102 protein-coding genes, 4 tRNA genes and 1 pseudogene (1 of these 107 running past the window's edge) are annotated in these 113846 nt (G+C 66.4%); 52 read left to right on the forward strand and 55 right to left on the reverse strand.

Going from position 1 to position 113846, the window contains the following annotated elements:
- Positions 1–102: 102 nt before the first annotated feature.
- Together ACWW1C_RS27235 and ACWW1C_RS27240 are read left to right on the forward strand one after the other, a co-directional pair.
- Positions 103–1125 carry a helix-turn-helix transcriptional regulator gene (locus ACWW1C_RS27235; protein ID WP_455981155.1) on the forward strand — a complete coding sequence of 341 codons (1023 nt, stop codon included), beginning with the start codon at positions 103–105 and terminating at the stop codon, positions 1123–1125.
- A gap of 113 nt (positions 1126–1238) precedes the next feature.
- Positions 1239–2747 (forward strand): FAD-dependent oxidoreductase, encoded by a 1509-nt coding sequence (locus tag ACWW1C_RS27240; protein ID WP_455981156.1) that lies wholly within the window; start codon positions 1239–1241, stop codon positions 2745–2747.
- Here the strand turns inward: ACWW1C_RS27240 and ACWW1C_RS27245 are convergent.
- The 3 genes from ACWW1C_RS27245 to ACWW1C_RS27255 all read right to left on the reverse strand — a co-directional run bounded on the left by ACWW1C_RS27245 (position 2698) and on the right by ACWW1C_RS27255 (position 5986).
- The gene (locus ACWW1C_RS27245) at positions 2698–4044 is read right to left on the reverse strand and encodes an APC family permease (protein WP_455981157.1); all 1347 of its coding nucleotides are present in this window, start codon (positions 4042–4044) and stop codon (positions 2698–2700) included. The two genes, ACWW1C_RS27240 and ACWW1C_RS27245, sit on opposite strands and share 50 nt — an antisense overlap.
- Complete coding sequence (locus ACWW1C_RS27250; protein WP_455981158.1) at positions 4041–4931, reverse strand: carbon-nitrogen hydrolase family protein; 891 nt, start codon at positions 4929–4931, stop codon at positions 4041–4043. The genes ACWW1C_RS27245 and ACWW1C_RS27250 overlap by 4 nt, the downstream gene beginning before the upstream one ends.
- A 116-nt stretch (positions 4932–5047) precedes the next feature.
- Entirely contained in the window at positions 5048–5986 is a 939-nt protein-coding gene (locus ACWW1C_RS27255) for an alpha/beta hydrolase family esterase (RefSeq protein WP_455981159.1), read from the reverse strand.
- A gap of 42 nt (positions 5987–6028) precedes the next feature.
- Between ACWW1C_RS27255 and ACWW1C_RS27260 the strand changes: the two genes are divergently transcribed.
- Positions 6029–6787 carry a pirin family protein gene (locus ACWW1C_RS27260; RefSeq protein ID WP_455981160.1) on the forward strand — a complete coding sequence of 253 codons (759 nt, stop codon included), beginning with the start codon at positions 6029–6031 and terminating at the stop codon, positions 6785–6787.
- On the opposite strand, the gene ACWW1C_RS27265 is transcribed toward ACWW1C_RS27260, so the two are convergent.
- The 3 genes from ACWW1C_RS27265 to ACWW1C_RS27275 are packed head-to-tail and all read right to left on the reverse strand — an operon-like array spanning position 6788 to position 11454.
- Positions 6788–8203 (reverse strand): phytoene desaturase family protein, encoded by a 1416-nt coding sequence (locus ACWW1C_RS27265; protein WP_455981161.1) that lies wholly within the window; start codon positions 8201–8203, stop codon positions 6788–6790.
- Positions 8200–9966 carry a DUF3556 domain-containing protein gene (locus ACWW1C_RS27270; protein ID WP_455981162.1) on the reverse strand — a complete coding sequence of 589 codons (1767 nt, stop codon included), beginning with the start codon at positions 9964–9966 and terminating at the stop codon, positions 8200–8202. The genes ACWW1C_RS27265 and ACWW1C_RS27270 overlap by 4 nt, the downstream gene beginning before the upstream one ends.
- A 27-nt stretch (positions 9967–9993) precedes the next feature.
- Complete coding sequence (locus tag ACWW1C_RS27275; RefSeq protein WP_455981163.1) at positions 9994–11454, reverse strand: class I adenylate-forming enzyme family protein; 1461 nt, start codon at positions 11452–11454, stop codon at positions 9994–9996.
- A 105-nt stretch (positions 11455–11559) separates the two neighbouring features.
- Between ACWW1C_RS27275 and ACWW1C_RS27280 the strand changes: the two genes are divergently transcribed.
- Together ACWW1C_RS27280 and ACWW1C_RS27285 are read left to right on the forward strand one after the other, a co-directional pair.
- Positions 11560–12837: a PucR family transcriptional regulator gene (locus ACWW1C_RS27280; protein WP_455981164.1), complete on the forward strand. Its 1278-nt coding sequence runs from the start codon at positions 11560–11562 to the stop codon at positions 12835–12837.
- A 226-nt stretch (positions 12838–13063) separates the two neighbouring features.
- Positions 13064–13789: a hypothetical protein gene (locus ACWW1C_RS27285; RefSeq protein ID WP_455981165.1), complete on the forward strand. Its 726-nt coding sequence runs from the start codon at positions 13064–13066 to the stop codon at positions 13787–13789.
- Positions 13790–13838: 49 nt separating this feature from the next.
- Here the strand turns inward: ACWW1C_RS27285 and ACWW1C_RS27290 are convergent, their stop codons facing one another.
- From ACWW1C_RS27290 to ACWW1C_RS27305, 4 genes are all read right to left on the reverse strand, one after another.
- Positions 13839–14957, reverse strand: coding sequence for an agmatine deiminase family protein (locus ACWW1C_RS27290; RefSeq protein WP_455981166.1), 1119 nt, complete (start codon positions 14955–14957; stop codon positions 13839–13841).
- 65 nt (positions 14958–15022) lie between these two features.
- Positions 15023–15113, reverse strand: a tRNA-Ser gene (locus tag ACWW1C_RS27295).
- A gap of 254 nt (positions 15114–15367) precedes the next feature.
- The gene (locus tag ACWW1C_RS27300; RefSeq protein ID WP_455984457.1) at positions 15368–15826 is read right to left on the reverse strand and encodes a nucleoside deaminase; all 459 of its coding nucleotides are present in this window, start codon (positions 15824–15826) and stop codon (positions 15368–15370) included.
- A 20-nt stretch (positions 15827–15846) separates the two neighbouring features.
- Positions 15847–16365, reverse strand: coding sequence for a tRNA adenosine deaminase-associated protein (locus ACWW1C_RS27305; RefSeq protein WP_455981168.1), 519 nt, complete (start codon positions 16363–16365; stop codon positions 15847–15849).
- A 94-nt stretch (positions 16366–16459) separates the two neighbouring features.
- Here ACWW1C_RS27305 and ACWW1C_RS27310 point away from each other — a divergent pair, with 94 nt between their 5' ends.
- The gene (locus tag ACWW1C_RS27310; RefSeq protein ID WP_455984458.1) at positions 16460–17404 is read left to right on the forward strand and encodes a prephenate dehydrogenase; all 945 of its coding nucleotides are present in this window, start codon (positions 16460–16462) and stop codon (positions 17402–17404) included.
- On the opposite strand, the gene ACWW1C_RS27315 is transcribed toward ACWW1C_RS27310, so the two are convergent.
- The 5 genes and pseudogenes from ACWW1C_RS27315 to ACWW1C_RS27335 all read right to left on the reverse strand — a co-directional run bounded on the left by ACWW1C_RS27315 (position 17367) and on the right by ACWW1C_RS27335 (position 21384).
- Positions 17367–17981 (reverse strand): putative glycolipid-binding domain-containing protein, encoded by a 615-nt coding sequence (locus tag ACWW1C_RS27315; protein ID WP_455981169.1) that lies wholly within the window; start codon positions 17979–17981, stop codon positions 17367–17369. The genes ACWW1C_RS27310 and ACWW1C_RS27315 overlap by 38 nt on opposite strands.
- Before the next feature lie 58 nt (positions 17982–18039).
- Positions 18040–18687: pseudogene (locus tag ACWW1C_RS27320) on the reverse strand (ABC transporter permease); the annotation flags it as partial.
- Positions 18684–19328: an ABC transporter permease gene (locus tag ACWW1C_RS27325; RefSeq protein WP_455981170.1), complete on the reverse strand. Its 645-nt coding sequence runs from the start codon at positions 19326–19328 to the stop codon at positions 18684–18686. The gene ACWW1C_RS27325 and the pseudogene ACWW1C_RS27320, both read right to left, overlap by 4 nt.
- Positions 19313–20422, reverse strand: coding sequence for an ABC transporter ATP-binding protein (locus tag ACWW1C_RS27330; protein WP_455981171.1), 1110 nt, complete (start codon positions 20420–20422; stop codon positions 19313–19315). Before ACWW1C_RS27330 ends, ACWW1C_RS27325 begins: the two co-directional genes overlap by 16 nt.
- Positions 20419–21384, reverse strand: a complete 966-nt coding sequence (locus ACWW1C_RS27335; RefSeq protein WP_455981172.1) for an ABC transporter substrate-binding protein — start codon at positions 21382–21384, stop codon at positions 20419–20421. The genes ACWW1C_RS27330 and ACWW1C_RS27335 overlap by 4 nt, the downstream gene beginning before the upstream one ends.
- A gap of 106 nt (positions 21385–21490) precedes the next feature.
- On the opposite strand from ACWW1C_RS27335, the gene ACWW1C_RS27340 reads away from it, so the two are divergent.
- Complete coding sequence (locus ACWW1C_RS27340) at positions 21491–21901, forward strand: lipopolysaccharide assembly protein LapA domain-containing protein (RefSeq protein WP_455981173.1); 411 nt, start codon at positions 21491–21493, stop codon at positions 21899–21901.
- 232 nt (positions 21902–22133) lie between these two features.
- Here ACWW1C_RS27340 and ACWW1C_RS27345 read toward each other — a convergent pair whose 3' ends face one another.
- Together ACWW1C_RS27345 and ACWW1C_RS27350 are read right to left on the reverse strand one after the other, a co-directional pair.
- Positions 22134–23165 carry a phosphotransferase family protein gene (locus ACWW1C_RS27345; RefSeq protein ID WP_455981174.1) on the reverse strand — a complete coding sequence of 344 codons (1032 nt, stop codon included), beginning with the start codon at positions 23163–23165 and terminating at the stop codon, positions 22134–22136.
- A 9-nt stretch (positions 23166–23174) separates the two neighbouring features.
- Complete coding sequence (locus ACWW1C_RS27350; protein WP_455981175.1) at positions 23175–23783, reverse strand: histidine phosphatase family protein; 609 nt, start codon at positions 23781–23783, stop codon at positions 23175–23177.
- 87 nt (positions 23784–23870) lie between these two features.
- On the opposite strand from ACWW1C_RS27350, the gene ACWW1C_RS27355 reads away from it, so the two are divergent.
- Positions 23871–24602: a GntR family transcriptional regulator gene (locus ACWW1C_RS27355; protein WP_455981176.1), complete on the forward strand. Its 732-nt coding sequence runs from the start codon at positions 23871–23873 to the stop codon at positions 24600–24602.
- Between the two features lie 46 nt (positions 24603–24648).
- Here ACWW1C_RS27355 and ACWW1C_RS27360 read toward each other — a convergent pair whose 3' ends face one another.
- From ACWW1C_RS27360 to ACWW1C_RS27370, 3 genes are all read right to left on the reverse strand, one after another.
- On the reverse strand, positions 24649–25974 hold the full coding sequence (locus ACWW1C_RS27360; RefSeq protein WP_455981177.1) for an MFS transporter: 1326 nt from the start codon (positions 25972–25974) through the stop codon (positions 24649–24651).
- Between the two features lie 184 nt (positions 25975–26158).
- Complete coding sequence (locus ACWW1C_RS27365; RefSeq protein ID WP_455984459.1) at positions 26159–26812, reverse strand: phosphonatase-like hydrolase; 654 nt, start codon at positions 26810–26812, stop codon at positions 26159–26161.
- Positions 26813–26899: 87 nt separating this feature from the next.
- The gene (locus ACWW1C_RS27370; protein WP_455981178.1) at positions 26900–28045 is read right to left on the reverse strand and encodes a TIGR03364 family FAD-dependent oxidoreductase; all 1146 of its coding nucleotides are present in this window, start codon (positions 28043–28045) and stop codon (positions 26900–26902) included.
- A gap of 157 nt (positions 28046–28202) precedes the next feature.
- Between ACWW1C_RS27370 and ACWW1C_RS27375 the strand changes: the two genes are divergently transcribed.
- Positions 28203–28961 (forward strand): SDR family NAD(P)-dependent oxidoreductase, encoded by a 759-nt coding sequence (locus ACWW1C_RS27375; protein WP_455981179.1) that lies wholly within the window; start codon positions 28203–28205, stop codon positions 28959–28961.
- Here ACWW1C_RS27375 and ACWW1C_RS27380 read toward each other — a convergent pair.
- Positions 28958–29623 carry a TetR/AcrR family transcriptional regulator gene (locus tag ACWW1C_RS27380; protein WP_455981180.1) on the reverse strand — a complete coding sequence of 222 codons (666 nt, stop codon included), beginning with the start codon at positions 29621–29623 and terminating at the stop codon, positions 28958–28960. The genes ACWW1C_RS27375 and ACWW1C_RS27380 overlap by 4 nt on opposite strands.
- A 70-nt stretch (positions 29624–29693) precedes the next feature.
- On the opposite strand from ACWW1C_RS27380, the gene ACWW1C_RS27385 reads away from it, so the two are divergent.
- Positions 29694–31139, forward strand: a complete 1446-nt coding sequence (locus tag ACWW1C_RS27385; RefSeq protein ID WP_455981181.1) for a carotenoid oxygenase family protein — start codon at positions 29694–29696, stop codon at positions 31137–31139.
- Positions 31140–31159: 20 nt separating this feature from the next.
- Here ACWW1C_RS27385 and ACWW1C_RS27390 read toward each other — a convergent pair whose 3' ends face one another.
- From ACWW1C_RS27390 to ACWW1C_RS27400, 3 genes are read right to left on the reverse strand one after another with little or no spacing between them, the layout of a single operon-like run.
- Positions 31160–33043, reverse strand: a complete 1884-nt coding sequence (locus ACWW1C_RS27390; protein WP_455984460.1) for an alkyl/aryl-sulfatase — start codon at positions 33041–33043, stop codon at positions 31160–31162.
- 12 nt (positions 33044–33055) lie between these two features.
- Positions 33056–33547: a metallophosphoesterase family protein gene (locus ACWW1C_RS27395; protein WP_455981182.1), complete on the reverse strand. Its 492-nt coding sequence runs from the start codon at positions 33545–33547 to the stop codon at positions 33056–33058.
- On the reverse strand, positions 33547–34515 hold the full coding sequence (locus tag ACWW1C_RS27400) for a phosphotriesterase family protein (RefSeq protein WP_455981183.1): 969 nt from the start codon (positions 34513–34515) through the stop codon (positions 33547–33549). The genes ACWW1C_RS27395 and ACWW1C_RS27400 overlap by 1 nt, the downstream gene beginning before the upstream one ends.
- A 127-nt stretch (positions 34516–34642) precedes the next feature.
- Between ACWW1C_RS27400 and ACWW1C_RS27405 the strand changes: the two genes are divergently transcribed.
- The 3 genes from ACWW1C_RS27405 (at position 34643) to ACWW1C_RS27415 (ending at position 38542) form a co-directional block, all read left to right on the forward strand.
- Complete coding sequence (locus ACWW1C_RS27405; RefSeq protein ID WP_455981184.1) at positions 34643–35107, forward strand: hypothetical protein; 465 nt, start codon at positions 34643–34645, stop codon at positions 35105–35107.
- 175 nt (positions 35108–35282) lie between these two features.
- Positions 35283–35681 carry an MmpS family transport accessory protein gene (locus tag ACWW1C_RS27410; RefSeq protein WP_455984461.1) on the forward strand — a complete coding sequence of 133 codons (399 nt, stop codon included), beginning with the start codon at positions 35283–35285 and terminating at the stop codon, positions 35679–35681.
- Positions 35682–35701: 20 nt separating this feature from the next.
- Positions 35702–38542, forward strand: coding sequence for an MMPL/RND family transporter (locus tag ACWW1C_RS27415; protein ID WP_455984462.1), 2841 nt, complete (start codon positions 35702–35704; stop codon positions 38540–38542).
- Here ACWW1C_RS27415 and ACWW1C_RS27420 read toward each other — a convergent pair.
- Together ACWW1C_RS27420 and ACWW1C_RS27425 are read right to left on the reverse strand one after the other, a co-directional pair.
- Positions 38539–39330, reverse strand: a complete 792-nt coding sequence (locus tag ACWW1C_RS27420; RefSeq protein WP_455981185.1) for an MBL fold metallo-hydrolase — start codon at positions 39328–39330, stop codon at positions 38539–38541. The two genes, ACWW1C_RS27415 and ACWW1C_RS27420, sit on opposite strands and share 4 nt — an antisense overlap.
- The gene (locus ACWW1C_RS27425; RefSeq protein WP_455981186.1) at positions 39327–39884 is read right to left on the reverse strand and encodes an ester cyclase; all 558 of its coding nucleotides are present in this window, start codon (positions 39882–39884) and stop codon (positions 39327–39329) included. The genes ACWW1C_RS27420 and ACWW1C_RS27425 overlap by 4 nt, the downstream gene beginning before the upstream one ends.
- 97 nt (positions 39885–39981) lie before the next feature.
- On the opposite strand from ACWW1C_RS27425, the gene ACWW1C_RS27430 reads away from it, so the two are divergent.
- Together ACWW1C_RS27430 and ACWW1C_RS27435 are read left to right on the forward strand one after the other, a co-directional pair.
- Positions 39982–40671, forward strand: coding sequence for a TetR/AcrR family transcriptional regulator (locus tag ACWW1C_RS27430; protein WP_455981187.1), 690 nt, complete (start codon positions 39982–39984; stop codon positions 40669–40671).
- Positions 40672–40678: 7 nt separating this feature from the next.
- Positions 40679–42016 (forward strand): WS/DGAT/MGAT family O-acyltransferase, encoded by a 1338-nt coding sequence (locus ACWW1C_RS27435; protein ID WP_455981188.1) that lies wholly within the window; start codon positions 40679–40681, stop codon positions 42014–42016.
- On the opposite strand, the gene ACWW1C_RS27440 is transcribed toward ACWW1C_RS27435, so the two are convergent.
- Positions 42013–42582 (reverse strand): DUF308 domain-containing protein, encoded by a 570-nt coding sequence (locus ACWW1C_RS27440; RefSeq protein WP_455981189.1) that lies wholly within the window; start codon positions 42580–42582, stop codon positions 42013–42015. The genes ACWW1C_RS27435 and ACWW1C_RS27440 overlap by 4 nt on opposite strands.
- Positions 42583–42633: 51 nt before the next feature.
- Here ACWW1C_RS27440 and ACWW1C_RS27445 point away from each other — a divergent pair, with 51 nt between their 5' ends.
- From ACWW1C_RS27445 to ACWW1C_RS27455, 3 genes are all read left to right on the forward strand, one after another.
- Positions 42634–43200 carry a TetR/AcrR family transcriptional regulator gene (locus tag ACWW1C_RS27445; protein ID WP_455981190.1) on the forward strand — a complete coding sequence of 189 codons (567 nt, stop codon included), beginning with the start codon at positions 42634–42636 and terminating at the stop codon, positions 43198–43200.
- A 60-nt stretch (positions 43201–43260) separates the two neighbouring features.
- The gene (locus tag ACWW1C_RS27450) at positions 43261–43917 is read left to right on the forward strand and encodes a TetR/AcrR family transcriptional regulator (protein ID WP_455981191.1); all 657 of its coding nucleotides are present in this window, start codon (positions 43261–43263) and stop codon (positions 43915–43917) included.
- A gap of 69 nt (positions 43918–43986) precedes the next feature.
- Positions 43987–44745, forward strand: coding sequence for a nuclear transport factor 2 family protein (locus tag ACWW1C_RS27455; protein ID WP_455981192.1), 759 nt, complete (start codon positions 43987–43989; stop codon positions 44743–44745).
- Here the strand turns inward: ACWW1C_RS27455 and ACWW1C_RS27460 are convergent.
- From ACWW1C_RS27460 to ACWW1C_RS27475, 4 genes are all read right to left on the reverse strand, one after another.
- Entirely contained in the window at positions 44742–45689 is a 948-nt protein-coding gene (locus ACWW1C_RS27460; protein ID WP_455981193.1) for an oxygenase MpaB family protein, read from the reverse strand. The two genes, ACWW1C_RS27455 and ACWW1C_RS27460, sit on opposite strands and share 4 nt — an antisense overlap.
- A 60-nt stretch (positions 45690–45749) precedes the next feature.
- On the reverse strand, positions 45750–46955 hold the full coding sequence (locus ACWW1C_RS27465; RefSeq protein WP_455981194.1) for an adenylate/guanylate cyclase domain-containing protein: 1206 nt from the start codon (positions 46953–46955) through the stop codon (positions 45750–45752).
- 101 nt (positions 46956–47056) lie between these two features.
- Positions 47057–47129, reverse strand: a tRNA-Arg gene (locus tag ACWW1C_RS27470).
- 23 nt (positions 47130–47152) lie between these two features.
- Positions 47153–47244 (reverse strand) — tRNA-Ser (locus ACWW1C_RS27475).
- Positions 47245–47371: 127 nt separating this feature from the next.
- Between ACWW1C_RS27475 and ACWW1C_RS27480 the strand changes: the two genes are divergently transcribed.
- Positions 47372–48430 carry a histidinol-phosphate transaminase gene (locus ACWW1C_RS27480; protein ID WP_455981195.1) on the forward strand — a complete coding sequence of 353 codons (1059 nt, stop codon included), beginning with the start codon at positions 47372–47374 and terminating at the stop codon, positions 48428–48430.
- Here the strand turns inward: ACWW1C_RS27480 and ACWW1C_RS27485 are convergent.
- Positions 48408–48962 (reverse strand): TIGR03086 family metal-binding protein, encoded by a 555-nt coding sequence (locus ACWW1C_RS27485; RefSeq protein ID WP_455981196.1) that lies wholly within the window; start codon positions 48960–48962, stop codon positions 48408–48410. The genes ACWW1C_RS27480 and ACWW1C_RS27485 overlap by 23 nt on opposite strands.
- 43 nt (positions 48963–49005) lie before the next feature.
- Here ACWW1C_RS27485 and ACWW1C_RS27490 point away from each other — a divergent pair, with 43 nt between their 5' ends.
- The 4 genes from ACWW1C_RS27490 (at position 49006) to ACWW1C_RS27505 (ending at position 51823) form a co-directional block, all read left to right on the forward strand.
- Complete coding sequence (locus ACWW1C_RS27490) at positions 49006–49827, forward strand: crotonase/enoyl-CoA hydratase family protein (protein WP_455981197.1); 822 nt, start codon at positions 49006–49008, stop codon at positions 49825–49827.
- Between the two features lie 6 nt (positions 49828–49833).
- Positions 49834–50736 carry an undecaprenyl-diphosphate phosphatase gene (locus tag ACWW1C_RS27495; RefSeq protein ID WP_455984463.1) on the forward strand — a complete coding sequence of 301 codons (903 nt, stop codon included), beginning with the start codon at positions 49834–49836 and terminating at the stop codon, positions 50734–50736.
- A gap of 115 nt (positions 50737–50851) precedes the next feature.
- A complete protein-coding gene (locus tag ACWW1C_RS27500; protein WP_455981198.1) occupies positions 50852–51481 on the forward strand; it encodes a hypothetical protein in 630 nt (209 codons plus the stop codon).
- 30 nt (positions 51482–51511) lie between these two features.
- Positions 51512–51823, forward strand: coding sequence for a hypothetical protein (locus ACWW1C_RS27505; protein ID WP_455981199.1), 312 nt, complete (start codon positions 51512–51514; stop codon positions 51821–51823).
- Here ACWW1C_RS27505 and ACWW1C_RS27510 read toward each other — a convergent pair.
- From ACWW1C_RS27510 to ACWW1C_RS27535, 6 genes are all read right to left on the reverse strand, one after another.
- The gene (locus ACWW1C_RS27510; protein ID WP_455981200.1) at positions 51820–52503 is read right to left on the reverse strand and encodes a sterol desaturase family protein; all 684 of its coding nucleotides are present in this window, start codon (positions 52501–52503) and stop codon (positions 51820–51822) included. The genes ACWW1C_RS27505 and ACWW1C_RS27510 overlap by 4 nt on opposite strands.
- Positions 52500–53225, reverse strand: coding sequence for a FadR/GntR family transcriptional regulator (locus tag ACWW1C_RS27515; protein ID WP_455981201.1), 726 nt, complete (start codon positions 53223–53225; stop codon positions 52500–52502). The genes ACWW1C_RS27510 and ACWW1C_RS27515 overlap by 4 nt, the downstream gene beginning before the upstream one ends.
- A gap of 60 nt (positions 53226–53285) precedes the next feature.
- Positions 53286–54170, reverse strand: coding sequence for a cyclopropane mycolic acid synthase family methyltransferase (locus ACWW1C_RS27520; protein WP_455981202.1), 885 nt, complete (start codon positions 54168–54170; stop codon positions 53286–53288).
- 79 nt (positions 54171–54249) lie between these two features.
- Entirely contained in the window at positions 54250–55113 is an 864-nt protein-coding gene (locus ACWW1C_RS27525) for a cyclopropane mycolic acid synthase family methyltransferase (protein ID WP_455981203.1), read from the reverse strand.
- A gap of 197 nt (positions 55114–55310) precedes the next feature.
- On the reverse strand, positions 55311–56972 hold the full coding sequence (locus ACWW1C_RS27530; protein ID WP_455981204.1) for a cytochrome c biogenesis protein DipZ: 1662 nt from the start codon (positions 56970–56972) through the stop codon (positions 55311–55313).
- Between the two features lie 167 nt (positions 56973–57139).
- On the reverse strand, positions 57140–57373 hold the full coding sequence (locus ACWW1C_RS27535; protein WP_455984508.1) for a hypothetical protein: 234 nt from the start codon (positions 57371–57373) through the stop codon (positions 57140–57142).
- On the opposite strand from ACWW1C_RS27535, the gene ACWW1C_RS27540 reads away from it, so the two are divergent.
- On the forward strand, positions 57270–57794 hold the full coding sequence (locus ACWW1C_RS27540) for a fasciclin domain-containing protein (RefSeq protein WP_455984464.1): 525 nt from the start codon (positions 57270–57272) through the stop codon (positions 57792–57794). The two genes, ACWW1C_RS27535 and ACWW1C_RS27540, sit on opposite strands and share 104 nt — an antisense overlap.
- Positions 57795–58078: 284 nt before the next feature.
- On the opposite strand, the gene ACWW1C_RS27545 is transcribed toward ACWW1C_RS27540, so the two are convergent.
- Entirely contained in the window at positions 58079–58567 is a 489-nt protein-coding gene (locus ACWW1C_RS27545; RefSeq protein WP_455981205.1) for a PPOX class F420-dependent oxidoreductase, read from the reverse strand.
- 80 nt (positions 58568–58647) lie between these two features.
- Here ACWW1C_RS27545 and ACWW1C_RS27550 point away from each other — a divergent pair, with 80 nt between their 5' ends.
- The 3 genes from ACWW1C_RS27550 to ACWW1C_RS27560 all read left to right on the forward strand — a co-directional run bounded on the left by ACWW1C_RS27550 (position 58648) and on the right by ACWW1C_RS27560 (position 60658).
- A complete protein-coding gene (locus ACWW1C_RS27550) occupies positions 58648–59160 on the forward strand; it encodes an OsmC family protein (protein WP_455981206.1) in 513 nt (170 codons plus the stop codon).
- A 15-nt stretch (positions 59161–59175) separates the two neighbouring features.
- Positions 59176–59949, forward strand: a complete 774-nt coding sequence (locus ACWW1C_RS27555; protein ID WP_455981207.1) for a hypothetical protein — start codon at positions 59176–59178, stop codon at positions 59947–59949.
- Between the two features lie 88 nt (positions 59950–60037).
- The gene (locus ACWW1C_RS27560; protein ID WP_455981208.1) at positions 60038–60658 is read left to right on the forward strand and encodes a hypothetical protein; all 621 of its coding nucleotides are present in this window, start codon (positions 60038–60040) and stop codon (positions 60656–60658) included.
- Between the two features lie 4 nt (positions 60659–60662).
- Here the strand turns inward: ACWW1C_RS27560 and ACWW1C_RS27565 are convergent.
- Positions 60663–60749, reverse strand: a tRNA-Ser gene (locus tag ACWW1C_RS27565).
- A gap of 64 nt (positions 60750–60813) precedes the next feature.
- On the opposite strand from ACWW1C_RS27565, the gene ACWW1C_RS27570 reads away from it, so the two are divergent.
- Together ACWW1C_RS27570 and ACWW1C_RS27575 are read left to right on the forward strand one after the other, a co-directional pair.
- The gene (locus ACWW1C_RS27570; protein ID WP_455981209.1) at positions 60814–61785 is read left to right on the forward strand and encodes an NAD(P)H-quinone oxidoreductase; all 972 of its coding nucleotides are present in this window, start codon (positions 60814–60816) and stop codon (positions 61783–61785) included.
- Positions 61786–61940: 155 nt separating this feature from the next.
- Positions 61941–62339 (forward strand): acyl-CoA thioesterase, encoded by a 399-nt coding sequence (locus ACWW1C_RS27575; protein ID WP_455981210.1) that lies wholly within the window; start codon positions 61941–61943, stop codon positions 62337–62339.
- On the opposite strand, the gene ACWW1C_RS27580 is transcribed toward ACWW1C_RS27575, so the two are convergent.
- A complete protein-coding gene (locus tag ACWW1C_RS27580) occupies positions 62340–63536 on the reverse strand; it encodes a cysteine desulfurase-like protein (RefSeq protein ID WP_455981211.1) in 1197 nt (398 codons plus the stop codon).
- Between the two features lie 149 nt (positions 63537–63685).
- On the opposite strand from ACWW1C_RS27580, the gene ACWW1C_RS27585 reads away from it, so the two are divergent.
- From ACWW1C_RS27585 to ACWW1C_RS27610, 6 genes are all read left to right on the forward strand, one after another.
- Complete coding sequence (locus tag ACWW1C_RS27585) at positions 63686–65605, forward strand: DUF6541 family protein (protein ID WP_455984465.1); 1920 nt, start codon at positions 63686–63688, stop codon at positions 65603–65605.
- A gap of 13 nt (positions 65606–65618) precedes the next feature.
- Complete coding sequence (locus ACWW1C_RS27590) at positions 65619–66140, forward strand: bacterial proteasome activator family protein (RefSeq protein WP_455981212.1); 522 nt, start codon at positions 65619–65621, stop codon at positions 66138–66140.
- Positions 66141–66143: 3 nt separating this feature from the next.
- On the forward strand, positions 66144–66947 hold the full coding sequence (wzt, locus tag ACWW1C_RS27595) for a galactan export ABC transporter ATP-binding subunit Wzt/RfbE (RefSeq protein WP_455981213.1): 804 nt from the start codon (positions 66144–66146) through the stop codon (positions 66945–66947).
- Between the two features lie 5 nt (positions 66948–66952).
- Entirely contained in the window at positions 66953–67891 is a 939-nt protein-coding gene (gene glfT1, locus ACWW1C_RS27600) for a galactofuranosyltransferase GlfT1 (protein ID WP_455984466.1), read from the forward strand.
- Complete coding sequence (gene wzm / locus ACWW1C_RS27605) at positions 67888–68718, forward strand: galactan export ABC transporter permease subunit Wzm/RfbD (RefSeq protein ID WP_455981214.1); 831 nt, start codon at positions 67888–67890, stop codon at positions 68716–68718. The genes glfT1 and wzm overlap by 4 nt, the downstream gene beginning before the upstream one ends.
- A 174-nt stretch (positions 68719–68892) precedes the next feature.
- Positions 68893–69525, forward strand: a complete 633-nt coding sequence (locus ACWW1C_RS27610; protein ID WP_455981215.1) for a hypothetical protein — start codon at positions 68893–68895, stop codon at positions 69523–69525.
- A gap of 100 nt (positions 69526–69625) precedes the next feature.
- Here the strand turns inward: ACWW1C_RS27610 and ACWW1C_RS27615 are convergent, their stop codons facing one another.
- Both ACWW1C_RS27615 and ACWW1C_RS27620 read right to left on the reverse strand, forming a co-directional pair.
- On the reverse strand, positions 69626–71053 hold the full coding sequence (locus tag ACWW1C_RS27615; RefSeq protein WP_455981216.1) for a hypothetical protein: 1428 nt from the start codon (positions 71051–71053) through the stop codon (positions 69626–69628).
- Between the two features lie 433 nt (positions 71054–71486).
- Positions 71487–72116, reverse strand: coding sequence for a winged helix-turn-helix transcriptional regulator (locus tag ACWW1C_RS27620; RefSeq protein WP_455981217.1), 630 nt, complete (start codon positions 72114–72116; stop codon positions 71487–71489).
- A gap of 79 nt (positions 72117–72195) precedes the next feature.
- Here ACWW1C_RS27620 and ACWW1C_RS27625 point away from each other — a divergent pair, with 79 nt between their 5' ends.
- Positions 72196–73095 (forward strand): alpha/beta fold hydrolase, encoded by a 900-nt coding sequence (locus tag ACWW1C_RS27625; RefSeq protein ID WP_455981218.1) that lies wholly within the window; start codon positions 72196–72198, stop codon positions 73093–73095.
- Here ACWW1C_RS27625 and ACWW1C_RS27630 read toward each other — a convergent pair.
- Positions 73064–73546, reverse strand: coding sequence for a carboxymuconolactone decarboxylase family protein (locus ACWW1C_RS27630; RefSeq protein WP_455981219.1), 483 nt, complete (start codon positions 73544–73546; stop codon positions 73064–73066). The two genes, ACWW1C_RS27625 and ACWW1C_RS27630, sit on opposite strands and share 32 nt — an antisense overlap.
- A gap of 49 nt (positions 73547–73595) precedes the next feature.
- On the opposite strand from ACWW1C_RS27630, the gene pdxR reads away from it, so the two are divergent.
- Complete coding sequence (gene pdxR / locus ACWW1C_RS27635) at positions 73596–75017, forward strand: MocR-like pyridoxine biosynthesis transcription factor PdxR (protein WP_455981220.1); 1422 nt, start codon at positions 73596–73598, stop codon at positions 75015–75017.
- Here the strand turns inward: pdxR and ACWW1C_RS27640 are convergent.
- Positions 75007–75630 (reverse strand): HD domain-containing protein, encoded by a 624-nt coding sequence (locus tag ACWW1C_RS27640; protein ID WP_455981221.1) that lies wholly within the window; start codon positions 75628–75630, stop codon positions 75007–75009. The genes pdxR and ACWW1C_RS27640 overlap by 11 nt on opposite strands.
- A 28-nt stretch (positions 75631–75658) precedes the next feature.
- Here ACWW1C_RS27640 and ACWW1C_RS27645 point away from each other — a divergent pair, with 28 nt between their 5' ends.
- The 9 genes from ACWW1C_RS27645 (at position 75659) to ACWW1C_RS27685 (ending at position 91370) form a co-directional block, all read left to right on the forward strand.
- Positions 75659–76126 (forward strand): GtrA family protein, encoded by a 468-nt coding sequence (locus ACWW1C_RS27645; protein ID WP_455981222.1) that lies wholly within the window; start codon positions 75659–75661, stop codon positions 76124–76126.
- A gap of 25 nt (positions 76127–76151) precedes the next feature.
- On the forward strand, positions 76152–77564 hold the full coding sequence (locus ACWW1C_RS27650; protein WP_455981223.1) for an FAD-binding protein: 1413 nt from the start codon (positions 76152–76154) through the stop codon (positions 77562–77564).
- 18 nt (positions 77565–77582) lie between these two features.
- Positions 77583–78362, forward strand: a complete 780-nt coding sequence (locus ACWW1C_RS27655; RefSeq protein WP_455981224.1) for a decaprenylphospho-beta-D-erythro-pentofuranosid-2-ulose 2-reductase — start codon at positions 77583–77585, stop codon at positions 78360–78362.
- Positions 78362–80248 carry a galactan 5-O-arabinofuranosyltransferase gene (locus ACWW1C_RS27660; protein WP_455981225.1) on the forward strand — a complete coding sequence of 629 codons (1887 nt, stop codon included), beginning with the start codon at positions 78362–78364 and terminating at the stop codon, positions 80246–80248. The genes ACWW1C_RS27655 and ACWW1C_RS27660 overlap by 1 nt, the downstream gene beginning before the upstream one ends.
- Before the next feature lie 11 nt (positions 80249–80259).
- Entirely contained in the window at positions 80260–83457 is a 3198-nt protein-coding gene (locus ACWW1C_RS27665; protein WP_455981226.1) for an arabinosyltransferase domain-containing protein, read from the forward strand.
- A 191-nt stretch (positions 83458–83648) separates the two neighbouring features.
- Positions 83649–84311 (forward strand): DUF4185 domain-containing protein, encoded by a 663-nt coding sequence (locus ACWW1C_RS27670; RefSeq protein WP_455981227.1) that lies wholly within the window; start codon positions 83649–83651, stop codon positions 84309–84311.
- A 123-nt stretch (positions 84312–84434) separates the two neighbouring features.
- Positions 84435–84830, forward strand: a complete 396-nt coding sequence (locus ACWW1C_RS27675; protein WP_455981228.1) for a hypothetical protein — start codon at positions 84435–84437, stop codon at positions 84828–84830.
- 94 nt (positions 84831–84924) lie between these two features.
- The gene (locus ACWW1C_RS27680; protein ID WP_455981229.1) at positions 84925–88179 is read left to right on the forward strand and encodes an arabinosyltransferase domain-containing protein; all 3255 of its coding nucleotides are present in this window, start codon (positions 84925–84927) and stop codon (positions 88177–88179) included.
- Between the two features lie 11 nt (positions 88180–88190).
- Entirely contained in the window at positions 88191–91370 is a 3180-nt protein-coding gene (locus tag ACWW1C_RS27685) for an arabinosyltransferase domain-containing protein (protein ID WP_455981230.1), read from the forward strand.
- Positions 91371–91423: 53 nt separating this feature from the next.
- Here the strand turns inward: ACWW1C_RS27685 and ACWW1C_RS27690 are convergent, their stop codons facing one another.
- The gene (locus tag ACWW1C_RS27690) at positions 91424–91900 is read right to left on the reverse strand and encodes a hypothetical protein (RefSeq protein ID WP_455981231.1); all 477 of its coding nucleotides are present in this window, start codon (positions 91898–91900) and stop codon (positions 91424–91426) included.
- A 126-nt stretch (positions 91901–92026) separates the two neighbouring features.
- Here ACWW1C_RS27690 and ACWW1C_RS27695 point away from each other — a divergent pair, with 126 nt between their 5' ends.
- The 4 genes from ACWW1C_RS27695 (at position 92027) to ACWW1C_RS27710 (ending at position 94885) form a co-directional block, all read left to right on the forward strand.
- The gene (locus ACWW1C_RS27695) at positions 92027–92827 is read left to right on the forward strand and encodes a DeoR/GlpR family DNA-binding transcription regulator (protein ID WP_455981232.1); all 801 of its coding nucleotides are present in this window, start codon (positions 92027–92029) and stop codon (positions 92825–92827) included.
- A 132-nt stretch (positions 92828–92959) separates the two neighbouring features.
- Positions 92960–94198, forward strand: a complete 1239-nt coding sequence (glgC, locus tag ACWW1C_RS27700) for a glucose-1-phosphate adenylyltransferase (RefSeq protein WP_455981233.1) — start codon at positions 92960–92962, stop codon at positions 94196–94198.
- 53 nt (positions 94199–94251) lie between these two features.
- Positions 94252–94608, forward strand: a complete 357-nt coding sequence (locus ACWW1C_RS27705) for a WhiB family transcriptional regulator (protein ID WP_455984467.1) — start codon at positions 94252–94254, stop codon at positions 94606–94608.
- A 43-nt stretch (positions 94609–94651) separates the two neighbouring features.
- The gene (locus tag ACWW1C_RS27710; protein ID WP_455981234.1) at positions 94652–94885 is read left to right on the forward strand and encodes a hypothetical protein; all 234 of its coding nucleotides are present in this window, start codon (positions 94652–94654) and stop codon (positions 94883–94885) included.
- Positions 94886–94887: 2 nt separating this feature from the next.
- On the opposite strand, the gene ACWW1C_RS27715 is transcribed toward ACWW1C_RS27710, so the two are convergent.
- Positions 94888–95802: a LysR substrate-binding domain-containing protein gene (locus ACWW1C_RS27715; RefSeq protein WP_455981235.1), complete on the reverse strand. Its 915-nt coding sequence runs from the start codon at positions 95800–95802 to the stop codon at positions 94888–94890.
- A gap of 57 nt (positions 95803–95859) precedes the next feature.
- Here ACWW1C_RS27715 and ACWW1C_RS27720 point away from each other — a divergent pair, with 57 nt between their 5' ends.
- Positions 95860–96624 carry an SDR family oxidoreductase gene (locus ACWW1C_RS27720; RefSeq protein WP_455981236.1) on the forward strand — a complete coding sequence of 255 codons (765 nt, stop codon included), beginning with the start codon at positions 95860–95862 and terminating at the stop codon, positions 96622–96624.
- Positions 96625–96639: 15 nt separating this feature from the next.
- On the opposite strand, the gene ACWW1C_RS27725 is transcribed toward ACWW1C_RS27720, so the two are convergent.
- From ACWW1C_RS27725 to ACWW1C_RS27745, 5 genes are all read right to left on the reverse strand, one after another.
- Positions 96640–98037 (reverse strand): nitrate/nitrite transporter, encoded by a 1398-nt coding sequence (locus ACWW1C_RS27725; RefSeq protein ID WP_455981237.1) that lies wholly within the window; start codon positions 98035–98037, stop codon positions 96640–96642.
- A 103-nt stretch (positions 98038–98140) separates the two neighbouring features.
- Complete coding sequence (gene narI / locus ACWW1C_RS27730; RefSeq protein WP_455981238.1) at positions 98141–98884, reverse strand: respiratory nitrate reductase subunit gamma; 744 nt, start codon at positions 98882–98884, stop codon at positions 98141–98143.
- Between the two features lie 28 nt (positions 98885–98912).
- Positions 98913–99599 (reverse strand): nitrate reductase molybdenum cofactor assembly chaperone, encoded by a 687-nt coding sequence (gene narJ / locus ACWW1C_RS27735; protein ID WP_455981239.1) that lies wholly within the window; start codon positions 99597–99599, stop codon positions 98913–98915.
- The gene (narH, locus tag ACWW1C_RS27740; RefSeq protein ID WP_455981240.1) at positions 99596–101191 is read right to left on the reverse strand and encodes a nitrate reductase subunit beta; all 1596 of its coding nucleotides are present in this window, start codon (positions 101189–101191) and stop codon (positions 99596–99598) included. Before narH ends, narJ begins: the two co-directional genes overlap by 4 nt.
- Positions 101192–101233: 42 nt before the next feature.
- Positions 101234–104938 (reverse strand): nitrate reductase subunit alpha, encoded by a 3705-nt coding sequence (locus ACWW1C_RS27745; protein WP_455984468.1) that lies wholly within the window; start codon positions 104936–104938, stop codon positions 101234–101236.
- Between the two features lie 398 nt (positions 104939–105336).
- On the opposite strand from ACWW1C_RS27745, the gene ACWW1C_RS27750 reads away from it, so the two are divergent.
- Positions 105337–106575 (forward strand): DUF222 domain-containing protein, encoded by a 1239-nt coding sequence (locus ACWW1C_RS27750; protein WP_455981241.1) that lies wholly within the window; start codon positions 105337–105339, stop codon positions 106573–106575.
- A 132-nt stretch (positions 106576–106707) separates the two neighbouring features.
- Here ACWW1C_RS27750 and ACWW1C_RS27755 read toward each other — a convergent pair whose 3' ends face one another.
- The 3 genes from ACWW1C_RS27755 to pks13 form a co-directional block, all read right to left on the reverse strand.
- A complete protein-coding gene (locus ACWW1C_RS27755; protein WP_455981242.1) occupies positions 106708–107634 on the reverse strand; it encodes an alpha/beta fold hydrolase in 927 nt (308 codons plus the stop codon).
- Between the two features lie 157 nt (positions 107635–107791).
- Complete coding sequence (locus tag ACWW1C_RS27760) at positions 107792–109366, reverse strand: acyl-CoA carboxylase subunit beta (RefSeq protein WP_455981243.1); 1575 nt, start codon at positions 109364–109366, stop codon at positions 107792–107794.
- A gap of 10 nt (positions 109367–109376) precedes the next feature.
- On the reverse strand, positions 109377–113846 hold the 3' portion of the coding sequence (gene pks13, locus ACWW1C_RS27765) for a polyketide synthase Pks13 (RefSeq protein WP_455981244.1). 1011 nt of this gene lie beyond the right edge of the window; 4470 of the gene's 5481 nt are visible here — the last part of the coding sequence; its start codon lies off the right edge, out of view; the stop codon is at positions 109377–109379.

Genomic DNA, 113846 nt, shown 5'->3' on the forward strand with positions numbered 1-113846 from the left:
GCATTTCTGGGAGCGCCGGCCGTGGTTACGGTCGAAGACTTTTCACGCGTAGTTTCTTCGATCTACGATTCCGCGGTCCAGCCAGAGCATTGGACCGCGACGATGGCCGAACTCCACACGATGTTCGAGGCGACCGGCGGCGCTGCCCTGGTGCTGGCCGATGGCGTGAGCCGGGCACCCCAGAGCGTCACCATCCCGGCCGATGCCCTGGCCGAGTACGCGGAGTACTACCGCCACATCGATTACCTCCTCGAAGCGGTCGAGAACGGGCCCGTCGGGCAGGTGCGCGGCAGCCAGGAACTCATCGCATTGCAACCGAACGCCGAGTTCCATATGGACTGGATGCGGCCGCACCGACTCGACGACGGCCTGTTCGTCCGGCTGACCGACGGGCCCGAGCCGGCCACCTGGCTGGTGGCCACCGAAAAGCGGTCCGAACCGTACGACACCGTCGAACGCGTCCGGCTGGCCGAGGCGCTCGTCCCGCACTTCCAGCGCGCACTACGCATCCAGCACGACCTCAGCGCGGCCACCCACCAGATCCGCAACATCTCGTCGGCGATGGACAACGTGACCCGCATCGGGATGGCCGTCGTGGACTGCGCGTTGTCGGTGCGATACCTGAACACCGCGGCGGAGAACATCGTCCGGCGCCACGACGGCTTGACCATCCGCGACGGCTCCTTCGAGTTCGCGCACCCGCCCGCCGACGCGGCGCTGCGCCACGGCATCAACGCCGCACTCGGACAGACCGGGTCGGTCGTTCGGGGTGGCACCTCCCTGTTGTGCCCGCGCCCATCGGGGCTGCGCCAGTACGTCATTCATGTGCTGCCGTTCCAGCACGTGACGGCTCCCCTCGCCGAGTCACGAGCTCTGGTGCTCATCCTCGATCCCGAGCAGCACCCGCAACCGGACACCGAGATGCTGCGCCGCCTGTATGGGCTGACGACGGCCGAAGCTGCGGTGGCCATCAGGCTGATACAAGGCGACGGCATCAAGCCCATCGCCGAGAGCATGTGTCTGTCCGCCGGCACCGTCAGAACCCACGTCCAACACATCTTCGACAAGACGGGCACCCACCGCCAGGCCGAACTCGTGCGCACCCTGCTCGCCATATCCCTGTAGTGCGCCAGCCAAATACGCCAATCGGCTGATGCACCGTCGGGGCCGATACCGGATCCTGTCCCCAAGGACAAGGAGGGCGCCATGTTCACCACCACCACCACCAGGCTGAACCCGTGAGCGCCGTGGTCGAACGCTGCGACGTCTGCATCGTCGGGGCCGGGATCGCCGGCCTGAATGCCCTCTTCACGACCGCCCAGTACCTCTCGCCGGGCCAACGGGTCATCCTGCTGGACCGGCGGCAACGAGTGGGCGGCATGTGGGTCGACACCTACGACTACGTGCGCCTGCATCAGCCGCACGGGTTCTTCACCGTCGGGAACATCGGTTGGACGCTGGGCGCCAAGCCGTCGCACCTGGCCACCAAACCCGAAGTGCTGGCACACTTCGACCACTGCCTCGACGTGTTGCGGCGCCGCCTCACCGTGGACGAATACTACGGCTGGACAATGCAATCCGACGTCGAAGCCGACGGCGTGGTCCGCATCCAGTGCGTGTCGGACGACGGGCGCAGCATGGTCGTCGAGGCCGGGCGGCTGATCAAGGCCAGCGCTTCCGATGTGGAACCCAACGACCCGCTACCCGTCTCCAGCACCAGCGTCCGTTCGGTATCGCCGAACTACTGCGACATGCGGGCCGGTGACATCGACGCGAGCGACGCTCCGGTGTGGGTGATCGGCAGCGGCAAGACCGCGATGGACACCGCGCTGGCCCTCATCACCCGCCATCCCGGGCGCGAAGTGAATCTGCTGGCGGGTTCGGGCACCTACTTCGCGCACCGCGACCGCCTGTTCCCCACCGGCGGCAAGCGGTGGTGGGGTGGGGTGACCTTCAACGCCTTTGTCGACGAAGTGACCCAACTGTTCGACGGCACCAACGAAGACGAGGTCGCACGCCGCTGGCGTGAACGGTGCGGAGTCTGGGTGACACCGCGTACCGGCAACTTCCTGCTCGGACTGCTGTCGACGACGGAGCGGGACGCCATCGCCGACGGCCTGCACGACATCGTGATGGACCATTTCGTCGATGCCGTCGACCGCGACGGGAAGACCGAGCTGCAGTTGCGCAGCGGCGCCGTCCGGGAGATCGAGCCGGACAGTTGGATCGTCAACTGCACCGGCTACTTGCTGAAGCGCTCACGGCCGTACGAGCCCTACACGTCGCCCAGCGGCCGGGTGCTGTCGTTGAATGCCCGCGCGGCAACCCTGCATCTGACGACGTACATGGGCTACTTCCTGCCGCACCTGATGTTCACCGACCAACTCACCGAGGTGCCGCTCTACGAGCTGGACATGATCGAATTGCGCCGCAAGTGCAACGCGGCGTTCCCTCACACGATCATGACGCTGGCCCTGCACAACCTCAGCCTCATGACAGATGTCCTGCCCACCAAGGTATTTCGTGACTGCGGCCTCGATATCGCGCGGTGGTACCCGGCGCCGCGCCAACTCATCGGAACGGCCCAGTTCCTGGCCACCCATCACCGTCGGCGTCCGCACTTGCAACGCACGCTGGACACTGTTGCGGAGCGCTTCGATGTCCACTGCGCTCCCCTGGGTCGACAGCAGCGCACGCCTACTCAGCCAGTGACAACTCCGGCGGCGGGACGCGCAGACCACGGGTGAGAACCAGGAGGTACACCACGCCGATCGACATCCAGATCACCCCGAGAGTCAGTGCGGCACTGCCGAGTTGGGTGAGCAGGTAGACGTCCACGAGGGCTCCGATCAACGGAATCGCCACGTACGTCAGCGGATTCAGCCGTTGTTCGTGGCGATGCCGGACGAAGTAGCCGATCACCGACACATTCACCAGAGTGAAGGCCGTGAAGGCGCCGAAGTTGATGAACGACGTCGACGTGGCGACGTTGAGGAACACCGCGCCGAGCCCGATCAGCCCGCACAGCACGATGTTGAAGACCGGCGTGAAGAACCGGGGTGACAGCTTGCCGAAGAATTGCTTGGGCAACACCGAGTCTCGGCCCATCGCGTACAGCAACCGGGACACGCTGGCCTGCGCCGCGAGGCCCGAGGTGAACTGACCGATGATCAGCCCGGTCACGAAGAACGCGGCGAACAGCGCCCCGCCGATGGTCCGGGCGGTGTCTGCGGCCAGCGAATCGGCGTTCGAGAAGGTGCTGCCGGGCTGCACCAGCGTCAGGATGTACGCGACCGCCACGAAGACCACCCCGCCGATGAGAGCGACGAGCATGATCGCGCGCGGGATGTTGCGCTGCGGATTCTTGGTGTCCTCCGTGAGTGTGCTGACGGCATCGAACCCGAGAAAGGAGTACGCCGCGATGGCCGCGCCGGCGGCGATCGCCGGGAAACCACCGGCACCGGTGAACGGGGTGCCGGACAGCAGCGCGCCACCGCCATGGTGGGACACCATGTGTGCCACGGCGAAACCGACGAACAGCGCGATGACGAGGAACTGCAAGGCCATCAGGACCAGGTTGGCCTTGTCCGCCACCTTGAGTCCGATGATGTTCAGCGCCGTCGTCACGACGATGAACGCCACGATCCACACCCACGCCGGCACCGACGGAAATTCACCGGTCAGGTACGCGGCGCCGATCAACCAGATGACCAGCGGCAGGAACAGGTAGTCGAGCAGGATCGTCCAGCCGACCAGGAACCCGAGCCTCGAATCCAGCGCCTTGCGGACGTAGGTGTACGACGAGCCAGCGACCGGATAGTGCACCGACATCTTCGCGTAGCTCGCGGCCGTGAACAGCATGGCCACGGTGGCCAGTAGATAGGAACCGGCGCTGGCTCCCGCCGACGCCTCGGCGATCACACCGAAGATGCCCAGGACGATGATCGGCGCCATGTATGCCAGGCCGAACAGCGTCACGCCACCCAAGCCGAGTGTGGCGTTGAGGTGGCCGGCCTCGCTGGGCTGCTGGGCGGTCTCGGTCATGAGTGTCCTTCGTGGTTGACGGTCTGCGGCTGCCACCGCTGGTGGACCAGCTGACCGCCGTAGGCGGGCAGATCGATCGGGTCGTCGTCGGCGTGCAACTGCTCCCACACCCGATTGACCCCGGCGGTGCCGTGGGTCCGCACCGCGGTCACCCGGTCGAGGTCGATCGCCAGGTGCGTGGTCTCCGGCTCGGCGTGGGCCACCTGAGCGAGCACCTCACCCTCCGGTCCGACGTAGATGCTCTGCCCTCGCCCGAGCGGTCCGGCGGCGTTGACGCTGAGGTAGTAGATCTGGTTCGTGATCGCATTGGCGCGGGCCAGGACGAGCTCCTGCTCGCGATCGTCGGACGTCGTCTTGACGATGTTGAACACAACCTCCGCACCCAGCCACGCGATCTGCCGGGTCGCCTCGGGGAACCAGCTGTCGTAGCAGATGTTGACGCCCATCCGGCCGACACCGGGCACGTCGAAGGCCGTGAAACCAGCTCCCGACGCCCACGGCTCGTGTGGGCGCCAGGGGAACACCTTGCGGTATGACGAGACCAAACGGCCGCCGGGATCGAAGACGACAGCGGTGTTGTACACGCGGCCATCCGCGCCGCGCTCGGCGAGAGAGCCGGGCACCAGCCAGATGCCGGCGTCCGCCGCCACGGCGCCGAGCGCCTGCGTGAGCGGTCCGGTGAGTGGCTCGGCGACAGCGTCGAAATAGGACCGGGGATCGTCAGCGCCGTCACTCGCCCCCAGCAGGTGAATCTCGGGGAACACCACCATCTGGGTGTCCGGGCGCTCGGCGAGGATTGCGGCGAGGTCAGCAGCCAGCTCGGCCACCGGATCGCCGCCCTGTAACGGACTGGCCTGGGCGAGGGCGACCCGCCATTGTCGACTCATCTCACCTCACTGCCGGCGGTCACGGCCTCAGTGTGCGCCAGGACACATCCGTGGCGCTCGGACAATCCGGGGATTTTCTGCGGGCCGTTTCGACATTCTGTACATACGTACGTCACTCAGTGCTGGTGCGCAGCGAAGAACCGCCAGATGGTGTCGGTGGCATTCAGCGCGGCCGACGGCGGCGGCAGGTCACCGAGTCGTTGCGCCAGCGGACTCGGAACACCGCCGGGCCACTGATGGCCGGCGCCGGCCACGCTGATCAGTTCGACAGTGCGACCGCCGGGGCAGTCGGCGGTCTGGGTCGTCACGGTTCCTGCGGTTGACGTCATCGGAGTCCCGCAGGCGTCGATGCTTCGCCACGTCGTGTTCACGGCGGGCACCGACGGTCCGTCGACATTGGGTGCACCAGTGAGCGTCTTGGCTTTTCCCGGCCCGCCGTCGAAGGGCACACGATCGTCGGCGGTGCCGTGGATCTGCAGCACTGATGTCGGCGCGGCGCGCGAACAGTCGGTGAGCAGCGTGCCTGCGACCGGAGCGATGGCGGCGAACAGGTCCGTCTGGCACCCGAGACGCAGCGCCATCATGGCGCCGTTGGACATGCCGGTGACGTAGATTCGGGCCGGGTCGATCTGAATCTGAGCTTCGATCGCCCCGACCATCGCGGTGACGAATCCGACGTCGTCGATATCGCGGTTCTTCGGTATCCCGCAACAGGTTCCGGCGTTCCAGGCGCGATCCAGGCCGTCGGGATAGGCGACCAGGAAGCGCCCGGCGTCAGCCTGGGCATCCCAGTTGTAGGCACGCTCAGCCTGCGCCCCGTCACCGTAGCCGCCGTGCAGCATGACGACCAACGGCGCCGGACCACCGAGCCCGTCGGGCCGGTACAGATGGAAGGTGCGCGCCATCCCGCCGGACTGCACCGACTGACTCGATTGGCCGACGGGGATGCCGTCCGCCGGCGCGCCCGCCGCCCGGTGCCCGCCGCAACCGGCGATCGCAGGCAGCGCGACGACGAACAGCGCGGCACACAGTGCCCGCAGCAGCGGACGGCTCATGCCTCCATAGTGCACGCCCTCACCGGCTGTCAGAATTGAGCGGTGAACCCATCGCCGGTCGAGCCCATCCGAGTCATCAAGGCGAAGGATCGCTGGCACTGGCGCAACGAATGGCTGGAATCGTGGCAGTCGTTTCCGGCGACCGGCAACTTCGACCTGGCGGCCAACGCCCACGGCCTGCTGATGATCAACAACGAGGACACCGTCACCCCCGGTGAAGGCTTCGACGCGCACGACCACCGCGACATGGAGATCATCACCTGGGTCCTGGAAGGTTCACTGGTGCACAAGGATTCGCTCGGCAACGAAAGCGTCATCTACCCGGGGCTGGCCCAGCGGATGAGTGCCGGCACGGGCCTGCGGCACTCGGAGCGCAACGGCGCCGGACGCCAGGATCGCCAGCCTTTGCGTGTCGTCCAGATGTGGATTCCGCCCGAAGAACTCGGCGGCGCGCCCAGCTACCAAGAAGCCGACATCTCCACCGAACTCGCCGGAAATACGTTGATTCCCATGGCATCCGGCATGCGCAAATACCGCGACACCGCCGCCATCACCTTCGGCAACAGTTATGCCACCCTGCACGTCGCGCGGTTGGACGCCGGTCGCGCGGTGCAGGTGCCGGACGCGCCGTACGGCCACGTGTTCGTCACTCGTGGTGCGGCCGACTTCGAAGGGTCCGGACCGCTGCGTACCGGTGATGCGGTGCGGCTCACCGCGAGTGGCGGACAACGGATCGCCGCGGCCGACGACGGCGCAGAATTGCTCATCTGGGAGATGCACACCATCGCCGTGAACGTGTAGCTAGCGCTCCACCCTGGCCAGCGCGACGGCGGCGGCGTTGGCCCCGCACATGCCGTGCCCGCCCGGGCCCGGCGGCGTGGCCGCCGAGCAGATGTACATGCCGGGTACCCCGATGGTGTACGGCGACAACGTGGTTCGCGGCCCGAAGGCCAGCTGCCGGAGGTCCTTGGCACCGGTGTTGATGTCGCCGCCGACGTAATTGGGGTTGTAGACCGACATCTCGGTGGTGGACCGCACGGCCTGCCCGACGATGCGGTCGCGAAAGCCGGGGGCGAAGCGCTCGATCTGCGTGATGATGGCCTCGGTGGCGTCACCGCTGTAGCCATTGGGCACGTGGGCATATGCGGACACGGGATTGACGGTGCCGACCGAACGACCTGGATCGGCCAGGTACTGCTGAAAAGCCAGCACGAAGGGGCGCTGCGGCATCCGGCCCGCGTGGATGTCCCGTTCGGTCGTGGCGATCTCGGCGAGGTCACCGCCCAGGTGGACGGTGCCGGCCTGGCGGGCCGCCTCGTTGATCCAGGGTACATTGCCCTCAACCGCGAAGTCCACTTTGAAAGCGCCTGGGCCGTAACGGAACCGGTCGAAGGCGCGACGGACCCGCGTGGGCAATCGGTCCCCGAGGATCTCGGCGATGGCGGACGGCGACAGGTCGAAGACGGTGATGTCGGCGGGCGGCAACTGGGCCGCAGCGGTGATCCGCACACCGGTCTCGATCTTGCCGCCCAGTTCGGTCAGCACCGCCTCGAGCGCGTTGGTGATCGCCTGCGATCCCCCGGCGGCCACCGGCCAGCCGTTGGCGTGTCCGGCGGTGATGATCCCCAGCCCGATCGCGGAGGTGAGCGGGTGGTGCAGCGGCTGAAAGGTATGTGCGGCAACGCCGCCGAAGAGCGCGCGGGCCTGCGGCGTCCGGAAGACCCGGGCCAGCACCGTCGCGGGCAGCACTGTCGGCGCTCCGAACCTGGCCAGCCCCAACGGATGCCGCGGCACCCGGAGCAGCGGTCCCATGATGTCCTCGGACAGGGTGTCGAACCGGCGCGACGGCCCGCCGAACAACAGCCGCCATCGTGATCCGTCGACCCCGAGGCCGGCGGCTGTCGTCTCGACCGAGCGGTACAGCGAACCGGCGGTGCCGTCGTCGAGCGGGTGGACGCAGTCGATCTCGGTCCACTTCCACTGCAGGCCATAGCGATCCAGGCCGAGGTCCTTGATGAACTTGGAACCGGCGGGCATCACGTGGATGGCGGCACAGTCGTCGAAGACCAGACCCGGCAGGACGTACTCGCTGGAGCGGATGCCGCCGCCGATCCGGTCGGTGGCCTCCAGAACGGTGACGTCGATTCCCTTGGCGGCCAAGGTGATGGCGGCGGCGAGCCCGTTGGGCCCGGCGCCGACCACAACCGCATCACTCACTGCAGGACTCCGGCCCGCTGCCAGGTGACGTTGAGCGGGATCGGCCCGTTGGGCAGCCACGGCTGCTCGTCGACCAGGTCTTTCACGTTCCAGGTGCCACGCTCGATGACGCCGAGGGCCGCATCGATCACTTTGTACTCCTGCGTCGTCTTGTGGATGGGCTGCGATTCGACCCAGGCGATGACGAATTCACCCGGCTCGAACTGTGCCTCGGACTGGATGGCCCGGATCAGGTCTTCATTGTGCAGGTGCCCGTCGCCGAAGTTGAAGCCGATGATGGTGTTGCAGGACATCTCACCTTCCCGGACGACGCGCGTGTCGATGTCGGGCAGGCACTTCAGCAGCACCGAGTACAAGCCACGACCCTGGCTGTGCATGGCCCGCCACGCCGTCACCTGCTGCGTGAACACCTCGGCGGTGAGGGGGTCCCACCCGAAGGCGACGTACTGGTCGGCCGAGTTGGGCGACGACCGGGTGACGCGGTTCAGCTTCTGCTCGGCACCGGGCGTGAAGGTCCACACCGCCGAGGCCCAGTTGCCGGCGTACTGGCGCATGGCCGGCAGGAACGACACCAGGTCGGGGCGCAGGTTGCCGAGGATCGGGAAGAACGACAGCGCCGCGGCCAGCACGAGGGCCAGCCAGCCCGGGTTCATGTCCCACACCGCGTAGCCGTCCCCGTTCGGGAAGCCCAGGAACAGGAAGATGGTGGCGTAGGCGAACAGCACGTTCCATTCCACCGGCACCGCCAGCGGGAACGTCGAGATGATGAACAGGTGGAAGCTGACCATGATGGCAGCCGCGGCGATCGACAGCCAGGGCCACGGCGAGAACAGAAGTGCCAGCGGCGCAGCGATTTCGACGATGCTGCCCGGGCCGTGCGCCATGAAGGTCGCCAGGTGCGACGGCCGCAGGTCCTCCGGGAAGTTGCGGTAATGGGCCCGCTTGAGCCACTTGAACGGAATCGCGGGGCTGTTGCTCACCATCGGCGGGATGACATTGGTGAAGTGCAGACCGAACTTCGAGACGCCGGCCCAGAACCACACCGTGCCGATCAGCAGCTTGCCGGCGATGATCATGTTGACGAACGGCAAGGTCGCGAAAAAGATCAGTGCGGGCAGGTACTGCTCACCGCGGCCGGCCAGGAAGATGGTCTTGTCCCGCAGGCCGATCAGCACGAACAGGATGATCGGCGCGACGAACAGCGCCGGGTTGACCAGGCCGGAGGTGTTGTCCGGCAATGCTTTCGACAGCGATTCGCTGGGCACGCCGGGCAGCACCATGGCGACGACCACGGTGGCCATCAACGCCAGGTACACGATGATGTCGAACCAGGTGCGCCGGTCGCCGTTCGTGAACGGCACCGCCTTCCACGGCCGCAGCCGAATGGTGTTGAGCTTGGCCCAGAATCGGAATCCACCTGTCATCGGCTTCGTCTTGCCGGCCAGCGGCCCCCAGGAGCCCGCGAATCCGATGAGCTCCAAAAGGACGGTCCACAGGATCACCTTCTGGTACACGATCGGCTGGTTCCACCATTCCGAGACGTGCCAGAACGGCGGCAGGTGCGACGTCCAGGTCGCAATCGCGACGCCACCCAGGGCGTAGAAGAACGTGAGTTTGAGGATGTACAGCACGTGGATCATGCGTGGTGCGCCGTATCCGTCGTCCACCCATTTCAGGCACATGATCCGGAGCCGCTCCTGCAGTGGCATGCGGAGAAACTCTTCCAGGTCGACCTTCGGCAGGGTCGGTTTGATGAATCCCATGATGTGAGCTCCTTTGCTGGTATCAGGCTAGATTCGGGGTTCGGTGGTGGTGAGGGTTTTGCGCAGGGACGGCTTGTCGATCTTTCCGACGGGGTTCTTGGGCAGCGTCTCGAGCACGGTGATATCTACGGGCAGTTTGTATTTGGAGAGCGACGCCTGCAGGTGCGCGGCGATGTTCTCGACGTCGAGTTCGGCGCCAGGGTGCGCCGAGACGAACAGGACCGGCTCTTCGCCGTAGAGTCCGCTGACCCGTCCGACCACGGCGGCTTCGGCGACCCCGGCCACCTGGTGCACGACGGTCTCGATCTCCTTGGGGTAGATGTTCTCGCCACCGCGGATGATCATGTCCTTGGCACGGTCGACCAGAACCAGGTAGCCGTCCTCGTCGAACCGGCCGACGTCGCCGGTGTGCAGCCAGCCGTCCCTCAAGGTCTTCTCGGTCTCCTCGGGGCGGTTCAGGTAGCCGCGCATCACGTTGGGCCCCTTGATCACCACCTCGCCGAGCTCGCCCCGCGGCACTTCGGCGCCGGCGAGGTCGACGATGCGAATCTCCTGACCCGGCAACGGGATTCCGACGGTGCCGACCTTGCGCGGCCCGTTCAGCGGGTTGCCGGTGCTGGCACACGATCCCTCGGACAGTCCGTAACCCTCGACCAGGCCGATGCCGTAACGCTTCTCGAATCCCTCCAGCAGTTCGATGCTGGCCGGCGCGGCGCCGCAGACGGCGAACCGCACCGCGGAGGTGTCGGGCCGCACCTCCGGCGGCAGGCCCAGCAGCATGGTGTAAATGGTTGGCACCGCGGAGAAATAGGTGGCGCGACTGGATTCCAGGCGGGCGAAGAAGGTCGCCGGGTTGAACCGGCCGGCAATGGTGGTCCGGCCGCCGGCGAGCAGCGGCGACAGCACACTGACCACGATGCCGTTCACGTGGAACAGCGGCAGGATCAGCAGGCTGTGGTCGGTCTCGGTCAACTCGAAGCCTTCGATCACCATGGCGCACATGGCGTTCAGGTTCGCGTTGTCGAGCATGACGCCCTTGGGCCGGCCGGTCGTGCCGCTGGTGTAGATCAGCAGGGCCAGGTCGTCGTCGTTGCCGACCACGGGGTCTGCCGTGCGCGGCTCGCCCGCCATGTCGTCGACGTGCAGAACGGAGACGGCGGTTTCTACGTCCCGGTCGACGACGAGGACGACGGCGCCGGCATCAGCTACCTGGTAGGCGACTTCCGCGGCGACGAGAGTCGGGCTGATGGGCGTCGCCACCGCGCCGAGCCGCCAGGTGGCGAACAGCGCGGTGACGAATGCCGCGCGGTTCGGGAGCATGATGCCGACGACGTCGCCGGCGCGGACACCGCGCTCGTGCAGCGCTCCGGCGGCGCGCTGGACGGCGTCGAGGAATGCGGCGTTGTCGAGGTCGGTGTGGTCGTCGGCGACGGCCGGCGCGTGAGGCGCCGCGGCAGCGCGGCGGTCGGGCAGTGCGGCGAGGTTCATGTCATAAAGCTAGAAGTTTGTGGCCTGCACCACTCCGTCGTCCGCCGATCAACTTTGTCGGTCGACTTGTACGCTCAGCACAAAGCCGGGCTCTACAGTCGGCACATGGATCCGGCGATCAGCGAGGCCAACACCACGATCATGACGCGCCTCATCGCGCGTCAAGCGGAGGTGGCCCGCTCCGTCGGACACCGTCTGGCCAGCGATATCACGGAGCTCCGCGGTGATCCCGAGATCATCGAGCTGCTCCGGGCGAGTGTCGGCGGGAACGTCGACACCATCTTCCATGCCCTGCGCTACGACATATCTCTGGACAACATCGAAGCGCCGACCGCCGCCCTCGAGTACGCCCGCCGGCTCGCGCAGCGCGGAGTGCCGATGAACGCCCTCACACGCGCTTACCGCATCGGCCACGCGCTGGTGCTCGACGTCGCGAGCGAAGAGATCAACCGCGCCGGCTTCCCGGCGGCGACCAACCTGGCGCTCTTCGAACGGCTGACGTCGGTGACGTTCCGCTATATCGACTGGATCTCGCAGCAGGTCGTGACGGTCTACGAGGACGAACGCGATCGCTGGCTGACCAACCGCAACAGCACACAGGCCCTCCGAGTGCGAGAAGTGCTGTCGGGCAACGACTCCGACCCCGAGGCCGTGACAGCCGCCATCCGGTACCCGATGCGCCGTCAGCATCTGGCCGTAGTCCTGTGGTGGCCCAGCGAAGACCGGCAGTCGGTGGGACGTGCCATCCCACAGGACGATGCGCTGGCCAAGCTCGAGCAGTTCCTGCGCGCAGTCGCCGATCATGTTGGCACACAAGGCAGTCCACTGTTCCTCGCCGCCGACCAGCGGACCGGCTGGGGCTGGCTGCCCTTGTCCGGTGCCGCCGCACCCGGTGCGTCCGAACAGCTGCGGTTGTTCGCGGACTCTCATCCCGGCGCCCCCGCCGTCGCTGTGGGGACACCGCTACCGAGCGTCGACGGCTTCCGTCAGTCACACCGGCAGGCGCTTCGCGCACACAGCGTCGCCGTGACCGCCAACCTGAACGGCGTCACCGCGGCCGACGCCCCCGGCTTCGCCGCTGCCGCGCTGATGGGCGAGAACCAGGACAACGCCCGGGAGTTCGTCCACACGGTTCTCGGGCCACTGGCCGGGGCCGGCGCCAGTGACGCCCGCCTGCGGGAGACCTTGCGGGTCTTCCTGCGACACGGTGGTAGCTACACCGCCGCCGCCGACGAGTTGGTGGTGCATTTCAACACCGTCAAGTACCGCGTCGGGCGGGCGCTGGAGCGCCGCGGCCGGCCCCTAGGCGACGACCGCATGGACGTCGAGATGGCCCTGCTGCTGTGCCATTGGTACGAAGCCGCGGTCCTGATCGACGAATAGCGGGACGGTTGACAGCGAATGCCGAATCCGCGATATGTCCAGCATATTCACAGCTGACGTGGCCGAATCGAGACGGTTAGCAAATGCTGACGTGTTAACCAGCTGGTTCACTGCTGTAACGGATGCGCCGCGGCCGGCGATATCAGGCTAGTTGGTCGGTTGAACCGAATGCGACCTAGTAGCGTCCACCGGCCACACGCAAGAGAACACGATTGGAGTTTCACTAATGCGCAACTCAGGACGTTTCGTCGGATACGTAGCGGCTTCGGCCTTCGCACTCATGCCGCTCGCCGTCGCCGCCCCGGCGTGGGCCGACGACGAGGTTTCCGGTGAGACCGGCGCCGCAGTCGCTACCCCGGTCGGCAATGGCAACGCCGCTGGCGGCGCCGACTTCGGCGTGGAGAACCCTTTCTGGCACCCCTTCGACGCTTCCAGTAACGCAGGCGGCGGCGCGGGCGTGAACACCCCGGTCGGCGGCGGCGAGTTCAACACCGCCACTGGCACCGACGCCGGCTTCGGTGGCGCGGGCTTCGACACCAACACCGGCGCGGCGATCAACACCCCGATCGGCGGCAGCAGCTTCAACACCGGCGCGGCCACCGACTTCAACGTGCCCAACCCCGCTGATTTCATGCCGAACTTCGGCGGCGGCGCCAACGTCGGCGGCGGCGCGGACGTGAACACCCCGTTCGGTGGCAGCGGCTTCAACGCCGGCGCCGCCAACGAATTCGCGATGCCCACCCCGGCCGACTTCATCCCCACCGTCGGCGGCGGCGCGAGCGGCGGCGCGGCCGTCAACACCCCGGTCGGCGGCAGCGGCTTCAACACCGGTGGCTCGAGCGAGATCGGCCCCGACGGCGCCAGCACCAGCACCAACTCCGGTGCCGGCGTTGCGACCCCGGTCGGCGGCTCCAACTTCAACAGCGGAACGGCCTTCAACTTCGGCCGCTAGTCCGTGATCACCAAGGCCAGGCACCCGATGGGTGCCTGGCCTTTGTGTATCAGCGGGCGGGCTCCTGCTGGGTGGTGCAGTGGATGCCGCCCCCGCCGGCGGCGATGGCGTCGATGTTGATCTGCACAACCTTGCGGCCGGCGAAGATCCGCTCGAGGGTGGCCTTGGCCGCGGAGTCGGCGCCGGGATCTCCGAATTCTGGTCCGATCACCGCTCCGTTGCACACGTAGAAGTTGATGTAGCCCGCCGCGAAGTCGTCGTTCTCGAACTTCTCTCGCAGCGTCGACGGCCCCTCGATCACCTCGACTTGTAGCGGTCGATCGTGGGCGTCGGTCGAGGCATGCAGGACGTCCAGGTGACGCCGGGTGACGTCGTAATCGAACGACTTCGGGTCGGTGTCGAGGCCGGCGACGACGACGCCGGGGCCGGCGAAACGGGCATAGAAATCGGTGTGTCCGTCAGTGATGTCATGACCCGCGATGCCGGGCAGCCAGAGCACCTTCCGCACCCCGAGCAGGCGGCCCAATTCGGTTTCGACATCCGCCTTGCTCTTACCGCGGTTGCGGTTGTCGTTGAGCACGCAGCTTTCGGTGATGATGGCCGTGCCCTGGCCGTCGACCTCGATTCCACCGCCCTCGAGAACCAGCTCGGTGTGTACGACGTCCACTCCGGCGCGGGCGGCCACGAACTCCGCGACCTTGCCGTCACGACGGTGTTCCTGTTTGCTACCCCAGCCGTTGAAGTTGAAGTCCACCCCGCCCCAGCCACCGGCATTCTTGACGAACACCGGCCCGGTGTCGCGGATCCACAGATCGTCGATCGGCGCTTCGACCAGTTCGACGTTTGCCGTCCCGATGAGACCGCGCGCCTGGTCCATCTCTTCTGCGCGCACCAACATCGACACCGGCTCGTACTGCGCGATCGTCGTGGCGATGGTCGCCAGATCGCGGCGTACCTGCGGCAACAGCCGTCGCCCCCAGATCCGTTCGCTGGCACCGAACGCCATCCACGTCCGCTTGTGCGGGTCGCCTTCGTCGGGCATGACCCATGGGCCTGTCGCGTCTTTGGTCCGCGAGGAATCCGACGCCGGCTCGCCCTCCTCGCAGCCCGCGAGCACCGCAGCGCCCACCATCGCCATCCCCGCCTGCAGAAGTCGCCGCCGCATCATGGGCTCAACGCTATCGCGAAAATCGAAAAAAGCCCCTCACCTGCGATGACAGGTGAGGGGCTCCATGGCGGTGGCGGAGGGATTTGAACCCTCGGTGGGGGGTTACCCCACACACGCTTTCGAGGCGTGCTCCTTAGGCCGCTCGGACACGCCACCGTGTGGCAGCTTACCGAACCCAGGCCCTAGTCCCTAATCGCTGGTCGCGCGACGCCGAAACCACGACGGGCCCAACCCAGGAAGTCCACAGCTTCACGCAATGGACGCTCGAAGCCGCTTTGCCTGAAGCCAGGTACCTTCTCCTGCCGCCACGCGTCCCTCGGCTCAGTCACAACAGGTTGACGCCACTTTGACTGAGCTCACGTACTTTTCGGCCGCAGCTCTGCCGGTGCGACAGCGAGGAGTCCTGGAAATCAGCGCTGGCGGGCGAAGAACTCCTCCATCAACGCCGCACACTCGGCTTCGAGCACCCCGCCGCGGACCTCGGGCCGGTGGGTCAGACGCCGGTCCCGGACGACGTCCCACAGCGAGCCCACGGCACCCGTCTTGGGTTCCCAGGCCCCGAACACCACGCGCGCCACCCGGGACATCACGAGCGCGCCGGCGCACATGGTGCACGGCTCGACCGTCACGGCCAGCGTCGCGCCTTCCAGCCGCCAGCCGTCGCCATGCACGGCCGCGGCGGCGCGCAGCGCCAGGATTTCCGCGTGTGCGGTCGGATCACCCATGGATTCGCGGGCGTTGGCGGCCCGGGCCAGTTCGACCCCGTCAGCCGAGAAGACGACCGCGCCGATCGGCACGTCGTCGGCCCCTGCGAGTTCAGCGGCCTCCAGCGCCAGCCGGATCAGCCGTTCGTCGGCGGAGCCGACAATCGGGCCATCGTCGGCTGCGCTCACCGCCCCAGCTTGTCCAATACCGCCACGAGTTCGTCGTTGAAGCCCATCTCCTGGGCGATGCGGCTGAGTTGTTCGTCGGCGTACTCGTCGTCGGCGAGGATCACGCCGAGCACCGCCTCGGGCAGCCCCAGGTCGGCCAGCAGTCCGAGGTCGCCCTCCTCGAATGGGTCGTCCTCTTCGAGCTCTTCCAGGCTCAGGTCGGCGTCGAGCTTCTCCAGCACGTCGGCCGCGATGTCATAGTCCAGCGCCGCGGTCGCGTCCGACAGCAGCAGCCGGGCGCCCGACGGGGCCGGGCGCACAATCACGAAGAACTCGTCGTCGACATTCAGGAGTCCGAAAACCGCGCCGGCAGAACGGAGTTCACGAAGTTCGGTCTCGGCAGCGGTCAGGTCCACCAGCGCCGCCCGCTTCAGCGGGACGAGGCGCCATGCGCCGTCCTCCCGGACGACCGCGACCCCGAAACCGTCGGGGAGATCGGCAACCTGCTGTTGTGCCTGTGCGCGCTGTACTCCCATGCGGACAACGCTAGTCCGCACTCTGCCACTTGACCAGCGGTCCCATATGTACCCGGCCCCGGCTGTATGCAAACCTTGGAGCGTGACAACTCCGGTGTGTGTGCTCGGTATGGGACTCATCGGCGGTTCGGTGATGCGGGCCGGGCAGGCCGCGGGCCGGGAGGTCTTCGGCTACAACCGCTCGATCGAGGCGGTCCGGTCTGCGACGGCCGACGGCTTCGACGTGGCCGAAGACATCAACGCCACGCTGAAGCGCGCCGCGTCGAGTGAGGCGCTCATCGTCCTGGCCGTGCCGGTTCCCGCACTGCCGATCATGCTCGAGCACATCCGCGACACCGCCCCGGATTGCCCATTGACCGATGTGGTGAGCGTCAAAGGCAATGTGCTGCAACAAGTTCAGGAGTACGGGCTGCTCGACCGATTTGTCGGCGGACATCCCATGGCCGGCACCGCGCATTCCGGCTGGGCGGCCGGCACTCCCGATCTGTTCGTCGGTGCTCCGTGGGTGGTGAGCGTGGATGACCACGTCGACCCGCAGGTGTGGGCCCAGGTGATGCACCTGGCGCTGGACTGCCGCGCGGTGATCGTGCCGGCCCGCTCCGATGAACACGACGCGGCGGCTGCCGCGATCTCGCATCTGCCGCATCTGCTGGCCGAGGCGCTGGCCGCGACGGCAGGCGAGGTTCCGCTGGCATTCGCCCTGGCCGCAGGCTCGTTCCGGGATGGCACGCGGGTGGCTGCGACCGCGCCCGACCTCGTCCGGGCCATGTGTGAGGCCAACGCCGCCGAGCTGACGGTCATGCTGGACCGGGCCATGGAGCTGCTGAGCCAGGCTCGTTCGTCGCTGGTCGAGGCGCAATCGGTGGCCGAGCTGGTGGAAACCGGCCATGCCGCCCGGGTCCGCTACGCCAACTTCCGCAGGCCGCAGATCATCACGACGACCATCGGGGCCGAGGGCTGGCGCGCGGAACTGGCCGCGCAGGGCCGGGCCGGTGGCGTGATCAGATCCGCTCTGCCAGTCCGGGGTAGTCGAGGATGAAGCCGTCGTCGTCGACGGTGATCGACGTGTCGGCCACCGGCGATTCCAGCTTGATCGGCTGGCCCGGTCCGGCGCTCGCGTAGCTGATCGTCACCGGCTCGACCGTCAGGTCCGGAACCCGGACGTAGACGACGGGCAGCGACACCGACGCCGCGCGGTTGTGTAGCCCGGTACGCCGGATGGGCAGCGCGTTGAAGAACGGGCTGAAGACGACGTCGACGTCCAGGGCACCGTTGTAGGCGGCCCGGCGGGCCTGGTTCTGGTGGTCCTGCACCAGCCACATGTTCTCTTCGTCGCGGGCGATGGACAGCTGCCGCTCGCGCTGCGCCAGGGTGACGGTCAGCGACAGTCGTTTGGTCGCGCCGCTTTCGTCGGTGACCAGGTCGTAGGACGCGCTGAACGCCGGATGGATGTCGGTGGCCGCGGCCACGATCCGGCCGTAGGCCTTGATTCGGTTGCCGGACAACTGGACCCGAACCGACTCCATGCGCGACACGTCCTGCGCGCGCCAGGTCAGAATCGCCGGCCAGGTGGGTTCGGCAGCGTTGGGGCTGGCATCGGACTGGGCTGCGCTCACCCGTCTACCGTAGGCGACGGAGGCCCGCCTTCGCAGTCACGACGGCAACTCCGGACGGACCGGGCCGCGATGCCCGCACCGCCAGCGCGAGGGCAGCGTCCAGAGCCAGCGCAAGGACGGCAACCAACAAGGCGCCGACCAGCGCCAGGTAGAACTGGCGCACCTTGATGCCGTCGATCAGGAACCGGCCCAGCCCGCCCAGGCTGGCGTACGCGGCGACGGTCGCGGTGGCCACCACCTGAAGCGTCGCGGTCCGCAGCCCGCCGATGATCAGGGGCATGGCGTTGGGCACCTCGGTGCGCAGCAGCACCTGGCGCTCGGTCATGCCCATGGCGCGCGCGGCGTCGACCACCACCGGATCGACGTTGGCGATCCCGGCGTACGTCCCGGCCAGGAGCGGCGGAATGCCCAACAGCATCAGGGCGACGGTCGGTGGCAGCAGGCCGAGGCCCCACAGCAGCACGCCGAGTAGCAGGACACCGAGGGTGGGCAGTGCGCGCAGGGCGTTGACGCCGCCGACCACCAGGGCCGTGCCCCGACCGGTGTGGCCGACGTACATGCCCACGGGAATGGCGACGAGCGCACTGCACAACACCGCGATGCCGGTGTACTCCAGGTGTTCCAGCATCCGTATGCCGAGGCCGGCCGGGCCGGTCCAGTGGGCCGCGGTGAAGATGTAGGCGAGAGCCTGATGCAGGAAGTTCATGCCGGCGCCTTTGCCCGGGTCCACGGGGTGGCCAGGCGGCCGGCGGTGAGGATGACCAGGTCGACGACCACCGCCAGCACGAAGATGGCGATGATGCCGGCGATGATCTGGTCGCTCTTGTCGGACTGATAGCCCTCGGTGAACCAGGTGCCCAGCCCGCCGATGCCGATCACCGAGCCCACCGACACCATCGAGATGTTGGTGACGGCGACCACGCGCATCCCGGCCGTGAGGACCGGAATCGACAGTGGTAGTTCGACTTTCAGAAAGCGTGTGCGTGGCCGATAACCCATGGCGGTTGCCGCCTCGCGGGTGTCCGCAGGGACGGCGTCCAGCGCCTCCGGCACCGTTCGCATCAGCAGTGCCACGGTGTACATCGTCAGGGCGACCAGGACGTTGGCCTCATCGAGGATTCGCGTCGGGATGATCAGGGGCAGCACCACGAACAGTGCCAGGGACGGGATCGTGAAGATGATGCTGGCGGTGATGGTGCTGACCCGGCGCAGCCGCGGCCGCTGCCGGACGTAGGCCCCCAGTGGCACGGCGATCAGCACCCCGATCAGCAACGGCAGCAGGGCCAGCCGCAGGTGAATCTGCGTGAGCACCCAGGCGGTCTCGAGGTGGGTCAGTAGGTATCGCATTGGTTGCCCTTGCGGCTCTTGATGATCGCCAGCACATCGTCGAGACCCACACCACCGATGACACGCCCCTGCTCGTCGACCGCCACGCCAAGACCAGACGGGGATGACAGCGCCGAATCCAGCGCCAGCCGCAGGGTCCCGTCCGGCCGGAACAGCGACCCGCCCGCGATAGTGCTGTCGTACAAAGACTTTCCGGCGCGGTGCAGGCCCACCCCGTGGGCGTTGATCCAGGCGTAGGGCGTGCCGTTGGCGTTGACCACCAGCGCCCATTGGCCGTCGCCGAGGTCGAGTGCGTCGACCGCCGGTTCTGCGACGGTGCGGATGTCGCGGAGTTGAAGTCCGCTGGCGTCACGGAATTGCAGGCCGCGGTAGCCGCGGTCGGCACCGACGAAGCCCGCGACGAATTCGTTGGCCGGGTTGGACAGCAGGCGCTGCGGCGGGTCGTACTGCTGCAGGGTGCCGCCGCGTCCGAACACCGCAACCCGGTCCCCCAGTTTGACGGCCTCATCGATGTCGTGTGTGACGAACACGATGGTCTTGCGTAGATCGCTTTGCAGCCGCAGGATTTCGGCCTGCAGGTCTTCGCGGACGACCGGATCCACCGCGCTGAACGGTTCGTCCATCAGCAGGATGGGTGGATCGGCGGCCAGCGCCCGGGCCACGCCGACCCGCTGCTGCTGTCCGCCCGACAGCTGGGCCGGATAGCGGTCGGCAAGCTTGACGTCGAGCCCGACGCGCTCCAACACACCCAGCGCCTTTTTCCTGGCGCTGCGGCGTGATTCGCCTTTCAGCACCGGCACGGTGGCGACGTTGTCCACCACTTTCAGGTGTGGCATGAGCCCGGCGCTCTGCAGGACGTACCCGATACCGAGGCGCAGCCGCACTGGGTCGACGGTGGCGACGTTGGCACCGTCGACGGTCAATGTGCCCGAGGTCGGGTCGATCATCCGGTTGATCATCCGCATGGAGGTGGTCTTGCCGCACCCGGACGGTCCAACGAACACCGACAGTGTCCCCTCGGCGATCTCGAGGCTCAGTTCATCGACAGCGACCGTGCTGCCGTAGCTCTTGGTGACCTTGTCGAACTTGATCATCGGCTCACCGGCTTGTCGAATCCGTTGTCCTGCACCCATTTTTTCGCGGCCTGGTCGGCGTCGATGCCACCGTTGCCGGACACCGCCGTGTTCATGTCGATCAGCGCCTTCGTGGTGAGTTTCGCGCTGACGGAGTCGAGCACCGTCTTGAGCAGATCGGACTTCTTCTGCGATGCGACGAGCGGCACCACGTTGGCGGCCAGGAAGTTGTGTTTCGGGTCGTCGAGCACCACCAGGTTGTTCTGGACGATGGCCGGTGAAGTGCTGAAAATATCTGCCGCGGTGACGGTTCCGTCGACGAGAGCCCGGACGGTGGCCGGTCCCCCGCCGTCGCTGATGGCGATGAAGTTGGCCGGCGCGATGTCGAGGCCGTACTTGGCTTTCAGCCCCGGCAGCCCCTCGGTCCGCTGCAGAAACTCCGACGGCGCACCGAATTTCACCTGGGCCGAATGCTGGGCCAGATCACCGATGGTCTTCAGATTCCACTTCTTGGCGGTCTCCGCCGAGACCGCCACGGTGTCGGTGTCGGCGGCCGGTGAGGGGGTCAGGATCGACAGATCGCCGGGAAGCACTCGAGCGAGTGCCAATTCGACGTCGTCGGCGGCCGCGGCGGTGGTCTTCGGGTCGAAGTACTGCAGCAGATTGCCGGTGTATTCCGGGATCAGGTCGATCGAATGATCCTTCACGGCAGGGACGTAGGTCTCGCGACTACCGATGCCGAACTGCTTGGCCACGGTAAAGCCGTTGGCCGACAACGCCTGCGCATAGATCTCGGCGATGATCTTCGACTCGGGGAAATCGGCGGATCCCACCACGATCGACTTGAGATCACCCGAGATGCCGCCCCCGCCGAGGGGATTGGCGCTGCCGCAGCCGGTCAGCAGGGCAGCGAGCAGCAGGGCCAGAGCGGTGAGAATTCGGCGGGGTGCGGCAGCGCGCCCCCCGGCTCCCCGAAAGTCCATCCGAACGTCCTTTCGGCGTCGTGCACTCAGCCCGACCCTAGCGTCATTCGAAAATTGGTGTCGTAGTTCCCGGCATCCGGCGCCCAGAACCGTCAAGATGGTGCGTATGAGTAGCGATCACGCGACTTCCCCAGACCCGTCGGGGTCAGCGCCCAAGCCGGCAGCTGTGCCCGCCGAACCTCCGGCGCCCAAGTCGCCGAAGCCGACGTCCAAGAAGCCCGAAACAGAGGCGCCCCCAGCCGGAACGCCAAAGTCTGCGGTGAAGTTCACACGTACCGCAGCGCTGTGGTCGGCGCTGATCCTCGGCTTCCTCATCCTCATCCTGCTGCTGGTGTTCATCCTGCAGAACGGCGACGACGTCACGCTGCGGCTGTTCAGCTGGCAGCTGACCATCCAGAAGGGTGTGGCGATCCTGCTCTCGGCTGTCGCAGGCGGTCTGCTGACTTTCGCGGTGGCAAGCATCCGGATTCTGCAGCTCCGCCTCGCCGCGCGAAAGAACCTCAAAGCCGGCCTCTAGTCTTCAACCTCCCGCGAGCCGGCCTGGGGGTACCTCCCGCGAGCGGCCGTGTTTGTACGCCGACACGCCGTGGCAGTCGTGCATTTCGCGCACGCTCGTCGCTGCCGAGCGGCCGTGTTTGTACGCCAACACGCCGGTTCAGCCGTGCAATCAGCGCACACTCGTCGCTGCCGAGCGGCCCCAAACTGCACGCGAATTGCCGTGTGTCGCCGTACAAACACGGCCGCTCGCGCTAATTGAGGGCGGCGAGGCCGGCGGCGATGAGCGGCGCGACGGCTTCACCGACGGGGTCGTCGTGGCCGGCTTGGCCGGCTTGGCCGGCGGCCATGCGGGCGCGGAAGTCGATGCCGGCCGCGATGATGGCCAGCTTGAAGTACGCCAGCGCCAGGTAAAACTCCCAATGATCCAAAGGTTGTCCCGCGGCCACGGCGTACTTCTGGGCCAGGGCATCCATCGAGGGAATCTTGTCGGACGACCAGGCCGCGTCGGAATGCACCATGGAGAACATCGGGTGCCGGTAGACGCACATCAGCGCGGCGTCGGACAGCGGGTCACCGAGGGTCGACATCTCCCAGTCCAGCACCGCGCGAACCTTGGTGGCGTCGACGGCGTCGAGCATCGTGTTGTCGATGCGGTAGTCGCCGTGCACGATGGCGCTGCGGCTCTGCGGCGGGAGCTTTTCCGACAGCAGGCCGTGCAGCCGGCGCACGTCGGTGTCGCGCGGATCGTCGTTCAGCCGCACCAGATCCCACTGCGAACCCCAGCGCCGCACCTGCCGTTCGAGGTACCCGTTGGCTTTGCCGAAATCGCCGAGGCCGACGGCTTCCGGGTCCAGGGCATGCAGGTCGGCCAGCACCTTGATGAGCGAGTCGACACAGGCGTCGATGGTCTGCTGGTCTCCCAACGCATCGAGTTCTGCCGAATACCGCACCACGCGGCCGGGTACGAAATCGACCATCTGGAACGGCGCGCCCAGCACTGAATCATCGTTGCTCATCGTCACCGCGTGAGCGACCGGCACCGACGTACCTTCAAGCGCCGCAACAACTTTGTACTCGCGAGCCATGTCGTGCGCCGACGGCGTCAGGCCGTGCAGCGGTGGCCGGCGCAGCACCCACTTGGCGACGTCGTCGAATACCAAGAACGTCAGATTCGACCGGCCACCGGCGATCAGTTCGGCGCGCAGCTCACCGGTGCGGGCCACCCCGATCCCACGGAGGTGGGCGTCAAGGGCGGTGAGGTCAAGGCCTTCGAGACTGGTCACCCAGACTGTCTACCACCGCTGGTTTCGCGGCAGCAGATCCCATACGTGTTCGATGCTGTTGACGCCGGCGACCGCCAGTCGACCGCTGCGTGAGGCCAGCAGGCGGGTGATGCCGGTGTAGTCGACCTGGAAGGACAGGATGCGCTCGGTCGGCACGATGTCGTGCAACAGGCCGTTGATGACGCCGCCGTGGCTGAAGATCACGACGGTGTCGTCGGCTTCGGCTTCGCTCGCGATGTCCATGGCGGCCTCGGTGATGCGGGCCAGGAACGCCTCTTCGTCGACGCTGCTCGGCAGGTGGCCGGTCATGAGCCGGGCCATCTCCTCGGGATGCTCGGCCGCGATCTGCTCGATCGGGATGTACTGCTCCATGTCACGGTCGTACTCGGCGAGCCGGTCGTCGATCTCGATCGGCAGCCCGAGCGCGTCCGCCACCGGCTGGCCGGTCTGGATGGCGCGCTTCTGCGGGCTGCTGAGCAGCCGGGTGATCGGGAACCGCTTGAGCGCGTCCGGCAGGCGCATGGCCTGCGCGATGCCTTCCTCGGACAGGTCGGGGTCGGCGCCCTCGCCGGGCTCGTTGCGCAGCGGCAGGGCATGACGGATCAGAAGCAGTTGCATGTGCGGTTCCTCCACAGCGGTTGTGCGCTGACGGGCCATACTATGCAGCTAAGTTGTCAAGACAAGACACCGAGAGGCGGTAGCGGAATGCCCAGCGCCCGATCGCGCCACGAGCACGTCGCCGCGGTTCTCCGCCAACGGATCACCCGGCAGGAGTATCAGATCGGTGATTCGCTGCCCGCGGAGAGCGTGCTGTGCGCAGAGTTCGACGTATCCCGGGGCCCGGTCCGCCAGGCCCTGGCGACGCTGAAGAACGAAGGGCTGATCCGGGTTTCGCGGGGCAAGCCCGCCACCGTCCGCAGCCATGACGTCCGCCAGACACTCGATACGTTCACCCCGTTCACCCAATGGGCCCAACGCAACGGCCGTACCGCCGGCAGTCGCACGCTGGAGGTTTCTCGACGTCGGGCCAGTGAGACCGCAGCCGGCGCACTGAGCCTGACCCCCGACGATTTCGTGGTGGAGGTGCTGCGTGTGCGCCTGCTCGACGGCGAGCCGGCGATGATCGAGCGCAGCACCTTCATCGACGCGGTGGGCTCGTTGTTGTTCGAGTTCGACACCGATTCCGGCTCCATCACGGATTATCTGACCGAACGCGGGGTCCGTTTCGAGGCCATGGAACACGTGCTCGACGCCGTGGCCGCGGTGGACGTCGACGCCGAAAACCTCCACATCGATGCGGGCAGCCCGCTGTTGCGCGAACGCCGTACCTCGCGCGACCAGCACGGCGTCGCATTCGAGTACGCCGACGATCGCTACCGGCCGGACGTCGTGGCCTTCAGCATCGTCAACGCCCGCACCATCGACGCCCGCGCCTGACGAGTGGTGCCCCGCAGGCGCGCTGCGGGGCACCACTCGTCGGTGATCAGTCAGCCGCCGGCATCCGGTTCCAGTGCGGGATGAGCAGGAGCATCGCGATGAACGCGGCTCCGGCGAAGCCGTAGAACAACGCCGAGGTGCCCAGGTAGCCCGGCAGCAGGCCGCCGAGGATCGCACCCACCGAGCCGCAACAGTTGATGATGCCCGTGGCCGTACCCGCGTGCTTGGAGGTCCCGAAGTCGACGGCCGCGATGCACGAGATCATGGCGTCGGCGCCGTAGATGGTCAGCCCGATCATGCCGAGGACGGTGACCATGACCCAGACGTTGCCGGTCGCGGTCAGCGGTGCGAACAGCGCGAGCACAGCGACCAGCAGGGCCAGGCTGATCACACAGGCCGGCACCCGTCGAGCCTTGAACACCCGGTCGGAAACCCGGCCCAGCAGAATCGGGGCCGCGACACCGGCGATACCGAACGCCACGGGAACCGTTACGGCGGTGAACTTGTCGCTGTTGCGCAGCTGCTCGGCGACGATCACCGGGCCCCAGAGCAGGATCGCGTAGCGGGCCGGCTTGAGCAGGAAGTACGCTGCGCCAAGGGTTCTCACCATGCGGTCGCCGAGCACCACGGCCAGCGACTCGCGCCATGACGGGGTGGGTTCGGCAACAGCCTCGGCGTCGTCGGAGTGGTCGAGTTCAGCGATCTCCTCGACGGAGTGGTACTCCTCGATGGGCGGCAGGCCGACGTCCTCGGGCCGGTTGCGCTGGAGGACGAAGAACAGCGCGAACACGACGGCGACGATGCCCGCGCCGCTGAAAAACGCTGCGCGCCAACTACCGAACACGTCGTAGGCGAACCAGCCGACCACCGGTGCGGCCACCAGGCCACCGAACGCGTAGCTGGTGCTCCAGAGGCCCAGGATGCGGCCGCGCTCTCCGATGGAGAAGAACTGGGCCATGTTGTTCAACGTGCCGGACCAGCCCGTCGACTGGGCCAGGCCCTGCACGATCATCAACGGCAACAGGAACACCACGGCGGGCAACAGGCCCATGAACATGGTGGCGACGGCCGAGATGGCCAGGCCGCCGAGGACCACCACGCGAGGACCGAACCGGTCCGAGACCTGACCCCAGACGAACTGGCCGACGGCATACGCGGTGAGGTACGCGGCGTCGAGATTAGCCATGACGCTCTTGGTCAGCTGGGTGTGCAGGATGGGGTCTTCGAGGATGCCGAGTTTGGCGACCGAGAACGCCTGGCGGGTGAAATAGAAACCCGCATAGGCGATCCAGGTGATGGCGAAGATTCGGATCCGCCACCGTTCATAGGTCGGGTTGGTGGTACGGGACTTGGCAAGCATGGTCTGCGACATGGCTGTTCACTTCCACGGGGTGCAAGGGTGGGGGCGCGAGAAAGATGAGGGGCCGACGCGAGGCGCGGATCGCGGCAGTGAGATCGTCGGCGCGGCAAGGGTTTTGAGGCGGAGCGAAATGCGGGAACAGTGGGCGGTCGGGTCCGAGGGTGCGGTACCCGACCGCCGGGGAACGTCGTCGGGGTCAGCCCAGGTTCGCCACCAAACCGGGCAGGTCGGCGACGCTGTCCAGGATGTGGGTGGCACCGGCCTCGGAGAACTGGGCGGCGTTGTGCGCACCGGTGAGCACGCCGACGGACGCGCGCGCTCCGGCTCGCAGTCCGGTGATGACGTCCGACGAGGTGTCACCGACGACGAGCATCGACCGCACCGAATCGGTCTCGGTCTGCATGAGCGCCGCGAGCGCCATGTCGGGGTAGGGCCGTCCACGCACACCGGGCCCGGGGCACAGCACCACGTCGGCGATGTCGTGCCAGCCCAGTGCATCGATGATGGCGTTCTGGGTTTCCCGGGCGAAGCCCGTGGTCAGCGCCACCTTGATGCCGCGGGACCGGAAAGATGTAATGATATCTTCCGCGTGTGGGATGGGGCTGCACTGACCGTCGGCGACCAGCTGGGCGTAGCAGCGCTCGAACTCTTTGTTCGCCGCCTGAGCTTGTTCTTCATTGCCGCCACTGAGGTGACGGAACACGACGATCTTCGACTGCCCCATGGTGTCGGAGACGTAGCGGAGCATCACCTCGCGGTCGGCGTCGGTTTTCGACAGTCCCGCATGACTGTCGGCGGCCAGGAAGGACTGCTGCACCAGCCCGCTGTCCTCGACCGTCGTACCGGCCATGTCGAATACCACCAGGCTGATTCCCGATGCTGTTTGGTTGCCCACTTTGGGGTCCTTTCCTATTGGGGTGGTTGGGTTTTGGTTGTTCTAGACGGTGGCAGGGACACTCGCCGTCGACAGCGCTCGCTCGACGCTGTTTGCCGCGAGGCCCATGCCGGTGGTCATGCCGATGCCGGTGGTGACGGTGACGACGTGGGTACGTTCCACCGGCTCCTCGATCAGGAACTCCTGGTCCGGCGCCGAGCAGTAGACGCCCTGCCACCGTTCGCTGATCTCGATATCGTTGACGCCGAACAACTTTCGGGTGTGGTCGAGCAGGATGTCGAAGCCCTGCTCGGACTGGAACGGCGCCGCGGAGACCTCGCGGACGTGCGTGTCACCGATCAGCACCGAGCCGTCGGGCTGCGGCGTGAACATCAGGTGCAGATCGATATCGATCTCGTCAGGGTGCGCGGACTGCAGCCGCTGGGCGACGGCGCCGACGCTGGGCAGGTCTTCGAAGCCGGAGTAGCGCAGCAGCGACCAGCCGGTGAACAGCGGTGCGGGCAGAGTGAAGGCCAGTGGCAGCCGGGCCCGGATCATGTGTAGCCGGCACCGCAACAGACCGTCGCGCTCGGCGAGCGCCGGGAAGAGCCGGTCGATGTCGTAGTTCACGGTGACGAACGTGGTCTCGGCGTGCAGCGGTCCCCGCGAGGTGTGCACGACACCCGGTTCGAAACCTGATGCCGCTGTGCGCCAATGGAAGTCGACGCCCTGAGATTCCAGCCAGCGGGCGATGGCAGGCACGGCCGTGCGCGGGTCCACCTGCAGGTCGGCCGGCAGGTACATGCCGCCGACGACCCGGGAATCGCGTGCCGGGATACGGTCGAGCAACTGGCCGCGGTCGAGCAACTGCACGTCACCGACGGGGCGGACGTTGGCGAACTCGTGCATGACGGCGAGTTCGTCGTCATGCCGGGCGACGCAGTAGGTACCGGACTCCCGCGACCAGAAGCCCGCGAGGCGGGACAGGTCCAGCCAGTGTTCGCGACCAGCGCGGGCATAGTCGAGGGCCACACCGGACTGCGCGGTGATGCAGGCATGACCAAAGTTCTGCACGGAAGCACCGACGACTCCGGCGGCGTGGTCGATCACGGCAACCGAGAGACCCCGCCGGTGTGCGTGATAGGCGTGCGCGAGGCCGACGACTCCAGCTCCTACGACCACGACGTCGTAGCTTCGTTGATTTTGCATGTCGACAACTGTGGCGGACGTCACCCTAGTTGTCAATACATGTTTTGGCATTGCCGCAACCTATATAGACATCTTGAACATCGGGTTAATTCACTGCCAACGGCAGGGCACGTGAAACGATTGGCCCCGACAGCCGCCCCATGCCGAAGGAGCCGCGATGGGATACGCCGACGAACTGTTCGACCTCACCGATCGGGTGGTCCTGATCACCGGCGGCAGTCGCGGACTCGGGCGGGAGATGGCTTTCGCTGCCGCGCACTGCGGCGCCGATGTCATCATCGCCAGCCGCAACCTGGGGTCATGCCGGACCACTGCCGCCGAGATCGTCGCCGAGACCGGGCGGGCGGCGCTGGCCCACCAGGTGCACGTCGGCCGCTGGGACGAACTCGACGGCCTCGTGGACGCCGCCTACGAGGAGTTCGGCAAGGTCGACGTGCTCGTGAACAACGCCGGCATGTCCCCGCTGTACGAGTCGCTGGGCTCGGTGCCGGAGAAGCTGTTCGACGCGGTGGTGAACCTGAATTTCAAGGGGCCATTCCGCTTGTCGGCCCTCGTCGGTGAGCGCATGGTCGCTGACGGCGGCGGATCGATCATCAACATCAGCTCGTCGGGCTCACTGCGTCCGGACGCGTACATGCTCCCCTACGCCGCCGCCAAGGCCGGATTGAACACGCTCACAGAAGGTTTCGCGAAGGCCTTCGGCCCGACGGTGCGGGTCAACACCTTGATGGCGGGTCCGTTCCTCACCGATATCAGCAAGGCCTGGGGTGCGGATACGGCGAACGCCTTCCGCTCGCTGCCGTTGCAGCGCGCCGGCGCACCTCGCGAAATCGTCGGCGCCGCACTCTTTTTGATGTCTGACGCATCCAGCTTCACCACCGGCTCGATCCTGCGCGCCGACGGCGGGTTCGCCTAGTTCAGGTGGCCGGCCGCCAGCAGCACCGCGGCCGCGGCAGCCAGTGAGGCGTCGACGCGCTCGCGGTCGTCACCCATTCCGACGAGAAAATCGACGGTCAGCGGGCTGAGAATATCCCGCAGTCCATGGCCTTCGGCACCGAAGAAACCCGCCATCTCGAGCATCACCGCCCCGTGGCACATGCTCCAAATGCGGCCTGCGACAGCGGCTTCGCCGTCGTTGCGGATGCGGCCGGCCTCGGTCATCCGACGCACCGACGCGCAGAGCGTCTGGAACGACGCGTCGCGCGACGTGGCATGTCCGGTCACCGTCAAATCTCTACGGACGCTGGACAACGATGCCGGGACGGACGTCCCGAACATCAATTGGTAGTGCTGCGGATTCTTCAACGCGAACCGGCGGTAAGCGGCGCCCATCGAGAAGAAGTCCGCCACTGGATCATCGGTGTGGGGTACGGCCGCGAGAGCGTCGCCGAAACGGGCGAAGATCTCATCCGAAAGTGCCTCGACAACACCCGTCATCGACCCGAAGTGGGTGTACACCACCATCGTCGACGTGCCGACCTCAGCGGCGAGCTTGCGCACACTCAGCGCCTGGAGGCCGTCGCGCTCCAGGATCACAATGCCGGCTTCGACCAACTGCCGGCGAATTTCTTCGCTCACCCTTGCACACCATCCATAACAGTGTTATACCAGTAACCGCAGCCAATAACACTGTTATGGAGGTCCCACGATGACCAACCGCTACCTGGAAGGCGCCTTCGCGCCACTGCACGACGAATTCACCCTCACCGACCTGACCGTCACCGGCACGATCCCGGACTATCTCGACGGTCGCTATCTACGCAACGGCCCCAACCCGATCGGCGAGGTCGACCCCGAGCTCTACCACTGGTTCCTGGGCGACGGCATGGTCCACGGCATCCGCATCCGCGACGGCAAAGCCGAGTGGTACCGCAATCGCTGGGTGCGTGGGCCGTACACCGCGGCCGCTCTCGGCGAGGATGCACCGGCGGGGCGCGGCAGCCCATTCGCCATCGGCGCCAACACCAACGTGCTCGGCCACGCCGGCAAGACCCTGGCGCTGGTCGAGGGCGGTGGCGCGAACTTTGAGCTCACCGACGAATTGGACACCGTCGGCGTGTGCGATTTCGACGGCACCCTCTCGGGCGGCTACACCGCACACCCGAAGCGTGATCCGGAAACCGGTGAACTGCACGCGGTTTCGTACAGCTTCACCCGCGGCAACACCGTGCAGTACTCGGTGATCGGGACCGACGGTCGGGCCAAACGCACCGTCGACATCGAAGTACACGGCAGCCCGATGATGCATGACTTCTCGCTGACCGAACGGCACGTCATCTTCTACGACCTGCCCGTGAGCTTCGATGCGGGGATCATCACCGAGATGGCCGTGCCGAAGGCACTGCGACTGCCGGCGCGATTGCTGCTGTCCTCGTTGATCGGCCGGGTAAAGATTCCCGATCCGATCACGGCGCGACAGTCGAGCTTCAAATCGAAAGACCGGCGCTTTCCGTATTCGTGGAACCCCAAGTACCCCGCCAGGATCGGCGTCATGCCCCGCGACGGCGGCAACGCCGACGTGCGGTGGTTCGACGTCGAACCGTGCTACGTCTTCCACCCGATGAACGCCTACGACTCCCCCGACGACAACACCATCGTCCTGGACGTCGTGCGGCATCCCAAAATGTTCGACACGGACCACCTCGGCCCGAACGAGGGGCCGCCCACTCTCGATCGCTGGACCATCGATCTCGCCGCAGGCAAGGTGCTCGAAGACCGCTTCGACGACCGCGACCAGGAATTCCCCCGCATCGATGACCGTCTGACCGGCAAGCGGCACCGCTACGGCTACGCGCCCACCGTCGGAGAAGGTGCCGGGGGCAGCGACACCCTGCTCAAACACGACCTGATCGCCGGCAGCACCGCGACCAGGTACTTCGGCGCCGGGAAGGTGTTGGGCGAGTTCGTCTTCCAGCCATCATCGCCGACGGCAGCCGAAGATGAGGGCGTCGTGATGGGCTACGTCTACGACGAGGCGACCGATCGTAGCGAGTTGGCGATCCTCGACGCCCAGACCCTCGAGGACGTCGCGAGCGTCAAGATTCCACACCGGGTGCCGGCGGGCTTCCACGGCAACTGGGTACCGACCGCGTAGGCCTCAGGCGGCCGGCCCGGCTACGGCGTGATGATGTTGAACGCCGGGTCGGGCCGGTCGACCACGCTCAGCAGCGTCGGCAGTGCAGTCGCGTCACCGGCCACCTCGACACCCGGTGAGCTGGTGTCACCGGCGGCAAAAGCCAAGAGCCGCAGCTTGTTCGCGAGGGTGACGGTGGCGTGCGCGGTCTGCGGGTCGGCGACCACCTTGCGGTGCACCAGCACACCGTTACGCAGCGCCAACCGGTAGTTGGTCGCGACGTCCTGGAACGTCACGTCGATGGCGAGGTTCAGGTCCCAGGCCCGCGGGCCGTTGATGTTGATCGCGAAGGTGTCGAACATCTGCTCGGGGCTGAGCTGGCCGAGGATCGACGGCGACGCCGTCTGGGTCGGGGTGCCGAAGTTGCCCTCGCGCAGCTCAGTGGCGCCAGAGAGGAAGAAGTTGCGCCACACGGCGTTCTCGGCACCGTACGCCAGCTGCTCGAGGGTGTCCGCGTACAGAGCGCGGGCTGCGGCATGGTTCTCGTCGGTGAAGATGGCATGGTCCAACAGGGTTACCGCCCAACGGTAGTCGCCCTCGTCGAACGCCTTCTGTGCCAACTCCACCACCCGGTCGATGCCGCCCATCGCCTCGACGTATCGAGGGGCGGCAGCGGCCGGCGGGTGCTGCCAGAGCCGGCCCGGATTGCCGTCGAACCAACCCATGTAGCGCTGGTAGACGGCCTTGACGTTGTGGCTGACCGAACCGTAGTAGCCGTGGGTGTGCCAGGCCTTTTCCAAAGCCGGTGGCATCTGGAAGGTTTCGGCGATCTCGATGCCGGTGTAGCCCTGGTTGAGCTGGCGCAGCGTCTGGTCATGCAGGTAGGCGTAGAGATCCCGTTGCACCGAAAGGTATTCGACGATGTTGTCCTGACCCCAGGTCGGCCAGTGGTGCGAGGCGAAGACGACGTCCGCGCGGTCGGAGAAGGTGTCGATGGCCTCGGTCAGGTAACCCGCCCAGCCATGTGGGTCGCGAACCAGCGCGCCGCGCAGCGTCAGCAGGTTGTGCAAATTGTGGGTGGCGTTCTCGGCCATGCACAGTGCGCGGAATTTCGGGAAATAGAAGTGCATTTCGGCCGGCGCCTCGGTGCCGGGGGCCATCTGGAACTCGATCTCGACGCCATCGACGGTGTGTGTCTCACCCGTGATGCGCACGTCCAAGGTCGGCACGATCAGCGCAACCTCACCCGTCGACCCGACCTGCCCCAGCCCGCACCCCACCTGTCCCTGCGGCCCGCGATCGAGCACCGCTCCGTACATGTACGCCGCCCGGCGGGCCATCGCCGTTCCGGCATAGACGTTTTCCTGCACGGCGTGCTCGGTGAAGCCCTCAGGCGCGATGATCGCGACCTTGCCGGCGTCGACGTCGGCCTGGGACGTCACCCCGAGTACGCCGCCGAAGTGGTCGACGTGGCTGTGGGTATAGATGACGGCCCGGACCTCGCGGTCACCGCGGTGCGCGCGGTAGAGCGCGAGCGCCGCGGCTGCCGTCTCGGTGGAAATCAGCGGGTCGATGACGATGATGCCGGTGTCGCCCTCGATGAAGCTGATGTTCGACAGGTCCAGGCCGCGGACCTGGTAAATGCCCGGCACCACTTCGTAGAGGCCTTGCTTGGCGCACAGCTGGGACTGGCGCCAGAGGCTCGGGTGCACGGTATCCGGCGCGTCGCCGTTCAAAAAGCTGTAGGAATCGTTGTCCCACACCACTCTTCCATCCGCAGCGGTGACGACGCACGGCTCCAGCGCGGCGATGAAGCCACGGTCGGCGTCGTCGAAATCCCGGGTGTCCGCGAACGGCAGTGAGTCGATGTGTGTGCGGTTGGCAGCGGCGATGGCATCTGTGGGCGGCTTCTGCTCCATACCGATCACCTTTCCACCTCACAGCTCGTGCAGCACAACTTCCGCGAGAACACCGTCGCCAATCGTCGCGGTCATGTACGTGCAGTGCGGCTGACGGCGCCGATCGGTCGGCGAGCCCGGATTCAGCAGCCTCAGACCCGTACTCGCCGTGCTGTCCCACGGAATGTGGCTGTGCCCGAACACCAGAACGTCGGTGTCGGGGTACAGCCGCGCCATGCGGGCATCGCGGCCCGCGGATGCACCGGTCTCATGCGTAATCGTGAACCGGACACCACCGAGGGTGACATCGGCCCGCTCGGGCAGCCGGGCCCGCAGGTCTGCGCCGTCGTTGTTGCCCCAACAGCCGACCACTCGCTTGGCCCGCTGCTCCAGTTCGTCGAGCACAGCGACGTCGACCCAGTCGCCGGCATGCAGCACCACGTCGGCGCGGCCGACCTCGTCCCAGACCTGGGCGGGCAAATCGCGCGCCCGCTTGGGCAGATGGGTGTCAGAGATCAGGAGTAGGCGCATCAGCTGAAGTAGCGCCGAGGGTTGTCGACCAGCATGGTGGTGAGCTGGTCTTCGGTGACGCCGCGTTCACGCAGCGCGGGCAGCACGTCGTCGCTGATGTGGGTCAACTTCCAGTTCGGTTGCGCGGCAAGCTTGCCCTCGTGGGAGAACCAGTCGATGAAACACGAGGTGTCGTGCGCCAGCACCATTTTCTCGGCATAGCCGCGTTTGGCCAGCGCGGCCACCGTGTCGACCCGCTGCTCGAAGGGCAACAGCATGTCGAGTCCGAATCGGTCCATGCCGAGGTACGACCCGGCGTCGGCGAGCGCACACAGGTAGTCGAGGTCGGTGCTGTCGCCGGAGTGGCCGATGACGACTTTCGACAGATCCACCCCCTCCTCCGCGAATACCTGCTGCGCGACCAGACCGGATTGGCTGTGCGCGTGGGTGTGCACCGTGATCGGGGCACCGGTCCGCACGTGCGCCTGTCCCACAGCGCGCATCACGCGCTCCACCCCGGGCGTCAGCCCCTGGTGTTCGATGGCGCATTTCAGGAACGCCGCCCTGACCCCGGTGTCGGCGATACCGTCGCGGATATCCCTGACGAACAGCTCGACCATCGGTTCCGGTGCGTCGAACAGCAGGCCCGGGCCGGTATGCAGGAATTGGAACGGCACGTCGTTGTACGTGTAGATGCCTGTCGCCACGATGATGTTGATGTCGACCTGTTCGTTGACGCGCTGAATACGCGGCAGGTAGCGGCCCAGGCCGATCACCGTCGGATCGACGATCGTGTCGATGCCGCGTGATTTGCCTTGGCGCAGTTGAGCTATCGCGTCGGCAACCCGGGTCTCCTCATCCCACGGTGACGGATAGTCCGGAAAATTCTGTCGAATCTCGTCGCCCAGGATGAACACGTGCTCGTGCATGAGCGTCGCCCCGAGTTGATCGACGGGCACCGGGCCCCTGACGGTCTGCACGTGCGTCATCTTCGCCAGTCTGTGCCATGAGTGGCCGAGCATCAAGACCCCATGTCAACCGAATTGACACAGGCTGCATGTGCCAGTTAGCTGAGGTAACGTCCCGCTCATCCCGAACCGCGAAGGAGTTGCCCGCATGAATTGGAACTTCCTCGGCACCGACTGGCACCTGTTCGGCAAGTTGGCCGACGCTGCGCTGCTGTCACTGTTGTTCGGCGCCACCGTGATGTTCTTCTACGTCCAGCGCTTGCGGAAACAACCGCAACTGCCGATGGCCGAGGACGTCCGGGCCAAGCAGACGGTGCTCACAAAGGTCCGCAAGCGCCAACCGATGACGCCCGAGGAGCTGGAGTACGCCACGCAGGTGGTCGACAACCAGCGGACCTTGATGACGTTCGCCATTCCCCTCACGATCTTCTCGCTGGGCTGCTTCTACGTGCTCGGCAGCCTGGAACAGCTGCACGGCGCCACCCCGTCCGAGCGCACCTTCCTCGGGGTCATCGCGATGATCTCGTCCATCAATGTCACCGCCCAAATCTTCCGCGTGATCAAGCTCAAGAAGAGGCTGTCCACGGTCACTTTGGTGAATTCTGCGAATTAGCTGAACGCTCTCACCTCGCCGTTTGCCTCGGCGGAATATGCACGACTCCGGCAGCGTCAAATGGCTGATAAGGTTTACGCCGACTCATATCAATCTAATTGATATACCCGAGCCATCGAAAGGTGACCGAGTGAGCCAGCGCTCTACCGCCAGACGGGCCCTCGCCCGAGCCTGGATGCCGTTGGTCGCCCTGATCGCGATCGGCGTCGGGGTGCTCTGCATGGTCAAAGTCCACGAGTTCTCCGAACCGGGACCGGTCCTGGCCGTCAATCCGCCGCAAGCGCCGCCCGAGTTCACACCAAAGACCCTCACCTACGAAGTGTTCGGCAGCCTCGGCTCCGGCGGCCTGTTGTCGTACGTCGACATCAGCGGCCACCCACACAAGGTCGATCTGACCGAACTGCCGTGGTCACATACCGAGACCACCACACTCACCGTGGTCTCCGGCAGCATCTCGGTTCAGGTGCACGGTGGGAGCGTCGGCTGCCGGATGAAAGTGAACGACGTTGTCCGCGACGAACAATCCGACGACCACGGCAACGCCGACGTCGCCTGCCGGGTGAAGTCCGCGTGAGCGAAACCGACACCGCCCCGATCGTTCGTCCCGCGCACAGCGCGGCCGAGCGCCCCTTCGTCGCGAGAACCGTTCGCTTCCTGGCCATCCCGATCATCGTCTTCTGGGCCCTGCTCGCCGTCATCACCAACACCTTTGTGCCGCAGATCGAACGCGTCGCCGAGGAACTCGCCGGTCCGATGGTCCCGACGTACGCGCCCTCCCAGGTCGCGATGCTGACCATCGGCAAGGAGTTCCACGAGTCCACTTCCACCAGCCTCACCATGCTGGTCCTGGAGGCCGATCGCGGGCTGACCGAACAGGATCGCGACTACTACGCCGGCCTGGTCCGCACACTCAACGCCGATCGCACGCATGTGCAGTACGTGATGGACACGTGGGGCAAGCCCATCACGGCCGCCGGCGCGCAGAGCCTCGACGGAAAGTCGGCCTACGTGCTGCTACGACTGGCCGGCGATATCGGGCAGATGGAGGCCAACAACTCGGTCGACGCCGTCAGGAAGATCGTCAACACCTCCAATCCGCCTGCTGGACTGAAGGTTTACGTCAGCGGCGCGGCGCCGCTGGCCGCCGACACCGTCGAAATCGCCAACTCCAGCCTGAACAACATCACCATCGCGACGATGTTCCTGATCATCTTCATGTTGCTGTTGGTGTACCGCTCCGTCGTCACGATGCTGGTGCCGTTCTTCGGCGTCATCCTGCTGATGCTCTCGGTCAAGGGCGTCATCTCCGCATTCGGGCACTACGGATTCATCCCGCTGTCGTCCTTCGCCACCAACATGGTCATCTCCCTCACCCTCGGCGCGGGCACCGACTACGGCATCTTTCTCATCGGCCGATATCACGAAGCCCGGCTCAATGGCGAGAGTCGTGAGGACGCGTATTACACCGCGTACAAGGGTGTTTCACACGTCATCGTCGGTTCCGGCCTGACCATCGCCGGCGCCTGCGCCTGCCTGACCTTCGCCCGGCTCAACTACTTCCACACCATGGGCCCCGCCGTGGCCGTCAGCATGCTGATCACCATCGCCGGTGCGCTGACCATCGGCCCCGCGCTGCTCAGCGTCGGCAGCCTGTTCGGCCTGTTCGATCCGAAGCAGGCGGTCAGGGCGAAGGTGTACCGGCGCATCGGAACCGCCGTGGTGCGCTGGCCCAAGCCGATCCTGGTGGCCAGTGTCGCGCTCGTCTCGGTCGGTGCGGTGTTCGTCCCGACCTACCGGGTCAGCTATGACGACCGCACCTACCAGCCGTCAGATGCCCCGGCCAATCAGGGTTTTCAGGCCGCCGACCGGCACTTCCCGAAGAGCAAGTTGTTCAGCGAGATGCTGATGGTCCAGGCCGATCACGACATGCGCAACTCGGCCGACTTCATCTCGCTGGACCGCGTCGCCAAGGCACTGATCCGGCTGCCCGGCGTGGCCATGGTGCAGAGCATCACCCGGCCGATGGGCCGGGCTCTCGAACACGCCTCCATCCCTTACCTTTTCACCACGCAGGGCAGCGGCAACGGCCTGCAACTGCCGTTCACTCAGCACAACAACGAGAACACCCAGAAGCAGGCCCAGATCACCGCGCACAGCATCGAGGTGCTGAAGAAGACCGCGGACCTGACCCAGAAGCTCGCCGACGAGCTGCACTCCACGGTGCTGACCATGGCGGATATGGAGCAGGTCACCAACGACATGCGTGACGCCGTCGCCAATCTCGACGATTTCATGCGTCCCATCCGCGCGTATTTCTATTGGGAGCCACACTGTTTCGACATCCCGGTGTGCTGGTCGTTCCGATCGCTGTTCGACGTGATCGACAAGGTCGACAACCTCGCCGCCGATATCGGGAATGCCGTCGGCTCGCTGGAGGTGGTCGACAGCCTGATGCCGCAGATGGTGTCACTGCTGCGGCAGACGGTGGCCGACAACCAGCAACTGCTCGCGCTGATCGTCAACAACTACGGCCCTACGGACATCCAGAACAAGAACACCGACCAGACGTTCGACGACATGATCAATGTCGGCAACGACTTCGACGCTTCACGCAGTGACGACTTCTTCTACATTCCGCACGAGGCATTCGACAACGACGACATCAAAACCGGTATGGCCCTGATGATGTCGCCCGATGGCCATGCGGCGCGGTTCATCGTCACCCACGAGGGCAACGCGATGGGACCGGAGGGCATCGAGCACGTCGAGCAGTTCCCCGATGCCATCAAGATCGCGCTGAAAGAGACGTCCCTGGCCGGGTCGAAGATCTACATCGGCGGGTCCGGCTCCAACAACCTGGACATCCAGACCTACGCCACGAATGACCTGTTGATCGCGGCCATCGCGGCGTTCGTGCTGATCTTCCTGATCATGATGATCATCACGCGATCTCTGGTGGCCGCCTTGGTCATTCCCGGCACCGTGGCCTTCTCCTACGCCGGAGCATTCGGGTTGTCAGTACTCATCTGGCAGCACCTGATCGGACTGCACCTGCACTGGCTGATCCTGCCGCTGACGTTCATCGTGCTGGTGGCCGTCGGCTCGGACTACAACCTGCTGCTGGTGGCCCGGCTCAAAGAAGAAGTCGGCGCGGGCTTGAACACCGGCCTGATCCGCGCACTGGGCAGCACCGGCGGCGTGGTGACCTCGGCGGGTCTGGTGTTCGCGTTCACGATGCTGGCCATGCTGTCCAGCGACCTGCGCACCATCGGTCAGATGGGGTCGACGGTCTGCATCGGCCTGCTGCTGGACACCCTCGTGGTGCGGTCGTTCATCGTGCCGTGCCTGGTGCGCCTGTTGGGCCCCTGGTTCTGGTGGCCGACGTTCGTCCGGCAGCGGCCGCTGCAGCCATACAAACCGGGTGTGATGGTCTAGCCCTCGGCCACCCGGCGGTACAGCTGCGGATCGTGCGCGTTGACAAGGACCAGGTCCGGTTGACCTGCGGCCCAAAGCTCGCTCAGGCGTTGATGATTGGCCTGCACGCGCTTCCAGTCGAAGGCGACGGAGCGTTCCATCATGGTCAGCGCCCGGGGCGCGGTGTTGCTGCCGTCGAGTTGGCCGCGGTGGTAGAAGCTGTCACCGGCATGCAGAATCCAGCAGTCTCCGGCGTCGACGGCAACCGCGGCATGCCCGCGCGTGTGGCCGGGCAGGTTGATCAGGACGATGCCGTCGGCGATCTCGGTGAGTTCCTTTGCGCCGGGGAATCCGCGCCACGACTCGGTCTCCGCGGGGGCATGCTCGACCAACATCGGGCCGTGCGCGTGCCCGGCCGGTAGGTACCGCTGCCTCTCCACGAGGGTCGTCGGATGCAGCGCGGCGAACGCCTCGGCGTCGGTGAGATGCACCTGCGCCCAGGGAAAGTCGGCCAGCCCACCGATATGGTCCGCGTCGAAGTGCGTCACGACGATGTGCCGGACATCGCGGGGCTCGAACCCGAGCGTCCGAATCTGGTTGACGGCAGCTTCGTTCGGGTCGAACACCGGGCGGACGTAGAACCTCGCCGGGCCGAAACGGGATGCCGGCGATTCCGCGTCCCGCAGACCCAGCCCTGAGTCGACGAGCACCAGACTCGACGCGGTTTCGAGCAACAGCACGTGACACACGAGTCCGTCGGGGACGAACCGCGGATGCATGGTGCCGCAGTTGAGGTGGTGGACTTTCATGCCAGGTCTGCGGGCAGGGTCTCGATGAGCCGGGCATCGGGCTGACTGGACATGGCCAACAATCCCCGCAGCCCACGGATGACGGTGGGCCAGTTGCGGGGATCACGCAGATTCAACCCTCCCACAAGCTGTTTGAGCATCGTCAGGGTGTCGAAGTAGATGCGTTCGGCGACCAGGTTCTCGTTCTCGTCGAACACGAAGTACGCCGTCATGCGGGTGCGGTGCCGCGACCCGGTGGCCGGGATGCTGCCGAGCGGGCCCAAATGTGTTCCCAACAACCAGAATTCGACGATGACGGCGTCGGCACTGTGCCGCAGCGCGATGATCTCGTGGTCCTGATCGGGAAACGCCACCCGGGTGTCGTGGTAGTAGCCGCGGACGTCGGCGTCGCCGTCGTGGACGGTCAGCGTCGGAATGATCTCGTAGTGCGGGTGCGGGAAGGTCGCGAGCACGTCGTCCCAGTCCTGACGGACCTCGTCATGGAAGTGGTCGAGGACGAGCTTCTCGCGGGCCTGCAGCACGTCGGCGGGCGGAATGGCGAAGCGATGCGTCATGAGAGCTCCTGTCGGAATTATTTCCACACCGTGGGATTAACCTCAGATTAATCCCACGGTGTGGAAATTTGCAAGAGTCTGGGCCACAATGGGCGTCATGAACGCCGCCCAAGCGCCTCGCCGCGGGAGACCGCCGAAGGCGGAGGCGCAGTTGACCCGGTCGGCGATCCGCGAGGCAGCGCTGACGGTGATCGACCGGGACGGCATCGCCGGGGTGAGCATGCGGTCGGTCAGCCGGCTGCTCGGTGTCGACGCGAAGAGCCTGTACCACCATGTCGCCGACAAGGACGACCTGCTCGACTCGGTCGCCGAGTACCTCCTCGGACAACTGGGCGCGCCCGAGCCGACAGGCGACCTGCGGACCGACCTGACGGCCCTGGCCCACGAGTTCCGGCGAGTGACACTGACGCATCCCGAGGCGGCGCCTCTGGTGCTCACCCGCCAGCAATCGACACTGGCCGGACTCACGCCTGTCGAAGCGGTGTTGGCGGTACTGCGTCAGGCCGGCGCCGGACCCGAGCACGCCGTGCGACTCACCCGCGTACTGGTCGCCGCAGTTGTCGGGATGCTGCTGCGCGAGGTGTCCGCTAGCCCCACGTTCGGCAGCAGCGATCCTGACGACATCGCCCGCCGGCAAGGAGAACTCGAGGCCTCCGGGTTATCCGCGGTGGCGGCGTCGGCCGCTCATCTCGCCCACTTCGACCGGGACGAGGAGTTCGAGTCGGGCGTGGATCTACTGGTGGATTTCGTCGCGTTCCAGCTCGCGGACACCGACGCCTTGACATAGTCATGCCATGCGGTTGCTGAGTGCTGTCGACACGATGTTCTACCGGATGGAGGCCGACCGGACGCCGATGCACATCGGCGCGCTGCTTACGTTCCGGTTGCCCGACGATGCCGGCCCTGATTACGTCCGCGGCCTCTACGAGGCGTTCTCCGGCCTCTCGTTTCTGCCGTTCCCGTTCGACAGTCAGGTCGTCGACGGCATCTTCCCCGAATGGCACTCCGTGCAGCCCGATTCGGATTATCACGTCCGACTGTCGGCACTGCCATACCCGGGGAGCGAGGCCGATCTGGGCAAGCTGGTCGCGCGCTTGCATGCGCACCCGCTCGACATGCGGCGGCCGCTGTGGGAGGCGCACTTCATCGAGGGCCTCTCCGGCGGCCGCTTCGCCATGTACTTCAAGGCTCACCACTGCGCGGTCGACGGCATGGGCGCCATCAACACCATCAAGAAATGGCTGAGCACCGAGCCGGATCGGTATGTGCCACTATCCGAGGTCGGGCCGAAGGCCGAGGTGCCCGACCGCAACCGCATCGCGTCGGTTGCTTACGAGCTGTGGAACCGGACGGCCGACGGCGTCACCGGCTCGGCCGAGTTGGTGAAGAGTCTGGTCGGGATGATCGGAGGCGCCAACAGCCACGTCGGGGCGACGCTCGGCACACCACGGGCGCCCTTCAACGCGACGCTCACCCCGCAGCGTCGGTTGGCGGTCGAGGTCCTCGAACTGGGACGCCTGAAGGCCGTCGCCAAGGCCACCGAGACAACAGTCAACGACGTCACGCTCGCCGTCTGCGGGGCAGCGCTGCGTCGCTATCTGGACGAACTCGGCGAGCTGCCCGACCAGACGCTGACTGCCTCGGTGCCGGTCGGCTGGGAGCGGGACGAGGACACCCTGAACGCGGCCGCGGGATTCGTCTGCCCCTTGGCGACAACGGAATCCGATCCACTGCAGCGGCTCGCGGTGATCAACGCCTCGACGGCGCGCGGCAAGAAGGAACTGCTCGCGATGTCACCGAACGCGTTGAACCACTACACGTTGATGGGCCTGCTGCCGCTGACCATCGGTCAGAAAACCGGTGCGCTGACCAAGATTCCGCCCCTCTTCAACCTGACGGTGTCCAACGTCGTCCTCACCAGGGAGCCGCTGTACCTCGGCGGCGCCCAGCTGGAGTTGATCGCTCCCGTCTCATTCCTGTGCGACGGCTACGGGCTGAACATCACCCTGGTCGGTTACACCGACAAGGTCATCCTCGGGTTCGTCGGCTGCCGCGACACCATGCCGCATCTGCAGCGTCTGGCGGTGTACGCCCGTGGGGCCCTCGACGAACTCGAACAGGCCGCCGCCTAGCGGCGCGCATCGCGCACGGCCAGCCATATCGCCGCGATCAGGAAGTAGAACGCGCCGAAGGCCGCGTAGGGAACGAAGACGGTCATGCGCGGAACCTCGGGCGCATTCGCCAGGACGAGAAACATCCCACCCGCCAATGCCGACTGGACGCCGCTGAAACCCATGGGCCACTGTGCCCCATGGGTTTTCCAGCGGCGCACCGCGGTCGCGAGTTGAAGAAGGCCCGCCAGAGCTGCCCACACGCCGAACACGCCGAGCACCGCATTCATGCTCGCGGCCAGCGCGACGGCGACGGCGCAGGTCGTGACGACGCTGACCGCGGCGTTCAGGGCCTGGGTGGGATTGCGCCTGACTCCCCCATTGCGCTGTGCGTCAACGAGATTGGCGACCGCGTCCCACGCTGGATAGATCAGAAGGAGCGCTCCGATCACGGCACCCATGCTGTTGGCCGCGCCAGTGGCGGCAGCAACCCAGGCAAGGGAGAACGCCGCTCGGGTCAGGTAATAGCGTTTGAGCCACGCGTTGCCTTCGCTCGTACGCGGCGCCTCGCGAGTCGTCTCCGTCATTCAAGCTCCCGCCAGCTCCGTAGTCGATCGACTAAACGGTAGATTAGTCGAATGACTAAGGCAAGCGCGAAGGACGACCCCGGCGCGCGCATCCGCCCGGTCGTGCTGTCCCACGCAGCCGACTTGTTCGCCGACCGGGGCCCGGCGGCGACGTCCCTTCGCGATATCGCCAACAGTTCGGGGATCAACGCCGGCTTGATCTTTCGCTACATCGGCAACAAGGAAGCCATTGTGGCGTCCGTCCTCGCCTACCTCGCCGACGACCTGGTGGCCGCACGCGACGCGGACGGGCCACGCGAGATGATCGAAGCCCGCGCCGAACGCAACTGGAAGGTGATCGCCCGTACGCTGCTGGACGGCTTCGACATCGGCCAGCTGCAACACCACTTCCCGAACGTCGAGCAGCTTGTCGCGGCCGCCCGCGAACACCACGGCGACGAGCACACCGCACGCGTCGCCACCGCGGACGCGCTGGCGCTACAGCTGGGTTGGCGACTGTTCGGGCCATTTCTCAGGGCCGCGACAGGGCTCACCGACCGAGAAGCCGGCCCCGCCGACGACATCAATGATTCAATCACCGCTCGACTGGGCAACCCCCGACGACTCGGACACGATTGACCTTCCGCCGCGGTATATCGCTCCAGGAAACGATTGTGTGCCCGAAAGGAACTGTTCGCGATGTCACCAAACGATGATGAGAACCGCTGGCGCGGAACCTCATCCGACGAGCGCATCGACGAACGTCGGGACCGCATGCTGGTCGCCTGCCGTGACATCGTCGGCAAGCAGGGCGGCTCGGCGCTCGCCGTCCGAGCAGTGTGCCGAGCGGCGGGCGTCAGCCCACGCCATTTTTACGAGTGCTTTCCGGATACCGACTCGCTACTGCTCGCCACGTACGAACAGTCGGTGCAGCAGTTGCTGATCGCGGTAACCAGCGCTGCGCCGGCAGACTTCGCCGCCGGCGCACCGGATCCGGCCGCGGCACGTCGGGTGTTGCGCTCCGTGTTCGACACCGCGATCTCACATCTGGAGAAGCATCCCGAAGACGGTCGCATCATCTTCGGCGAAGCGTTGACCAACAACTTCCTGCGCACCCACGCGGTCATGACGCTGCCGAAGTTCATGCGCGCGGTGAAGGAGCTGACTCTTCCGGCACCAGCCAAACAGCGCAAGGCGCGCTACGGCAGCCTGGAGTCCACGCTGCTGGCAGGCGGGCTCGCCGCCGTATTCATCGAATGGCTGTCCGGTACATCGGATTTCAGTAGGGACGACTTGATCACCTACTGCACGGACATCACCTGGGCGGTGCTGTCCACCCAACCTGACGGGAAGTGATTGACACGCGTCAAGTTATGAGAAACACTCGTTTCCGATAGCTTGGCGAGCCGCCGACAGGAGAACCCGATGTTCGACGAAGAACAGTTCCAGCTAGCCCTCAAACAACCGCGGTTGAAGGGACACGTCCCCACCTACCTCAACTCGAATCGTGCTGTGCCGATTCGGGTTCACCAAGAGCACGAACTGCAGCAGATGACGGCGCAGTGGTTCGTCGACTTCGATCGCAAGCTCGAGCACTACAGCGCGGCATTCGACACCGACTTGTCCTGGGTGATGACCTGGGCCAAGAAGTACTGGTGGAGCTTCCTGGTCCGCGACATGGACCTCAACCACGAGCTCTACGCCCCTGACATCAAATACACCGACGTCAGCACGTTCGGTCACACCATCGAAGGCATCGACGAATTCGTCACCTACAACTTCGCATTCTTCGAAGCCATCCCCGACTGGCGCTACGATCCGCTGCCGGACCAGGTCTACCTCGACGTTCAGCCCGACGGCACCGTCCGGACGGTGATCCGCTACATCGGCAGCGGACATTGGACCGGCCCCCTCAGATTGCACCCGTTCGATGATTCCGCGCCAAGGGTTTACGGCAACGGCCAGTTCCTTCAGGCACCCGCCGTCGACCGCTATCACTTCAATTCAGACGGGCTGATGCAGGAGGGTGAAACCCTTTACGACATGCTCGACGGCCTGCAGCGCGTCGGCATCATGCCGAGCGGAAACAGCCGGCTGACCCACGCATTGTTCGCGGCAAGCCGGGTACCGGCGCTGTTCGGGCAGGCGCGCAAGCAGCTCACCGCACTCACCGGCTTCCGTTAGATCAGGGCCCGCACAGCGTCGACCGCAGCGAGGTTGTCGGCGCCGATGAGCGCCCGGCGGATCGGCCGGCCTGCCGAGGTCTGCAGCACCGCGAACACCGGCAGGCTGGCGAGGCGACAAGCGTCCAAGAGCGGATCGGCCACGCGGGGAATCTGGTTGAGTCGACGCGACGGTCTCGGCAGTGCGGCCACCGCCAACAACGATGAATTCATCAGTGCCACATCGGCAATCACCCTGGGCAGGTCGGCCACGCCGGAAGGCCTGAGTAAGCCGAGGGCGGTACGCAATTGTGCACGGTTCCAACCGTCCCGGTACCTGAACTTGTCCGACAGCGATGCGTAGTAGAGCGCCAAATCCGCTGTACTCGCGGGAACTCGGTCACGCGGCACCCCCATCAGGACGGCCAACTCCACCATTTCGGCGAAGTACTGGTCACGTTCGTCGGCCTCCAGCGGACGCGCGCCACCGATCCCTGACACCGCGAAGTTCTCGTACGCAAGCAATCCGCCGTGCGTGATGGTCGTCGCCGCGAACAGCATGGTCTCCGGGTCGGTTGCCGAATAGCTGGTGCCATTGTCGCGGTCGACGCCGCGCATCGGTCGGTGATAGTTGAAAAGTTTTCTGGCGCAATGCTGTGCGGTCTTGCGATCACCAAACAGGATGGGAAAGGGCACCGCCACCGTGCGGCCGATGCGGTCATGAAAGCGGCCACCACCTGACCCCTGCCAATTTCGCTGACGCTTGGCGTTGGTGGGATAGAGCGGGTCGTGGTCGAGCAACACCGATTGAAACTCCACATGCGGCACTTCGAGCAGATTGGTGATCTGCGCGATCATCAAGGCGACCGCCGGCGTCGTCAGCACTCGCCACGCGACCGACGTCGGCCCGAAGAATCCATGATCCTCAGCATCCGGATCGCTGGCCCACACCACTCCAACCGTCATGAGAAACGAGTGTTTCCGATGATTTGACGGCTGTCAACAGCATCCACGGACCAATGCGAGTCAGCGCGTCGAACGGGCTTGGCGGCCGACCAGATACCAGGTGTGCATCACGCCCTTGCCCTTGACCTCGACCGCGCCACGCTCCTCGAGCACGAAGATGTCCTTGAGACGCTCGTAGACGTTCTGCGGCACCTGGATTCGGCCGACGACGTCGGTGGTCTCCATCCGTGCCGCGACATTGACCGCGTCACCCCACACGTCGTAGAAGAACTCTCGCGCGCCGACCACACCGGCGACCACCGGACCGGTGGCCAAGCCGATCCGCAGCGGCACCGCCCGTCCCTTCGGGTCCGTCAGCGCGGCAACCGCTTCGACCATCTCCAGAGCCAACGAGGCGAGCGCTTCGAGATGGTCGGGCCGCGGCTCGGGCACCCCGCTGACGACCATGTACGAATCACCGCTGGTCTTGATCTTCTCCAGGCCATGGTGGTCGACCAGTGTGTCCAGTCGGGTATAGAGGCCGTCCAGAAACCTGACCAACTCGGTGGGCGTGGAATCGCTTGCACGCTGGGTGAATCCGGCGATATCAGCGAACAGCACCGAGGCCTCATCGTACCGGTCGGCAATGATGTCGCGGTGCGGATCCTTCAACCGTTGCGCGATCTTCGCCGGCAGGATGTTGGCCAGCAGCGACTCGGAGCGGTCGTACTCGACCGCCAAAGCCGCTTCCGCACGGTCGATTTCGCGCATCGCGTACCAGATGGTCGCGACCACGAGCACCCACGACGAAAACACCGAGGTGACGAACCCGACATCCGTGGCCCACTGGGGCTGAACCCCGGTGTCCGCCGGCACCAGGAACTGCAGCGCGATGATGATGCCTGCCCCCACTGCGGCGATCGCTGACGCCAGCACAATGTGCTCGATCCCGAGTATCACCACCACCAGGGATGCGACGACGAGGAAGTACAGCTGCTGGCCGGATCCTCGCCCCACGTAAGAAGTCACCAGGGTGGTCACGAAGTACGCGATGCCGATGAAAGTCACCGGTGCGTGGAGTTCACCGAAGCGGTACAGCCTGGGGACCACCACCAGATAGACAGGGGCGGTCAGGATCGCCAGAGCCCCGATCCAGACCCCGGTGCCGCCGGCGAGCACCGACAAGGCACCCAGGAACGCGGCAACCACCGCACCGATCCGGGCCGCCACGATCAGCACGCGCCGGCGGCGCGCCAGGCTCTCCGTGGACGAGGCCCCTGGCGACATGACCCGGAGCCTATCGCCGGAGGTGCACGTGGCCGGGCAGATCGCGACGCCCAGAAATGACAACAGGCCAGAAGTATCAGCTTCTGGCCTGTTATCCGTTGTGCGCCCGAAGGGACTCGAACCCCTAACCTCCTGATCCGTAGTCAGGTGCTCTATCCATTGAGCTACGGGCGCATGGTTACAACTATTCAGTTATGTGGCGGAGGCGAGAGGATTTGAACCTCCGGTCCCCTGTAAGGGGGACAACTCATTAGCAGTGAGTCCCATTCGGCCGCTCTGGCACGCCTCCTGAACGCTCCGAGGTTACCGGACTCTCGCACCCCGGAACCGCCGAGGGCATACGGTACACAGTGAACACCAGGAAAGGCAAAGCGCGACGCCAGGGCCACATTCGAGAGACACCTAGACTGTCCCGGGTGACCGCCCGCCTGCGCCCCGAGATGGACGCCCTGCCTGCCTACACCCCCGGTCGTACGGTGCCCGGCGCCATCAAGATCGCCAGCAACGAGACCGTCGACGGACCGCTGCCGAGTGTCCGCGAAGCGATCGTCGCGGCCATGGACAACATCAACCGCTACCCCGACAACGGCTACGCGGCATTACGTGAGCGGCTGGCCGCCTACGTGGGGTTCGCGCCCAACCAGATTTCGGTGGGCTGCGGGTCGGTGAGCCTGTGCCAGCAGCTCGTCCAGATCACGTCCTCGGTCGGCGATGAGGTGCTGTTCGCGTGGCGCAGCTTCGAGATCTATCCGCTGCAGGTCCGCACCGCCGGGGCGACACCCGTGCCCGTCCCGCTGGCCGATCACACGCACGACCTGGACGCCATGCTCGCCGCGATCACCGACCGCACCCGGCTGATCTTTGTCTGCAACCCGAACAACCCCACCTCGACGGTCGTCGAACCGGCCAAGCTGGCCGAGTTCGTCGCCAAGGTCCCGCCGCACATCCTGGTCGTCCTGGACGAGGCCTACGTCGAGTACATCCGCGATGGCCTGCTGCCGGACAGCCTGGCGCTGGTGCGCAAGCACCCGAACGTCGTCGTCCTGCGCACCTTCTCGAAGGCCTACGGGCTGGCCGGACTGCGGATCGGCTACGCCGTCGCACACGAGGACATCGTCACGGCGCTGGGCAAGGTGTACGTGCCGTTCACCGCGACCAGCGTCAGCCAGGCCGCCGCCATTGCCTGTCTGGACGCCGCCGACGAACTGTTGGCCCGCACCGACGCCGTGGTCGCCGAACGGGCCCGGGTCAGCGCCGCACTGCGCGACGCGGGGTTCGAGCTGCCCGATTCGCAGGCAAACTTCGTCTGGCTGCCGTTGAGCCCCGAAGACACCGTCGACTTCGTCGACAAGGCGGCCGACAACAAGCTGCTGGTGCGGCCCTACGGCCAGGAGGGGGTGCGCGTCACCGTCACGGTGCCGCGCGAGAACAACCTGTTCCTGGACTTCGCCGTCAGCTGGCGCGGCGGCCGGTGAAGCCGATCAGCTGATCCAGCGGGCTCGCGTCGGCCGGCACCTCGACGGGATCGTCGAACCCGACGGCAGCCCGCGCGGCGGGGCTGACAGCGGCCTTCGTCAGCCCCAGGACGTACTCGGCGAGGTCATCGGGGGCATCCACCGTGCGGCCGACGGCGGTGGCGTAGTCCCACGCGTGAACGAGGAATTCGAGCGACAGGATGCCGGCGACTCGCGCGGCCGGCATCTCGCCGGGCCCCGCCGCGACGGTGCCCTCCAACCCCCGCGTGCGCCACGCCGCCAGGGCGGGCCGCGCAGCCGCGGTCACCTGGTCGACGATCGGCGCACTGGCGTCGCGTTCCGGCAGTTGCGCGCCCGCGATCCCGCCGATCACGGTGATGGAATTCATGAGGTGATCGGTGAGGGCTGCCACATCGAACTTGGCGCACGGTGTCTGCCGCGCCGCATCGTCAGGCGCGAGACCGCTCAACACCTGCTCGAGAACGTCCAGACTGGCCTCGCCGGCCTCGATCACATCCGACGGAATCGTCATGGGCGAGACGCTACGCCCAGGTTCACCGGCTAGCCTGCGGATCATGGCTGAAAGCTTTGAATCGCTCTCCATTGAGACCAAGGACCACGTCGCACAGGTCACGCTGCTCGGCCCCGGCAAGGGCAACGCCATGGGCCCGGCCTTCTGGGCCGAGCTGCCGGTGGCCTTTGCCGCCCTGGACGCCGACCCCGACGTGCGGGCCATCGTGCTCACCGGATCGGGCCGCAACTTCAGCTACGGGCTGGACCTGCCCGCCATGGGCGGCATGCTGGCGCCGATGCTGGGCGGTGGGCTGGCCAAGGAGCGAGCTGAGTTCCACACCATGGTGCGCGGCATGCAGGGCGCGATCACCGCCGTCGCCGACTGCCGCACGCCGACCATCGCCTCGATCCAGGGCTGGTGCATTGGTGGTGGCGTCGACCTGATCTCCGCGGTCGACATCCGGTACGCCAGCGCCGACGCCAAGTTCTCGGTCCGCGAGGTCAAGCTGGCCATCGTCGCCGACGTGGGTTCGCTCGCCCGGCTGCCGCTGATCCTGAACGACGGCCATCTGCGTGAACTTGCGTTGACGGGCAAGGACATCGACGCCGCGCGCGCCGAGAAGATCGGCCTGGTGAACGACGTCTTCGCCGACGCCGACGCCTCGCTGGCCGCCGCACACGAGACCGCCCGCGAGATCGCCGCCAACCCGCCACTGACGGTGCATGGCGTCAAGGACGTGCTGGACGAGCAACGCACGGAACGGGTTTCGGCCAGCCTGCGGTACGTGGCGGCCTGGAACTCGGCGTTCATCGCGTCGAAGGATCTGACCGAGGGCATCACCGCGATGTTCGAGAAGCGCGCGCCGGAGTTCAAGGGCGAGTAAGGACCAATCACCTTGAGCCTCAACTACATCGAAGCGATTGTGGTCGGCGCGTTCCAGGGTGTCACCGAGCTGTTCCCGGTGTCCAGCCTGGGCCACTCGATCCTGGTGCCGGCCCTGGTCGGCGGCCAGTGGGCCAAAGACCTCGACATGACGGCTGACAAGTCGCCGTACCTCGCGTTCCTGGTGGCCGTGCACGTCGCGACGGCCTTGGCACTGCTGGTGTTCTTCCGCAAGGACTGGGTCGCCGTCATCGGCGGACTGTTCACGTCCATCAAGAACCGGAAGATCACCACCTCGGCCGAGCGGCTGGCGTGGCTGCTGATCCTGTCGACGATCCCGGTCGGCATCGCCGGGCTGGCACTCGATCATGCCCTCCGCACTTCGCTGGGCAAGCCCGTGCCGGCGGCGGCGTTCCTGGCCATCAACGGCGTCGTTCTCTTTGTCGGCGAACGCCTTCGGCATCGAACCGCTTCGGCCGTGCCAGCTGCCGTTCACTCGGAAGCGCTCAACGAATCCGATGAACGCCTCGCCCGCCTCCCTATCCCGGAGGCGATGGGTATCGGCGCAGCCCAGATTCTGGCGCTGCTGCCCGGCATCAGCCGCTCCGGCGCAACCATGGTCGCCGGCGTGCTGCGTGGGTTGTCCCATGAGGACGCCGCGCGGTTCTCGTTCCTGCTGGCAACCCCGGTGATCCTGGCCGCCGGCGCGCTCAAGATTCCGGAACTGTTCGGCCCGGCCGGCGACGGGATCGGGGGCCAGGTGCTGGCCGGCAGTGCGGCGGCGTTCGTCGCGGCGTACCTGTCGGTGCGGTTCCTGGTGAAGTACTTCGAGACCCGCACGCTGACGCCGTTCGCGATCTACTGCGCGGTCGCCGGCCTCGGCAGTCTGGCGTGGCTGACGCTGCGCTGAGCGAGGGCGTTCTCCGCACCTGAAGAGGACGAATTGCCCTGGGCTGTAACCCCGCTACCTATCTGTTAGTGGCAGCCAGCCCATGGCAATTCGTCCCAGGTGAAAGAAATCCGAAGTGCCCCAACTCAATCGCGCCCACATCGCCACCCTCGTGGTTGCGGGAACCGCCCTCGCGTTTCTCGTCGCCTGTTCCAATAGTGACGCCGCGAAACCAGCACCCACACTCGACCCCATCACCTCACCCGCGCCCGCGACGCTGACGAGCGCGGACTTCATGCCCGTCTGCCAGGGCGCAACACAATCACGTGCGGCCGGCTACAGTCCGAACTCGAAGTCCCACAAGACGATTCTGTTCACTCCGCTGAACCACGGACTCGTCGAGGACACCAGCACCCTGCCGTTGGACTGGACAGTGCAGTTCGACGCCAATCGCGACACCTATGCCGCCATCGACACCGTGGTGTGCGTCGAGACCAAAGATGAACAGTCCGTCAAGGAGTGCACCGGCTATCAGGACAACGGGCACTCGACGGCCAACAAGGTCGACCTGCGGGCCACCGCTTACACCGTCACCGTCCGGGTGGCTGCGACCGGGAAAGAGCTCGGCAGCACCGAGTTGTCCGGTACGGACACCACCTGTCCGATGTTCATGTCATTCGACGACGACACGCAGACCAAGCCGTACAACGTGCCGCCGCCCAAAGACGACCTGATCGCCTTCGTAAAGCAGTTCGTCCAGCCCTGAAACCTTCAGCAGCACAATCGGAGTACTCGCATGCCCAAAATCAGCCGGGCGGCCGCCGCCGCTGCCGTGGGTGCCCTCATCGCTTCGGCAACAGCCTTAGCAGGGCCGGCGGATGCCGTAGGTGGTCCCGGCGGCTTCGGCAACGCACAGGACACCATCAATGCGCTTCAGGCGCAAGGGTTCAACGTTCTCATCAACGGCGCCGTCGTCTATCCGTTGTCGGGGTGCAAAGTCCTCGGCATCGAAGGCCTGCGCAATGACAACGTCGATGGCTCGGGCGCCATCATCGACCGCACGAAGTTCACCACGGTGTGGGTCGACATCTCGTGTAAGGGAGGCTAATTCAGCGACCCGTGCAGGTTCTTCGCCGTCGGGCTGGTCTCGACGGTCGCGGGGTCCGGGTAAGTGCGGAGCACCCGGTCGGAGATACCCGATGTGGTGACGGAGAACCAGTAGTGCTCGTTCTTGAAATGGTGCTGCCGGTGATTGCGCCAGACAGCCTTGTACAACCGCGTCCGCGGCTTGTAATCGGTATGCACCAGATAGTGCACCCACTCGTAGCCCAGCAGCGTCAGCGCCCCGACCACCATGAACGACAGCGTGCCGGTCAGCGGGGTGCCGATGAGCGCGCCGATACCAAGTGGCGCAGCAACGCCGAGGATCGCCAGCGCCCAGGGCAGGCTCCGGGTGGGGATGAACACCAGATCGACATCGCGCGGGTCTGCGTGGTGCCGGCGGTGATCTCGCGCCAACCGCGTGTCCAGCCGGACCGGCCCGAGATCCCTCGGCTTCCAATGCAATACGAAAACATGGATCAGCCACTCGATGAACGGGAGCAACACCACTACCACCACGGGTATCCACAGTTCACGAACAGCAAAGTCAGCCAAGACGATTCGCCCGGTCAGCGCGCCGACCAGGTAGGCAACGATCATCCACGGCGTGGGGTGACGCCAGAACTCGCGGGCCGCCCGGCGCAGCGTCACACCCCGAGCGCGGGTGGTGGTGCGAACCGTCGTCATGCCTTCTCCATCTCGTCGAGGAACCCGCCGAGGACGACGCTCGCGCCGCTGAGCACTGTCACCGCTGCGCTGCGGGCGGCGGCCCCGTCACCTGAAGTCACTGCTGCCGCGAGGTCTCGGTACAGATCCGCGGGTTCCGCGGCAGCAACAGCGTCGGCCACCACCGACAACATCGGCTCGTACACCCGTCGCATGCCGTTGTAGATCAGCGTCATCGCAATCGAATCCGCCCCGCGCACAAGACATCCCCAGAAGGCCAGCGCCGCCTGCTGCTGCTCGGCCCCGGTTTGCGCGCTGTCGAGGTCGGCGAGCACCTCGGTCAGCGCCTGGGTGAGCGCCGCCCCCGAACGCGTCGCCGCCTTCTCCGCGATCCACGGCCCGAGGTAGCCACGCACCTCGAGCACGCTGCGCACCACCGCCGGGTTCACCACTGCGCCGTCGGGCACGTCGACCAGCAGATGCGGCAGCAGGTCCAGCCCACCGGTGAGCATGATGTCGTTGACGACGGCACCGTCGCCCTGTCGCACGTCGAGATGACCGGATGCGACGAGACGCTGGATCGCCTCGCGCACCACGGGGCGCGAAACGCCCAGCACTTCGGCCAGTTTGCGTTCGCTCGGCAGCCGTGAGCCCGGCGGCGGCGCACCCGCGACGAGCTGCTTGAGCAGCTGGTCGTGCACCTCGTCGGCAGCCGAGCGTCGCTTGATCGCGATCAACTCCATGCGACGACCTTAACCCGCTAGAGGTAAGAGGTCTAGTGGTATTACCAATTACTACCGCTGCTAGGCCGCGGGTTTGCGGTATGTGGCGAGGGTGACGTCGAGGATGCCTTCGGTGAAGTAGCGTTCGCAGCCGCGCAGGTATCTCATGAACCGCTGGTATACCTCTTCTGATTGGACCTCAACAGCTTTCGCGTGGTTGGCCTGCAGTGCGTTGCCCCACATGTTGAGCGTCCGGATGTAGTGCGGGCGCAGTGAGATCGCTTCGGGAACCTCGAATCCGGCTTGTTCACCGTGCTCGATCATCATGTCCGTGGTCGGAATCCGGCCGCCGGGGAAGATTTCGGTGACCATGAATTTGATGAATCGCGCGGTTTCGAAGGTGACTTTCTTTCCGTCCGCGTTCAGTTGGTACGGGTGGTAGCCGACACTGCTCTGAATCGTCATCCGGCCGTCGGCGGGCAGAATTTCGAAGCAGTTCTTGAAGAAATCCGGATACCGGTCGAAACCGAAATGTTCGAAGGCCTCGATGGACACGATCCGGTCGACGGGTTCGTCGAACTCTTCCCAGCCGTGCAGCAGCACCCGTCGGGTCCGGTCGGTGTCGATGTCGTCCAGGAGTTGCTGGGTGAAGGCCTGTTGATTCTTCGACAGGGTGAGTCCGATGATGTTGACGTCGTATTTCTCGACGGCGCGCTTGGCGGTGGCGCCCCAGCCGCAGCCGATGTCCAACAGCGTCATCCCGGGCGTGAGTCCGAGTTTGTCGAGGTTGAGGTCGATCTTCGCGATCTGCGCCTCTTCCAGGGTCAAGGTCTCAGGTTCGAAATACGCGCAGCTGTAGGTGCGCGACGGATCCTGAAACAGGCCGAAGAATTCGTCGGACAGGTCGTAGTGGGCTTGTACTTCCTCGAAATGCGGGCGCATATCGTCGTGGGAATGTGTGGACATATCTGGGTTTACCTTCCAGCCCGACACACCCGTGTCGAGCGTATGTGTGGCGGAGTGGTGACAGGGCGGAGTGATCCCGCTACTTCTTGAGGGTGAATTGGTTGACGTCGACCTGGCCCAGGCGGAACATATCGGCGCAGCCGGTCAGGTATTTCATGTAGCGGTCGTAAACTTCGGCCGATTGGATGGCGATGGCATCGTCGCGGTGGGCTTCGAGTGCCTGGGCCCAGCAGTCCAAGGTCGTCGCGTAGTGGGGCTGTAGTGACTGGACCCGGGTCACCGTGAATCCGGCCGCCGCAGCGTGATCGTGGACCATCGGGGCCGAGGGCAGCCGGCCCCCCGGGAAAATCTCGGTCAAGATGAACTTCACGAACCGGGCCAACTCGAAGGTCAGCGGGATGCCGAGTTCGGCGGCATGGCGCGGTTCCAGGCCGCAGATGGTGTGCAGCAGCATCACTCCATCGGCCGGCAGCGCGTCATAGGCCATCTGGAAGAACGCCGGATAACGGTCGTGACCGAAATGCTCGAACGCTCCGATCGACACGATCCGGTCCACCGGCTCGTCGAACTGCTCCCAGCCTTCCAGCAGGACTCGTCGTGAGCGGGTGGTGGGCATCCCGTCGAGCAGGTGCTCGACATGACCGGCCTGATTCTTCGACAGGGTCAGACCGACAACGTTGACGTCGTATTTCTGCACGGCGCGCCGCATCGTGGCGCCCCAGCCGCAGCCGATATCGAGCAGCGTCATGCCGGGCTCGAGGCCCAGCTTGCCCAGCGCGAGGTCGATCTTCGCCAACTGAGCCTGCTCCAGCGTCATGCCCTCGCGCTCGAAGAACGCGCAGCTGTAGGTCTGGCTCGGATCAAGAAACAGCCGGAAGAAATCGTCCGACAGGTCGTAGTGCGCCTGCACATCCGCGAAATGCGGCTTGAGCTTCTCTGCCATGGCAATTGCATCCTTTCCCACCAAAACGTGGGGTAGCACTGATCGTGCACCCAGGCACGACCGCCTTCGGGCGGCCATGCACGGGCGCGATGTTCCGAACACGTGTATCGGGGCGGTGCGGGTTGACCGCCCTGATGACCTGTATTCGTGGCGGCACCCCACAGCGGATGGGTGCAATGCGGGATATCGCCCGGGGGTCAGCCGTAGGCGAACGAGTACACCTGTACGCCCTGGGTTGCGCGCACCAGCAACTCCCCGGGCTGTACGCGGTCGGCGGCAGCAAGCCGATAGGTATTGGGTGCTCCGTTGACCGGCACCGTGGTTGCGGTCCCGTCGTGATCGACCGTCAGTCTGCCCGTGCCGCCCGCAACGATGTATACGGTTTTGGCGTGATAGCGCAGCCGGATCGCCGACGTCGCGCTGCGTGCGGTGCCGCCCTGATAGTCCAGGAGCCACCGGCCGCTGAGCGCGAAAGTGTCATCCGCCTGAGTTGGTGGAAAGCTGAACGTGGTTTCGCCCTGGTCATAACGTCCGGGCCCGCCATAGTTGACAACTTTGCCGACCGACAGGAACGTCTCTGGTGTCTGGCCGGACGCCGGGGCGGTGTCGCCCATACCGGTGGGCGGCGGTAGGTTCACCTCGCTGTTGACGTCGGTGAGCAGTTGGCGGATCAGCTTTTCGGTGACGTCGTAGCCGCCTTCGCCGAACTGGATCTGCCGGACCTCACCATGGCGGTCGATCAGGTACCGGGCGGGCCAGTACCGGTTCCGGTAGGCGGTCCATGTGGCAAATGCGTTGTCCAGCGCGATCGGATAAGAGATGCTGAGTTTCCTGGCGCCGGCGGCGACGTTGGCCGGCACTTTTTCGAAGGCGTATTCCGGGGTGTGCATCCCGATCACCACCAAACCGTCATTGCGGTAGGTGTCGTACCAGGCCGTGACGTGGGGAATCGACCGTTGGCAGTTGATGCACGAGTACGCCCAGAAATCCACGAGCACGACCTTGCCGCGCAACGCCTTCAGATCCAGTGGCGGGCCGTTCAGCCACTGGTCGATGCCCCGGATCGCTGGGGCCGGCCCGCAATCTTCCAGCGCGTGGCTGCCGTCATGGCAATTGGACAGTTGGCGGTTCTCATCGGTGACGATGCCACCCAGATTCAGTTTCTGCTCCAGCCGGTCGGCGCCGGCGGCGTGCTCCAGTCCGGCGGTGTAGTCCGGGATCACGCGCTGCAGCGCCGCGGGCAGATCGAACGCCAACGCCACCGCGAGCGCCACCATCACCACCCCACCCACGCGGCGGATCGCGCGCTGCCGGTGCCGAAAAGCGCTGACCCGCCGGGTGATCCGCTGCCCAGCCATTGCGAACACCAGCAAGGGCACGGCGACACCGACCGCGAAGGCCAGGATCAGCGCGATCGTCTGCGACCCGAAGGACCCGGTGGCACCGGCAACGACGATCGCGGCCAGCACCGGCCCCGCGCACGGCACGAACACCAGGCCGAGCACCAAGCCCAGTCCGAACCCGCCGCGCGTCGCATCGACCGGACGTTGCGGGATGCGCGCGAACGGACGCTCCAGCACCGACTCGATCGCGGGGACGATCAGGCCCAGCCCGAGCAATGCCAGCAAGACCAGGCCGGTCCACCGAATCACGTTGGCGGGCAGATGAAGTAGCGCCAGTAGGGTCGAGCCGGCCAGCGTGCTCGCACTGAAGCTGACCACCAACCCGGCGACCACCCACACCGGCCGTCGAGGGTCCCCGGTGCCGGACAGGAAAATCACCGGAAGCACCGGCACGATGCACGGCGAAATGCCCGTGAGGAGCCCGCCCAGCAGGCCGATCAATATCAGAGCAAGCACACCGGTAATTCGGAACCACGTGGGGCCCGGATGGCCGCGAACACTCCTTCGGTATGCGACGCGGTCATCGGCCTATCCGAAAGCGCTTCGGCTGCGAACCATCAGTGCAGGCCCCCAACGGCGACCCTGGTCGTCGCGACAAAGGAGAAACGGATGCAGCACACTCATCACCCACGGTTGGCCGCCGCCGGCGTCACGGTGTTAGCCGCGATCGCCTTGACTGCGTGCTCCAACGACAGCACATCTTCGTCGACCCCACCACCGGCAACCAGCAGCATGAGTTCAGCATCAAGTGCGATGCCGGCGATGGGATCGGCTTCCGCCGGAAGCGAACTCGTCGGCCCCGGGTGTTCGTCGTACGCCCAGCAGGTGCCGACCGGGCCCGGTTCGGTCGCCGGCATGGCCGCCGACCCGGTCGCGGTTGCGGCATCGAACAACCCGATGCTGACCACGCTGACGGCGGCACTGTCGGGCAAACTGAATCCGAACGTCGACCTGGTAGCCACCCTCAACAGCGGCCAATACACGGTGTTCGCGCCCACCGACGACGCGTTCAAGAAACTGCCCGCATCAACCCTGGATTCGCTGAAGACGGACTCGGCCACGCTGACAAGAATCCTCACCTATCACGTTGTGGACGGCCAACTCTCACCCACTGCGGTTGCCGGCTCACACAACACCCTGCAGGGTGCGCCGGTCACGGTGACCGGCAGCGGTGCGGACCTGAAAGTCAACGGTGCCGCACTGGTCTGCGGCGGCGTGAAAACCGCAAACGCCACCGTCTACATGATCGACACGGTCCTTATGCCACCCACGCCGTGACCTACCGCTACTGATACCACGAACGGCCCGCGGACCTCACCCAACAACCGCGGGCCGTTCGATCAGCCAAACCTGCTGGCTAATAACGATTTAGGGACTGCAGATGAATAAGCTGCGCTGCACCGTCCGGATCGTCGTACGCACGGCCGTGCTCAGCGCACGCCTCACCTGTTGTATCGCGATCCAGCTGATCCGCCCCGCCACACAGACTGTGCCCGACTATCGGCTCCCACTGAGCGCCACGTCAGACGGGTCGAACGCCGGTACCCCGCTCCAGATGAATCTCAGGACCCGCACGGGCTGATCTCGATGTAAGCCATCGGAATGTCGAACGCGGAGCTGCTCTTCTCGAGGGTCTTCTCGAACATCTTCATGGCCGGCGACCAGTTCGCCGCGATCGCGGCGTCGGCACGGGCATGCTCCGCCTCGGGCAGGATCCGCGCGATACCCGCGACCGGCCGCCCCTTCGGCCGGCCCCGGAGGTTGCACGGCACCACAACCACCCGTGAGTTGTTGCGCACCCGTTTGACTTTCCCTGTCGATGCGTCGGTGCGGACGTACAACTTCCCGTCGGCGACACCATGATTGATCGGGCTGGGCATCGCCTCACCCGAACGCTTGAACGTCACCATGACGATCTGCCGCGCTCGCTCGAAGCCCGTGAAATCCGAGCCCGTCGGCTCCCCGATGTCGAAGGCCTCTCGGTGGCGCAACTTGTCCATGCCTCGAAACATCAACCGCCCCATGGCCGCAGCAAGGCTGTTCGCAGTCATGGCCGAAGTAAACCCGAAAATTGAAATCATCATGGGCACAACGGTCGAACCCCGACGCGGACGCAAATAAGGTCGCCGACGTGACTGCTTCCGTGACTTCTCTCAACGCGATCACCGATGCCACCCGGGCGGCGGTCGCCGAGAATCCCGCCGCGGCCGCCGTGGTGTTCAAGGCCTCCGCTGAACCGGAGGGCAGCGTCGGCAGTGAAATCACGCTCGGCAAGTACCGGGTGCACGTCGACGAGCCACCCGCGCTCGGCGGGCAGCACACCGCACCCAACCCGGTGGAGTACTACCTGGCGTCACTGCTGTCGTGCCAGGTGGTGACCTACCGCTTCTGGGCCGAGCGCCTCGGCATCCAGATCGACTCCCTCAGCGCCTCCGCCGAAGGCGATCTGGACGTACGCGGCTTCTTCGGCCTCGACGACAACGTCCGCCCCGGCTTCCAGGAGATCCGGGTGACCGTCAACGTCTCCGGCCCGGACACCGATGAGCGGTACCGAGAACTGCAAGCAGCGGTTGATGTGCACTGCCCGGTGCTGGATCTGACGACCGGGACGACGCCAGTAAGTACCCAGCTGATCACTGATTGACCCTAGATTTGCGTCATGCCGTCGATGACGCCCGCGCCGAGCCTGATCGCGGCAGCGGCCCTGACCGTTGCCACCCTCGCTGGTTGCACGCCGGCCCCTCCAAAGCCGACCACGACGACCGCAAGCATCACAACGACGACAAGCACCACAACGACCACGAGTGCCGCCAAGGGCGCGCCCCCAGCCGCCGAGACCCACGGCTACACGATCACGTCGATAACCCTTCCCGGCTCACCGCCAGGGACGTCGGTGACGGTTCCCCAGTTGGCGGGTGGCGACCCGGCCGTCACCGCGCGATTCAACGCTGCCATGCAGGCATCCCGGGCCGGCATGCCTCAACCATCCGACGACACGAGCGTGAGCGACGGCGAGCTTCCGGGCGGATTCCGCAGCGGCGTAACCAGAATCGGCTCCGGAGTCGTGGCCGGACGCATTGTGCTGCTCTGGTACGGCAAGGGCGCCGCGCACCCCAATCAAAGCCTGGGCACGGTGGTGATCGCGACCCGCACCGCAACGCCGGTTACCGTCAACGACCTCTACCAGGCTCCTGCCGCCGCGTTGGCCCGGTTGCGAATGCTGCTGCCGCAACTGGATACCAGCGGCCGCCTGAATGAGCAGTGGCTGTCGGGGGACGATATCGATGTCAACTGGCTGCCGACGCCCAGCGGGTTGCAGGTGTACGTCCCTGTGGCCCACGCCCTGGGTGACTATGTGCCGGTAACGGTGCCTTGGGACCGAATCGCCGATCTGCTGCGGCCGGGGATGCTCGAGGTACTGCGGGCGGATTAGGTATCCGAACATTGTTGTCGGTCAACATGTTCCGCGAAACAAGCCGAACGACTGGAAACGGCTCACGGCGCTGTGGAAACATCGGACCATGGGCACCCCCGATGCACCACGAACGAACCACCGGGCGAAGTACGTCGCCGTCATCGTCGTCTCGATCGTCGTGGCGGTCACCGCGGTGGTAGGGGTCGTGGGCGACATTCCGGGCCGCATCATGCGCGCGTTCGGCGGCGTCGGGCACGAGGACCTGTTCTCCGCGCAGCGGCTGGACTCGGAATTGGACGTGGTGCGCGCGCAGCTCGGCCACCTGCTGATGCGGCGAGTGGACGTGACCGCCAACCTGATCTCGGTCGAGGCCGTCGCCGCTGACGGCCAGCTCCACCTGTACTGGATCCGCGACGGCAAGGTCGACGACATGGACTCGATCTCCGACCTGCACGCGGGCGAGACCGCGTTCACCGCGGAGGATCTGTCGGGACCGCGGATACGCGCGGCGGTGTCCGACGTCCACGGCCTCGGGAAGCCCGGCGACATCCAGCTGGCCTCCTACCTGATCGGCCAGGGGCATCCGCTGTCGGTGGCCGTGTGGATCCGGCACGACCCGGTGAGTTCGGTGCTGCACTTCGATCCGCGCGGCGGCAGCGCCGTGGTGCGTGAGGATTCGATCGAGACCGACGAGCACACCTCGTCCTTCGGCGGCTGCTGGTGCTGAACTGCGGTGGCGGAGGGATTTGAACCCCCGGTTGGGTTTAACCAACTCTCGCTTTCAAGGCGAGTGCATTAGGCCGCTCTGCCACGCCACCGCCGACCAGCCTAAGGGGTCCAGCCCCGCGCGAGGGTGCCGGGTCCGTGTGTAGCGTTGCGGCTATGCGCGCCATCGTCGTCGAATCCCCAGGTCAACTAGCATGGTCCGAGGTACCGGACGTGACGGCCGGGGAGGGTGAGGTCATCATCGACGTCACCGCGGCCGGAGTGAATCGGGCCGACCTGCTGCAAGCCGCCGGTCTTTATCCCCCGCCGCCGGGCGCGAGCGACATCCTGGGACTGGAGGTTTCGGGCATCATCGCCGAGGTCGGCGCGGGCGTCGAGAACTGGGCTGTCGGTGACCAGGTGTGCGCGCTGCTGGCAGGTGGTGGTTACGCCGAGAAGGTGGCCGTGCCCGCTGCCCAGGTCATGCCGATCCCCTCGAGTGTCGGCCTGCACCATGCGGCCGGTCTGCCGGAGGTCGCGGCCACCGTGTGGTCCAACCTGGTGATGACCGCCGGCCTGCGGTCCGGCCAGCTGGTGCTGCTGCACGGTGGAGCGAGCGGCATCGGCACGCACGCGATCCAGGTCGCCCACGCGATGGGCGCCCGCGTCGCGGTCACGGCGTCACTGGAAAAGCTGGAGCTCTGCCGCGAGTTGGGCGCCGACATCCTGGTCAACTACCGCGACGAGGACTTCGTCGAGCGGATGACGGAGGTGGGCGGCGCGGACGTCATCTTCGACATCATGGGCGCCTCATACCTGGACCGGAACATCGATGCGCTCGCGTCCGACGGCCGCGTGGTGATCATCGGGATGCAGGGCGGAGTCAAGGGCGAACTGAACATCGCCAAGCTCCTGGGCAAGCGGGCCGGCGTCATCGGCACGGCGCTGCGCTCGCGCCCCGTTGACGGGCCGTCGGGCAAAGCGGCGATCATTGCCGAACTGGCGCAGCATGTTTGGCCGATGATCGCCGACGGCCGGGTGCGCCCCATCATCGGTGCCGAGCTGCCCGTCGAGCAGGCGGCGGCGGCCCATCAACTTCTGCAGGCGGGCGCCGTTTCCGGCAAAGTGCTTCTGCGAGTACAGGATTAGTCTCCGCCAGCCTGACCACAGGGCGGTTTCGAGGCTGATTTTTCGCCACCAGGTTAGGCTCGCGTGACGCTTGCATCGACTCCACGAGTACGGCGCAGAACCCGCAAAGCGCAACGCCGTGAACGCAGAATCATCCAGGCAGATAGTTTGACCCGGTGACGTTCACCTACACCGCGCCCGTCCGCTATCTCGAGGTCGACCAACAGGGCGTGGTCTTCAACATGTGGTATCTGGCCTACATGGACGAGGCTTTCGGCGCGTTCATCGCCCAAACCGCGTCGTGGCACGACATCGTCGACGCGGGAGTGGACACCCAGGTGGTCCACACCGAACTCGACTGGTCGGGTTCCCTGAAGTGGGGCAACCAGATTCACGTCGACGTCACCGTTCCCGCCCGGGGCCGAACCTCGTTCACGGTCGAATTCCTCATCCACGCAGGCGATTCCACCCAGCCCATCGTCACCGCGCGGACGGTGTACGTCTGCATCGCGACAGACGGCTCCGGCAAGGTCGAGCCGCCGCAGTTGCTGCTCGACGCGCTCGACTACAGGTAACTAACCGAGCGAGGCCAGAGCCCGGACTAGCTGATCGACTTCGGCCGTCGTCGTGTAGTGCCCGAGGCCGACCGTCACGGCGCCGCCGATGTCGTTGACGCCGATGGCCTCCAGCACCCGGGAGTTGCCGTCCGACACGGCCAGTACACCGTTGTCGGCGAGCCGGCTGATCACGCGGTCGGCGGGCACGCCCTGGACCGCGAAGCTCAGCACCGGGATGGCAGCCTCGGGTGCGCCGAGCACCATGACCAACGGCAGCGACCGCAGCGAGTTACGCAGATACCCGAACACCCGGCCGAGGTAAGCCTCGGCCGACTGCATGGAGCGCGCGAGCCGTTCGCGGCGGGAGCCGGTGGCCGCGTCGTCGAGGTTGGCCAGGTATTCGATGCTGGCGACGACGCCACCGAGCAATCCGAACTGGTGCGCACCCACTTCCAGACGCGCGGCGCCCGTGGCGTTCGGATCGAGCGAAACCGTCGTCAAGGCGTCGATCATCGCCGGGTCGCGGAACACCAGCGCACCGATCGGCGGGCCACCCCACGCGATCGCGTTCAGCGCCACCACGTCGGCGTCGACGTCATTGATGTCCAGCAGGCGGTAAGGCGCGGCCACCGAGTGGTCGACCACGACCATGCCACCGTTCTCCCGGGCCATCTTGGTCACCGGCCGCAGATCGGTGACGGTGCCGAGCTTCGACGACGCCGACGTGATCGCGATCAACCGGGTCGGCCGGGTGATGAGCGTCTCCCACTGCCAGCTGGGCAGTTCGCCGGTCTCGATGTCGACCTCGGCCCACTTCACCTTGGCGCCATAGCGATTGGCGGCCCGCAGCCATGGGGCGATGTTGGCCTCGTCGTCCAGGCGGGTGACGACCACTTCGTAGCCCAGTCCTGACCGCGACGCCGACGCCTCGGCCAGCGAGTTCAGCAGGACGGCACGGTCGGCGCCGAACACCACGCCGCGCGGGTCGCCACCGACGAGATCGGCGACCGCCTGCCGCGCGGCCGTCAGGACCGCGGCGCTGCGCTGGGCCGCCGGGTGCGGGCCGGCTGCCGACGACATGGAGCCGCGGAACGCGGTCGAAACGGTGGTCGCTACCGAGTCCGGCAGCAACATGCCGGTCGGCGCATCGAAGTGCACCCAGCCGCCGCCCAGTGACGGATGCAAACCGCGCACCCGGGCGACGTCATATGCCATGCCATGCCAACCTTCGAGCAATTTGGGCTTACCAGCCAAAATTTATCCGGGGGCGCGCCCGCTGCACACACCGGCGAAAGTCGGGCGACCCGAACAGCCATACTAGTGCAGTGAGCTTGGCCTCCGGCGTCCTTGTCGCCCTGTTGACCATGGTGATCCCTGGAGCAATCACCGCCCGCGTAGCACAGCTAACCTGGCCCGTTGCCGTGGCAGTCGGCCCCGCAGTGACCTACGGCATCGTAGCTCTGGCCGTCGTTCCACTCGGCGCCGTCGGCGTGCCATGGAACGGCTGGACGGCGTTGCTGTCGTTCGTCATCGTGGTTGCAGTGGTGGCCGCGCTTCGTCGTGCCTTGCGGCGCTACCGGGACACCGCCGCGGAAGGACTCGCGATCACCCGCGGGCCCGCCCTGTTCGTGGCCGGCGGCATCGTCGTCGGCGCGACGGCTATTGCAATTTCAGCAATCCTCGGCATGCCGCATTGGCAATCCATTCCGAGCACCTGGGACTCCGTCTGGCACGCCAACACCATCCGCTGGATTCTCGACGTCGGTCAGGCCTCGCCGATGCACATGGGCGAGCTTCGCAATGTCGAGACGCACGCCCTGCTGTACTACCCATCGACGTTCCATGCCCTTGCCGCCGTCTTCTGCCAACTGACCGGCGCCGCCCCGACGACGGCGTACACCCTGCACTCGCTGGCAGCGTCGACCTGGCTGTTCCCCGTCAGCGCGGCAACCCTGACCTGGGCCATGGTTCGGCCGCACAAGTGCCAACGGTGGAGCGCCGGGGCGGCTGCCGCGGCGGCCGCACTGGCGGCGTCGTTCACCGCCCTGCCCTATGTCGAGTTCGACGTCGCCGCCGTCCCCAACCTGGTGGCCTACGGCCTCGCCGGACCGACGACGGTGCTGATCATGTCGTGCCTGCGGCACCGCGACCGGATCCCGCTCGCCGTCATCGCGCTGATCGGCGTGTTCTCCACCCACATCACGGGCGGCGTCGTCGTCGTCACTTTCGTCGGCGCCTGGTGGCTGTGCGACACCCTCTGGCATCCCGTACGCGGCCGGCTCGCCGACTTCGTGAGCCTGGTCGCCGTCGCGGTGCCGTCACTGGTCCTGCTGCTGCCGCAGTTCATCGGCGTGCTGGCGCAGGCGGACATCATCGTCGGGCACGCCTTCGTCACCCATCAAAGCCGACTTCGGGTGCTGTTCAACGCGATCGTCCAGCACACGCGCCACCTCAACGACTACCCGATCCAGAACATCCTGATCGCACTCGGCGGCATCGGCGGCGTGCTCCTGCTGATCAAGCGGGTCTGGTGGCCGGCCGCGGTCTGGGCACTGATGATGGTCGCGATCGTGCATTCGGGCGCGCCGTTCGGCGGCCCGCTCGGCGCGCTCATCGGACCGTACGCCGACCTCTACTACAGCGACCCGCGGCGGCTGTCCGCCGTGGTGACCCTGCTGATCACCCCGTTCGCCGGGGTCGGGTTGTTCGCCATCATCACGTTCGCCGTCGACTGGCTGCGGAAGCGGGCGCCCCGGACCGAGCGGTTCTGGGCAATAACCACCACAGCGGCGTTGCTGCTCTCGACAGTGGGTCTGGCCTGGCACTACTTCCCCCGGCACCGCTACCTGATCGGCCAGAAGTACGACCAGATCATGGTCAACGACAAGAATCTCGAGGCCCTCGCCTACCTCGCGACGCTGCCCGGCGCCAAGGACACCTTGGTCGGCAACGCGAACACCGACGGCACGTCATGGATGTACGCGGTCGCCGGGCTGCACCCACTGTGGACCCACTACGACTATCCGCAGCAGCAGGGACCGGGCTACCACCGTTTCATCTTCTGGGCCTACGCCGACGACGCCGACACCGACCGGCGGGTCGCGGAGGCGGTCCGTGCACTGAACATTCGGTACGTGATCACCAGCTCGACCATCGTCAAAGGGTTCGTCATGCCCGACGGACTAGTGTCGCTGGATAAGTCGAAGTCGTGGGCGAAGATCTACGACAACGGGCGGTCCCGCATCTACGAGTGGCGCGGCGACGCCGCACCGGCGAACAGATAGGAACACTGCAGCCATGACGCTGAAACCAGAAGACGACGACGACAACATCGAGGTCATCGGCGGGGACCTGGCATTGGGCGGGGACGACCCCGAACAGGGCGACGAAGGCAAATCGCTGACCGACCTGGTCGAGCAGCCGGCCAAGGTCATGCGGATCGGCACGATGATCAAGCAGCTGCTGGAAGAGGTGCGCTCCGCGCCGCTGGACGAAGCCAGCCGGAACCGCCTGCGCGACATCCACCGGTCGAGCATCCAGGAACTCGAAGACGGCCTGGCCCCGGAGCTCACCGAGGAGCTGGAGCGACTGTCGCTGCCGTTCTCCGAGGACAAGGTGCCGTCGGCCGCCGAGCTGCGCATCGCGCAGGCGCAGCTGGTCGGCTGGCTCGAAGGCCTGTTCCACGGCATTCAGACGGCCTTGTTCGCCCAGCAGATGGCAGCCCGCGCACAGCTCGAGCAGATGCGCCAGGGCGCCCTCCCACCCGGCGTCGACGGCGGTCGCGGCCCCTTCCAGTCCGGCACCGGCCAGTACCTGTAGACCGTGACGGAACCGCACATCTCCACGCAGAACGCGTGGGTCGAATTCCCGATCTTCGACGCGAAGTCCCGCTCGCTGAAGAAGGCCTTCCTCGGCAAGGCCGGCGGCGGGATCAACCGCAATGAGTCGAATGTCGTTGTGATCGAAGCACTTCGGGACATCACCATGTCGCTGAACATGGGAGACCGGGTGGGACTGGTCGGCCACAACGGCGCCGGCAAGTCGACGCTCCTGCGTCTGCTGTCGGGCATCTACGAACCGACGCGCGGCTCGGCGACCGTCCGCGGCCGGGTGGCGCCGGTCTTCGACCTGGGTGTCGGCATGGACCCCGAGATCTCCGGCTTCGAGAACATCATCATCCGCGGCCTGTTCCTCGGGCAGACCCGCAAACAGATGCTGGCCAAGGTCGACGAGATCGCCGACTTCACCGAGCTCGGCGAGTACTTGTCGATGCCGCTGCGCACCTATTCCACGGGTATGCGCGTCCGGCTCGCGATGGGCGTGGTCACCAGCATCGACCCCGAAATCCTGCTGCTCGACGAGGGCATCGGCGCGGTGGACGCGGAGTTCCTGAAGAAGGCCCGCACCCGGTTGCAAGCCCTGGTGGAACGCTCCGGAATCCTGGTGTTCGCAAGCCATTCCAACGAATTCCTGGCCCGGCTGTGCCAGACCGCAATGTGGGTCGATCACGGGACCATCCGCATGACCGGCGGCATCGAGGACGTCGTCCGCGCCTACGAGGGCGACGATGCGGCACGGCACGTGCGCGAGGTGCTCGAAGAGAACGAGCGCGAGCGCCAGGCGTGACCGACATGTTGTGCGCGGTGATCGTCACGCACCGGCGACCGGAGTTGTTGGCGAAATCCCTTGCCGTGGTGTGCTCTCAGACGCGGCTGCCCGATCACGTGATCGTCGTCGACAACGACAACGATCCAGCGGTACGTGGCCTCGTGGAGTCCCAGCCGGTCGCGACCACATACCTCGGCTCGGCCCGGAACCTCGGCGGCGCAGGCGGTTTCGCACTCGGCATCCTGCACGCGCTGGCTCTGGGTGCCGAATGGGTGTGGCTGGCCGACGACGACGGACGTCCGGCCGATGCCTCGGTGCTCGCGACGCTGCTGGACTGTGCGGCCAGCCACAACCTGGCCGAGGTGTCGCCCATGGTGTGCGATCTGAATGAGCCGGCCCGGCTGGCCTTTCCATTGCGCCGCGGGTTGGCGTGGCGGCGGTATGTCTCAGAGTTGCAGGTGGACGCCGGATCCGAGGCCGCCGCGGGCGCCGATTTGTTGCCCGGCATCGCATCGTTGTTCAACGGCGCACTGTTCCGGGCGTCGACACTGGAAGCTGTTGGCGTACCGGACATCCGGCTGTTCGTGCGGGGTGACGAGGTCGAGGTGCACCGCAGACTGGTCCGTTCCGGCCTGCCGTTCGGCACCTGCCTGAATGCGGTGTATCTGCATCCGCAGGGGTCCGACGAGTTCAAGCCGATCCTCGGCGGTCGCATGCACACGCAGTATCCCGACGACGCCACCAAGCGCTACTTCACCTACCGCAACCGCGGCTATCTGCAGTCCCAGCCGGGTATGCGCAAGCTCGTGCCGCAGGAGTGGGTGCGGTTCGGGTGGTACTTCCTGATCACCAAGCGCGATCCGGCGGGATTCCGCGAGTGGATGCGACTGCGCCGCTTGGGACGTGACGAGAAGTTCAGCAGGCCCGCTTCGGGCGGACCACACACAGGAGGACAGCGATGACGTTCACCGACGCGGCCGCGCAGTCCAAGACACTGCGCCGCGCCTGGGCTGACCTGGTGACCGGGTTCAGTAAGCGCGAACTCTGGTTGCACCTGGGCTGGCAGGACATCAAGCAGCGCTACCGGCGCTCCGTGCTCGGCCCCATCTGGATCACCATCGCCACCGGCACCATGGCCGTGGCGCTGGGTGGCCTGTACTCCCAGCTGTTCCATCTCCCGCTGGCCGAGCACCTGCCGTACGTGACGCTGGGGCTGATCATCTGGAACCTGATCAACGCGTCGATCCTCGAAGGCGCCGACGTGTTCATCGCCAATGAGGGCCTCATCAAACAACTTCCGACGCCACTGTCGGTGCACGTCTACCGGTTGGTCTGGCGTCAAGTGCTGTTGTTCGCACACAACATCATCATCTTCGTCGTCATCGCGATCATCTTCCCCAAGCCGTGGTCCTGGGCGGATCTGTCGGTGATCCCGGCGCTGGCGCTGATCGTGGCCAACTGCGTCTGGGTCGCACTGTGTTTCGGCATCCTGGCCACCCGGTACCGGGACATCAGCCCGCTGCTGGCCAGCCTGGTGCAGCTGTTGTTCTACATCACCCCGATCATCTGGAATGACCAGACGCTGCGCCTCCAAGGCGCGGGCACGTGGGCGAAAATCATTGAGCTGAACCCACTTCTGCACTACGTGGACATCGTCCGTGCGCCGTTGCTGGGTGAGCCGCAGGAACTGCGGCACTGGGTCGTGGTGATCACGCTGACCGTGTTGGGCTGGGTCGTCGCCGCCATCGCGATGCGGCAGTACAGAGCCCGCGTGCCGTACTGGGTGTAGACGGTCTCGAACTCGTCGCGGCGTCGCCACGCCAGGCGGACTGTCGCTCAGGTCACCGTTCCGGGCTTAGCTCGTTGCCTCCGGGGATCCGGCCGGTCACCTCACTGTCACCTCAGGTTCGGCGGCGCGGAGTTCAATTGCGGCGACCGGCTTTCCGCGTTCCCAGGAGCAATCATGACCATCACCGAAACCCCCACCACCAACGACACCGCAAACGGGCAGGTCATCGAGGCCCAGCTCGTCGAGACCGCTGATGCCGCCGAAGAGCAGGCCAACACCGGCCTCGCCATCCGCGAGGTGCTGAGCGGTGTGCTGGAGCGTCAGCTCGACGCCGGCCACAGCCTCACCCGTCAGCTGGTCAGCGCGACCTCCGCCGCCACCGAAGCCGTCGTCGAGTCGCCGGCCAAGGTGATCTCGTCCATCCGTGACGGCGCCACCCTGCCGGACGCCGTGAGCGAGACCGGTTCCGCCGTTCAGGACGTGCTGGCCGAATCGGGTCGCGACATCCGTAGCGCCGTCGGCGAGTACGTCGGCCGTAATGCGGTGGGCCCCAACGCCATCATCGCCGGCGCCTCCCACGTGGCCGGCTCGCTGGTGCGGGCCCAGGGCGCCCTGACCGCCACCGCCGTGGACGGACTGTTCACTGTCGCCGGCACCGCCGCGCAGGGTGCCGACGACGTCCGTGAGGTTGCCGGCCGCGAGTGGAGCGAGCTGCGCACCACCGCCACCTCGGCCCGCGAAGCGGTCGAAGCCCAGATCACCACCACCCGCGAGAGCATCCGGGACGCTTTCGACACCACTGCTTGATCGCTGCGACGCTCGGGATCGGTCGGTGTACGGGCCGATCCCGAGCAACCAGCAGGTCTGGGCATCCGGCTGCGCCCAGCTTCAGAACACCACCTGGCGCTCACTCACCGCCGGTCTTGGCGGCACGGTGACTGCCCTTACCCGCACTCCGCGACTTGCCTGCCGAATCATGCGAACGACCGCTGCTGCCGCCTGAGTCAGACGCGGCACTGTCCCCGCCCTTGGCCTTCGCGCTGTCCCGCTTGGGCTTCGTAGTGGCCTTGCGAGTCGACGTCGTCGACGCATCATCGGAACCCTTGGCACCGCCCGCGGTCGACGCCCCGGCACCGCCAGCGTCGCTGCTCGACGGTTTCGCGCCCGGCGTCGGGCGATCCGGCTTCGCCGCGGGTGCGCTCGCAGCAGACGCGCCATCGGCGTCGTCAGCCGCGGAAGCCGGTGACCCGGCGTGGTCCGTCACGGCTGCAGGCTTGGCCACCGAGGCAGCGTCGTCATCGGTACCAGCGGCGGCCGTTGCCGCGCCGCTCTCCGCCACCGCGGCGGTCTTGCCGGCTCCGGTCTTATCGGACGCCGTCTTCTCCGCCGACACGGACGAGACCGCCGCGAGCGGCTTCGTCTCCGCAGCCGCCTTGGCCGTGGGTGTTGCCGTCGACAAGGCGACCATCGTCGACGCCGACGACGGGACGCTCGCTGCGGCCACGGGCGGCGGAGTCACCGGCTTGATCGCGGTTGCGATGATGCCCAACGCATTTCGCAGCCCTTGCACGATGCCGTTCGGCCCGAGGATGCCCGCCCCGTCGCCGTTGTACCCGTTGAGCACGGCGCCGGTGATGGCCCCCGGCATCGTCACGATCGCGTTCACGACAGCAGCCAGATTCTTCGCGCTGAGCCCGTTGACGATGTTCTGTAGTCCGTCGCCGGTGGCCGTCACGACGTCACTCATCACCGCAAGTAGCGGGAATCCGGCAGCCAGAACCCAACCCGCGCCACTCGGCGAGGTGATGGCTGTGTCGATCACGTTCAGCATGTTCTGCACCGGCTTACGGAACGCGGCTTGAACGTCGGGCAGGATGCTGGTGGTCAGGATCGGCAGAACGAAGGGCGTCAGCACCGCGCTGTACAGCGTCTGGACCGCGTCAGCGACATGCCCGGCAGCGAGCTGCTGGAATGCCTGCTGCAGGGATTCCGGCGTCGTGGCCAATTGCTGGCCGACCGCGACCAGGTAGTCCCGCACAGACCCGCCGACGGTGACTGCACTGGCGATCTGGTTCCGCACCACCTGACCGAGGACGGGGGCCGGGTCCGCGATCACCTCGGTGACGAGACCTTTCGTGTTCTGCAGAGCCTCGGTGATTATCTGCCCCCACTGAGTGATCGGGTTCACCTGCGCCGTGAGCTGGACCGCGCCGGCATGGATCGCCGGTAGGTGCAGATCCGGCATCGGCTGGTGCGTGACCGGAGACAGGGCGATGACGCCGGCTCCCATCAGCGCAACGCCGGTCGTGAGACTGGAGCGGACAGCAATTTGCATGGTGCTTCCCCCGAGGGTGGATGTGATATTGACCACAGCACCATAAATCGATATTGCCAACGAGTTCACAGGAATCGGCAGATGGAACATGTTTCATTTTTCCGGATCTACCCAGCACAACCCCTACCCGCTGGTAGATTTTTAGCTGGTCAAACTCGTGAGACCTCGCAAGCAAGAGTGTTAGACGCAGTCATAATTGACTTATTCGTCAGATATTTCGGTCCGTTCATCGGTCCGCGACCAATTGCTACCATTTGGCAATATTGCACAAGCTACTGGTCGTGCGCGGTGCTCGACGGTGGCCCGATTCGCCCGCTCCGCCAAGGTGGCGATCCGCGCCCACGATCCGCGTGACGCGCGTTTCCGGCCACGGCAGCACCGCCGGGCCGGGACAAGAGAGTTGCTACCCGATCAGCCGGTCCGGGCCGTCCGCTCACGCACCAAAGACAGATCGGATGGCCGTCTCGTCGCCGTCGACTTCGACGAGCCCGAGTACCCGGGCGTCGCCGAGAGACAGCGCGCCCGCAGCGAGACCGAGGATGCAGGCGGGGACGGCCGTGAGGGAGGCATCGAGCTTGCGACCGTCATGCGGGCCGACCTCGAAGCCGGCGCGGGTGGCGAGCAACTGCAGGGTCTGCTCGCCGACCACGAGACCGATCGCCGCCGCGGCGCGGACCTTGACCCGGCCGTCGAGCAGCGCCGGAACGGCGAGCGTCAGCCACTCGGGCCGGAAGGAGTCGCCTCCGGCGGGTCCACTGACCATCAACGGCGTGGACCAGCGGAGCAGACTCTCGATCGGCCGGCGCAGCTCGGCACCCCACGGCGTCAGCGCGTACTCGACCGCGCTGCCTTCGCCGGCCAGCCTGCGCTCGACCACCCCCGCGGCCTCGAGATCCCGGAGCCGATCGGCAAGCAGATTGGTCGCGATGCCCGGAAGACGATCGATCAGGTCGCGATAGCGGGCGGACGCGATCAAGAGTTCACGAACGATCAGCAGATTCCATCGATCGCCGACGATCTCGAGCGAGCGGGCGAGCCCGCAGTATTGACCGTAGCTGCGCATCGCCGTCCTTCTGCTTGAGTTTCTCAAGTAACTGTGAGATGTTCAAGCATACCCGGAAGCCGATCCGACAGGGGTTGCCATGACCAACACCGCTCAGACCACACGGCCCGCCTGGGTCGACGACGACCTGTTCCCCTTCGAGAGCCATTTCATCGAGATCGACGGCCACACCGTGCACTACGTGGACGAGGGGTCCGGCCCCACGCTGTTGATGCTGCACGGCAACCCAACCTGGTCATTCCTCTTCCGCGACGTAATCCGATTGCTGCGCAACGACTTCCGTTGCGTTGCCCTCGACTACCCCGGCTTCGGATTGTCGACGCCGAAGCCCGGTTATCGCTACCTGCCCGAGGAGCACGCCGACGTCGTCACCGCGTTCGTCGACGCCCTGGACCTCAAGGACGTCACGCTCGTCGGGCAGGACTGGGGCGGCATGATCGGCCTGGCGGTGACGCAGCGCCGCCCTGGCGTCTTCGATCGGCTGGTACTCGCCAACACCTGGGCCTGGCCGGTCAACGGCGTCCTGCATTTCGAAGCCTTTGGTCGCATCGTCGGCGGGTTTCCGATGCGCTTCCTCGTGCGGCAGCTCAATCTGCTGGTCAACGCGTTCATCCCCACCGGCCACCACAGGCGGAAGCCCACCGAGGCCGAGATGGACCATTACCGCCGGGCCCTGGCCACCGCCGAGCGCCGCCAGGCGTCCGCGGTGCTCCCGGGCCGGGTTCTTGCGAGCCGGGATTTCTTCATGGAGGTCGAGGCCGGGTTGCCGACCGTCGCGCAACTGCCGACGCTCATCATCTGGGGCGACGCCGACATCGCGTTCCGCACACAGGAGCGCGAGCGACTGGAAGCCACCTTCCCCGACCACACGACGGTGATCGTCGAGGGCGCCGGCACCTATGTCGAGTCCGACGCCCCCGATGAATTCGCCTCTGCCATCCGGGCTTTCAGCGACGGCGCGCGACAGCCTTCCGTGTAGCGGCGTTCAGGCGGTTCCACGAGTTGATGACCGTGGCCATCCCGACGACGTGGGCGAGCTCGCGCTCGGTGAACACGGCAGCCGCTTGCGCGTACACGTCATCCGGCACGGGGCCATGGCTGAGATCGGTGATGGCCTCGGTGATCGCCAGCGCGGCCCGCTCACGCTCGGTGAACAGGTCGCCGGCTTCCTCCCAGGCCGCGACCAGGGCCAGGCGCTGCTCGGTCTCGCCGAAACGGCGCGCGTCGTGGACGTGCATGTCGAGGCAGAAGGCGCAGTGGTTGATCTGCGAAGCGCGGATCTTGATGAGCTCGCCGATGGTCGAATCGAGCTCCTTGGACGCGGCATTGCTGAAGGCCATCATCCCGGCGTACAGCTCGGGGGCGACCTCGTAGATATCGATGCGCTTGGCGTGGGCGGTGGCGGTCGGTGCGTTCAGTGTCTCGGTCATGGCATCCACGTTAGCCATCAAAAACCCGCGAAGATGGTTCAATTCATACATGGTTTCCTGGGCCAATTTTGAGACGAACGGTGCCGGGCTGGACCTGCATCTGGACCTCGGCCAGACCATCCAGCCGGGCCGGCGCGGCACCCGTGAGCAGCTGATCGGGGCGCTGAGAGACGCCGTCCGGTCCGGCCGGCTGCCCGCCGGCACCATGCTGCCGCCGTCCCGGTCGCTGGCCGCCGACGTCGGATTGGCCCGCAACACCGTCGCCGAGGCCTACGCCGAGCTGGTTGCCGAAGGCTGGCTCGGTTCACGCCAGGGTGCGGGCACCTGGGTCATCGGTTCGCACTCCGAATCGGCACCGGCAACACAACGCGCCCAGCCGGGCACCCCCACCCACAACCTCATGCCCGGTTCGGGAAATGTCGCGGCCTTCCCCCGTCAGGCGTGGCTGGCGTCGGCCCGGCGGGCCCTGACCAACGCCCCGACCGAAGCGCTGCGCACCGGCGACGCCCGCGGCCGCCAGGAGCTACGCACCGCGCTGGCCACCTACCTGGCCCGGGCCCGCGGTGTCCGCACCACGGCCGAGTCGATCGTCATCTGCGCCGGAACCCGGCACGCCGTCCAGCTGCTGTCGAAAGTGTTCGCGCCCAATACGATTGCGGTCGAGAACTACGGGCTGTTCCTGTTTCGCGACGCCATCGCCGACAGTGGTGCCGGCACCGTGCCGATCCGGATCGACGACCACGGCGCTGTCATCGACGACCTCGAAAGCACCAGCGCGGCAGCGGTTCTGCTCACCCCCGCGCACCACTTCCCGCACGGCGTACCGCTGCATCCCGCGCGGCGCACCCGCGCCCTCAACTGGGCCGTCCACGCAAAAGGCTATGTCCTGGAAGACGATTACGACGGTGAGTTCCGCTACGACCGGCAGCCGATCGGCTCGATGCAGGGCCTCGACCCCGACCGGGTGGCCTACCTCGGCTCAGCGAGCAAGAGCCTGGCGCCGGTGCTGCGCTTGGGCTGGATGGTGTTGCCCGACAACCTGATCGACCCGGTACTGGCGGCAGCGGGCGGCCAGCAGTTCTACGTCAACGCCATCGACCAGCTGACCATGGCCGATTTCATCGAATCCGGCCAGTACGACAAGCACATCCGCCGGATGCGCAACAGCTACCGCCGCCGGCGAGATGCTCTGGCGGCCAGGCTGTCCGGTCTGGATGTCGAGATCAGCGGCCTGTCCGCCGGCCTACACGCCCTGATCCGCCTGCCGGACGGTACCGAACACGAAGCGATGCGGCGCGCGGCCGACGCCGGCATCGGGCTGTCTGGGCTGGCGCTCCTCCGCCACCCCGATGCCGCGCCGGATACGCCGCATCAGGACGGCGTGGTGGTGAGTTTCGGCACGCCGGCCGACCACGAGTTCAACGCGGCGCTCGACGCGCTGCACGACGTGCTGGTGGCCGTCAGTCGGTGAGCGACGCCAGCTCCGCCTCGAGATTGACGCGGGCCGCGTCTTCCCAGAGCCGTCGCCCCTCGACCGTGCGGTACAGCGACGGCCCGGCCAGCATCGCCGCGATCATCCGGCCCCGCCACAACCCGAAATCGGCATCGGTGACGTGGCCGTACTCGGCGCGCACGCGCGCGGTGTTGTGCTGGTAGTCCGCCGGCGGCACGGCCAGCACCGCCAGGTCGGCGTCGGACAGCACCTGGCCGTTGTGGTCGCCGGCCGCCGGGTCATGGGTGATGGTCACCCGCACCAGGCGCCCCACCTCCGCCACGAATACCGGGTCCACGCCCAGATCGGTCAGCTCCGACTCGGCGAGCAGGGCGCTGTTCTCTTCATCGTCGGACCGGCCGACGTACACCGCGTCGTGGTACCAGGCGGCCAGGCGCACCGCGTCAGGATCATCCGCGAAGGCCTCCAGGGCGTCCACGCCGGCCAGGATGCCGCGCAGGTGGCTCAGGTCGTGGTAACTGCGGTGCGGCTCGGCCCAACGGCCCAGGAGTGCCGCCCCCACGTCATCGATGCGCGGCGACACAGAATGTCGCGCCAGCAGCGTGTGCCATGCCTGGAGCAAATCGGTCACGTCTCCATGGTGCACGTAAGCTGCCCCGGTGGCCGAGCCAGTCGATATCCCCGCCGAACACAGCGCCGAAAAAGCCGTCGAGGCGTCCCTCGGACTGGTGACGCAGGCCTGGCGGTTCGTCGTCACCGGCGGCCTGTCCGCAGTCGTCGACTACGGCCTGTACGCGCTGCTCAGCTCGGTTTTCGTGGCGAACGGCATGCCGGACGCCCGAGCCACGCTCATCGCGAAGACGCTCAGCTTCATCGCGGGCACGACCACGGCCTACCTGATCAACCGGCGCTGGACCTTCCAGGCGGAACCGAGCCGGGCGCGATTCATCGCGGTTGTGATCTTGTACGCAGTCACCTTCGGCCTGCAGGTCGGCATCAATCAGCTGTTCTATCTGCAATTCGAGGGCGAGTCCTGGCGGCGGCCCGTGGCCTTTGTCATCGCCCAGGGAACCGCGACAGTGATCAACTTCGTGGTGCAGCGCGCGGTGATTTTCCGGCTGAAGTGACGTTGGCCGGTACCCTTTGACCGTTATGTCTACCCAGCCTGACGCCACGCTGCCCCTGACGCGCCGCGCCCTCACCGGGTTCGGCCGCACGGCACCGTCCGTGGCAAACGTGCTGTCCACACCCGATGTCTCAGTGATCGCCGAGGCGGTCAAGCGGGTTGCGGACGCAAACTCTTCCAGCCCCGCCCACCTGCGCCGAGGCATCCTCGGCCGCGGCCTCGGCCGATCCTACGGAGACCAGGCGTGCAACGGCGGCGGCATCGTCGTCGATATGACGGCGCTGAACCGGATCCATTCGATCAGCTCCGAGACCGCCATCGCCGACGTCGACGCCGGGGTCAGCCTGGACCAGTTGATGAAGGCGGCGCTGCCGTTCGGCCTGTGGGTTCCGGTGCTGCCGGGCACCCGCCAGGTCACCGTCGGCGGCGCGATCGCCTCCGACATCCACGGCAAGAACCATCACAGCGCAGGCAGCTTCGGCAATCACGTGCTGTCGCTGGACCTGCTGATGGCCGACGGCGAGGTGCACACCATCACCCCCGACGGTCCGGACAGCGAGCTCTTCTGGGCCACCGTCGCCGGAAACGGGCTGACGGGCATCGTGATCCGGGCGCGCATCAAGATGACCCGCACGGAGAGCGCGTATTTCATCGCCGACGGCATCGCCACCGCCGACCTGGAAGAAACCGTCGCGGTGCACCAGGACGGCAGCGAGGACAACTACACGTACTCCAGCGCCTGGTTCGACCTGATCAGCCCGGAGCCCAAGCTCGGCCGCGCCGCGGTGAGCCGGGGCAGCCTCGCCAAGGTGGATCAGCTGCCCGCCAAGCTGGCGAAGGACCCGCTGAAGTTCACCGCACCCCAGCTGCCGTCGATCCCCAACCTGTTCCCGGTCAGCTTCATGAACAAGCTCTCGCTCTCCATGATCGGCGAGGCGTTCTACCGGATGAGCGGCAACTACCAGGGCAAGATCGTCAACCTGACGCAGTTCTACCACATGCTGGACATCACCTCGGGCTGGCAATATGCCTACGGCCCAGCAGGTTTCGCGCAGCATCAGTTCCTGGTTCCGCCCGATGCGCTCGAAGAGTTCAAGGGCATCATCCGCTGGATGCACACCCAGAAGCAGTACTCGGCACTGAACGTCTTCAAGCTGTTCGGCCCGGGCAACAAGGCGCCACTGAGCTTCCCGATGCAGGGCTGGAATGTGGCCCTCGACTTCCCGAACCGGCCGGGCGTCAACGAGTTCCTCAACGAACTCGACAAGCGCGCAATGGAATTCGGCGGTCGCGTCTACACCGCCAAGGACTCCCGCGTCAGCGCCGAGAGCTTCCACCGGATGTACCCGCGGATCGACGAGTGGATCGCCACCCGCCGCAAAGCCGACCCGAACGGCGTGTTCGCCTCGGACATGGCCCGCCGGCTCGAGCTCCTCTGAATCTTGAAAAGGAAACCCATGATTGACGCAACCGGCAACCCGCAGACCATTCTGCTGTTCGGCGGGACCTCGGAGATCGGCCTGGCCATCGTCGAGCGCTACCTCAAGAACGCCAAGGCCCGCGTGATCCTCGCCGACCTACCGGGCGCCCCGAAGCGCGACGCCGCCATCGCTCAGATGGAGGCGGCCGGCGCCAAGGAGGTCGTGTACCTCGACTTCGACGCGCTGGACACCAAGTCGCACCCGGCGGTCATCGAATCCGCCTGGACACAGGGCGATGTCGACGTCGCGATCGTCGCGTTCGGCATCCTCGGCGACGCCGAAGAACTGTGGCAGAACCAGTCCAAGGCCGTGCTGACCGCCCAGATCAACTACACCGCTGCGGTTTCCGTCGGCGTGCTGGTCGGCGACAAGATGAAGGCGCAGGGCTTCGGGCAGATCATCGCGATGTCGTCGGTCGCCGGCGAACGGGTCCGTCGCTCCAACTTCGTGTACGGCTCGACCAAGGCCGGTCTCGACGGTTTCTACCTGGGCCTCGGAGAGGCCTTGCGGGAGTTCGGGGTTCGCGTGCTGGTGATCCGCCCCGGCCAGGTCCGCACCACGACGACGCTGGAGCACTGGAAGGCCACCGGCGCCAAGGAGGCGCCGTTCACGGTCGACAAGGAAGACGTCGCCAACCAGGCCGTCGCTGCCGCCGCCAAGGGCAAGGAGCTCATCTGGGCGCCCAACCCGGTGCGGTACCTGATGGCCGTCATCCGGCACATCCCGCGGTCGGTCTTCCGCAAACTTCCGCTCTGATGCGCAGCGCGCTGGCCGCGAGCGCCAGGGTGAGCGGCCAGATGCTGGCCGCGATGGCACTGGCAGTGATCATCACGGTCGTTGCGCTGCAAGCGATAGCGCGCGTGCAATGGCCAGCGTTCAACTCGTCCAACCAGTTGCACGCCCTGACCACCGCCGGCCAGTGCGCCGTGCTGATCGGGCTGCTGCTCACGGGGTGGGCCTGGCGCCGTGGCTGGCACAAGAGCGCCAAACTGGCGGCCACGTCCCTGTTGGCGGCGTTCTCGGTCGTCACCCTGGGCATGCCGTTGGGCGCCACCAAGCTGTACCTGTTCGGCATCTCGGTCGACCAGCAGTTCCGCACCGAGTACCTGACGCGCCTCGCGGATACCGCTGTGCCACATGACATGACGTATCTGGGGCTGCCGCCGTACTACCCGTCGGGCTGGTTCTGGCTCGGCGGCCGGGTGGCCGCACTGACCGGAACCCCGGCGTGGGAGATGTTCAAGCCGTGGGCGGTCGTCACGATCACCGCCGCGATCGTGGCCGCATTCGTCTTGTGGGCGGCCATGATTCGCTTCGAGTACGCCCTGGCCGTCACGACCGCCACCGCCGCGGTGACGCTGGCCTACTCGTCGACCGAGCCGTACTCGGCAGTCCTCGTGGTGCTGCTGCCGCCGGTGTTCGTGCTGGCGTGGTCGGGCCTGAAAGCGACCTCGCCGGAGGCGAGCACTAGCGCACGCCGGGGCTACGCTGCAATTCTCGGTACCGGGTTCTTCCTCGGCATCGCCGCGCTGTTCTATACCTTGCTGTTCGGCTACGTGGCCTTCACCCTCGCGCTGATGGCACTACTGCTGGCTGCCTCCCGGCGCCAACTCCAGCCGCTGATCCGGGTCGCCGTCATCGCCGTCATCTCCGGCGTCATCGCCGCCATCCACTGGGCGCCGTACTACCTGGCCGTGCTCAAGGGCCACCCCGCCGACAAGGGCACCGCGCAGCACTACCTGCCGATGTCCGGCGCGCAGCTCACCTTCCCCATGCTCGACGCCACCCTCCTCGGCGTCATGTGTCTCCTCGGAACCCTGTGGCTGGTGGTGAAGGGCCGCAGCTCGACCCGCGCGGCCGCCTTGGGAATGGCCGTGGTGTCGGTGTACGCATGGTCGCTGCTGTCGATGCTGGCCACCCTGGCCCGCACCACGCTGCTGTCGTTCCGGCTGCAGCCGACCCTGCTGGTGTTGCTCGTCGCGGCCGGCACCTTCGGCTTCCTGGAGGCCGCCCGCGCGCTGGCGAACCGGTACGCGCAGCCGACCACCAACCGGATCATCGCCGTGGCCGCCACCGTCGGCGCGATCGGCGCGGTGTCGTTCAGCCAGGCGATCCCCGACATCCTGCGGCCCGACATCGCCGTCGCCTACACGGACACCGACGGTTACGGCCAGCGTGCCGACCGCCGCCCGCCCGGTTCCGAGCGGTTCTACCAGGAGATCGACCGCAAGATCACCGCCGCGACGGGCAAGCCCCGCAGCGAGACCGTCGTGATGACGGCCGACTACAGCTTCCTGTCCTACTACCCCTACTACGGGTTCCAGGGGCTGACGTCGCACTACGCGAACCCGCTGGCGCAGTTCAAGGAACGCTCCGGCGCCATCGAGAGCTGGGCGACCATGACCAGCCCCGACGACTTCGCCAAGGCCCTCGACACGCTGCCCTGGCAGGCGCCGACGGTGTTCCTGATGCGCCACGGCGGCACCGGCACCTACACGCTGCGGCTGGCCGAGGACGTCTACCCCAACCAGCCCAACGTGCGCCGCTACCAGGTGGCACTCGACGAGCGGCTGTTCGACAGCAAGCACTGGCAGGTGACCGATATCGGCCCGTTTGTGCTGGCCATCCGTAGCGGCCACTAACATCTAGCCCCGTGGCCGGGGAACCTGAGGTAGAGCGCAATCACCGCACAGCGCGGTGGATCGCGATCGTCGCCGGACTGCTCGGCGCGTTCCTGGCGATGGCGACGCCGCTGTTGCCCGTCACCCAGACCACGGCACAGCTGAACTGGCCGCAGGCGGGCGTCCTCAAGAGCGTCGATGCGCCGCTGATCGGCTACGTCGCCACCGACCTCGACATCACCATCCCGTGTTCGACGGCGGCCGGCCTCACCGGCCCCGCTACGGTGCTGCTGTCCACGGTGCCCAAGCAGGCACCCAAAGCCGTCGACCGCGGCCTGCTGATCGAGCGCGTGGGCGGCGACCTGCTGGTCATCGTGCGCAACACCCCGGTCGTCAGCGCACCCCTGACCCAGGTACTGAGCCCCGCGTGCAAGGAACTGAGATTCAGCGCGCACGCCGACAAGGTCACCGGCGAGCTCGTCGGCCTGGTGCAGGGACCGAAGGACAGAAACCCCGGCAAGCCGCTGCGTGGTGAGCTGAGCGGTTACGACTTCCGCCCGCAGATCGTCGGCGTCTTCACCGACCTGTCCGGTGCGGCCCCGCCGGGACTGACGTTCTCGGCCACGATCGATTCGCGCTACAGCACCTCGCCGACCCTGCTGAAGATGCTGGCGATGATCTTCGGGGTGGTGCTGACGGTCGTCGCGCTGAGCGCCCTGCACGTGTTGGACTGTGCCGACGGCGTCCGGCACAAACGCTTCCTGCCGTCGCGCTGGTGGTCGGTCAAGCCGCTCGACGGCGTCGTGGCGGCGACTCTGGTCTGGTGGCACTTCGTCGGCGCCAACACCTCCGACGACGGCTACATCCTGACCATGGCCCGGGTCTCGGAACACGCCGGCTACATGGCCAACTACTACCGCTGGTTCGGCACGCCGGAGGCTCCGTTCGGTTGGTACTACGACCTGCTGGCGCTGTGGGCGCACGTGTCCACGTCGAGCGTCTGGATGCGCCTCCCGACCCTTCTCATGGCCCTGGCCTGCTGGTGGGTGATCAGCCGCGAGGTGCTCCCCCGCCTCGGCCACGCTGTCAAGAACAGCCGCGCCGCGGCCTGGACCGCCGCCGGCATGTTTCTCGCTTTCTGGCTCCCGCTGAACAACGGCATCCGGCCGGAGCCGATCATCGCCCTCGGTATCCTGCTGACCTGGTGCTCGGTGGAGCGCGGCGTAGCCACCAGCCGGCTGCTGCCCGTGGCCATCGCGATCATCATCGGCGCGCTGACGTTGTTCTCCGGCCCGACGGGCATCGCCGCGATCGGCGCCCTGCTCGTCGCTGTCGGTCCGCTGAAAACGATTGTGGCGCGGCATACTTCGAGGTTCGGCTACCTGGCGCTGCTGGCCCCGATCCTGGCCGCGGGCACCGTGACGGCGATCCTGATCTTCCGTGACCAGACGCTGGCCGCCGAGATCGACGCCAGTTCCTTCAAGACCACCGTCGGCCCCGCACTGAGCTGGTTCGACGAACACATCCGCTACGAGCGGCTGTTCACCACCAGCCCCGACGGCTCGGTGGCCCGCCGGTTCGCGGTGCTGACGCTGCTGCTCGCGCTGGCCGTGTCGCTGGCAATGTCGTTGCGCAAGGGGCGAATTCCTGGCACCGCCGCCGGACCGGCCCGCCGCATCGTCGGCATCACGATCATCTCGTTCCTGGCGATGATGTTCACGCCCACCAAGTGGACGCACCACTTCGGGGTGTTCGCCGGGCTGGCCGGATCGTTGGGCGCTTTGGCCGCCATCGCGGTCGGCACCGTCGCCATGCGGTCGCGCCGCAACCGCGCGATGTTCACCGCGACCGTGCTGTTCGTCATGGCCCTGTCGTTCGCCACCGTGAACGGCTGGTGGTACGTCTCCAACTTCGGTGTGCCGTGGTCGAATCAGTTCCCGGAGTGGCACTTCGGCTTCACCACCTTCCTGTTCGGACTGTCCTTCCTGACGCTCCTGTGGGCGGCCTGGCTGCACTTCTACGACCACGATCCCGAGAGACCGGTCAGTCGCCGGATTCCCCAGGCGCCCTTGGCAATCGCGTCATGGATCATCGTGTTGTTCGAGGTGGTGTCCCTGACCCTCGGCATGACCCAGCAGTGGCCCGCCTGGTCGGTCGGCCGGTCCAACCTGCAGGCGCTGACCGGTAAGACCTGCGGCCTGGCCGACGACGTCATGGTCGAGCAGGACCCCAACGCCGGCAAGCTCGTCCCGCAGTCCGCGACTGTCGGGGACGCGCTCGGCGCCGGTGGCGCAGAAGGCTTCACCCCCAACGGAATTCCGTCGGACGTCTCCGCAGACCCCGTCATGGAGACACCCGGCGGCACCAACTTCGCCGACAGCGACGGCGGCCCCGTCAGCGGCGCGGAGCCGGGCACCGAAGGCGGCACCACCGCGGGGATGGGCGTCAACGGTTCCCGCGCCAAGCTCCCCTACAACCTGGATCCGGCCACCACGCCGGTGCTGGGCAGCTGGCGGCCCGGCGTTCAGATCCCGGCGCGCATGCGCTCGGGCTGGTACCGGTTGCCGCCGCGCGATCAGGCCGGGCCGCTGCTGGTCGCTTCCGCCGCGGGCCGGTTCAACCAGGGCGAGGTCCGCGTCGAGTACGCCACCGATGCGCAAGCCGCCGCAGGCAAGATCGCCGGCGCCGTCGGCTTCGCCGATGTGGGCGCGGCACCGGCCTGGCGCAACCTGCGCGCCCCCATGGCCGCCATCCCGCGCGACGCCACCGTGATCCGCGTCGTCGCCACCGACGACGACCTCGCACCGCAGCACTGGATCGCGCTGACCCCGCCGCGCATCCCGAAGCTGCGCACCCTGCAGGACGTCGTCGGTTCCAAAGACCCGGTGATGCTGGACTGGCTGGTCGGCCTGGCGTTCCCGTGCCAGCGGCCATTCGGCCACGACAACGGCGTGACCGAGGTGCCCAAGTGGCGCATCCTGCCGGACCGCTTCGGCGCCGAGGCCAACTCACCCGTCATGGACTACCTCGGCGGTGGCCCGCTGGGCATCACCGAGCTCCTGTTCAAAGCCATGCCGGTGCCGACGTATCTGAAGGACGACTGGTTCCGCGACTGGGGCTCGCTGCAACAGTTCACGCAGTACTACCCGGACGCGCAGCCGGCCAAGATCGACCTCGGCACCGCCACGCGTAGTGGGCTGTGGGCCCCGGCGCCGCTGCGGCATTCGTAGTAGCCGGCACGCATCGACTGCGGTTCTCGGCGTGTCGGCTCTCCTGCCACATGGTCACTGCAGAAAGCACGCCGTTCCTGACTGGGTGGCGGTGAACGAGCCCGAAAAGCGCCGTTGAGTCAGGCTCGAGTGGTTCTTGGTGCGGCAAGAGCTACATGATGGTCGTCGCTACCGACGGACACCTTCAACCCATGGGCGGCTCGTGGCTCGTCGAGGTGAACAACGACCCGGCAAAGGGTTGGCAGATGATTCCCGGTAGCTACCGCGCGTGGGATTCGGTCCCTGCGCCCACCAAGGACGAGCCGTGGCGTGTGCAAGGAATACACGGGAACTCCCCGTCGCAAATCAGCGCCTACCAGGGATCGGACGGAAAGGTGCACATCGCCGCAGACTCGTTCGACCGCAGCCGTGGCATCACCATGTATCAGGTCGACAACCCCGCCGACGCTTGGGACCGAAGCAAGTGGCGGCCGCTGCTCGGCGATGGCACGTACGGTGACGCAGGGCAATTGTCCAGGGCTGAAATCAGTCAAGGAAACCGGTTTGGTGAACTCAGCTTCCGCGAAGTCGAAGGGCGGCCGGTCTTGTCTGGATTCAACCAATCAACTTTCGGCACTGAAGTTCGTGTCGGTGACGAGAGCAATCCTGCACGAATATTCGACGGGCGCCCGACAGTCGTAGCGCCGGGTGGACGATGGGAAGACCGCATCCCCGGCCAATATCCTCAAAACTATGGCGGCTACATCATGCCGGGATCGACGCTGAACAACTTGAATGTCCTCATCAGCCAGTGGAACACGACCACAAACGACACATATGCGGTCGAGCAATTCCAAGTAAATCCGAACCGATAGGAACGAACAGTGCTTGCCAGATGTTTCACTGCAGCTCTGAGCGCTTCGGCGATCGCACTAGTGACGGCTTGTGCAGCCCAGGCCGGTCCGCCGGCGTTCCCGGATTTGGGCAAGTACACACCCGTGAATCCCGCGGACTACACCATCGAACTAGCCAATACCGGTGGACCCTCGATCTCAGTCGTGTATTTCCTTACCCCTGATGGCATTCCGTGCACTTTCACGGACGGATCAGCGGGATGCATCGGCGACAACCTGCCTGGGATTCAGAGCAAGGACAAGAACCCTTACACCTACGTCGACACAGTCAGTGGAATCCAGCGGGCCGGCTCGACCCAATTCGTGAACAACTCAGTTCATGGCACGCCAATCAAGCAACTCCCCCCGATGCACTCGATTGCGGTGGGTGGTGTGACCTGCGGGGTTGATGGAGTAGGCCTGACCGCATGCAAAGACTCCGAGAACGAGGGCTTCATCCTCTCGCCGTCGTGGTCGGGCTGGCTGAAACACACCGGATAGCGAGACCCAGCGAGGGTCACATTCCGGCCAACTAGCTCGACATTCCCCGTCAGTGGGCCAGGCCACATATAACTGTCGCCTAGTCTTGAGCCTCGTGCCTGCCAGGACTGCCCGTCTCGTCGCGATCATCGCGGGCCTTGCCGGTCTGCTGCTCTGCGCGCTGACCCCACTGCTGCCCGTCAAGCAGACGACCGCGACCGTGTTGTGGCCCCAAGCCCCAAACGCCAACGGAAACGTCTCTGATCTCACCGCCCCGCTGGTGTCGGGTGCGCCGCTCGCGCTGGATGTCTCCATCCCGTGCGCGGCCATCGCCACCCTGCCCGCCGAGGGCGGTCTGGTCTTCTCGACGATCCCGCCCGACGGCATCGACGCCAGCCGCAACGGCCTGTTCGTCCGCGCCAACGCCACCGACGTCGTCGTCGCGTTCCGGGACACCGTCGCCGCGGTCGCCAAGCGGTCCGACGTCGCCGCCGGGAAGTGCAGCAACCTGCATCTCTGGGCGACCAACGGCGGCGTCGGCGCCGACTTCATCGGCCTGCCCGGCGCGGCCGGTACCGGCAGCGTGGAGAAGAAGCCCCAGGTGGCCGGCATCTTCACCGGCCTCAAGGTGCCCGCGCAGCCCGGTCTGTCCGCGCGCGTCGACGTCGACACCCGGTTCATCGTCGTCCCGACGTTCGTGAAGTCGGCTGCGATGGCGCTCGGTGTGCTGCTGACGCTGGTCTCGATCCTCGCGCTGGGACTGCTGGACCGGCAGGAAGGCCGCCGCGTACATGACGGCTGGCAGCGCTTCTGGAAGGTCAGCCGCTGGCACTGGCTCGCTGACATCGCGGTGTTCACCGGCCTCGCCGGCTGGCACCTCATCGGCTCCATCTCCTCGGACGACGGCTACAACCTGACCATCGCGCGGGTCTCCAGCCAGGCCGGCTACGTCGCCAACTACTACCGCTACTTCGGTGCCTCCGAGGCGCCCTTCGATTGGTACCAGTCGGTGCTCGCCCACCTGGCGAGCGTCAGTACCGCCGGCGTGTGGATGCGGCTGCCCGCGCTGCTGGCCGGCATGGCCACCTGGACCTTGCTTTCGCGCTGGGTGCTGCCGCGGCTCGGCCCCGGCGCACGGGGCGTCTCGTCGAACGCGATCGCCATCTGGACCGCGGCCGCGGTCTTCCTGGCTGCCTGGTACCCGTTCAACAACGGCCTGCGCCCCGAACCGCTGATCGCCTTCGGGGTGATCGCGACCTGGGTGCTGATCGAATACTCCATCGCCACCCGGCGCCTGGCTCCCGCGGCCGTCGCGATCATCGTGGCGGCGTTCACCGCGACGACGGCCCCGCAGGGCCTGATCGCGCTGGCTCCGCTGCTCGTCGGCGCCCGCGCTCTGGTCCGCACGGTGCGCAGCCGCCGGGCCGGGACGGGTCTGCTGGCGCCGATCGCGACGCTGGCCGCGTCGGCGTCGCTGATCCTGACGGTGATCTTCCGGAACCAGACCCTGGCGACCGTGGCCGAATCGGCACGCATCAAATACACGGTCGGGCCGACCATCTCCTGGTACCAGGAATTCCTGCGCTACTACTTCCTCACGGTCGAGGACAGCGTCGACAGTTCGTTGACCCGCCGGTTCTCGGTGCTGATCCTGCTGCTGTGCCTGTTCGCCACGCTGACCCTGCTACTGCGCAAGGGCCGCGTGCCCGGTCTGGCCAGCGGGCCGGTGTGGCGGCTGCTCGGTAGCACCATGCTCGGCCTGCTGCTCCTGCACTTCACCCCGACCAAGTGGGCAGTGCAGTTCGGTGCGTTCGCCGGCCTGTCGGGCGCGTTCGGCGCGATCATCGCCTTCGCCTTCGCGACGGTCGGGCTGCACAGCCGACGGAACCTGGCGCTGTACGTGACAGCGCTGCTGTTCGTGCTGGCCTGGGCGACGTCCGGGATCAACGGCTGGTTCTACGTCGGCAACTACGGCGTGCCGTGGTTCGACCGCCAACCCGTACTGGCCGGCCATCCCGTCACCTCGATGTTCCTGGTGCTGGCGATCATCTCCGCGCTGCTCGCCGGCTGGCTGCACTTCCGCATCGACTACGCCGGGCACACCGAGGTCGCCGAGACGCGCCGTAACCGGGCGTTGGCGTCGACCCCGCTGCTCATCGTCGCGGTGATCATGGTCGTGCTCGAGGTCGGCTCGATGGCCAAGGGTTTCGTGCAGCGCTACCCGCAGTACACGACCGCACGGGCCAACCTGGACGCACTGGGGTTGTCCGACAAGAGCTGCGCCATGGCCAACGACGTGCTGGTGGAGGCCGACGTGAATGCCGGCACGCTGCAGCCCGTCCCCGGCCAGACGTGGGGCAAGTACGGACCGCTCGGCGGCGAGAACCCCGTCGGCTTCACCCCCAACGGCGTCAGCGACTCGCTCGCCCCGCCGCATCCGGTGGTCGCCAACCCCGGCACCGTCAACTCCGACGGCTCGCCCAACAAGCCGAACGTCGGCGTCGCCTTCGCGGCCGGCACCGGCGGCGGCTACGGCCCGGTCGGGGTCAACGGCTCCAACGTGTACCTGCCGTTCGGACTGGACCCGGCCCGCACGCCGGTGATGGGCAGCTTCAAGGAGAACGGCGTCGCCGCCAAGGCCACCTCGGCCTGGTACGAGCTGCCGCCGCGCAGCGCGGACCGTCCGTTGGTGACCGTCGCCGCCGCCGGCGCCATCTGGTACTACGACGAAGAGCACGAGTTCCACTACGGCCAGTCGCTCAAACTGCAGTGGGGCGTGCACCGGCCGGACGGGAGTTACCAGGCGCTCGGCGAGGTCCAGCCCATCGACACCTTCTCCCAATACGCCTGGCGCAACCTGCGTTTCCCGCTGGCGTGGGCGCCGCCGGAGGCGAACGTCGCCCGCATCGTCGCCGACGATCCGAACCTGTCCGAAGATCAGTGGTTCGGGTTCACGCCGCCGCGGGTGCCGACGCTGGAGAGCGCGCAGCAATTCCTCGGGTCGCAGACGCCGATCCTGATGGACATCGCCACCGCCGCGAACTTCCCGTGCCAGCGCCCGTTCTCCGAGCGTCTCGGAGTCGCGGAGCTGCCGCAGTACCGCATCCTGCCCAACACAAAGCAGGTCGTGGTGTCGTCGAACATGTGGCAGTCCGCGCAGAAGGGCGGCCCGTTCCTGTTCATCCAGGCACTGTTGCGGACGTCGACCATCCCGACATACCTGCGCAACGACTGGTACCGGGACTGGGGCTCGATCGAGCGGTACGACCCGGTGGTGCCGCCATCGGTGGCCCCGCCTGCAGCGATTGACCAAGGCACCATGACCGTCAACGGCTGGAGCCGCCGCGGCCCGATCCGGGCCTTGCCATGACCGGGACGGGAATGAACGCACAGCAAGTCAAGGTCACCCGGTGGGTGGCGATCGTCGCGGGCCTGATCGGCTTCGTGCTGTCGGCGCTGACGCCGCTGCTGCCGGTCGTACAGAGCACCGCGCAGCTGAACTGGCCGCAGCAGGGCCAGTTCAGCAACGTCACCGCGCCGCTGATCTCGCAGACGCCGGTGACGATGAAGGCGACGATCCCGTGCGACGTCCTGCGGACGCTGCCGCCGTCGGGTGGCCTGGTGTTCGGCACGGTACCCAAGGACGGCAAGCAGGCCGCACTGAACGGGCTGCTGGTCAACGTGTCCAGCAGCCGGGTCGACATCACCGACCGCAACGTGGTGATCGCCAGTGTCCCGCGACTGAAAGCCATTGGTAGCCCGGGCTGTTCGCGCATCGAGATCATCTCCGACCAGAACGGGACGTTCGCGACGTTCGTCGGCCTGACCGGCCCCGACGGCAAAGAACTGCGCACCGGATTCGCCGACCCGAACCTGCGGCCCACCGTCGTCGGTATCTTCACCGACCTGAAGGGCGCTGCGCCGCAGGGTCTTTCGGTGTCGGCCACGATCGACACCCGGTTCATCAACCGCCCGACCATCATCAAGTACACCGCGATGTTCGGCGGAATCGTGGCGACCATCGTTGCACTGCTGGCCCTTTGGCGGCTCGACCGGCTCGACGGCCGCCGCATGCAGCGGCTCATCCCCAGCCGCTGGCGGACCTTCAACATCGTCGACGGCGTCGTGGTCGGCGGGTTCCTGCTGTGGCATGTGTTGGGCGCCGGCTCATCTGACGACGGCTACATCCTGGGCATGGCGCGCGTCGCACCGCACGCGCAGTACATGATCAACTACTTCCGCTGGTTCGGTAGCCCCGAGGATCCGTTCGGCTGGTACTACAACGTGCTGGCCCTGATGACGCACGTCAGTGACGCCAGCATCTGGATCCGCTTGCCGGACTTGATCTGTGCGCTCATCTGCTGGCTGCTGCTGTCCCGTGAGGTGCTCCCCCGACTCGGCCCCGTGGTCGCGGGCAGCAAGGCCGCCATGTGGGCCGCGGGCCTGGTTCTAATGGCCGCGTGGATGCCGTTCGACAACGGCCTGCGCCCCGAGGGTCAGATCGCCACCGGCGCCCTGATCACCTACGTCCTGATCGAACGCGCCATCGGCACCAGCCGGCTGACCCCGGCCGCCCTGGCCATCATCAGCGCGGCGTTCACCCTGGGTATCCAGCCGACGGGCCTGATCGCCGTCGCGGCCCTCCTGGCCGGTGGTCGCCCGATCCTGCGCATCCTGGTGAAGCGGCGCCGCGAGGTCGGCACCTGGCCGCTGCTGATGCCGCTGCTGGCCGCCGGCTTCGTGATCCTGACCGTGGTGTTCGTCAACCAGACTGCGGCAGGAGTGTTGGAGGCCACCAGGATTCGCACCGCCATCGGCCCGAGTCAGGCCTGGTACACCGAGAATCTGCGGTACTACTACCTGTTCCTGCCGACGGTCGACGGCTCGATGACACGGCGCTTCGGCTTCCTGCTCACCGCGCTCAGCCTCTTCACGTCGATGTTCATGATCCTGCGGCGCAAGCGGGTTCCCGGTATCGCCCGCGGTCCGGTGTGGCGCCTGATGGGCATCATCTTCGCCACCATGTTCTGTCTGATGTTCACCCCGACCAAGTGGGTGCACCACTTTGGCCTGTTCGCGGCCGTGGGCGCCGCGATGGCGGCGGTGGCCACCGTGCTGGTGTCGCGGTCGGTGCTGAAGTCGGCACGCAACCGCATGGCCGTCACCTCGGCGGTGCTGTTCCTGCTGGCATTGGTTTCGGCCACCACCAACGGCTGGTGGTACGTGTCCAGCTACGGCGTGCCGTTCAACAACGACATGGTGGCCGTCGGCGGAATCAAGCTCAGCACAATCTTTTTGGCGCTGTTCGTGATCACCGCGGTGTGGGCGTTCTGGCTGCACTTCAACAGCGATCGGCCGGAAGGCCGCCTCACCCGGTTGGTCACGGCGGCGCCGATTCCCCTGGCCGCCGCGTTCATGGTCGTGGTGTGTGTGGCGTCGATGGCCATCGGTGCGGTGCGCGAATACCCGACGTACTCGAACCTGGCGAGCAACCTGCGGGCACTGAAGGGTGGCTGCGGGCTGGCCGACAACGTGCTCGTCGAGCCCGATTCGAACGCCGGTTTCCTGACGCCGCAGGCCGGCGATTACGGGCCGCTCGGCGCGCTCGGCGGCGTCGCTCCGGTCGGCTTCACCCCGAACGGCGTGCCGGATCGTATTGTCGCCGAGGCGATTCGCCTCGACTTCCCGATGCCGGGCACCGACTCGGACTGGGACGCCGCGGCGAAGCTCAAGACGCCGGGCATCAACGGGTCGACGGTGCCGCTGCCCTACGGCCTGGATCCCGCCCGCGTGCCGGTTGCCGGGACGTACACCACGGGCCCGCACTCGCAGGCCAAGCTGACGTCGGCCTGGTACGGCCTGCCCAAGGTTGATGACGCGCATCCGCTGGTGGTCGTCACGGCCGCGGGCACCATCACCGGCAACAGCTCGCTCAAGGGCCGCACCGAAGGCCAGACCGTCGAGCTGGAGTACGGCCGCACCGGCCCGGACGGACATCCCGTCGCGGGCGGGCGCGTCGTGCCTTACGACATCGGCCCGACGCCGTCGTGGCGCAACCTGCGCTTCGACCGTGGTCAGATTCCGGCCGACGCCACGTTCGTTCGTGTTGTGGCAGTGAACCTCTCACTCAACGAGGGCGACTGGATCGCCGTCACCCCGCCGCGGGTGCCCGAGGTCAAGACCCTCGAGGAATACGTCGGCAAGACGCAGCCGGTGCTGATGGACTGGGCCGTCGGCCTGGCGTTCCCGTGCCAGCAGCCGATGCTGGTGCGCAACGGCGTGACCGAAGTGCCGAAGTTCCGCATCACGCCGGACTACACCGCCAAGAAGCAGGACACGGACACCTGGCAGGACGGCATCAACGGCGGCCTGCTGGGCATCACCGACGTGCTGCTGAAGGCCCACGTGATGTCGACGTACCTGTCCGACGACTGGGGCCGCGACTGGGGCTCGCTGCGGGCGTTCACGACCGTCGTCGATGCGACGACCGCCGAACTGGACCTGGGCACCGCCGTCCACAGCGGGCTGTGGTCGCCAGGAAAGATGCGAATCAAGCCCTAACTCGTTCCGCCGAGTGGTCTGCGAGCCCCTCCCAGGCCATTCGGCGTTCGAGGTCATTTCCAGCGCCACCAGTGGGTGTCAGGCTCACCAGCCTTGTCGACCGACTTCAGGGTGAACGCTGTCGGCGTCACCGACACGGGTTGTAGCACCCACTCCGACGGCGGCTCGATGGGCTTGTCCGGTCTGCCTGCCACGAAGCCCACCGTCCACCGCATCTGCAATAAGCACGGACCACCGGGCACGCGCGGCCGGTAGCTCCAGGTTCCCCGCCGGCCCACCGCCCGCTCCTGGACAACGGCCGAGCCGTCCCTACCGAAGCCGACGGCGCCGCTGCTGCCTGTCATCCAGCTGCCCACGAACTGCTCCACAGTCACCGGCGCATGCGCGCACGCCGGACTGATATCGAAGTGCGCGGGTGGTTGCACGAAGTCTGCGGTCACCGCAGTTCCCTCGATGGACCCGACGCCGCAGCCGACGAGGCCGACGGTCACGACCGCGCACATCGCTGTGGTGCCTGCGCGTCTGTTCACCGTCTCCACGCTAGGGCAGGCGTCAGGTCTGAGACGGCGGGAAACCACCCTTGACAGATTCCCAATCAAACGCAATTATTAGCAATCAAATCCAAGTGGTGCAGATCACAGGCCGAAGGAGGTGTCGTGACATCCCCCGGACCCGCTTCCCGCGATGCGACCGGCGCCCTCTACGCCGACCAGCGCAAACAGCAATTGCTGGAGACGCTCCGCCGCGACGGTCGAATCGACGCCGCCCGTACCGCGTCCGAGCTCGGCGTGACGGGCGAGACCATCCGCAAGGACCTCATCCTCCTGGAGCGCCAGGGCCTGTTACGACGGGTGCACGGTGGCGCGGTGCCGGTCGGCTACCTCTCCTACGAGCCGGCCGTCGAGACACGGACCGAGTTCCTCGCCGAGAAGGCCCGCATCGCAAAGGCCGCGCTGGCACATCTTCCGGAGCGTGGGTCGGTTCTGATCGACGCGGGTTCCACGACCGCACAACTGGTCGAACTGTTTCCCGGCGACCGCGAACTCACCGTGTACACCAACTCCCTGACGCAGGCCCTGGCCCTGCTCAGCCGACCGCAGCTGACGGTCTACACCTTGGGCGGCCGGGTCCGATCGAAAACCTTTGCCGAAGTTGATGATTGGGCTGCCCGCGCGCTCGCAGAAATCAACGTCGACGTCGCCTTCCTGGGCGCCAACGGCATCAGCACCGACCGCGGGCTCACGACGCCCGCCCCATCCGAAGCCGCCGTGAAGCGACGCATGCTCGCGTGCGCCCACCGCCGCGTCCTGCTCGCCGACCACAGCAAGCTCGGGATCATCAGCGGCGCCCAGTACGGCCGGCTGGAAGACGTCCATCTGCTGATCACCGACACCGACGTCGACAGCCATCAGCTCTCCGAACTCTCCGCCGCCGGCGTGACGGTGGAGCAGGCGTGATATTCACCAACACCCCAACAACTTTCGCGAATCTCTGAGTTCACCAGCACCAACGTCACCGGACGCGCCGCCAGCGGTGCGTCGTCGGTGATCCCATCGCGTCGTCGCGCGCTGCCCGAAGGAGAACCCCACATGGCTGATCCGAAAATCCTCGGCCTGGTCCTGGCCGGAGGCGAAGGCAAACGGCTGTCCCCACTGACCCTCGACCGGGCCAAGCCCGCGGTGCCGTTCGCCGGACTGTACCGACTGGTCGACTTCGCGCTGTCGAACCTGGTGAACGCCGGAGTACTGCGCATCGCCGTCCTCACGCAGTACAAGAGCCACAGCCTCGACCGCCACATCACCACGACATGGCGGATGAGCAGCCTGCTCGGCAACTACGTCACCCCGGTGCCCGCCCAACAGCGCCTCGGTCCGCAGTGGTACACCGGCTCCGCCAACGCCATCCACCAGTCACTGAACCTCATTCACGACGAAAAACCCGATCTGGTCGTTGTTTTCGGAGCCGACCACGTGTACCGCATGGACCCACGGCAGATGATCAAGCAGCACCTCGACGGTGGCGCAGCCGCCACCGTCGCCGGAATCCGGGTGCCGCGCGCCGAGGCGAGTGCCTTCGGCGTGATCAAGACCGCATTCGACGGTCGGCAGGTCGAGGCGTTCCTGGAAAAGCCGCCGGACCCACCGGGCCTGCCCGACTCTCCCGACGAATCGTTCGTCTCGATGGGCAACTACATCTTCTCGACCGAGGCGCTCATCGATGCGCTGCACACGGACGCCGACGACGAGTTCAGCAAGCACGATATGGGCGGCGACATCATGCCGATGATGGTCGACCAAGGCCTCGCCCAGGTTTACGACTTCCAGAGCAACCAGGTCCCGGGCTCTCATGCCGAGAACAGCGGCTACTGGCGCGACGTCGGAACGTTGGACTCCTACTACGACGCCCACATGGACCTGTGCGCCGTGGTCCCGGCTTTCGACTTGTACAACAGCGCGTGGCCGATCCTCACGCATATCCCGCCGCACCCACCCGCGAAGTTCGTTCACGACGACGGCGACCGGGTCGGCCGGGCCGTCAACAGCGTCATCTCCAACGGCGTGATCATCTCCGGCGCGCTGGTCCGCGAATCCGTGCTATCGCCGGGTGTCCGCGTGGAGGACTACGCCACTGTGGACCGCTCGGTGATCTTGGACAACACCGTGGTCGGCGCACACGCCTTGGTACGCAACGCCATTGTCGACAAGAACGTCGTGATTCCACCGGGCGCGCAGGTCGGCGTCGACAAGGAGCATGACCGGGCACGCGGCTTCGTCATATCGGACGGCGGCGTAACGGTCGTCGGTAAAGGCCAACGGGTCACCGCGTGACCAACAACCGAGTAGGAAGCACGAGGTAGAACATGATCGGGAAGCGAACCGCGTTGCCACTGCCCGCGCCGGCTATCCGGCCGGTGGCCGACGAGTGGGAATGGCAGGAGTCAGCCCGTTGCCGCTCAATGGATTCCAGCATCTTCTTCCACCCTGACAACGAACGGGGCCGGGCACGTAGACAACGCGAACAACGCGCCAAAGAGATCTGCCACCAATGCCCGGTGAAGGTCCCGTGCGCCGCCTTCGCGCTGCTGTCCGGCGAGCCGTACGGCATCTGGGGCGGCGTGTCCGAGTCCGAACGTCTTTCCGCACTGGGCATTTCCGATCCGCGCGCGGCCGGAAATCTGAGCACGGCGAAGCGCCGGGAAACCCGGCGAGCCAGCCTGGCCGCCGCGAGCGGCGAATAGCAACAGCACCCAACAGTTACTCAACCAACACAAGGAGATACACATGCCCAACGCAGCACAGCACGCCTCGCCGGCAGTTCGCACGGTTGCGGCGATCATCGGCGCCGGCGCCCTGGCGGTCCTGGGAACCCTCTCGGTCACCACCGCCCACCACGATCAATCGGTTCTCGAGGCTTCCGGCGGGCCGGCGACCGTCACCAGCACCACCCCGCCGTCGACCCCGATGATCGCGTTTGCCTCACCGACCGTGACGGCAACGTATTCCGGGAAGCACTGAGCTCACTCGCAGTCGATGACCGCACGGCGCACACACTCCCGCAGCCACTGGTGGCGGCGATCGAATTCGAATACCGGATGCCAGATCATCCGGTAGGGCATCGTCGCGATCTCGGCCGGGGCCGGCAATGAGCACAGTTCGGAACCGGTCACCCAAGAGTCGACAAATCGACCGGGAAGTGTTGCCACCAAATCGGTTCCACGAAGCATCGGAGGCGCCGCGGTGTGGTACGGCACGGTGACCACCGCCCGCCTCGGCCTGCCCAGGTCGGCGAGGCGGTAGTCGATATCAGGCTGCTTCCCGTCCGACACGTCCACGACCACATGGCCGAACTCAAGGTAATCCGCCAGGGTCAGCGCGCCTCGGTCGGCCAGTGGATGCCCTTGCGGGACAAGACACTTGAAGCGTTCGGTAACGAGGTGAGTGACGCTCAGGTCGTCCGGGGCGTGGCCGCCGTAGAGGCCCAGATCCGCTGTGCCACGGCGTATCTGATCCTCGATCCCGTCAGGACGCAAGCCGTGGAAGCGCACCGCCGTCTCAGGTGACTGCGACCGGATCAGGCGGGCGATGGCAGGACCGTAGGTGTGGACAGCGTAGTCACTGCCGGCAACATTCACCGGCTGCGTCGATGCGCGCGGATCGAACTCCGCAGGAGACAGAAGCGTTTCGAGCAGCGGTATCAGCGTAGCGAGCTGGTGATGAATCTCCTCGGCACGGGCCGAAAGCCGGAATCCGTCGGGGCCACGGACCAGCAGCGGATCATCGAGCAGTCTGCGCAACCGCTGCAAGGCACGACTCATGGCGGGTTGGCTCAGCCCGATCCGGGACGCCGCGCGCGATACCTGCCGTTCCTCGAGCAGGGCGACCAGCGGCGTCAGCAGATTCAGATCCGCCCGATCAATATGCGTTGTGAGCATGCGAACTATCATAAGTATGCATGTGACAAATGCTCGGCCCGCGCGCAGGCTTGAGACATGAAGATCTCCGGCAACACCATTTTCATCCCGGGTGCCACGAGCGGTATCGGCCTCGCGCTGGCAATCGCCCTGCGGGACAAAGGAAACAACGTCATCATCGGCGGCCGCCGCGAAGAGCTGCTCCGTCAGATCACCACCGAACACCCCGGCATCGACGCGGTGCGCATCGACACCGCAGACGCCGACAGCATCCAGGCCGCGGCTACGCAGGTGCTGGCCGAACATCCCGATCTGAATGTGGTGATCACCATGGCCGGCGTGATGAAGATCGAAGACTGGCACGCCCCGCAGAGCTTCCTGGCCGCGGCAGAGTCCACCATCACCACCAACGTGCTGGGTCCGATCCGGCTCATCGCCGCGTTCATCGAACATCTGCAGGCCCAACCCGCTGCCACCATCATCACCGTGTCATCGGGCCTGGGATTCACCCCGCTCAAGGTGACCCCGAGCTACAACGCTTCCAAAGCTGCCGTCCATCTGCTAACCGAGACGCTGCGGCTGCAATTCGCCGGTTCCTCCGTCGAATTCAAGGAACTCGAGCCGCCTGCCGTGCGCACCGATCTGGTACCCGGGCAGCGCGACAGCCAGTGGGCCATGCCGCTTGAGCAATTCGTCGGTGAGGTCATCGATATTCTCGAAAACCAGCCGGATGCCAACGAGATTCAGGTGGAGAACGTCAAGTTTCTCCGGTATGCGGAAGTGCGAGGTGAGTACGAACATGCCGTGGCCGTACTGAACTCCGCCGACCCGCACAGCAACTAGCCGGAACGGCCAATTTCAAGCCACACTGACGACTTCGGCCGGCGAGGCGGGTGCGACCACAGTCAGTGGGGTGCGGACATAACGCATCCACGTCAGGGTCAGCGCGGCCACATAGAACGTGACGAAGACCCAGAACGCCGCGGTGGCCGAACCGCTGGACAGGTAGGACTGACGCAGCGCCAGGTTGATGCCGACTCCCCCGAGCGCGCCGATGGCACCCGCGAAACCGATGACGGCGCCGGACATCCCGCGGGACCAGTTCTGCCGGTCGGTCTCGCTGCCCACCACAGAGTGGCTGCGGGCCTCGAAGATCGACGGGATCATCTTGTACACCGAGCCGTTGCCGATTCCCGACAGGATGAACAGCGCGACGAAGCCGACGATGAAGCACGTCAGGGTGGCCGCATCGACGGCACCGCCGGTGTGGTCGTGGTAGGTCGACGCCGAGATCAGCAGCGCGCCGAAGATGATCATGCCGGTGAAGGCCGCCATGGTCACTCGGGCACCGCCGATGCGGTCGGCGAGCTTGCCGCCGTAGACGCGAGCCACCGAACCGAGCAGCGGACCCACGAACGCGATCTGGGCCGCGTGTAGTGCCGCCTGCGCAGCAGACTGGCCGCCGGCGACGAAGTTGATCTGCATGATCTGGCTGAAGGCGAACGAGAAGCCGATGAACGAGCCAAAGGTCCCGATATACAGGAACGCGACGCTCCAAGTGTCGGGCACGGCCAGAATGGCGCGCATTGCGCCGGCGTCGATTCGATGCTGCGCGAGGTTGTTCATGAACAACGCGGCACCCACCGCCGCGACGGCGAGCAGGACGAGGTAGATCGCGCACACCCAGTAGGGCGCCCGGTTGCCCGCGACGGCGATCACCAGCAGGCCCACCACCTGAATGGCGGGCACGCCGAGATTGCCTCCGCCGGCGTTGATTCCGAGCGCCCAGCCTTTCAGCCGCTGCGGGTAGAACGCATTGATGTTGGTCATCGACGACGCGAAGTTTCCGCCACCGAGGCCGGCGAGCGCCGCACACAACAGGTACGGCCACAACGGCAGCCCGGGGTGCGCCAGCAGCCACATGCTGCCCAACGTCGGAATGAAGAGGACGAGCGCCGAGAAGACGGTCCAGTTGCGGCCACCGAAGGTCGCGGTCGCCATGGTGTACGGAATGCGCAGACAGCCGCCGACGAGTGTCGCGGTGGCGGCCAGCAGGAATTTGTCACCCGCGGTGAAGCCGTACACCGACTGCGGCATGAAGAGCACCATGACCGACCACATGGTCCAGACCGAGAGTCCGATGTGCTCCGCGATCACCGACCACAGCAAGTTCCGCCGAGCGACGTTCTTGTTGCCGGCTTCCCACGCGACGATGTCTTCCGGGTCCCAGTCGGTGATGGTTCGCGATCGAAACATGCTGCAAATCTAGAAATTTCATGTTTCCCCGAGGCTCCGAGCGATGACCCGATCGTGAAGATTCACTCACCTGCCACGCGGCCGCACTGTGAAGAGACCCGGCTCACACCCAGCGACTGCGCGGCGGCGGCGCCTGTGGCGTCACCCAGGCCTTGGCGTACCGACTGTTGCTCGCGCGCTGTGGATCCCGGCTGCGGTAGACCACATACGGCCGCACCAGGTAGCCGATCGGGGCGCTGAACATGTGCACAAGCCGGGTGTACGGCCAGATGCCGAACAACGTCAGGACGATGAGCACGTGCACCTGGAACGACAGGGGCGCCGTCGACATCAACTCCGGCGTCGGGTGCAGAGTGAAAAGGCTCCGCAACCAAGGGGATACCGTCTCCCGATAGTTGTACGCCGATACCGCATTGCCCAGGGTGTTCACCATGCCGGTCAGCAGGGCGCCGACCAGCAGCAGGTACATGAGCTTGTCGCTGATGGTGGTCGCGGCGCGTACCGCGGGCACCGTGGTACGGCGGTACAGCAGGATGGCGGCGCCGGCGATCACCGCGAACCCGGCCGGTGCGCCCATGCCGATCGCGATCAGGTGGTAGGTGTGTTCGGAAATGCCGATCGCCGAGGTCCACGATTCCGGGATCAGCAGGCCGACAACGTGCCCGCCCAGCACACCGAGAATCCCGAAGTGGAACAGCGGGCTACCCAGCCGTAGCAAGCGACTTTCGTAGATCTGTGACGACCTTGTGGTCCAACCGAATTGGTCGGTCCGGTAGCGCCAGATGTGGCCCAGCACGAACGACGTGAACGCGATGTACGGCAGCGTCATCCACAAGAGGTTGGTCACTGGAGTCTTCTCCTCTTCGTGCAAGCGCTCATCGACGGCCACCAGTCATGGCCGGATCCATCATCATCGGATCCATGCCGAACGGGTCCAGGCCGACGTCTTCCTCGGGCGGGCCGTCGGCGGCGAGTTCGGTGATGCGCCGGCGGTCTGCGGTGTTGATCGGCGGCAGCGTCGCCAGAACCGCGGCAAGCAGGCTGGCGTACGGAGAATTGCTGTCCTGCAACGAGAGCCGCAATAGTTCGAGAACCGGGACATGCTCGGCCAGCAGGCGCTCGCCGCGGGCCTGGTCGACGGTGGCGGCGAACTCGAGAACCAGCGGCAGGTAGTCGGGCAACTCTTCGTCGCCGATGGTGATATCCGCCTGCCGGTACGCGTGCTTGAACCGCAGCAGTGCCATCCCCCGCTTGCGGGTGTCCCCGTAGGCGTAATAGGTCAAATGCAGGCTGGCCCGCCGGCGCATGTCGAAGGTCTCGACGTAGCGGGTGGCGCGCTCGGTCGCGTCAGTTTCGCGGAAGTACCGCAGGAAGTCGGTCACCTGCGTGCGGATGGGCTCGATCAATTCCTCTGCCGCAGCAGCCAATTCATCGACAATCGCGCAGGTTTGGGCGGTCGGATAGTCGAGGAGCAGCGCGGTCACACGCCACGTCAGGCGCTGCTGATGATCGGTCAGATCCGGACCGGTGGCCGTGCGACGGCCCAGGGACAGCAGCTTCATCGGGTCGGAACCAGTCCGTCGGGGCTGCGGCCGTCCCAGTTCAGCAGGTTGACCCGCGTCGGATCGTCCTTCGGCACAGCGCTGTTGGTGTCGACGAGGTGGAACTTGTCGGCCATCGCGTCGAAGGCCGTCATACCCGGACCACCGTCGCCGTCGAGGCTGCAGCCGGTCGCGATCGCGTCGAGCCTATGCGCGTCGGAACCCGCACCACTCGGAATGACATACCGGTCCTGGTATTTGGCGATGGCCAGCAGCCGGTACATCGACTCGATCTCCTCACCGGTGAGCCGGACCGACTCGGGGATGGTCTCGTCGAACTCCTCACCGAGGTTGGCCGACCGCATGTAGGCACGCATGGCGGCCAGCCGCTGCAGGGACGCCCGGACGGGCCCGACCTCCCCCGCGGTGAACAGCTCGGCGAGGTACTCGATCGGGATCCGCAGGGTGTCGATGGCGCCGAACAGATTGTTCTTGTTCTCGCCGTCGTGGCCGGTTTCCTTGAGGATGTCGACCACCGGAGACAGCGGCGGGACGTACCAGACCATCGGCATGGTGCGGTACTCCGGGTGCAGCGGCAGCGCCACCTGATAGTCGACGATCAGCCGGTACACCGGCGAATTCTGCGCGGCCTCAATCCATTCGGGCGAGATGCCGGCGCGCTCGGCTTCGGCGACCACCCGCGGGTCGTGCGGGTTGAGGAACACCCCGAGCTGCGACGGGTAGAGGTCCTTATCCTCGGTGACCGAGGCCGCCTCCAGCACCTTGTCGGCGTCGTACAGCATGACGCCGATGTACCGCAGCCGGCCGACACACGTCTCCGAGCAGACCGTCGGGATGCCCACCTCGACACGCGGGTAGCAGAACGTGCACTTCTCGGCCTTGCCGGTCTTGTGGTTGAAGTAGATCTTCTTGTACGGGCAGCCGGTTACACATTGGCGCCAGCCGCGACACTTGTCCTGGTCCACCAGGACGATGCCGTCCTCGGCGCGCTTGTAAATGGCACCGGACGGACACGCCGCGGCACACGCCGGGTTCAGACAGTGCTCGCAGATCCGCGGCAGGTAGAACATGAAGGTCTGCTCGAATTCCAGCTTGACCTTGTTCGAGACCTCTTCGACCTTGGCCAGCAGCGGATCCCGGCCCACCTGCTCAGGTCCACCGCCGAGATCGTCGTCCCAGTTGGCGCCCCAGGTGACCTTGGTGTCCTGGCCGGTGATCAGCGACTTGGGCCGCGCCACGGGTGTGGTGTCCATCAGCGGCGAGGACAGCAGGTTCTCGTAGTCGTAGGTCCACGGGTCGTAGTAGTCGCTGACCGTCGGCAGATCCGGGTTGGCGAAGATGTTCAGCAACCGCTTGAACCGAGAGCCCGATTTCAGCGTGAGCTTGCCGCGCTTGTTGAGCGTCCACCCGCCCTTCCAGCGTTCCTGGTCCTGGTACTGCCGCGGATACCCCTGTCCGGGACGGGTTTCCACGTTGTTGAACCAGACGTACTCGACACCGCTGCGGTTGGTCCACGCCTGCTTACAGGTCACGCTGCAGGTATGGCAGCCGATGCACTTGTCGAGGTTCATCACCATCGCAAGTTGGGCCATGACTCTCATTGGTCCACTCCGCAAGCTTCGTATCCGGTCATGTCAGTACTCGACTTCCTGCGAACGACGACGGATCGTCGTCACCTCGTCGCGCTGGTTTCCGGTGGGGCCGTGGTAATTCAGCGCAAAGGACTGCTGGGCGTAGCCGCCGATCAAGTGGGTGGGCTTGATCATGATGCGGGTCAGGGCGTTGTGGATTCCGCCACGCTTACCGGTCTTCTCGGTACGCGGTACGTCGACGGCCTTGTCCTGGGCGTGGTACATGAAGACCAGACCTTCGGGCATGCGGTGACTGACGATCGCGCGGGCATTCACCACACCGTTGCGGTTGGTGCACTCGATCCAGTCGTTGTCCTTCACCCCGATCTTGGCGGCGTCGACGTCGGACATCCAGATCGCCTGTCCGCCACGGGAAAGCGTCAGCATGTACAGGTTGTCCTGGTAGGCCGAGTGGATGGACCACTTGGAGTGCGGTGTCAGGTACCGGACCGTGATGGAACGACCCGCGGCATCGCCCGCCGTGCTGCCTACCGAAGGCTCGTCGAACAGTGCCGTCATGTCCAGCGGCGGACGGAATGTCGGCAGCTGCTCACCCATCTCGTCCATCCAGTCGTGGTCGAGATAGAAGTGCTGACGGCCCGTCAGGGTGTGCCACGGCTTGAGCCGCTCGGTGTTGATGGTGAACGGCGAGTAGCGGCGACCACCGGTCTCCGACCCCGACCACTCCGGCGAGGTGTTGACCGGCATCGGTCGGGACTGAGTGTCCGCGAAGGTGATTCGCTTACCTTCGTTCTCGGCCGCCAGGTCCACCAGTTCGGTCCCGGTGCGGCGCTGCAGAGCCTCGAAGCCTTCCACCGCCAGGCGCCCGTTGGTCGTTCCAGAAAGAGCCAGGATCGCTTCGGCCGCATGCGTGTCCTTGGCCAGCGACGGCCGTCCCGCGGCGACGCCCCGGTCGGAGACACCGTTGACGCCGCGCAGATACTCCACCTCGTCGTCGGGATGGGTGGTGACGCCCTTGACCGTCAGGCCGAGGGTTTCCACCAGCGGGCCGAGCGCGGCCATCTTGTCGGCCAGGGCCGGATAGTCGCGTTCCACCGTCACCAGACGCGGCATCGTCTTGCCCGGGATCGGTTCGCATTCACCGGCTTTCCAGTCCAGCACCTTGCCGCCGGGCTGGGCGGTGGCGTCGGAGCTGTCGTGCTGCAACGGCATCGCGACGATGTCCTTGCGCTTGCCGAGGTGCTTCTCCGCGAGCCAGGAGAACCCGCGTGCGATCCGGTGGAAGGCGTCGAAGTCGGTCTTGGTCTCCCAGGGCGGCGAGATCGCCGGGGAGAACGCGTGCACGAACGGATGCATGTCGGTGCTGGACAGGTCGTGCTTCTCGTACCACGTCGCGGCCGGGAGCACGATGTCCGAGTACAGCGTCGTGCTCGTGTTGCGGAAGTCCAAGGACAGCAACAGATCCAGCTTGCCTGCCGGCGCCTGGTCACGCCAGCGCACGTCCTGCGGGTGCACCCCGTCCTCGTCACTGGCCGCCACGTTGTTGTCGGCGCCCAGCAGGTGCTTGAGGAAGTACTCGTTGCCTTTCGCCGACGAGCCCAGCAGGTTGGACCGCCACACCGTCAGGCAGCGTGGGAAGTTCTCCGGTGCGTCCGGGTCCTCGCAGGCGAACTGCAGGTGCCCGGACTTCAGGCCGTCGAGCACATGCTGCGCGGCATCCTTGCCCTGCCGCTCGGCCTCGTCCGCCAGATCCAGCGGGTTGCGGTTGAACGTCGGGTAACTCGGCATCCAGCCCAGTCGGCTCGCGAGGGCGATGTTGTCGGCCGCGGTCCGGCCGGCCAGCGTGCCCGTGGCGAGCGGCGAGGTCATCGGTTCAGTGGTGAACCGGTCGTAGCGCCACTGGTCGGTGGCCAGGTACCAGAACACGGTGCCCTGCATCTGGCGCGGCGCACGCTGCCAGTCCAGACCGAATGCGAGTGTGCCCCAGCCTGTTACCGGGCGGCACTTCTCCTGGCCGACGTAATGCGCCCAGCCGCCGCCGTTGACGCCCTGGCAGCCGGTGAGGATGACCAGCGACAAGAACGACCGGTAGATCTGATCGGAATGGAACCAGTGGTTGGTGCCGGCGCCCATCAGGATCATCGAGCGACCCTTGGAACGTTCTGCGTTGTCGGCGAATTCGCGGGCGATGCGCTCCGCGGCCTGCGCCGGCACTCCGGTGATGGCCTCCTGCCAGGCCGGGGTGTACGGCTCGGCGGCGTCGTCGTAGCCCGTCGGCCAGGTACCCGGCAGCCCGTCGCGGGCCACGCCGTACTGCGCCAGCATGAGGTCGAATACCGTCGTCACGCGTTGTCCGGCAACGATTCTGGTTGGCACGCCGCGTTCGAGGACGCCAGGCTGGTCGGTGTCGAACCGGGGTAGTGCAACGGTGGCGACGTCGTTGTCTCCACCGTGCAGCGTGAGGAGGGGATCCACCCCCTGCAGGTCCAGGTTCCATTTCCCTTCACCGGACGCGGTGAAGCGATGGCCGAGCGACCCATTGGGCACCACGGGGGTGCCATCGGCGTCGAGAAGGACCGGCTTGGACTCAGCAGCTTCGGTGTCGGCGTACTCGCCACCGAGATCCGCTGCGGTGAGGAACTTTCCGGGCACCAACCGGCCGTCGCGCTCGGTCAACGAGACCAGGAACGGCAGATCGGTGTACTTCTTGACGTAGCCGGTGAAGTACGGGGTGTTCCTCTCGACGAAGAACTCCTTGAGGATGACGTGGCCCATCGACATCGCCAGAGCGGCGTCGGTACCCGGATGGGCCGGCAGCCATTCGTCGGCGAACTTGGTGTTGTCGGCGTAATCCGGGGACACCACAACGACTTTCTGTCCGCGGTAGCGGGCTTCGGTCATGTAGTGCGCATCGGGGGTACGGGTCACCGGGACGTTAGAGCCCCACATGATGAGGTAGCCGGCGTCGAACCAGTCGGCGGATTCGGGAACGTCGGTCTGATCGCCGAACACCTGCGGCGACGCCACGGGCAGATCGGCGTACCAGTCGTAGAACGACAGCATCGATCCGCCCATGAGCGAAATGAACCGTGCCCCAACGGCATGGCTCACCATCGACATGGCGGGAATCGGCGAGAAGCCGGCGACGCGGTCCGGGCCGTAGGTCTTGACGGTGTAGACGTGGGCCGCCGCGGCGATCTCGGCGGCTTCCCACCATTCGGCGCGGACGAAGCCACCGCGGCCGCGGGCCGACTTGTAGGCCTTGGCCTTCTCGGGATCCTCGACGACGTCGGCCCATGCCAGTACCGGGTCCTGCAGCCGTTCCTTGGCTTCGCGGTAGTAGTCGAGCAGCAGTCCGCGGACGTACGGATACCGCACGCGCGCAGGCGAATACGTGTACCAGGAGAACGACGCGCCACGGGGGCAGCCGCGCGGCTCGTACTCGGGCTTGTCGGCACCGATCGACGGGTAGTCGGTCTGTTGCGACTCCCAGGTGATCACGCCGTCCTTGACGTAGATCTTCCACGAGCACGATCCCGTGCAGTTGACGCCGTGCGTCGAGCGCACCACCTTGTCGTGCGCCCAGCGGTCGCGATAGAAGTCGTCGGCCGACCGCCCACCAACCTTGTGGATGGTGCGCTGGTCATCGGAGATTTCACCGCGGTGAAAGTACTTGGACAATCGCAGCAGCGCATCGCCTGGCTTCGCCGCAGGCGATGATCCGGCTACCGCCTGGCTTCCTGGCAACTCGGCCACAAAGTGCTCCTTTCGAGCCGTTGAGACAGAGGTTAGGACCGGTCGGACCGCCGTCAAAAGAACGCACGAGCCCTTTTCAGGGCCTGTGCGACCGCGTTAACAGGGCTGTCATGTCATGAAATAAACGCGATTTCGGCATCGCGGTTCCTACCTGCGGCGATCGGTTGATCAGGGCAAACGCGAAGCAGCAGGGTGCGTCGCCCGTCACATTGCTCCGGGGCTGCGATCCGGAATTCTTATCAGCGCGGTAACAAACCGCGGCCGGTGCCCGGAACGACGGATTCCCCTCCGCTGACAGACCACTGGCACTGTCACCGATGTCCTGATACATCACAGATGCGCGGCGGATTCACCCTTGCAGTTCGAACGTTTGTTCGATACGATTGGGTATGGGAACCACGCCGGATCTCCAACCTCTTCTCGACCACCTTCGTGACGTGGTCGTCCCCGAGAACATTGCGGGCGAGGACGCCGCCAACGTCATGCGGGTGCTGCAGCTGATCCGCGGCGTGGTCGATCACCTGGCAGCGACGGTGGCTGGGGTGCTGGATCGCTGCGGTGTGGCGGCGGCGCAGGGGCGCACGCTGCGGGAGCTGTTGATGTCGCTGGGCTGTGCGCCCGCGGTGGCTGACCGGCTGGTGCGGGTCGGTGCCGCCCTGCCGTTATTGCCGACGCTGGCGGCCCATACCGCCGATGGGGTGGTCTCCGGTGAGCATGTCGACGCGATCGTGAAGGGCATCAACCACATTCAGGCGCGTGCACCAGGTCCGGTGGATGAGGCGGCCCGGTTCGCGCAGGTGACGGATTTGTTGGGGCAGTTCTTTTCGGGGGCTACTCCGGCCGCGATCGGGGACCGGGCCCGCCGGCTGGGGAACCGGGTCGCCGCGGCCGAGGGCGGGTTGCCGGCGGCGGAGGACCGCTCGATCAACACCCTCGATCACCGCGTCACCAGTGACGGACGCCTGCAGGTGCGGGCCGATCTGGATGCCGAAGTCGGTGCCAAGTTGGTGGCCGCGGTCGAAGAGCTGTCGGCGCCGCGACCCGAACCGGATGGCACCCCCGACACCAGGTCGGCTTCCCGGCGGCGGGCCGATGCCCTGGAAGCGGTGCTGGATATCGCCGCCCGGGGTGGGGACGTCGCGTCGGCGCCGCGGACGCAATTGCTCCTGACCGTGCCGGCTGATACCCCCGACCTCGCTCAGTTGGAGTTCATGGGGTCGATCAGCACCATGACCCTGGAGCGGTTGACCTGCGACACCGCGGTCACCACCGTGATCGTCGACGGCGAACAGGTACCCCTCGATATGGGCCGAGAGAAACGCCTGTTCCCGGCGCATCTGCGTAAAGCCCTGTACCTGAGGGATCAGTGCTGCATCAAATGCGGCGCACCACCCGGACGCACCCACGCCCACCACATCGTGCACTGGACCCACCACGGCGAAACATCACTGGGCAACGGATGCCTACTGTGCCCGGCCTGCCACGCCAACGTCCACCACGACGGCTGGGACGTCGTCATGGGCCTGGACAAACACCCCTGGCTCATCCCACCGCCCACGGTCGACCCACGCCGCAGACCCATCCCCGCCTACAACCGCCGCACCATGCGACTCGACGCAGCCGCGTAACCACCGCAGACAAGTGCCCAAACCTGCTGTGCACCTTGATAACTCAATAGCGTACCCGGCCTCCATGTTCGCGCGGCGGGTGGAATTCGCATCCGCCGCGCGAACATCAGGCCCCGCAAAATCGGCAGGGACCTAAGGCATTCCGATGAAATCCACACCCGTGGTGATCGCCGGACGATGCCGCAGAATCCGGTAGTGCGCCAGCCGGCCCAGACCCTTCGTGGTCTCGAGTCGCGCATCGGGCCAGGCCTCGGCGATCTCGATGCTGGCCGAGTACGGGCTGTCCGGGTCGTCGGGGTCATGGATGAGCAGCAGTGGCCGGTCGCCGGCGTGCGCCGCCGACGCGGTGATGTCGGTGTCCAGCAGCGGCATCCCGATCCGTTTGTCCAGCCGCCGGTGCAGCCGGTCGCGGATCCGTCGGCCGAAGTTGTGACGTTCGGCGAAAGCGTCGAGGTACCACGTGAAGTCGCCCATCGGTGCGAGGAACACCAAACGTCCGGCGTGCGCACCCCGCGCGGCTGCCAGCGCGGCCGCCTTTGCACCCAGCGAATGACCGATGACGGCATGCGCCGGTCCGTGCTGAGCGATGACGGCGCGCACCGCTTCGGCGCACTCGACGATGGTGGTGCGGCCCGGCGCCAGTGCCCCAGGCTCCGAGTCGTGGTGGCTGGGGAGGTCGAAAGCAATCACCCGATAGCCCGCCGCGACAAGAGGTTTGACGAAAACCGCCATGTGCGCCCGGCATCCGCCCCAACCGTGTACCAGGTACACCAGCGGACCCGACCCCCACGACTGCCCGGCGATGAGGTGGCCGTCCCACGCCGCTTCCAGCGGCGTGCTGTCCGGCAGACCGGGCGGCATCTTGGTGCTCAGGTCGACATCCGGCACCGTGCACCACAATTCGGTGGCCCAGCGGGCGCCGATCGCCGGCGCGAACCGCTCGAGCCACCAGAAGGCCCGGCGTGTTCCGGCCGGGACCGGCGGGAGCACACCGGCATCGGTGTCGGGCGCCGCTTCCCCGTTTCGGGCCTGACCGGCACGCGGTTCCGTCAATGCCATGCGTCAACCACCTTGGTATGAAGAGTGTCATCCTGCGACGACCGTCGCTGACGATCGGGCACTACCCACAACGGCCTCGCCGCAAACCTCGGCCACCGGACGCAAATGTCCCCCAAACACTGTGTGTCGGGGGACATTTGCGGCGACTCGCGAGAGATCAGAGTGGCGTCAGACCGTGCTTGCGCGCGATGCGATCGTGCTTCTGCTTGTCACGCAACAACTTCAGCGACTTGCGCAGCAGCAGGCGGGATTCGTGCGGCTGGATCACCGCGTCGATGTAGCCGCGCTCCGCCGCGGTCCACGGGATCGCCATGTTGGCGTTGTAGCCCTCGATGAAGTCGGCCTTGATCTTCTGCACCTCGGGCGCCGTCGGATCAGGGAAGCGCTTCACCAGCAGCTGTGCCGCGCCCTGGGCACCGATCACCGCGATACGCGCCGTGGGCCAGGCGAAGTTCAGGTCAGCCGAGAGCTGCTTGGAGCCCATGACGGCGTAGCCACCGCCGTAGGCCTTCCGGATCACGAACGTCACCTTCGGCACGTCAGCCTCCACGATGGCGTTGAAGAAGCGGCCACCGCGCTTGATGATGCCGCCCGTCTCCTCGGCGACACCGGGCAGCGCGCCGGGGGTGTCGACCACGAAAACCAAAGGCAGGTTGAAGGAGTCGCAGAACCGGATGAACCCGGCGGCCTTGTCCGAGGCTTCGTTGCCGATGGCACCCGCCATGAACAGCGGCTGGTTGGCGATGACGCCGACCGGCCGGCCGTCCACCCGTGCGAACGCGGTGATCATCTCCGGAGCGCGCTGCTCGGCGATCTCGAAGATGTCGCCGTCGTCGAACATGCGAAGCAGGATGTCGTGCATGTCGTAGCCGGCGTTGTCGGCGTCCGGCACGATCTTGTCCAGCTCGAAGTCGCTCGGGGTCAGCTCGGGCTCCAGGCCCGGGTTCACGATCGGCGGATCGTCCCACGTGTTGGCGGGCAGGAAGCTCAGGTAGTCACGGACGTACTGGAAGGCGGCCGCTTCGTCCTCGACGACCTTGTGGATGTTGCCGCGCTGCGCCTGGACGTCCGCACCACCGAGCTCGTCGAACGTCACGTCCTCACCGGTGACGTCCTTGATGACGTCCGGGCCGGTGATGAACATGTAGCCCTGGTCGCGCACGGCCACCAGCAGGTCGGTCTGGATCGGCGAGTACACCGCGCCGCCGGCGCACTTGCCCAGGATGATCGAGATCTCCGGCACCGTACCGCGCAGCATCTCGTGCCGGCGGCCCAGCTCGGCGTACCACGCCAGCGAGGTCACGGCGTCCTGGATGCGAGCGCCCGCAGAGTCGTTGATGCCGATGATCGGGCAGCCGACCATGGCCACCCACTCCATGAGCTTGGCGACCTTGCGGCCGAACATCTCGCCGACCGAACCCTGGAACACCGTCTGGTCATGGCTGAACACCGCGACAGGACGGCCGTCGATGGTGGCGTGTCCGGTCACCACACCGTCGCCGTACAGCGCATTCGGATCACCGGGCGTCTTGGCCAGCGCACCGATCTCGAAGAAGCTGCCCGGGTCGACGAGCGCGTGGATGCGGGCGCGGGCCGAAGGAATGCCCTTCTTGTCGCGACGCGCCTTGGCCTTCTCGTCACCGGGATCGGCTGCCCGCTCAAGCTTTTCGCGAAGCTCGGCCAGTTTCTCGGCCGTCGTCGCAGGGCTGCGCGGTTCGGTAACTTCAGTCACGGTTCTCCTACTACTTCCCGGCCTGGATCTGGTTGATGGCTTGGCTCATGTGCGCGCCGACCTTGGCAATGTACGGCTCATCGATGGCCTGGATGTGCTCGCCGCCGATATTCACGACCTCCAGGTCGGGCGCGAACTCGCCCCAACCACCGTCTGGCTGACGAGTGGCGTACGCGGGCTCGAACACGATGGCGTCGTCGTGGTAGCGGTCCGCCATGTAGAGCACGACGTGGCCGTCGTACGGCTGGATGTCGATGGTGTCCAGCGCGCGGTTGTCCAGATACGACGTGCGCTGGTGCTCGATGATGCCGCCCGGAATCTGCACGCCGCTCTGCGCGACGATGTCCAGCACGAATTTCACCTGACCCTCGTCATCGAGCTTCTCCAGCTCCTCGTACGGGATTTCCGGAACCTCGACGTTGAAGGTGCGCTCGGCGAAGCGGGCGTAGCGATCCCAACGGGCCCGCATACCGGCCTGGGTCTTGTCGATGGGGACACCCGGCCGCACGCAGTCGATCAGCCCGACGTACCGGACATCGGCGCCGGCCTGCTTGAGCCCGATGGCGCACGCGTAGGCCAGCGCCCCACCCAGCGACCAACCGGCCAGGACGAACGGGCCCTTGTGCATTTCCAGCAGCTTCGGCACGTACTCGGCGGCGCGCTCCTCGATGGAGCCCTCGACGCGTTCGATGCCGTAGACCGGGACGTCTTCCGGCAGTCGCTTCAGGAGCGGCTCGTAGACCACCGTCGAGCCACCGGCGGGGTGGAACACGAACAGCGGGACCTGCGGGCCACCGTCCTTCGCCGGACGGAGCGTACGGACGAAGCCGTCCACCACACCGTCTTCCAGCTGATCACGCACGACCGTGGACAGCTCTTCGATGGTCTTGGCCGAGCGCACCTGCTCGACCGTCACGATGCCCTCGGCACGCTCGGAGAGCCGCTCGGACAACTTGGTCGCGGTCGCATCGTCGACGGCGGGCAGCTCGTTGAAGATGCCGCCGGGCGACTTACCGGTGACGATCGCCCACGTGGCGAAGGTGACCCGCTCGGCGGCGTCACGCGGGGGCACGTCGGCGCCGAGCGCCTCGGTCACCGCCTCCTGCGTGAGCACCTTGGCGGCAGCCGCGGCCGCAGTGGCCTGGTTCGGTGCGGCCTGGCTCGGTCCGGCGGGGTTGGTGGGCGGCGGCGGGACGGCGGGACCCGACGGGTCGGTCGGAGGCGCCGGGATGCCCTGCGCCGCAGCGGCATCCGTGGCTATGTCAGCCGCAGGGGTTTCCTCCGCCTTGTCAGCCAGCGGGTGTCCGGCCTCGGCCAGCTTGGCCTCCAGCTCCGCGACAGTCGTTGCGCCACCCATCAATTCGGCCTGCGCGGCGGCGATCTCCTCGGCGCTCTGGCCCTTCTGCGCCTCGGCAAGCTGGCCGACCTCGTCGCGGTGCTCGATGGCGTAGTGGATCAGCTTCTCCACCGCGTACAGGTTGGCGTCGCGCACCGCGGTCAGCTGGATCGGCGGCAGGTCGAAGTCGTACTCGACCCGGTTCTTGATCCGGACCGCCATGAGCGAGTCCAGACCCAGCTCGATCAGCGGCACCTCCCACGGCAGGTCCTCGGGCTCGTAGCCCATGGCGCCACCGACGATCGCACCCAACCGGTCCGCGATGGTCTCGCCGGAATCCGGCGACCACTTTTTGAAGCCGGCAGCAAGTCCGGCACCGGCGGTCAGGTCGTCCTGCAGGATGGCGGCGTCGTCTTCGGCGGCGGGTTCCGGTGCCGCAACGGCGGTTTCGGCAACCGTGGCGCCGACGGCCGACGGCAGCGCGGTGCCACCGAGCGCGACCGGGAGAGCCGCACCGTCACCACCGCGGCTGACGACCGCGTCGTAGACCAGCGTGAAGGATTCACCCATGCGGGCGTGCACCTGCACCGTGCCGCCACCGGGGTGACGGGTCAGCGTGGTGACCAGGCGCGAGCCCTCACCCGGGATGGCGCGCTGCTCGAACGCGGTCAAGCGGGCATCCGGAAGCACCTGTGCCGCAGCGGCTTTCACCAGCTTGGCCAGAGCGGCCGCGTCGACCTCACCACGCGGGGCGTACTCCCACACATGCCGGCCGTCCGGGGTGGCGACATGGCTGCCCGGCTCGATGGCCGAACTGTCGGCGGTGAAGTTGGCGTCCAGCCAGTGTGGCTTGCGCTTGAACCGCGTCGGCGGGATCGGCGCGTAGTCGACAGCGGGATCCTCGGCCGGCGAGAACATCGTCCGGAAGTCCAGGTCATGGCCGTGCACGAACAGCTGCGCCATGGCGTTGGTCATCGAATCGACCTCGTCCTGCTTACGGGCGAGGGTCGGGATCAGCTGACCGTCATGCAGACCGGCCGACATGGTGGTGAGCCCAACCTGCATGAGCGCCACCGGGTTCGGGGCCAGCTCCAGGAACGTGGTGTGCCCGTTGTCGACGGCGTTGCGGATGCCGTGGGTGAAGTAGACGCTGTGGCGCAGCCCCTTCTTCCAGTACTCGACATCGTGGATCGGGTCGCTGCCGGCACGGATCAGCTGGCCCTCGTGCACCGTCGAGTAGTAGGCAGTCTGCAGCGGCTGCGGCTCGATGCCCTGGATTTCCGCCAACAGCTCGCCGAGCAGCGGGTCCATCTGCTGCGTATGGCTGGCGCCCTTGGTCTGCATCTTGCGGGCGAACTTGCCCTCGGCCTCGGCGCGGGCGATGATCGCGTCGACCTGCTCCGGCGGGCCGCCGATGACGGTCTGCGTCGGGGCGGCGTACACGCACACCTCGAGGCCCGGGAAGTCGGCGAAGACCGTCTTGATCTCCTCGGCCGAGTACTCGACCAGCGCCATCAGGCGGATGTACTCGCCGAACAGCATGGCCTCGCCCTCACCCATGAGGTGGGCGCGCGAGCAGATGGTGCGGGTGGCATCGGCCAACGACAGGCCACCCGAGAAGTAGGCGGCGGCCGCTTCACCGAGCGACTGGCCAACCACCGCACCGGGTTTCGCACCGTGCGCCTTGAGCAGCTCACCGAGCGCGATCTGCAGCGCGAAGATCACCGTCTGCACGACCTCGATGGGGTATTCGCAGGTCTCGTTGGTGTAGTCGATGGCGTCATCGAGGATCAGCTCGACGACGGAATAGCCACGCTCATCCTGGATGTGCGCGTCGACCTTGTTGATCCACTCCGCGAAGATCGGGTCGTTCAGGTACAGGCTCTTGCCCATCTTGCGGTGCTGCGCACCGAAACCGGCCAGCACCCACACCGGGCCGTTGGTGACGGGTCCGTCGGCGGCCAGCACCAGCGGGCTCTGCTTGCCTTCGGCCAGCGACCGCAGACCCTTGACGGCTTCGTCGTGGTCGTGCGCCAAAATCACTGCGCGCGAACGGCCGTGGTTGCGGCGCGACAGCGAGCGACCGATGGACTCCAGCGAGTGGGACCGGCCCGCTTCGCTGTCGATCCAGTCCGCCAACTCGGCGGCCGCGGACTTCTTCCGCGAGGTCAGGAAGCCCGAAACCGCCAGTGGCACAATGCGCTTGACCGGCTCGGCCGATTCGATTTCAGCGCGACCGGCCTCGATCAGCTCGAGCGCCCGCTCGGTCAGACCGGGCAGCTCCGGCTCGTCGTCGGTCTCGTAGCCGTAGAAATCGGCGTCACCACGGTTGTCGCCTTCGTCACTACCTGAATCTCTGCGCGCAAGCGGCTCATCGTCGATGAACTCGCCGTACTCGTCCATCTTGACGCCGCCGACATACACGGCGTTCGCGTCAGAGGCCGGCTTCTCCTCGGCAACAACCTCTTTGGGCTCCGGCTCGACGAGGTCGCTCGGCAGCACCTGCCGCATGACCAGGTGGGCGTTGGCGCCACCGAAACCGAAACCGGAGACACCCGCGATGGCGTGACCGCTGTAGCGCGGCCAGTCCGACAGCTCGGCGTTGACCTTGAGGTGTTCCTTGTCGAAGTCGATGTACGGGTTCGGGCCCGCGTAGTTGATCGACGGCGGCAGTTTGTCGTGGTACAGCGCCAGCGTCATCTTCGCGACACTGGCCGCACCGGCGGCCGACTCCAGGTGTCCCACATTGGATTTCACCGCACCGAGCAGCGCCGGCTTGTCGGCGGCGCGGCCACGGCCGATGACCCGCCCCAGCGCGTCGGCCTCGATCGGGTCACCCAGGATGGTGCCGGTGCCGTGCGCCTCGATGTAGTCGACGGTCTTGGGGTCGATGCCGGCGTCCTTGTAGGCCTTACGCAGCACCGCTTCCTGAGCGTCAGGGTTCGGAGCCAGCATGCCGTTGGAGCGGCCGTCGTGGTTGATGGCCGAACCGGCGATGACGGCGAGAATCTCGTCACCGTCGCGGCGGGCGTCGGCGACGCGCTTGAGCACGACCATGCCGCCACCCTCGGAACGGGCGTAGCCGTCGGCGTCGGAGCTGAACGACTTGATGCGGCCGTCCGGCGCCAGGACGCCGCCGACCAT

The sequence above is a fragment of the Mycobacterium sp. HM-7 genome (genome assembly GCF_053852335.1).

Bases quoted from the DNA above. Each gene is read 5' to 3' on its own strand.
- ACWW1C_RS27235 (WP_455981155.1), top strand. From the start codon at position 103: ATGGCCGAACTCCACACGATGTTCGAGGCGACCGGCGGCGCTGCCCTG.
- ACWW1C_RS27245 (WP_455981157.1), bottom strand. From the start codon at position 4,044: ATGACCGAGACCGCCCAGCAGCCCAGCGAGGCCGGCCACCTCAACGCC.
- ACWW1C_RS27250 (WP_455981158.1), bottom strand. From the start codon at position 4,931: ATGAGTCGACAATGGCGGGTCGCCCTCGCCCAGGCCAGTCCGTTACAG.
- ACWW1C_RS27255 (WP_455981159.1), bottom strand. From the start codon at position 5,986: ATGAGCCGTCCGCTGCTGCGGGCACTGTGTGCCGCGCTGTTCGTCGTC.
- ACWW1C_RS27270 (WP_455981162.1), bottom strand. From the start codon at position 9,966: ATGGGATTCATCAAACCGACCCTGCCGAAGGTCGACCTGGAAGAGTTT.
- ACWW1C_RS27275 (WP_455981163.1), bottom strand. From the start codon at position 11,454: ATGAACCTCGCCGCACTGCCCGACCGCCGCGCTGCCGCGGCGCCTCAC.
- ACWW1C_RS27280 (WP_455981164.1), top strand. From the start codon at position 11,560: ATGGATCCGGCGATCAGCGAGGCCAACACCACGATCATGACGCGCCTC.
- ACWW1C_RS27285 (WP_455981165.1), top strand. From the start codon at position 13,064: ATGCGCAACTCAGGACGTTTCGTCGGATACGTAGCGGCTTCGGCCTTC.
- ACWW1C_RS27290 (WP_455981166.1), bottom strand. From the start codon at position 14,957: ATGATGCGGCGGCGACTTCTGCAGGCGGGGATGGCGATGGTGGGCGCT.
- ACWW1C_RS27305 (WP_455981168.1), bottom strand. From the start codon at position 16,365: ATGGGAGTACAGCGCGCACAGGCACAACAGCAGGTTGCCGATCTCCCC.
- ACWW1C_RS27325 (WP_455981170.1), bottom strand. From the start codon at position 19,328: ATGCGATACCTACTGACCCACCTCGAGACCGCCTGGGTGCTCACGCAG.
- ACWW1C_RS27330 (WP_455981171.1), bottom strand. From the start codon at position 20,422: ATGATCAAGTTCGACAAGGTCACCAAGAGCTACGGCAGCACGGTCGCT.
- ACWW1C_RS27335 (WP_455981172.1), bottom strand. From the start codon at position 21,384: ATGGACTTTCGGGGAGCCGGGGGGCGCGCTGCCGCACCCCGCCGAATT.
- ACWW1C_RS27340 (WP_455981173.1), top strand. From the start codon at position 21,491: ATGAGTAGCGATCACGCGACTTCCCCAGACCCGTCGGGGTCAGCGCCC.
- ACWW1C_RS27350 (WP_455981175.1), bottom strand. From the start codon at position 23,783: ATGCAACTGCTTCTGATCCGTCATGCCCTGCCGCTGCGCAACGAGCCC.
- ACWW1C_RS27355 (WP_455981176.1), top strand. From the start codon at position 23,871: ATGCCCAGCGCCCGATCGCGCCACGAGCACGTCGCCGCGGTTCTCCGC.
- ACWW1C_RS27360 (WP_455981177.1), bottom strand. From the start codon at position 25,974: ATGTCGCAGACCATGCTTGCCAAGTCCCGTACCACCAACCCGACCTAT.
- ACWW1C_RS27365 (WP_455984459.1), bottom strand. From the start codon at position 26,812: ATGGCCGGTACGACGGTCGAGGACAGCGGGCTGGTGCAGCAGTCCTTC.
- ACWW1C_RS27370 (WP_455981178.1), bottom strand. From the start codon at position 28,045: ATGCAAAATCAACGAAGCTACGACGTCGTGGTCGTAGGAGCTGGAGTC.
- ACWW1C_RS27375 (WP_455981179.1), top strand. From the start codon at position 28,203: ATGGGATACGCCGACGAACTGTTCGACCTCACCGATCGGGTGGTCCTG.
- ACWW1C_RS27385 (WP_455981181.1), top strand. From the start codon at position 29,694: ATGACCAACCGCTACCTGGAAGGCGCCTTCGCGCCACTGCACGACGAA.
- ACWW1C_RS27395 (WP_455981182.1), bottom strand. From the start codon at position 33,547: ATGCGCCTACTCCTGATCTCTGACACCCATCTGCCCAAGCGGGCGCGC.
- ACWW1C_RS27400 (WP_455981183.1), bottom strand. From the start codon at position 34,515: ATGACGCACGTGCAGACCGTCAGGGGCCCGGTGCCCGTCGATCAACTC.
- ACWW1C_RS27405 (WP_455981184.1), top strand. From the start codon at position 34,643: ATGAATTGGAACTTCCTCGGCACCGACTGGCACCTGTTCGGCAAGTTG.
- ACWW1C_RS27410 (WP_455984461.1), top strand. From the start codon at position 35,283: ATGCCGTTGGTCGCCCTGATCGCGATCGGCGTCGGGGTGCTCTGCATG.
- ACWW1C_RS27420 (WP_455981185.1), bottom strand. From the start codon at position 39,330: ATGAAAGTCCACCACCTCAACTGCGGCACCATGCATCCGCGGTTCGTC.
- ACWW1C_RS27425 (WP_455981186.1), bottom strand. From the start codon at position 39,884: ATGACGCATCGCTTCGCCATTCCGCCCGCCGACGTGCTGCAGGCCCGC.
- ACWW1C_RS27430 (WP_455981187.1), top strand. From the start codon at position 39,982: ATGAACGCCGCCCAAGCGCCTCGCCGCGGGAGACCGCCGAAGGCGGAG.
- ACWW1C_RS27435 (WP_455981188.1), top strand. From the start codon at position 40,679: ATGCGGTTGCTGAGTGCTGTCGACACGATGTTCTACCGGATGGAGGCC.
- ACWW1C_RS27440 (WP_455981189.1), bottom strand. From the start codon at position 42,582: ATGACGGAGACGACTCGCGAGGCGCCGCGTACGAGCGAAGGCAACGCG.
- ACWW1C_RS27445 (WP_455981190.1), top strand. From the start codon at position 42,634: ATGACTAAGGCAAGCGCGAAGGACGACCCCGGCGCGCGCATCCGCCCG.
- ACWW1C_RS27450 (WP_455981191.1), top strand. From the start codon at position 43,261: ATGTCACCAAACGATGATGAGAACCGCTGGCGCGGAACCTCATCCGAC.
- ACWW1C_RS27455 (WP_455981192.1), top strand. From the start codon at position 43,987: ATGTTCGACGAAGAACAGTTCCAGCTAGCCCTCAAACAACCGCGGTTG.
- ACWW1C_RS27460 (WP_455981193.1), bottom strand. From the start codon at position 45,689: ATGACGGTTGGAGTGGTGTGGGCCAGCGATCCGGATGCTGAGGATCAT.
- ACWW1C_RS27465 (WP_455981194.1), bottom strand. From the start codon at position 46,955: ATGTCGCCAGGGGCCTCGTCCACGGAGAGCCTGGCGCGCCGCCGGCGC.
- ACWW1C_RS27485 (WP_455981196.1), bottom strand. From the start codon at position 48,962: ATGACGATTCCGTCGGATGTGATCGAGGCCGGCGAGGCCAGTCTGGAC.
- ACWW1C_RS27490 (WP_455981197.1), top strand. From the start codon at position 49,006: ATGGCTGAAAGCTTTGAATCGCTCTCCATTGAGACCAAGGACCACGTC.
- ACWW1C_RS27505 (WP_455981199.1), top strand. From the start codon at position 51,512: ATGCCCAAAATCAGCCGGGCGGCCGCCGCCGCTGCCGTGGGTGCCCTC.
- ACWW1C_RS27510 (WP_455981200.1), bottom strand. From the start codon at position 52,503: ATGACGACGGTTCGCACCACCACCCGCGCTCGGGGTGTGACGCTGCGC.
- ACWW1C_RS27515 (WP_455981201.1), bottom strand. From the start codon at position 53,225: ATGGAGTTGATCGCGATCAAGCGACGCTCGGCTGCCGACGAGGTGCAC.
- ACWW1C_RS27520 (WP_455981202.1), bottom strand. From the start codon at position 54,170: ATGTCCACACATTCCCACGACGATATGCGCCCGCATTTCGAGGAAGTA.
- ACWW1C_RS27525 (WP_455981203.1), bottom strand. From the start codon at position 55,113: ATGGCAGAGAAGCTCAAGCCGCATTTCGCGGATGTGCAGGCGCACTAC.
- ACWW1C_RS27540 (WP_455984464.1), top strand. From the start codon at position 57,270: ATGCCGGCGATGGGATCGGCTTCCGCCGGAAGCGAACTCGTCGGCCCC.
- ACWW1C_RS27535 (WP_455984508.1), bottom strand. From the start codon at position 57,373: ATGCCGGCGACCGAACCGGGCCCGGTCGGCACCTGCTGGGCGTACGAC.
- ACWW1C_RS27545 (WP_455981205.1), bottom strand. From the start codon at position 58,567: ATGACTGCGAACAGCCTTGCTGCGGCCATGGGGCGGTTGATGTTTCGA.
- ACWW1C_RS27555 (WP_455981207.1), top strand. From the start codon at position 59,176: ATGCCGTCGATGACGCCCGCGCCGAGCCTGATCGCGGCAGCGGCCCTG.
- ACWW1C_RS27560 (WP_455981208.1), top strand. From the start codon at position 60,038: ATGGGCACCCCCGATGCACCACGAACGAACCACCGGGCGAAGTACGTC.
- ACWW1C_RS27570 (WP_455981209.1), top strand. From the start codon at position 60,814: ATGCGCGCCATCGTCGTCGAATCCCCAGGTCAACTAGCATGGTCCGAG.
- ACWW1C_RS27580 (WP_455981211.1), bottom strand. From the start codon at position 63,536: ATGGCATATGACGTCGCCCGGGTGCGCGGTTTGCATCCGTCACTGGGC.
- ACWW1C_RS27585 (WP_455984465.1), top strand. From the start codon at position 63,686: ATGGTGATCCCTGGAGCAATCACCGCCCGCGTAGCACAGCTAACCTGG.
- ACWW1C_RS27590 (WP_455981212.1), top strand. From the start codon at position 65,619: ATGACGCTGAAACCAGAAGACGACGACGACAACATCGAGGTCATCGGC.
- glfT1 (WP_455984466.1), top strand. From the start codon at position 66,953: ATGTTGTGCGCGGTGATCGTCACGCACCGGCGACCGGAGTTGTTGGCG.
- wzm (WP_455981214.1), top strand. From the start codon at position 67,888: ATGACGTTCACCGACGCGGCCGCGCAGTCCAAGACACTGCGCCGCGCC.
- ACWW1C_RS27610 (WP_455981215.1), top strand. From the start codon at position 68,893: ATGACCATCACCGAAACCCCCACCACCAACGACACCGCAAACGGGCAG.
- ACWW1C_RS27615 (WP_455981216.1), bottom strand. From the start codon at position 71,053: ATGCAAATTGCTGTCCGCTCCAGTCTCACGACCGGCGTTGCGCTGATG.
- ACWW1C_RS27620 (WP_455981217.1), bottom strand. From the start codon at position 72,116: ATGCGCAGCTACGGTCAATACTGCGGGCTCGCCCGCTCGCTCGAGATC.
- ACWW1C_RS27625 (WP_455981218.1), top strand. From the start codon at position 72,196: ATGACCAACACCGCTCAGACCACACGGCCCGCCTGGGTCGACGACGAC.
- ACWW1C_RS27630 (WP_455981219.1), bottom strand. From the start codon at position 73,546: ATGACCGAGACACTGAACGCACCGACCGCCACCGCCCACGCCAAGCGC.
- pdxR (WP_455981220.1), top strand. From the start codon at position 73,596: ATGGTTTCCTGGGCCAATTTTGAGACGAACGGTGCCGGGCTGGACCTG.
- ACWW1C_RS27650 (WP_455981223.1), top strand. From the start codon at position 76,152: ATGTCTACCCAGCCTGACGCCACGCTGCCCCTGACGCGCCGCGCCCTC.
- ACWW1C_RS27655 (WP_455981224.1), top strand. From the start codon at position 77,583: ATGATTGACGCAACCGGCAACCCGCAGACCATTCTGCTGTTCGGCGGG.
- ACWW1C_RS27660 (WP_455981225.1), top strand. From the start codon at position 78,362: ATGCGCAGCGCGCTGGCCGCGAGCGCCAGGGTGAGCGGCCAGATGCTG.
- ACWW1C_RS27670 (WP_455981227.1), top strand. From the start codon at position 83,649: ATGGGCGGCTCGTGGCTCGTCGAGGTGAACAACGACCCGGCAAAGGGT.
- ACWW1C_RS27685 (WP_455981230.1), top strand. From the start codon at position 88,191: ATGAACGCACAGCAAGTCAAGGTCACCCGGTGGGTGGCGATCGTCGCG.
- glgC (WP_455981233.1), top strand. From the start codon at position 92,960: ATGGCTGATCCGAAAATCCTCGGCCTGGTCCTGGCCGGAGGCGAAGGC.
- ACWW1C_RS27710 (WP_455981234.1), top strand. From the start codon at position 94,652: ATGCCCAACGCAGCACAGCACGCCTCGCCGGCAGTTCGCACGGTTGCG.
- ACWW1C_RS27715 (WP_455981235.1), bottom strand. From the start codon at position 95,802: ATGCTCACAACGCATATTGATCGGGCGGATCTGAATCTGCTGACGCCG.
- ACWW1C_RS27720 (WP_455981236.1), top strand. From the start codon at position 95,860: ATGAAGATCTCCGGCAACACCATTTTCATCCCGGGTGCCACGAGCGGT.
- ACWW1C_RS27725 (WP_455981237.1), bottom strand. From the start codon at position 98,037: ATGTTTCGATCGCGAACCATCACCGACTGGGACCCGGAAGACATCGTC.
- narJ (WP_455981239.1), bottom strand. From the start codon at position 99,599: ATGAAGCTGCTGTCCCTGGGCCGTCGCACGGCCACCGGTCCGGATCTG.
- narH (WP_455981240.1), bottom strand. From the start codon at position 101,191: ATGGCCCAACTTGCGATGGTGATGAACCTCGACAAGTGCATCGGCTGC.
- ACWW1C_RS27750 (WP_455981241.1), top strand. From the start codon at position 105,337: ATGGGAACCACGCCGGATCTCCAACCTCTTCTCGACCACCTTCGTGAC.
- ACWW1C_RS27755 (WP_455981242.1), bottom strand. From the start codon at position 107,634: ATGGCATTGACGGAACCGCGTGCCGGTCAGGCCCGAAACGGGGAAGCG.